This is a genomic window from Bradyrhizobium sp. SZCCHNS2022 (genome assembly GCF_032377575.1).
Classification (GTDB): Bacteria; Pseudomonadota; Alphaproteobacteria; order Rhizobiales; family Xanthobacteraceae; genus Bradyrhizobium; species Bradyrhizobium aeschynomenes.
Genome location: NZ_JAUHHZ010000001.1, coordinates 1,826,500 through 1,935,336 on the forward strand (window position 1 = coordinate 1,826,500; position 108,837 = coordinate 1,935,336).

Consider the following 108,837-nt stretch of genomic DNA (forward strand, 5'->3'; position numbering starts at 1 on the left):
GCCAGCAAGGCGCCGCGAGGCCGAGCCCCACAGGTCGAGATAGCCCTTCGCGATCTTGGTCTGGATGTCGCTGGCGCGATCCTTGTCCGACAGCCAGTAGTCGGCGACCGCCGTGAACGACTTCACCACCTCGGCAAGCTCGGTCGGCGGCCGGTCCTGAACCTCCCCCGTCTCTCGCGGCTTGAGATAGGCAGCGAGGGCCTTGCCGCTGGTCTCCATTGCTCTCGCGATGTTCGTCGCGAAGGCTTCGGCGTCGAATGTTTTTTGTGAATTGGTGTTGTTCGGAACGTCGGTCATGGCAATCTTACACTATCGCGTCGGAATCGTTTCGTCACCGCGCGAGATCAACAATCCGCGAGTTTGCGGCAAATTCGATTTCTACGTGTTGCGTTGCGAAAAAGTCTCTTGCTTCGGTCATACTGATCTCATAGGCGGTCGAAATTCCTGTTCAAGCCGCCAACCTTTCGAGTGACAATGGGTTGTGCTGCGGCAAAATGCACCGCATTGCGGCTGGCGGTTGTGGAGTCAGTGAGGACTTTGGCGTGACGTCGGCGGATCAGGGGCGGAGGAGGTGGGCGCGAGCCCTTGCAGCGAGCGTGGTGCTTTGCACCCCCTTGGCGCTGTCCGGCTGTTCCAGCCCGATTGCCGACATGCCGTCGCTGGAAGCTGACGCCATCGTGCGCCCAAAGGAGCCCGGGGGCTATCTCCCGGTCAACGACGTTCCGCGCGAGCGCGAGACGCGGATGATCTCCCCGGAGGAGCGAGCGCAGATCGAGCAGGAGCTCAAGGCTGCCCGCGACCGCCAGGCGTCGGCGGGACAGCCCGGTGCCAGGGACCGCTAAGCGGTCGGGACGGGCGACGTAATTGTCTGGCGTGGCGCGGTGTCCATGATAAAACACCGGAATCAACCGCACCTCAGCGTGTCGTCGCCAGCCAGGCCGCGTGGCCGTGCTAAGTTCATGTTCTAGCACGGATTTCAGGGCAGCGCCGCCACCGTGCCAGCGATGCTGGCTGATCCGCCCCCGGTTGCCGGAGCCGAGAGACCCATGGAAGATTTCTATCGCATCCGCCGTCTGCCGCCTTACGTGTTCGAGCAGGTCAACCGGGCCAAGGCGGCCGCGCGGAACGCCGGCGCCGACATCATCGATCTCGGCATGGGCAATCCGGATCTGCCGGCGCCGCCGCATGTGCTGGAGAAGCTCAAGGAGACCCTGGGCAAGCCGCGGACCGACCGCTACTCGGCCTCGCGCGGCATCGTCGGTTTGCGCCGGGCGCAGGCCGCCTATTACGACCGTCGTTTCGGGGTGAAGCTCAATCCCGACACCCAGATCGTCGCCACGCTCGGCTCCAAGGAAGGGTTTGCCAACGTGGCCCAGGCGATCACCGCGCCGGGCGACGTGATCCTTTGCCCGAATCCGAGCTATCCGATTCATGCCTTCGGCTTCCTGATGGCGGGCGGTGTGATCCGGTCGGTGCCGTCGGAACCGACACCGCAATTCTTCGAGGCGGCCGAGCGTGCGATCATTCATTCGATCCCGAAGCCGCTGGCGCTGATCGTCTGCTATCCGAGCAATCCGACGGCCTATGTCGCCAGCCTCGATTTCTATCGCGACCTCGTCGCATTCGCGAAGAAGCACGAGATCCTGATCCTGTCGGACCTCGCTTACGCCGAGGTCTATTTCGACGACAAGAACCCGCCGCCATCGGTGCTGCAGGTGCCGGGCGCCATGGACGTCGCCGTCGAGTTCACCTCGATGTCGAAGACCTACTCGATGGCCGGCTGGCGCATGGGCTTTGCCGTCGGCAACGAGCGCATCATCGCCGCCCTCGCGCGCGTGAAATCCTACCTCGATTACGGCGCTTTCACCCCAGTCCAGGTGGCGGCCACCGCCGCGCTCAACGGCCCCGACGACTGCATCCGCGAGATGCGTGATGTCTATCGCAAGCGCCGCGATACGCTGGTCGAGTCGTTCGGCCGGGCCGGCTGGGAGATTCCGTCCCCCGAGGCTTCGATGTTCGCCTGGGCGCCTTTGCCGGAGAAGTTCAAGACCCTCGGCAGCATGCAGTTCGCGACCCTCATGGTCGAGAAGTCCGGCGTCGCGGTGTCGCCGGGCGTCGGCTTCGGCGAGCATGGCGAAGGCTATGTCCGCATCGCGATGGTCGAGAACGAGCAGCGCATTCGGCAGGCCGCGCGCAACGTTCGCCGCTTCCTTGAAAGCGGCATCGAAACGTTGCACAACGTCGTTCCCATCGCCAACCGGCGCTGAACCCTCCCATACGTTCCTTTCGACAGGTTCTTTGATTCCATGGTCGCACCCCTGAGAGTGGGCATCGCGGGCCTCGGCACCGTGGGTGCCGAAGTCGTTCGTCTGATCGAGCAGCAGGGGCGCGTGCTCACCGAGCGGACAGGGCGGCCGGTGAAGGTCGTCGCCGTGACGGCGCGGTCGAAGAAGAAGCGCGCCGTCGATCTCTCGGGCATCAAGTGGGCTAGGGATCCGCTGGCGCTGGCCGCTGATCCGGAGGTCGACTGCTTCGTCGAGTTGATGGGCGGCGCCGGCGATCCGGCGCTGTCGGCGATCGATACCGCGCTCAAGGCCGGCAAGTCGGTGGTCACCGCCAACAAGGCGCTGATCGCCAAGCATGGCCTGAAGCTCGCCAAGGCCGCCGAGAAGCATGGCGGTGCGCTGAACTTCGAAGCGGCCGTGGGCGCCGCCATTCCGGTCGTCAAGACCCTGCGCGAGGGGCTCGCCGGCACCGGCATCAGCCGCGTCTATGGCATCCTCAACGGCACCTGCAACTACATCCTGACCCGGATGGAGCAGGAGGGCCTGTCGTTCGACGAGTGTCTCAAGGACGCCCAGCGCCTGGGCTACGCCGAGGCCGATCCGTCGTTCGACATTCATGGCCACGACACCGCGCAGAAGCTGGCGATCCTGGCGAGCCTCGCCTTCGGTACCCAGGTGGCCGAAAAATCCATCTACGTGGAAGGCATCTCCTCGATTGCGCCGGAGGATCTGAAGGCGGCCGCCGAGCTCGGCTACCGCGTCAAGCTGCTGGGCGTGGCCGTGCGCACCGCCAAGGGCATCGAGCAGCGCGTGCATCCGACGATGGTGCCGAAATCCTCTTCCATCGCCCAGGTCATGGGCGTGACCAATGCGGTCACGATCGACGGCGAGGGCATTCCGCCGATCACCTTGGTTGGTCCGGGAGCAGGGGGCGCGGCCACGGCGTCCGCCGTGGTGGCAGACATCGCCGATGTTGCGCGCGGCATCCGCGCGGCGCCGTTCGGCCGTCCGGTCGACAAGCTGCAGGCGACCGAGAAGGCGCCGATGGAGCGGCACGAGGGCGGCTACTACATCCGCCTGATGGCGCGCGACCATGCCGGCACCGCCGCGACGATCGCGACCCGTCTGGCCGAGCAGAAGATCTCGATCGAATCGATCGTGCAGCGCCACCCCAACGGCAGCGAGCCGCTGAAGGCCGGCGCCAAGGGCGGGCCCGTGCCGGTGATCCTGATCACCTATGCGACGCATGAGGACGCCGTGCACAAGGCGCTTCAGGCGGTGCAGCGCGACAAGGTCATCAGCGGCAAGCCGCAGGTGATCCGGATCGAGAAGAATTAATCTGGGATGCGCAGGGAACCGGTTGTCCCTGCTCAAACAAACGCGTGGCGTTTGGGTTAGGTTCATGCTCAAACCGGTGGAATCGAGCGGCTGGGAGCGGCCATCCGGGCCGGCCCGCCGAACCGTGAGTTGCCCCCGACGGCGGCATCCGGCTGGTAGAATTTGATGGCGGTGAGCCGCCTTGACGTCTTGAGGAGTTGACCGATGTCGACGCAGATTTCCGTCCCGCAGCAATTGTTGCTCGAGCGCATCCTGACGCTGGAGCTGGTGCGCGTGACCGAGCGCGCGGCGGTGTCGGCGGCGCGGCTGCGCGGCCATGGCCAGGAGAAGCCGGCGGACCAGGCGGCCGTGGACGCGATGCGCCGCGAGCTCAACAAGCTGCCGATTGAAGGCACGGTCGTGATCGGCGAGGGCGAGCGCGACGAGGCGCCGATGCTCTACATCGGCGAGAAGGTCGGCCTCAATGCCGGCCCGAAGGTCGACATCGCGGTCGACCCGCTCGAAGGCACCACGCTGTGCGCCAAGAACATGCCCGGCGCGATCGCGACCATGGCGATGGCCGATGGCGGCACCTTGCTGCACGCCCCCGACGTCTACATGCAGAAGATCGCGGTCGGTCCCGGCTACGCCAAGGGCGTGGTCGACATCGATGCCAGCCCGGCCGACAATGTCCGCCGGCTCGCCAAGGCCAAGGGCGTCGAGCCCGGCGCGATCACCGTGCTGGTGCTGGACCGTCCGCGCCACGCCGACATCATCCAGGGCGTGCGCTCGACCGGCGCCGCCGTGCGCCTGATCACCGACGGTGACGTCGCTGGCGTGATTCACTGCGCCGATCCCGACAACACCGGCGTCGACATGTATCTCGGCACCGGCGGCGCGCCCGAGGGCGTGCTGGCTGCGGTGGCGCTGCGCTGCATCGGCGGCCAGATGCAGTGCCGGCTGATCCTCGACACCGAGGAGAAGCGCGAGCGCGCCCACAAGATGGGTGTCGGCGACCCCAAGATGATCTACGGCATCGAGGACATGGCCCGCGGCGACTGCCTGTTTGCGGCCACCGGCGTGACCACCGGCTCGCTGCTCTCCGGCGTCAAGTTCCGCAAGGACGGCGTGATCGAGACCGAGACGGTCGTGATGCGCTCGGTCACCGGCACCGTGCGCTACATCCGCGCCGAGCACCGGCAGCTCGAGAAGTTCCACCTCGACTGACGGCGGAGCGCTGCCATGTCCGAGCTGCCCATGGTCAAGGCGCTGGTGTTCGACGTATTCGGCACCGTCGTCGACTGGCGGACCAGCCTGATCGACGACTTCACCGCGTGGTCGAAGACCCGCGGCATTCAGGGCGACTGGACCGCGCTGGTCGATGGCTGGCGCGGGCTCTATGTCGGCTCGATGGACGAGGTCCGCAGGCACCCCGAGCGCGGCTACGTCATCCTCGACGTGCTGCACCGGCGCTCGCTGGAGACGCTCGTCGCCCAGCTCGGCATCACCGGCCTGAACGAGGCCGATCTCGATCATCTCACCCGCGGCTGGCACCGGCTGCATCCGTGGGCGGACAGTGTCGCCGGGCTGACCCGGCTGAAGTCCAGATACATCATTGCGCCGCTCTCCAACGGCAACGTCGCGCTGCTTACCAACATGGCGAAGTTCGCAGGCCTGCCGTGGGACCTGATCCTCTCAGCCGAGCTGTTCGCGCACTACAAGCCCGACCCCGAGACCTATCTCGGCGCCGCGCGTCTGCTTGGTCTTGCGCCCGGCGAGGTGATGATGGTCGCCGCGCACAACAACGATCTCGAAGCTGCGCAACGCTACGGCTTGAAGACCGCCTTCGTCGCCCGCCCCACCGAATACGGCCCGCTGCAGACCCGCGACTTCGATGCCACCGGCGCCTGGGACATCGTCGCCGCTGACTTCAACGGCATCGCCGACCGGCTCGGCTGCTGATCCCTCCGCCTCACGCGCCCGACACGATCACGCCGTACCAGCCGAGCCCCTTGTAGGTCTCGTAGCCGGGCGTGGCGTGGAACGCGATCATGCGGCCGGACGCATCCTGGTAGAAGCCGCTGCGCTTGCCGTCGAGCTTCAGCGACACCCGCTCGCTGAGGATGCCCTGGCCATCCGACGATGCGATCACGCGGTGATTGGAGTCCACCAGCAGCGCGCGGGCCCTGTCGCTCTCGCTGACGCGCACCCCTTGCACGATCGCCCGCGCCTGGGCCTCCCAGTCGAAATGGATGGCGAGCACGCCGAGCGGCTTGCCGTGGGCCTTGCCGTCCTCTCGGACCGAGGCGCAATAGGTCGCGACCTGGGCGTTGCCGAGCAGCGGCTGGCACTCGACGTCGCCCGCGACGTAATCGTCGCCCGAGCGCAGGCCGCGCGCCTCGCGAAACCACTTGGTCTCGGCGACGCTCTGGCCGACGACGTTGTAGCGATCGGCGCGGCCGTTGGCGATCACCTTGCCACTGGGATCACACAGCCAGAGGTCCAGATAGACCGTGTAGGCCGACAGGATCACCGCGAGCCGTTCGGAGACATGGGCGACGCTGTCGGTATCGGGTGCGGCCGCGCAATCCACCACGGCGGAATCGGTCGCCCACCAGCGCACGTCGCAGGTGCGTTCATAAAGATTGCGGTCGATCAGCTCGATGGCATTGAGCGCCAGATCGACCATGCGCTCGCCGCGCGCCCGCTCGGTCATGCGCTCGATCGAGCTCTTGAGATTGCCGGTGCGCGTCGTGAGCTGGCCTTCCAGCTCGCGCGCGATGGTCTCGACCAGCTGGCCAACCGCCCGCACCTCCTGAGCCACCACGGCAAAGCCCGCGCCTTGCGCGCCCACTCGCGAGCTTTCGATCAGCGCGTTCAGCGCCAGCATCTTCATCTGGTTGGTGATCTGCTGGATCGACTTGGTCTTCTCGCAGGCGATCTGATTGACCTCGCCGGTAAGCCGCGCGATCAGCGCCGAGACGTCGGTCTCGTCCTGGGGGGGCGTGGGGGAGGGCGCAATCGAGGGGGAGGTCTTCAGCTCAGGCGCGGCTAGCATTGAACAACTCCATATCATCGCTGTCTCAGTCGAGATGCGGAGACTGCGAGCAATCACTCGGTATAATTTGATTGAAATGTCACGGAGTTCGCCTAACGGCTGTTTAATGCACGGTCCCGAACACAGCTGTAATTTTAGGCAGACCGCATTATATGTCATCAGCTGACCCCCTCTGGTCCTGATTTCCACGGATGATGCAGTGCGATTCCCGTGGGTTCCTTGGACCGGGCCTGTGGACGCCGCCGACTTGCTGTAGATTCGCGCCGTCGAATTCGAATCGCCAGACCGCACCCGAGGCCCTTCATCCGATGGCACCGTCCGCCCTTGCCTTGCCTCTGAGCGCCCCGCCGGCGTTCCTTGGCGTGCGGCTGTCGCTGACCAACAAACTGTGGCGCGATCGGCTGGATGCGCGCGGCGCCGCACGCGCGCTCGCCATCGTGCAGCGCTATCAGTTGCCGGAGATGCTGGCCCGGGTGCTCGCCGGGCGTGACGTCGAGCTCGACGCAGTCAAAGACTTCCTCGACCCGACCATCCGCAAGCTGATGCCGGATCCGTTCACGGTGACGCAGATGGAGACGGCGGCGCAGCGCATTGCCGATGCTGCGGTGAAAGGGGAAAAGGTTGCGATCTTCGGCGACTACGACGTCGACGGCGCGACCTCGGCGGCGCTGCTGGCGTGGCATCTGCGCCATTGCGGGCTCGATCCGCTGATCCACATTCCCGACCGCATCTTCGAGGGCTATGGGCCCAACGTTGAAGCCATCCGCGCGCTGGCCAGCAAAGGCGCGACGCTGCTCGTGACGGTCGATTGCGGCACGACCAGCCTGGAGCCGCTCGCGGAAGCGCGGCGGCTGGGCATGTCCGTCGTGGTGATCGATCACCATCAATGCGGCGAGGAGCTGCCGGAGGTCGAGGCGCTGGTGAATCCGAACCGGCCGGACGATCTCTCCGGCCTCGGGCATCTCGCCGCGGTCGGGCTTACTCTCGTGACGCTGGTTGCCGTCAATCGCGAGCTCCGCGGCCGCGGCTTCTGGAGTAGCACGCGGCCGGAGCCCGACCTGCTCGGCATGCTGCATCACGTTGCGCTCGGCACCGTGGCCGATGTGGCGCCGCTGATCGGGCTGAACCGCGCCTTCGTCGCCAAGGGCCTGATCGCGATGCGCCGGCGCGACCATGTCGGCCATACCGCGCTGATGGACGTCGCCCGGCTCAATGGCCCGCCGGAGGCCTGGCATCTCGGCTTCATGCTGGGCCCGCGCATCAATGCCGGCGGCCGCATCGGCCGCGCCGATCTCGGCGTGCGGCTGCTGCTGGAGAGCGACGTGTCGGAGGCCGCGCGCATCGCCGCCGAGCTCGACCGGCTCAACAGCGAGCGCCGGATCATCGAGCAGCACGCCGAGGCGCAGGCCGAGGCCGAGGCGCTGGCCTCGCTCGGCTTGGAGGACAAGGGCGCGGTGATCGTGACCGCGTCGGAGGGCTGGCATCCCGGCGTGGTCGGGCTGGTCGCGTCCAGGCTCAAGGAAAAGTTCGCGCGGCCGGCGTTTGCGATCGCGCTGGAGCCTGGCGGCATCGGCACCGGATCGGGCCGCTCGATTCCGGGCGTCGATCTCGGCAAGGCGGTTCGCCACGCGGTGGAGCAGGGCATCCTGATGAAGGGCGGCGGGCATGCGATGGCCGCCGGCGTCACCTTGCGCAAGGAGCGGCTGGCGGAGTTTCGCGCCTTTCTCGAAAGCGCGCTCGCGGCCGACGTCGCCGAGGCGCGTCACGTCAACGAAATCCTGATCGACGGGGCGATCAGCGCGCGCGCGGCGACGCCGGAGCTGGTGGCGACGCTCAATCGTGCGGGGCCGTTCGGCAGCGGCAATCCCGAGCCGATCGTGGCGCTGCCGTCGCATCAGCTGGTCTATGCCGACGAGGTCGGGCAGGCGCATCTCAAGCTGCGCTTCAAGTCCGGCGATGGGGCCACCGTGAATGCGATCGCATTCCGCAGCGTGGGCCAGAAGCTCGGCAACGCCCTGGTTCAGCATCGCGGCCAGGTCCTGCATGTCGCGGGCACGCTGACCGTCGACCGCTACCAGGGCGTCGAGCGCGTCCAGCTGCGCGTGCTGGATGTTGCCGTGCCGGATCATGGGCCGGCGATGATCAGGTAGAGCAACATCAACGGTGTCGTCCCGGACAAGCTTCGACGACGCGCGCGTCGGCGAAGCGCCGATCCGGGATCCACGCCGCGGCGGATGTTGTGAGGACGAGATGCCCATTGCGATCCTGCCTCACACCGCTCCCTGTGGGTATGGGTCCCGGCTCGGGGGCCGGGACGACAGCGGGGTGTGTGGCGCGCATCGTGCCTCGCATGATCGAATGCAGCACGACCATTCGATCTCGCCGCGCATTCGCGCCCGAGTGATGTATCGTCAATGACCCTCTTGATAAGAGAGGGCGCAGGGAATGCCGGGTGAAGGCCTCACCCATGGCCCGCCTGCAAACAAAAAGCAGGCGGCAGTCACCACAGGTAGGCCGGTCAACCGGCATTCCCTGCGCGGTGGTCTTCACGCTTATACGCGATCTCCCCGGTGTCCGGCTTGTTAGCCACCGTCGCCCGCGGGCTCATCATCCCCCGAAGGCTTGGCGCCAGCGTCGGGGCGCCAGGACCACGCGATTTCACGTCCGCAACCTGCCGTTCGTCCGCGCGCATCGAGCACGCTGCGACACGATCGCGGCCACCGCACCCCGCCCTCCACGTTCATGACGATCGCGAAGCGCCCCTCTCATGAGGACGGGACACTCATGTTATTTCCGATTTTCGGAATAAAAGCAAGCGAAATCTTCCGGCCGGTGCGGTGATGGCCGGCATCCGACTGATGCCGCAGACGAAATTGATCATCGCGCGCCGGTACGTGTTGCGCACCGGGCAAGGCGCAGGGCCGTGACCACTGTACCTTCCAACTGTCGTCCACTACGCTCCCTACGTTGAGTTGTGACGAGCCGGCTGAGGAGGGTCCATGCGACGTTTGCCTGCAGTTTTCGGAGCCGTCCTGCTGGGATCGTGTTGGGCGCACGCCGAACCGGGTCGGAATTGGCAGGCGGCAGGACCGGACGAAAAGCCGTGGTCTGCATCCGTCGCCCGCGAGGTGCAGGAGTTCGCGGTCGAACAGAAGCCGACGGCGATCATGGTGGTCAGGGACGACGACATTGTTGCCTCGTTCGGGGACCTTGGTGCGAAGGTCAATGTCCGGTCCGTCCGCAAGAGTCTGCTGAGCGCGTTGTATGGCATTGCCGTCGAAGACGGCCGGATCAACCTCGACAGCACACTTGCCGCGCTCGAGATCGACGACATTCCGCCGGCCCTTTCGCCGGTCGAGAAGACCGCGACGGTTCGTCAACTGCTCATGGCGCGCTCCGGGGTCTATCATCTCGCGGCCTATGAGACGCCCGAGATGAAACGGCTTCGGCCCGCGCGCGAGAGCCATCCGCCGGGCAGCTTCTGGTACTACAACAACTGGGACTTCAACGCGCTCGGCACGATCTATCAGCGTTCCGTCGACGATGTGTTTGCGAGCTTCGAGAAGCGGATTGCCCGGCCAATCGGCATGGAGGATTTCTCCGCTTACGATGGCCTGTATTTGGGGGAGTCTTCGTCGGTCCATCGGGCCTATCTGTTCCGGATGAGCGCCCGCGACCTGGCGCGGTTCGGCCTGCTGTTCCTGAACGGCGGACGCTGGAATGGGGCTCAACTGATCCCGTCGAAATGGGTGACGGACTCGACGAGCCGTCTCTCGGACACCGAGCAGCCCGGACGCGGCTACGGCTATCTCTGGTGGACCTTCAGCAGCGTAAGATCTGGTGTCAGCGGCTTTTATGCCGTGGGCTACGGCGGACAGCTGGTCGTGGTCGTTCCATCCAAACATCTGATATTGGTCGAGCTGGTCGATCTTGCCGTAAACAAGCAAGGTGTTCGCACACAACGCTTTCTCGATCTTGTCAGCAGGATCAGTGGATTGGTTCCTTGAGCGACACGGCGATGGTCGTGGCGATCGACCTTCTATCCGATCACGCCCCTCCGGGCGAGATCGAGCGGCTGTGGACCACGTCGGGGCTTTCGCAGGCTTACATATCGACGATCAAGCGGCGCAGCGATTCCTTTAGCATCAATCGCGCGAAGACTGAGGACTCGGGCGCGGGGGGACAGCCGCCACGATGACGATCGCGCGGGGCGACGTGAACATCAGCGCCAGGATGGCTTCGGCAGCTGATCGGGATTGAATTTCGGCGTGGGCCGAGGAACTGGCGGCGGCGCGGCGTCGTCGGAGGCCGAGAACAGCAGAAGCGCCTCGAACGGCACGTCGGGAGCTTCCGCGGCATAGCCGGAGCAGGTGACGGGCGTGCCCCGGCAGCATCCTTCGAGGCTGAGCGTCAGCTCGTCCGGGCCGAACAGCGACGGCTGTCCGGGGGCGTGCCGTTTGGTCTTGATGATGGCGGTAAACCGATCGCCATGGGCCTCGTAGCTTCCGGCGTAGCTCAGCACGGTATCGCCGCCGCAGACCTTGCCGCCAACGAGCTCAACGATGCCGGTTCCCTGGCCCTTGGGGGTCCTGAACCAGGCGGAATAGGTGCCTTCCTTCATCATCTGCCGCAGATCCCGTCGTTGGGTCGCGGCATCGTCGTGCGGTGCGAATTAAGGGAAGGTGAAAACGATCGCCGAATAGCGGCGGAAACCCTCAATTTGTTCGTGTACGAACGGTCATCGATGGATTCGGGGCCGCCAGAGAGAATACGCCAAGGACGCGGCCGCCTTGCTCGTCGGCGAATGAAGGTACTCTGCGGGAGACGCGTCTCCGCCGCAGCCGCAGAGAAAGTTTGCCTGACGCAAGCGGGCGAGCGTGATACGTACGACACCAGATGCCTTTGAGAGACCGATCCATGCCCTCCGAAGCCCGCTCGCCGCGTCTTGCCGTCCTCATCGATGCCGACAATGCCTCGGCCAAGATCGTGGACGGGCTGTTCGAGGAGATCGCCAAGATCGGCGAGGCCAGCGTGCGCCGGATCTATGGCGACTTCTCCAGCCCGCGCTCCAAGCCCTGGGCCGATACGCTGGCGCGACATGCGATTGTGCCGCAACAGCAGTTCGCCTACACGACCGGCAAGAACGCCTCCGACATCACGCTGGTGATCGACGCCATGGACCTGTTGCACAGCGGCCGCTTCGACGGCTTCTGCCTGGTGTCGTCGGACAGCGACTTCACGCGGCTCGCGGCGCGCATCCGCGAGCAGGGCATCGACGCGTTCGGCTTCGGTGAGCAGAAGACGCCGGAGAGCTTTCGGCAGGCCTGCCGCAGGTTCATCTACACCGAGAATCTGCGCAGCGATGCCGGCAGCAGCAAGGATGCCGACAGCGCCGCGGCGCCGAAGCCGCTGCTGCCGATCAGCGCGGCGTTGCCGATGATCAAGAAGGTCATCACGCAGATGGAGAGCGAGGACGGCTGGGTCGCGCTCGGCGAGGTCGGCAAGCAGCTCTCCAACCTGGTGTCCGACTTCGATCCGCGCACCTATGGCTGCCGCAAGCTCAGCGATCTCGTGCGCAAGACCGGCGGCTTCGAGATCGAGGAGCAGTCCAAGGGTGGCGGCTCGGTGCGCATCCGGGTGAAGGCGGCGACGGGCTCGCAGCCCAAGGCGCGGGCGCCCAAGGCCACGCAGCGGGAGGGATCGGCCAAGGGCTGAGTCGGCTATTGCGCCGGCTTCAGCTCCGGCAGCACGGCCTGGACGTCAGGCTGCCGTGCGAGGACGTCGCGCACCCTGACCATGCCATCCTCCGAAGGGTGGAAGGCATCGATGAAGTTGCGGGACGAGTCAGAAATCTCCGAGCGCGCGAGGTCGACGAAGGGGATGCCGAGACCGCGCAGCCAGTCTGCGGTCTGCCGGCTTTCGAACTCGCGCCAGACGCCTGAATAGGTCCAATAGGCCTCGTCATGGTCGAGATAGTCGACCGCGGCGCGCACGTAAGGCAGCTGGACGGCGATGAGCCGGACGTTGCGCTCGCGCGCGAGCGCCGCCAGTCGCGCGACCGGCTCCTTCTGCCGCTCCGACATCTGCGGTGCGCCGGGCGAGGATTCGATCAGTCGCGCCGCGGTCTGGAATTTCTCGCGTGCGGTGTCGATGAAGTCCTGCGGATAGAGATAAGAGCCGTCGGCGCGGAAGCCGTCGGGTCGTCGCTGCTCGCGGAAGGCCGACGGCGACGGCAGCGCGCGGATCAGGCGGGCGAGCTTGAACGACACGTAGCGCGACCAGCTGTAGACCATCGTGCGCTGCGCGCCGTAGGCATCCTCCCAGGCATCGGTGAACATGAAATAGTCGAGCACGACGATGACGGCGCGGGGCCGGACCTCGCGGGTCAGATGCTCGAACACGTCGACGAGCTGCCGCGTCGTCCAGGCGGTGAAGGCGGCGTTGTAGAAGCGATAGGGCTCGAACATCCAGTCGCGCAGGGTGCCGGCGCGAGAGCTGCTGATGACAATGATGTCGGGCGCCAGCTCGGCGATGCGCGCCCGCTTGAAGGCGGCGTTGTAGCGGAGATCGGCCGGGAGAATGATGTTGTCGCGTTCAGCCGATTGCTGGCCCGCGAGATGCGCCGGCGTGGTCAGCGCATCGAAGCGATACGCAAATCCGGCGATCGAGAGACTGAACAACGTCAGCACGGCAAGGACGACCGCGACGTAGCGGCGCTGTGCGGCCATCATCCGCCCTGTCGCAGCTTCGCCAGCACCTTCAGCCCGCCATAGCCGTCGGCAGGCGTGAGGCCGGCCTTGGCCTGGAAGTCGCGGATCGCCTTCATGGTGTCGTTGCCGACGCGGCCGTCGGTGCCGCCGGTGTCGAAGCCGGCGGCGGTGAGACGCTTCTGCATCTCCTGCACCTCGGCGAGCGTCAGCGCGCGCTCGGAGCCGGGGAAGGGCTGCAGGAACGGCGGTCCGCCCAGGATGCGATCGCCGAGATGGCAGATCGCGAGCGCGTAGCTCATCGCCGGATTGTAGGACTTCACCGAATAGAAGTTCGGACCGAGCAGGAAGGCGGGGCCGCCCGCGACGGGGATCCAGAGCTGCGCAGACGCATTCGGCTGCGGGAAGGGCTGACCGTCGGCGCGGGTGACGCCGGCCGCCTGCCAGGCCGCGTAGGTCCTGCTGCCCGACATGTTGCCGGGGGCGCGCACCTCATAGCCCCAATGCTCGCCGCGGTGATACTTGCCGCGGTTGACGAGATAGCGCGCGGTCGAGCCGAGCGCATCGTCGGGCCGTCCGAACGGGTTGATCTTGCCGTCGCCGTCATAGTCGAAGCCGACATTGAGCCAGACCTCGGGCATCCACTGCGTGTGGCCCATCGCGCCGGCCCAGGAGCCGCGCATCTCGTCCGGCGTGCTCCAGCCGCGATCGACGATTCTGAGCGCGTTGGTCAGCTCGGTCTCCCAATAGGCCTTGCGGCGCGGCTCGTTCCAGGCGAGCGCGGCGAGCGCCGGAAACACCGGGCGCATGTGGTTCTGCTGCACCAGGGGATCGCCGAACGCGGACTCGACGCCCCACAGCGCCAGCAGCGTGCCGCGCTCGACGCCGAAATCCTTCTCGATCCGGGCGAACAGCGCCTCGTTCTTCGCCAGCGCCGCCTTGCCATTGATGACGCGCCAGTCGGAGACGCGACGGTTGATGTACTGCCAGAGCTGCTCCTTGAACTCCGGCTGATTGCGCAGCTCCTTGAACACGGTCATGTCGGGCTCGAGCCGCGCCATGACCCGCGTCCAGGTCGCCTGTGAAATGCCCTTGGCGAGGGCGCGGCTGCGAAAGCCGTCGCGCCAGGCCTCGAATTCAGCGGGCGCGGCCGAGGCGGGCAAGGCCGGAACGAGCAGCGCCGCGGCGCCGAGGCCGCAGCCGAGCAGGGTGCGGCGGGTCATGGAATCGGGCTGTGTCATGGCGCCCATTCTACCCGCTGATGCGGGTCGGCGGCAAAGCCCTCAAGCGGGCCGGAACCTTTACGCCTCGTGGAGATCCACGGCGACGCGCGCCAGCCAGCGGCGGATGGTCGCGAGGTCCCGCTCGCCGAGACCGCCCGCGAGCCTGCGCTCCAGCGCCATGGCCTGCCGGCGCGCCCTGGTCAGCAGTGCGATACCTTGGCGGGTCAGGCTCCATTGCAGCACGCGGCCATGGATGGGGTGCGGCGTGCTCCGAATGGCGCCGCAGCGTTCGAGGTTGCCGATGATCACGTTCACGGTCTGCGGCGTCAGCAGCGCGACGCGGGCGCAGTCGGCGCCGGACAGACCGGGATAGGCCTTCAGCATCGTCAGCACCACGAATTGCGGATGGGTGAGGCCGGTCGCCGTGAGCGCGCGATCCAGCGAGAGCCGCGCCGCCGCCTGCGCCTGGCGCAGCAGATAAGCGAGGTGGCCGTCCTCGCCGCGCTTGCCCTCGCCAGGGAGAGGCGGGCGGACGGCTGCCTTCCGGCGCGCGGGGCGAGGCTTTCGAGGCGATCGCGAGGACGTCAACATCCGTGCCTTGCGCATATATTCAGAGCCCTGATAAGTTATCAGACCTCTGATAACATGAGAAACCGACCATGTCACATGCGCGCAGCGAGTACACCGATTTCAGGAGTCTGGCGCCCGAGCTCTACGACGCCATTCTCGCGGTCAGCCAGCAGGCGGCCAAGGCCGGGCTCGACAAGCAGTTGCTGGAGCTCGTCAAGATCCGGGCCTCGCAGATCAACGGCTGTGCGTTCTGCGTGCAGCACCACGTGCTGCTGGCCGAGAAGCTCGGCCTGTCCGTCGACAAGATCAATCTGGTCGTGGTCTGGCGCGAGGCGCCGCAGTTCACGGCGCGCGAGCGCGCGGCGCTGGCCTTCACCGAGGCGCTGACCCGGCTGGAGGGCGGCGTGAGCGACGAGGTCTATGCGCTGGCGCGCGCGGAATTCTCTGAAGCGGAGCTGGTGTTCCTGACCTCGGCGATCGGCGTCATCAACCTCTGGAACCGCTATGGCGTCGCGTTCCGCTGGACCCCGGCTGAGCGGCCGGCGCGCGTGGCCTCCTGAGTCGTCGGGAACCGCGACGAAGCGGTGCGAGTTGTGCCTTCAAACGACGAGGAGGCGCACATGACCGATGCGAACGAGCCGCTCAAGCCGGACGATTTCCCGCTCGAGGCCGACAAGGAGCGGGTGCGGTGTCAGAACGGCAAGCCGATCGCCACGACGAAGGACGAGGCGATGGCACATGAGATCGCCGAGCGCCTCAACGCCGAGGAGCACCGGCGTGAAGAGGACAAGTGGTCGGCTTGAGTCGTGACGATGGCTTCAGGTTGCGGGCTGCGAGACGGCTGACGGCGTCGCGTCCCCCCGGCGGCAGGGCTATCGTATATGGCGATCGATGTTTTGCGCCCATCTCCCTCTGCGTCGTCATGGCCGGGCTTGTCCCGGCCATCCACGTCGTCCAGCATGCTGAGAACGACGTGGATGCCCGGGACGGAGCCCGGGCATGACGATGTGGAGACGGTTTCGCGACACACTTAGATTGACCACGTGCGATTCCTCTGCCGCAGGCGGGGGACTCGTGCTCTCAGAACGGATTGGCCGGCTGCGCGCGTTTAGGACCTTCGGGCTTCGGCTCCACGGCGAGGCGTGGATCGGTCGGCATCACGCGGGCGCCGGCGGCGCGGGCGACTTCGCCGGTCATCGAGTGTCGGGCCGCCTCGGCGGACTTGATCTCCGGCGGATGCCAGCGGTCGCGCACCAGCATGGTGAGCGCCCCGACGCAGACCAGCGCGATGGCCGCCGATATCAGCGCCAATCCGGTCCGGCGATCAAGCGTGCGCGTGGTCATCCGTCATCCTCCATCTGGCTGCTAACCCGCAGCGGTGGAGGTCGGTTCCGGCAGGTCACGCGGTCGCGGTTGCGTTCAGTTCCGGTCGCGCCCGGCAGCGGCATCGGCGGCAGGGCCGAGCGGCGACGAGTCCTGTGCCGGCGCTCCGAGTGACCCGGTCGTCGCCGGGGGCGGCGTTGCCGCGATCTCCACCCCGACCTCGCGGCCGCGGCCGCCGATCAGACGCTCATAGGCCGCGATCAGCGTCATGTAGGGATTGACCCAGATCCAGCCGTCGCGCGTGAACAGCTGGACGTCGAAATGCAGATGCCGCGTGGTGCCGTTGGGATGGTCGAGATAGTTCGACACCACGCCGATCGGCTCGCCCTCGCGAAGGCTGCGGCCGTTGAGCAGGCCGTCTTTGTCCATCGCCGCCGGGTTCATGTGCATGTAGCGGAAGCGGACGTGCTCGGTGCCGCTGTTGACCTGGATGATGGCGCCCTGTTGCCTGGCGCTCCGGATCACCACGCCATCGCGCACCGCGAGCACGCGCTGCCGCCACGGATCGCAGCCGTCGGGACCGTCGCGGCGGACCGGACATGCGCCGGGCCGGAGATCCTGGCCCTGGTGGCCCAACCCGCTGGCGCACTGGCCGACGTTGAAGTCGCGGGCTTCGCAGAAATTGTCGCGCCAGGGATATTGGCTCCAGGGCTGGTCGAACTTGTCGCTGGTGCGGCGGCGGCCGAACGATTGCGAATGCACATAGGCCGGCGCGTCGAGCGGATAGCGGATCTGGGAATAGGCGGTCGGATCGGCGCGGCCGCCCTGGCCGCGCGCACCCGAGTTGACGACGATGTCGCCGACCGGACGATAGGTGAAGTCGGCATCGAACGCCGACGGCCGCTCGGCGGCGATCGGCGTGATCTCCGGTGCGTTGCGCGACGGTTGGCCGCCTGCGACGCGCAGCGCCCTCAGAAAGCGTTCGGCGATTGGATACGCCTCGCGGCACGCGAGGCGCTTCGGCCGCGGTGCGCTGTCGAGGCACTGGATCGAGACCACATAGGGCACGCCGAAGCGGGTGAAGGCGTAGCGGACATAGCCCTCGCGGATGAAGCGGCGCAGGTCGGGATATTGCGCCGACAGCGCCTTCACGCCCTCGCCCTTGCCGCCGGCGGGATCGGCGATGTCGTAGGTGATGAGCGAGCCGGTGATCTGGACCTCGACCGGCTTGGCGAAGATCCGCGACGGCAGGCCGGCGGTCACCTCCGGTGCAAGCGAGAACACGGCGTCGTAGCCGGAGGGGCCGGCATCGAACAGGTCGGCCTGGAAGTCGGCCTGGTAGCGCGGCAGGGTCTGCGGATCGACCGCGCCGCGCCGGCGCGCGCTCAGATAGGCTGACGTGTCGAGCGGCAGCAAAACGGGGACCGGACTGCGTCCGATCCCCGTGAAGACGGTCGAGGTCACGCCGTTGAGCTGGACCAAAGCGGGCCGTCGGCGCGGGTCATCGCTGCTGACGTCGCGCCGGCGCGCCGACAGCGCGACATCGGCTGCGACGTCAGGTGCCGTCGTGAGCTCGGAGCGAAGCTGGTCGAGCGCTGCGCGCCAGTCGGCGCGCTGAAGCGAGATGGCAGGCGTGGCGAAGGAGTCGGCCGCGCGTCCCGCGGAGGTCGCGGCCAGCGTGATCACCGCCGCCAGGGCTGCGGTGATAAAGGTGATCCTTGCCCCCAATCCCCACGCCCCCCGGCGTCAGATCATGCCATCGCTGCGCGCACCATCATGCGTCAATCCTTGGCGCGCTCGCAATAGGAGCCGTCCTCGGTCATCACCACGATGCGGGTGCCGACCGTGATGTGCGCCGGCACGCCGGTGCGGACGCCGTTCGACAGCACCGCCGGCTTGTAGGACGACGACGCCGTCTGGCCCTTGGTGACCGGCTCGGTCTCGACGACCTCGAGCGTGACGCGCTGGGGCAGGGCGATCGCCACCGGCACCACGTCGTGCATCGACAGCTTGACGGTCATGTTCTCCTGGAGATAGGCCGCCTGCGTGCCGACCACGTCCTTCGGCACCTGGACCTGGTCGTAAGTCTCCGGGTTCATGAAGTGGAAGCCGTCGGCATCTTCGTACAGGAAGGTGAAGTTGCGCTCCTCGATCGTTGCCTTCTCGACCTGGTCGGTGGTCTTGAAGCGCTCGGAGATCTTCACGCCGTCGCTGATTCGGCGCATTTCGATCTGGCTGACCGGGGTGCCCTTGCCGGGATGGATGTTCTCGGCGGTCACGACGACATAGAGCTTTCCATCTTGCTCAATGACGTTACCCTTGCGAATAGAGCTGGCGATGACTTTCAAAGCTGTTTTCCTGACACTGAAAAGAGGGCGCCGGGCAGGGCCGGGGCGCCACGTGACGCGGGATGCGGTTTCGGGCGGCAACATACTGATTTTGTCCGGGGTTGCCAGTCTTTTGCGCCCCCGGCGGGCGATCCCCTGATGGTCCGGGAGCCCGCGCCTTCGCCCTGGTGGTCGCTGCAGCGGCATGCCGACGTCAGGCCGTTTCTCCAGGCGCGGGCCGCCATCGTCCGTGCGCTGCGGGCCTGGTTCGACGAGCAGGGCTTCATGGAGGTCGAGACCGGCATCCTGCAGGTGTCGCCGGGCAACGAGACCCATCTGCACGCCCCCGCCACGGCACTGACGGCGGCTGATGGAACCCAGCGCCAGCGGTATCTCAGGACCTCGCCGGAGTTCGCCTGCAAGAAGCTGCTGGCGGCCGGGGAGCGCCGGATCTTCGAGTTTGCCCGCGTGTTCCGCGACCGTGAGCGCGGCGACCTGCACCTGCCGGAATTCACCATGCTGGAGTGGTATCGCGCCGAGGCGCCGTACGACGCCATCATGGCCGATACGGTCGTGGTGATCGCCCATGCCGCCCAGGCGACCGGTATCCGCCAGTTCGCTTTCCGCGGCCGGACCGCCGATCCGTTCGCCGAGCCCGAGCTGTTGACGGTGGCGGCAGCCTTCGCCCGCCATGCGGGCATCGACCTCTTGGCCACCATCCGTGACCGGACGGGAGACCGTGAGGCGCTCGCGGCGGCCGCTGCGGGCAAGGTCCGGATCAGCGCAGACGACACCTGGTCGGACCTGTTCAGCAAGCTGCTGGTCGAGCATGTCGAGCCGCATCTCGGGCAGGGGCGGTTGACGGTGCTGTATGAATACCCCTCGCCGGAGGCCGCGCTGGCGCGGGTGAAGGCCGGCGACCCCCGCGTCGCTGAGCGCTTCGAGGTCTATGCCTGCGGCGTCGAGCTGGCCAACGGCTTCGGCGAGCTGACGGACGCGGCCGAGCAGCGCCGCCGCTTCGAGGACGAGATGGCGGAGAAGCAGCGGCGTTATGGCGAGCGCTATCCGCTGGACGAGGATTTCCTCGCCGCCGTGGCCGCGATGCCGCAGGCGAGCGGCGTCGCGCTCGGCTTCGACCGGCTGGTGATGCTGGCGGCCGGCGCTGTCAGGATCGATCAGGTGGTATGGACGCCGCCGGCAGGTGAGCAGCGATGAACAGAATCGAGCGACCGACGACGTTGCGCAGCGCCGATGATCTTGTCGCGCAGGGCCTCGTCGCGCCCGCTGATCAGCCCGTGCTGGAGCGCGTCGCCGAACGCTATGCGGTGGCGGTGACGACGCATCTGGCCGACCTCATCGACGCCGACGATCCCGACGATCCGATCGCGCGCCAGTTCGTGCCGTCGGCCGACGAGCTGGTCGCGACACCCGGCGAGCGCGGCGATCCCATCGGCGACGACGCGCATGCGCCGGTGCCGGGCATCGTGCACCGTTATCCCGATCGCGTGCTGCTCAAGCTCGTGCATGTCTGCGCGGTGTATTGCCGCTTCTGCTTCCGCCGCGAGATGGTCGGGCCCGGCAAGGACAATGCGCTGTCGGAGGACGCCTATCGCGGCGCGCTGGACTATATTCGCGCGCACGGCGAAATCTGGGAGGTCATCCTCACCGGCGGCGATCCGCTGATGCTGTCGCCGCGGCGGCTGAAGGAGATCATGGCCGATCTCGCTGATATCGAGCACGTCCGGATCATCCGCATCCATACACGGCTGCCGGTCGCCGATCCCCGGCGCATCACGTCGGCGCTGGTCGATGCGCTGAAGGTGCAGAATGCGGCAACCTGGATCGCGCTGCATGCCAATCATCCGCGCGAGCTCGGCGCCGAGGTGCGCACCGCCTGCGCGCGGCTTGTCGACGCAGGGATTCCGTTGGTCAGCCAGTCGGTGCTGCTGCGCGGCGTCAATGACGATGCGGCGACCCTGGAGGCCCTGATGCGCGCCTTCGTCGAGACGCGGATCAAGCCGTATTATCTCCACCATGGTGATCTGGCACCCGGGACCGCGCATCTGCGCACGACGCTGGCGCAGGGACAGGCCCTGATCCGGACGCTGCGCGGCCGCGTCTCCGGCCTGTGCCAGCCCGATTATGTGCTCGACATTCCCGGCGGCCACGGCAAGGCGCCGGTGGGGCCGCAATACCTCACTGCCGAGGATTCTGTTGAGCAGGATCATGCCGCAGCTGCGCAAACGCGCTATCGTGTGATTGACTATTGCGGCGAGGCGCACCTCTATCCGCCCGCCGGGGAATGAAGTGTCCCGGCGATTCCGCTGAAGTCGATCCGCAGACACGGAGGAGCAACATGAAGAAACTTGCGCTCGCGATGGGGCTCCTGATCCTCGTGACCGATGGCGCCGTGCTGGCGCAGAGCAGCGGCGCGAGCGGCGATCCCTCGACGCAGATGCAGAAGAAGCGCCGCCAGCCGCGGCCGAGCGATCTGCCGAAGGCCGAGCAGGCCGAGGACAGTTCGATGAGCGGCATGAGCAAGGAAGACCGCGAGCTCGATCGCAAGATCAAGAGCATCTGCCGCGGCTGCTGAGAGCGGCCAGCGGCGCGCCGGAGGCGCACCGCTCATTCATGCCAATGGGCCTTAGGCCGAGCGCTCTCGCACGGCCTCGCGGCCCAGCGCCCGTCGCGCCGCAACCGCCTCGGCGAGCCGCTCCAGCACCTCGACCGTCGTGTCCCAGCCGATGCAGCCGTCGGTGATGCTCTGGCCGTAGGTCAGCGGCACGCCCGGCTTGACGTCCTGCCGGCCCGCCACGAGATGGCTTTCGATCATCACGCCCATGATGCGCTGCTCGCCATCGGTCAGCTGGCGCGCGATGTCGGCAGCCACCAGCGGCTGGTTCTCCGGCTTCTTGCTCGAATTGGCGTGGCTGGTGTCGATCATCAGCCGCGCCGGCAGGCCGGCCTTGATCAGCTCGGCCGAGGCCTGCTCGACATGACCGGCGTCGTAGTTCGGGCCGCTGCCGCCGCGTAGGATGATGTGGCAGTCCTCGTTCCCCGTCGTCGCCGCGATGCCGGAGCGGCCGCCCTTGGTCACCGCCATGAAATGATGCGGGTGCGCGGCCGACTTCACCGCATCCGTGGCGATGCGGATGTTGCCGTCGGTGCCGTTCTTGAAGCCGACCGGGCAGGACAGGCCGGAGGCCAGCTCGCGATGGATCTGGCTCTCGGTCGTGCGGGCGCCGATCGCGGCCCAGGCGACGAGATCGGCGATGTATTGCGGCGTCGTCATGTCGAGGAATTCGCATCCGGCTGGCAGGCCCAGATTGTTGACCGCCGAGAGCACGCTGCGCGCGAGGCGCAGGCCCTTGTTGATGTCGAACGAGTTGTCGAGATCGGGATCGTTGATCAGGCCCTTCCAGCCGACGGTGGTGCGTGGCTTCTCGAAATACACCCGCATCACGATCTCGAGCCGATCGCCCAGGCGCTCGCGCAGCGCCGCGAGCCGGCCGGCGTAGTCGATCGCGGCGTCGGGATCATGGATCGAGCAGGGGCCGACGATGACCAGCAGGCGGTCGTCGCTCCCGGTCAGGATGGCGTGGATGGCGTTGCGCGCGGCCATCACCACCCGGGTGGCGGTGAGGGTCCGCGGAATCTCGCCCATCACCTCCACGGGCAGGCTCAATTCCTTGATTTCCTTGATACGAAGATCGTCTGTGGTGCTCAGCACGGCGGGCTCCTGCGTGTCTTGGTGGGCACCTGCCGGCAATAAAAAAGCCGCCAGGTCTGGCGGCTCGTTCGGATATCTTGCTGCAATGTGTCAGATTGAGCGCGATCCTCCCGCCGCCAGCGAGCTGTCGTAGCTAAAGTACCAATAATAGCTGGTGGCGACGGTGATCATGACAGGCTCTATAGCGGCCGCGCGGCCGCTTGTCATCCGGAAAATCGAGACCTCTCGGCCTCAGGCGTTGCGCGCCGCGAGCGCCATGCCGATCATCGACAGCCCGCCGAACAGCAGGTTGATGCCGACCAGCAGGCCGATCGCCCACGTCGCCGTGCCCGGCAGGCCGGAGATGATGATGCCGGCGATCGCGATGTCGACGGCCCCCGAAATCGCCAGCCACGACCAGCGTCCTGATAGCTCGCGCCGGTGCTCCAGCGCATACATGATGGTGGCGACGCCCTCCGCGAGGAAATAGACGCCGACCACGACGGTCAGCGTGAGCGTGCCCTGGACCGGCTGTGCCACCAGGATGAATCCGGCAATGATGGCCAACACCGCAGATAGCAGCGACCACCAGAAGCCGGGCATGCCGCGCGCCCAGAAGGTGAGCGCCAGCCCGGCAATGCCCGAGATCAGGAACATCCAGCCGAGGAAGATCGTCACCGCGAGGCTCGCCAGCGGGGTGAGAACCATCGCGAGCAGGCCGAGCACCGCGAGCAGGATGCCTTCGATGAGAAAGGCCTTCCAATGCGCACGCACGGCCGCGCTCATCTGCGACTTGATGCGCTCGAGCTCGGGCGGAATCGTATCCTGGGGAAGGGTCATGCGTGAACTCCCGGCAAACCGACGCGCAGATAGCATGCGTCCGCATGCCCTACAGATGGTGAGGCAGGGCTGCCCGGACAAGCGCACGAGCCGTGTTTCGGCGCATTCGCGGCGGCCGCTTCTGCAACCCGGCCAACTCCGCCATGCGCTGCTTGCGTTCACTTCCTGCGCGGCATCTCGCCAATATCCGCGTTCGGCGCCCGTCCCCTGTCGGGATATCGGCCGGCCGTACGGCCCCGTTGCGAAATGGCGACCGTCGCAAGCGGCCGTCATAGGGACACGGTGATCGTCGGTCCCGGCGCACTGATGCTGGCGATGCTCAAGCCGGAAGCCGTCCCGTCCCACCAGTTGCTGTTCGGGGTGCTCGTCGACGAGAAGTTGCCGCCTTCGCCGTAGAGATCGTCCGCGTCGCCATCGTTGACACCCATTTCGAGGTCCGCGCGACCATCGGCCTGGATGAGCGCGCATTCGTAATGCGACGCAGGCGTCATCGCCTCACTGCTGTTGTTGCCCGCCTCGTCGACCTTCCAGATCGCCAGCCCCACGCTCGGCAGGCTCGTGTCGCGACCGGAGCGTTCGCGGTTCTCGACGATGAAGTACTCAGTCCTGTTGCGGCGGAACAGGCCGAATTCGTTCTTTCCGGCTGACAACCGGCAGGTGGCGCCAGCGGCGAGTGGCGTCACCTTGGACGCCCACCCTGCCGCATGCTTGAGATAGGCGCCGACTTCGGGCGGGTTCTTGGGATCGACGTTGGGTCCGGCGCACATGAGACAATAGGAGCCGACGCCGCGCGATTCATTGCCGTAGTCATACAGGTCGGGAAAATCGCAGATCATATGTCCGTTCTCATGGCAGAACGTGCCGAGCGTCAGCTCGGTCGACATGTCGGTGATCTGATAGTCGTTGGCGAACTTTCCGGGTGCGAGCTGGATCGGCGCCTGCAGGTGGAACGAGTGCGGCCAAAGTCCCTGCGACCAGTTGTTCACCCGCGTGCCAGCATAGAAGACGTTGACGGCATAGATGAACTTCTGATCGTCCGCGGAGAGCGTGCTGAAGTCGAAGCCGTTATTCATGTGATGCGCCAGCGCTTCGAGAATGAGCTCGCGTGCCCGCAGCGGATACTGCACGCTCTCATCCGTGTAATACGTTCGCGGCTTGCTGGCCTTGTACCAGGGCGCGACGATGTTTGTATAGGTCAGCTTGCCGTCCGAAACGTCGAAGAAGTAGTCTCGAACCGAGCCGTTGTTGCCGTAGCCGCGATAGCCCGGTTGATTGCAGAAATTGTCGACTCCGACCTGCGGGATGACGGCTGGCTCGTCGTCGAACTCCACGAGCAGGCAGAGGCCGATGAAGGTCCCGACCGTCTGCCGCTGCGGCGGCGCTGGTGTCGCGCCATTGACGGCATCCGCCAGCATGCGCAGGCGATGTTGGTCGCGGCGGACCTGCCAGCGTGACGGCGAGCGCGGCAGCCCAGGGGAGACGTAGGCGCTGATCCCGTGAGGAGCTGGCGGCTTGAGATCAGGACGTAGTCCGGCGCTGAGGGGATTGACCGCGTCGGCCACGATGCCGCTCGGCGCCGGGTGCTGGGTCACGTCCCTGCGCGCATATTCATAATAGCCGGAGGCCGGATTTCGAACGACCGTGAAGTTGTCGGCCGTCTTGAACGTCGCCTGGTGCTGATTTCCTGTGCCGAAAACCTTGAGCTTGGTGCCATCGGGCTGGGTGAAGACGAATTCGCGGTTGGCGAATGGCAGCGACATGGCCCTCCTCCCAGATGCATTGCGGCGCCCGGCAAATCCAGCACAGACTTTGGCCAAATACAACTGATAGTTGATTTCGTGCCGGGCGCGCTGCACTATCTCCGGCGCGTGAGAGCAGCCGCGCACCCGCTACAGGGAGGGGCCAGGATGAGCGCAGATCCGACTGCCGAACTGACACAGAAGACCTCCCAGGCGAAGGCCGAGGCCGAATTCGCGAAGGCCGAGCTCGAGCGCGTCAAGGCGGAGAAGGCCCTGGCCGATGCACGGAAGCCGGCCGATCCGGCGTTGGAAGCGAGCAAGGCCGAGAAGGAGCGACTCGACAATCAGAAGGCCGTGGCAGATGCGAGGAAGGCGCTCGCGGACAGCACCAAGAGCGCTGACCAGGCGTCGGCCCAGGCGCTGATCGGCGCCGTCCCCGCCAGCGGCATCGCTGGCGATCTGACCCTCAAGCCCGAGGCAGGCAAGGGCGAGGCGACCTTGCTGGCCGCGGGCGCCATGAGGCAGGTTGCGGCGACCATCGCCGAAGTGGTCACGGCCAAAGCGCCGCAACGGCGTATTCTCATTCGGCAAGGCACCGAGCATTTCGTCAACTATCGTCAGTTCGTCCTCCAACAGGCGTTGATCGAGCGGGTCTTCGCGGCGGCGCATGACGAGGCGGCTCGGCTGCGGGCCGATGCAGACCGGGCCGTCGGTCAGGCCGGGTCAAGCGACGTGGCAGCGGTGTCGGTGGCGCCTCCGATCCTGACGACGGCCGCAGTCGCGCTCGACGCCGTCGCCAAGCTCGGCAGCTACTTTCTGAGCAATGTCGAGGTCGGGCCGATCGCGCTGAGCCCGGACGCCGAACAGCTGATCGCGGCGGTTGCCAACGCGCTGCTGGCGAAGGACGTGGTGGTCGTGCTCCCCAGCCGCTGCATCCCGCCGACGCAGGGGCTGCAGTCGACGCTGAAGATCGTGGCGGATCTGGTTGCGAAGGCGGGCGCGGCCGCGGATCGACTTGCCGCGAGCGCCAGGACCACTGCGGAGGCCGGCGCAGGGCCCGACGAGGCCAGGAACGACATCCTGAAGGCTGCAGCCAAGACCTACGAGCAGGCTGCCGCCACCCTCCGAAAGGCAATCGCCAAGGCCGAGGAGTTCATCGCCTCGCTTGGCGCAGCCGATGCCAAGGGGATCGTGTTGTTGAGCAAGATCCTGCAGGAGAAAGCCCAGTACGACTTGCTTCTGGATCCTAAGACGTTGCTGTTGTCGGTCGATGTCCGCGCCGGCGTTGCGAGCTACTATACGCGAAAGAGCCTTTGGACCTTCCTGAGCTCGGCGATCCCGTTCTTCGTCATGGGCGGCACGGTGGTGACTTACGATCTGGCCGATACCACCGGCACGATCATCGCCGCGGGTCTCGTCCCGGCCCACAGCGGGTTCGTCTCCGTCGACAGGGTGGGCAGCTACGTTTGATCTGGCGCCATAGAGCGATTGAGGTTCGGCCTCGCTCCTGTCTATGCCGTCGTCCGCATCCGGTTGCGGCCGAAGACATAGATGGTGGTCGTGACAATCAGGAGGGCGACCCCGAGCAGGATCGCCGTCAGCCCCAGGGGAACCAGAACGCCGGCGACGTTGCGATCGGGGTTGAGCAGCCAGTGCCGGATCGAGGTCAGCACGAAGCCCAGACCAATGAAGCCGGCCGCGCCGCCGAGCAGCAGCAGCGCCCACATCCGGCGCAACTGGCTGAGCCGGGCCTTCGCCACCTCGGTGCGCGGTGTGTGGTGATGGGCGACCCGGCGCACCAGCCGCACGGCAAGCCCGATCGAGGAGAAGCCGATCAAGACGCTGACGCCGCCGAGCCAGAGCCGTGAGGTCGGATCGAGATTGGAGGCCCGCTGCAGCAGCAGCAACGGATAGTCGAAGGCCGCATGCAGCGCCACGGGGGCGGCCAGCACCAGCGCCCAGCTCGACATCCGCGCCCAGTCGCGGTTGTGCCGGTTGGCGCCGAGCGCCGTCGAGGTGCGGGCGATCGCCAGATAGGCGCCGGCGATGATGCCGAGCGCGCCATGGAACGGCACGGTGAGCACGCTGCGCAGGATCGCCAGCGAGCGCCACATCTCCGCGTGCTGGACGAGGTAGGCGAGGTTCTCATAGGCCGCGAAGCCGAGGCCGACCGCAGCGCCATAGAACACCGTATCCATGGCGTTGCCGACCTGGCGGCGCCGCGACCATAGCGCCGCGATTACGGCCACCTTGGCGATCTCCTCGGGGAGAGCGACGGTGAACAGGGCCCGGACGGCCTGTGCAATCCAGGGGTTCTCCAGCGACAATCCGACGTGCTGGAACGGGATCCTGACGATGCCGAGCAGCAACACGCTGGCTGCCCCGAGCAGGAATGCGGTCCATATCTTGAGCGGCGGACCGGAATTGTCCCCGGCGGCCACCACCAGCCACAGGATCAGCAGCGCAGGGGCGATGGCAGCGGTGCCGATCACGGTCGCAAGCGCTTCGAGCAGGGTCATTTGCGAGGGCAGGTAGGCCATGGTCTCCAATCATCCCGTGCCGCTGGCCGAACCAACTCGTCACCTGCCGCGCCCGGCATGGGGGCGACGTCGGTCCGTGGCTGCGAGCCACGACCTACATGTCGGCAAAAACGGCCGCACATCAAGGCATCGACGGAGCGGACCTCACGCGGCCGTCCCGCCAGCCGGAGGGAGTCCCAGGGCGCCCGCCTCAGCGCGTCCGCGAGCCTCGCGCAGTCGCGCCATCGACCTCGCGCGGGGTCTCCCGCCGCGGCTCGACCGGCGTCCAGGCGTCGGTGCGCGACGTCGTCGGCGCCTGCGCGGTGGTCGGTGTCTCCACGCAGCTCAGTCGCGGGGTCGGATCGGCGACACGCCGGCATTCCAGGCCCTCTGCCGAGGCAGCCTGGCTGATTGCACACGCAACAAGGATGATCGAAACAACTCTCATGGTGCCCCTCGGAGCGGGCTCGGTGCGCCCGCATGCATGGGTCGATCGCGGTCGCGCCGGGTCGACTGATGCCTGGCCATACTTCGTCGCGAAAGTGTGCATTTGTTTGACCATTGTCGCCGTCATTCAAAATTCCTGCCGAGGCGCGCGCGTGCGCCTGCCTCGCGCTGCGCGCCGGGCGGGAGCCCTGGAGGGGGGCGCGGCGGGGGCGGGGACTTGCGAATCGTTGGCGCCGAGCCATTTGCCCCCAGCTTGCTCCGCGTGATCGGACCGACGGGCTTGATGCCGGCAAGCGATCATGGTCGGTTGCCGCAATGAATTCGCCGCTTTGGTCACCTTCCAGCCCCTGTGGCCCGTGCTATCGCCGCGGCTGGGTCGACGACGCCGTGGCGGCCATCGAGGCCGACCAGTGCCGGACCGCCGACACCCATCTGATCCGCCTGATCGTGCCCGCGCTCGCCGGCATCGATGTCTACCTGAAGGACGAATCGACGCACCCGACCGGCAGCCTCAAGCATCGGTTGGCGCGCTCGCTGTTCCTGTACGCGCTGTGCAACGGCCATATCCGTGAGGGCACGCCGGTCGTCGAGGCTTCCTCGGGCTCGACCGCGGTGTCCGAGGCTTACTTCGCGCAGATGATCGGCGTGCCGTTCTATGCCGTCATGCCGCGCACGACCTCGGCGGAAAAGATCGCGGCGATCACGCATTATGGCGGCAATTGCCACCTGATCGACGACGGCCGCGCGCTCTATGCCGAGGCGGCAGCGCTCGCGAGCCGGCTCGGCGGACATTACATGGATCAGTTCACCTTCGCCGAGCGTGCCACTGACTGGCGCGGCAACAACAACATCGCCGAGTCGATCTTCACTCAATTGCAGGGCGAGCGTTGTCCGCTGCCCGAATGGATCGTGATGAGCGCGGGAACCGGCGGCACGTCGGCCACGATGGGGCGCTATCTGCGCTACCGCCGCCATCCGACGCGACTGTGCGTCGCCGATGTCGAGCACTCGGCGTTCTTCGATGCCTTCTGCTCGGGCGATTGCGCCAAGACCTGCGACCGGCCGTCGCTGATCGAGGGCGTCGGCCGTCCGCGCTGCGAGCCGTCCTTCGTGCCCGGCGTGGTCGACCGCATGATGAAGGTGCCGGACGCCGCCTCGATCGCGGCGATGAACGTGCTGACGCGGCGGTTGCGCCGTCCGGTCGGCGGCTCGACCGGGACCAACTTCCTGGCGCTGTGCCGGCTCGCTGCCGAGATGCGGCAGGAGGGGCGGACCGGCTCGCTGGTCACGCTGATCTGCGATTCCGGCGAGCGCTACCGCCAGACCTATTACGAGCCGCAATGGCTGGCCGGCCGCGGCCTCGATCCCGCGCCGTACGAGGCGGCTCTGTCCGCGTTTCTCGACACCGGCGCGTCGCTCCGACTCGACATCGCCGACGCAGCCAATCCCACCAGCCCTGAGCCGGTCCGGATGCCCGGCAACCTGCCCAATACCTGATCTGGATCAACGAAGGCCGCGCAGAACTGCGCTTTGGTCCACGCCCGAAACAAACCTCGAAAAGGGCTCGCGGAACCGGTGACGTCGGGCTGCGGGGCAGGGGAAGGACGGATCAGGTGAAGACCTACGACAGCTATTTCGACCGCGCCCTCGATCAATTGCACCAGGAGCGCCGCTATCGCGTGTTCGCCGATCTGGAGCGCCTCGCCGGCCGCTTTCCGCACGCGATCTGGCATTCCCCGGAGGGGCCGAAGGACGTCGTCATCTGGTGCTCCAATGACTATCTCGGCATGGGCCAGCATCCCAAAGTCATCGGGGCGATGGTCGATGTCGCCGCGCGCATGGGCACCGGCGCCGGCGGCACCCGCAACATCGCCGGCACCAACCATCCGTTGATCGAGCTCGAGCGCGAGCTCGCCGATCTCCACGGCAAGGAAGCCGCGCTGGTGTTCACGTCAGGCTACGTCTCCAACGAGACCGGCATTTCGACGATCGCAAAGCTGCTGCCGAACTGCCTGTTGCTGTCGGATGCGCTGAACCACAATTCGATGATCGAGGGCGTTCGCAAGGCCGGCACCGAGAAGCAGGTCTGGCGGCATAACGATCTCGCTCATCTCGAAGAGCTGCTGCGTCAGGCCGATCCGGACCGGCCCAAGCTGATCGTCTGCGAGAGCCTGTACTCGATGGACGGCGACGTCGCGCCGCTGCATCGCATCTGCGACCTGGCCGAGCGCTACAACGCGCTGACCTACGTGGACGAGGTCCATGCGGTCGGCATGTACGGTCCGCGCGGCGGCGGCATTGCCGAGCGCGACGGCGCGATGGCGCGCATCGACATCCTCGAGGGCACGCTGGCCAAGGCGTTCGGCTGCCTCGGCGGCTACATCGCCGCCAACGCCAATCTGATCGACGCCGTGCGCTCCTATGCGCCGGGCTTCATCTTCACCACCGCGCTGCCGCCGCCGGTCTGCGCCGCCGCGACCGCCGCGATCCGCCATTTGAAGACCTCACAATGGGAGCGCGACCGGCACCAGGACCGCGCCGCGCGGCTGAAGGCCGTGCTCAACGCCTCCGGGCTGCCGGTGATGCCCTCCGATACCCACATCGTGCCGGTGCATGTCGGCGATCCCGAGAAGTGCAAGACGGCGTCCGATCTGCTGTTGGCCGAGCACGGCATCTACATCCAGCCGATCAACTACCCGACCGTGCCGCGCGGCCTGGAGCGGCTGCGCATCACCCCGTCGCCCTACCATGATGACGGCCTGATCGACGCGCTTGCCGAAGCGCTGGTCGAGGTCTGGGACAGGCTCGGCCTGCCGCGTGCGCCGCAGGCCATGGCCGCGGAGTAAGGGCTGTCCCGCCGGCCTGTCATGTCGCCGTGTCAGTTTGATCTGCCGCAATGCCGCCCGCGCTCGCGCGGGCGTATTCTTTTGCGATCAGGGGAGCATGCCGGTTCGGCAGTCCCGGCCGGCTCAAAGGCGAGACCGCCATGGCAAAGATCATCGAAGCGCTGCTGCAGGAGCACGAGAATCTCGAGAAGCTTCTTTCGGTGCTCGAGCACGAGCTGGAGCTGTTCGATCACAACCGGAAGCCCGACTACGACATCCTGCAAAGCATCATCGCCTATTTCGAGGACTATCCGCAGCGCTGTCATCATCCCAAGGAGGAGATGATCTTCGCCAAGCTGCGCGCGCGCGATCCCGCGGCGGCGGCCACCTATGGCGACGTCGACGACGAGCACGACAGCGAGGCGCAGCGGCTGCGCGGCTTTGCCGAGGCGGTGAACGCGGTGCTGTCGGACCAGGAGATCCTGCGCGAGAGCTTCCACGCGGCCGTATTGCAGTTCATCGACAGCCAGCGCGAGCATCTGCGCAAGGAGGAGACGCTGCTGTTTCCTGCGGCCTTGCGCGCCCTGCATGCCGAGGACTGGGCCGACATCGACGCCCGCATGTCCGACCGCAAGGACCCGCTGTTCGACGGCGACGTCGCCGAGAAATTCCACAGTCTGGAGCGGTCGATCCTGCGCTGGGAGCAGGAGGCGGAGCAGGCCCGCGCCGGTCGCTGATGGCATTTTGTCCCAATTGCGCCGCGCCGGCAGAGGGCTATAGTTCCAGGCCGGGGGCAGGCACTCTTTCACGGAGTTGGCGATGACCGCTTTGAGGACAGGGATCGAACCGGTCCGTGGTTCACCGTCCCGGGATACGCTGACCGCCGACGCGGCCGGCCGGCCGGCGCAGGTTCCGATGGCGCAGCAAAATCTCTATGGCAGCCACGGCTACGACATGCACCCGCAGGAGCTGGTCCGGCTCTCCGGTTGTCAGGAGCTCAAGCTGCGGCGCGAGAAGAAGCGTGCATTGCTGCTGAGCTGACCGGAGTTCTCCGTACGCGCACGGCTGCCGCCGTTAGGAAATCGTTAACCAGGTCGCGCGACCCTGTCCGTGTACTCCCCCAGGAGTGCGACGGAACCGGCCAGCCGGAGCCGGCAGTCGCGACAAAAGGTCGGCGGCGTAATGCCCGCCGGCCTTTTTGCCGCCGTATGTCAAAAAGCGCGTGTCGCAAAGCCCACCATCGCAATTCGCCCGCTACACGACCGAGCTGACGGCGGGGTGTCCCGTCAGTTGCGCCGCGCCAGCGAGCGCAGAAATCCCTGATATTCCTCGTTCAGCTCCATGTCGACGGCGGGCGCCAGCCGCAGCAGGACGTTGGCGATGAACGCCTGGTCGTTGCGCTTCTCCTCGAGCACCTCGCGCAGCACCGGGACGTTGTCCTCGATGTGATGCAGGAAGGCGACGCCTTTCTCGGCGGTCTCGGTCCAGCGCGCCCGCGTCCATTTCGCCAGCGGATACATGATCTCGTGGACGAAGTTGGACTTGCGCGCCTTCTCGAAGAACCGAAGTCCGGCGCTCCAGGACTCCTTGGCGCGCAAGGGGGGCGGCGGCAGATCGCCCGCCAGCATCTTCTTGCCCGCCTGGCCGACGAAATCGTCGAGCGTGGTCGGCGCATCGATCGCAGCGCGGAAGTGCCACAGCGCGAACGACCCCGGAAAATCCTGACCCATGCTGTCGCGCAGGGCGGTCTCGACCTTGTCGACCGCGGGCTTGTCGCCCTTCAATGCCGCCGTCATCGCGAAGGCGAACAGCGCGTCGTTGCCGACCTCGTGGACGCCGCCATTCTTCAGCTGCGCAGCCGTCAAAGCCGGTGTCTTGCCGTCGGCGGGCACGACAGCCTCGCCGGCGCGTTGCGCCTTGATGAAGGCCGTAATCTCGAGCCAGCCCATCAGGTTGGCGATGAAGGCGTCGGGGTCGACATGCACGATCGCGAGGTTGAGCGGCTCCTTGCGTGTCCTCAGCTCGGTCATGTCGGTCATGTCGCACTCCGCTGCCGCCACTTGCCCTCGGCCGCACGCCCTGTCGCCTTTGCGACACGGTGCGACGGCCAACGCGATCCCGGCATCGGGTGTCGCAAGAAGGGTGCCAGCCCGGGCTGTTGCCGTGGGCACGAAGCGATCCGCGGAACGCGTCTTGCTTCGTTGGCCCATGGTGCAAACCACAACGAGGAGGCCCGCATGTTCACCCGCGTCTGCAAGGCCGACACGATCGACGAAGGCGGCATGCGCCTCGTCATCGCCGACGCCCAGCTGATCATCCTGGCCTGGCCCGACGAGGGTGAGCTCAAGGCGTTTCAGGGCGTGTGCCCGCATACCGCGGCGCCGATGGAGGAGGCGGGCTTCGACGGCCGCCTGCTGAGCTGTCCGGTGCACAACTGGACCTGGGATGCACTGACCGGCCAGCCCGTGCACCCGCCGGAGAGCGCGCTGGCCCAGTATCCGCTGAAGGTCGAGGACGGCATCGTCTATATCGACACGGACGGGATCTCTCCCTTGTTTGCGGCGCGTTGAGCATGGCACGAGGCGGCCGGTAAAGACGTGCAAGGGGCGGCTTGCCCGGGCGGACAAACGCCTCTATACGTTCGGCCGCGCGCGGCACGGAATCATCTTCGGTGGTTCGGCCGACCTCGCAGATCTCAGCCTCAACTCGCTGATTTGCTGAAGGTTTTGCCGAATGCGTGCAGGCGGCGGTGGTGTTGGGGGAGTTACCCCTGGCAGCATCGTACGTAGGCTCCCTTCGTCTATCGGTTAGGACGCCACCCTTTCACGGTGGAGAGAGCGGTTCGATTCCGCTAGGGAGCGCCACTTCGCACGGTCATCCCTCACCATTCGCAAATTGATCGACGGCCGGGCTTCCGGTCGGTCGGCGGCGGCCTGTTTGGTCCAGTCAACCGTCCATTAGGGTCCTTGCCGTACTGCAACGGGCGAGCAGGAGCAGGATGATGGCCGCGCCCAAGAAGCGGGAAGCCCGCAAATCGATGAAGCAACCGGCGTGGATCACGCTGGAGGGTGGATTCGCGGTGCGGCACTGTCTGGTCCAGGACATTTCGAGTGCCGGCGCCCGGCTGACCCTGGAGGATGCCGCGGCTCTGCCGGCGACCATCCGGCTCGCCTTCGCGCGCGACGCGCGCACCGGCCGGCTGTGCCAGGTGGTCTGGCGCCGCGGCGCCTCGGTCGGCGTCAAGTTCATCGGGAAGTAGCACATCGCGCCGTCGCGTTCTCCCGACCGACGCGCTATCAAGCTGATATGTGCAGGTCTTTCATCCTCGGCATCGTCACATGGTTGGCCGTCGCGCCGCTCCCCGCGTCTGCGGGCGCGCCGGGGTCATCGCTCCTGACACCCAAGGCCGCGGCAAGCAACAAGCCGGCATCCCGTCCCGCCGCGGTCGCTCGAAATCCCTGCGCATCCTACGGCGCCAATTTCGTCCGCGTCGAAGGCACCGACACCTGCATGAAAGTCGGCGGAGCCCTGCGCCTCGAGACGGGTACCGCGGTCGGGCGCTGACGCCCTCACGATAGCGGCGGCGCGATGTGGCGGATGAAGGCCGGGCGCTGCGCGATGACGTGGTACCAGCGCGCCAGGTTGATCAGCTCCGGCTTGGCGACGCCTTCGACGCCGAACCAGCGCCGCGCATAGGCGCCGAGCGCGATGTCGGCGAGCGTGAAGCTCTCGGCCTCGACATAGCTTCGCGTCGCCAGATGCGCGTCCAGGATGCGCCACATCGCCGCGGCCTCGTCGGCAGCCTTCTGCAGCCCAAGCATATCGCGCTCCGCGGGCGGAGTTCGCACCAGGCCCCAGAACAGCGGCCGCTCGATCGGCTGCACCGTCGACAAGGTCCAGTCCAGCCAGCGCTCGATGCCGGCGCGGTGGCGCGGCAGGGCCGGATAGAGCGGGGTGCCCTTGCCATGCGCCAGACAGAGATAACGCATGATCGCATTGCTCTCCCACAGCACGAAATCACCGTCGACCAGCGTCGGAATGCGGCCGTTCGGATTCATGGCGAGATAGTCGGCTTCGTTGTTGCGGCCGAACTGCATGCCGGCGTCGATCCGCTCATGCGCGAGGTCGAGCTCGGCGAGACACCACAGCACCTTCTGTACGTTCACCGAGTTGGGGCGGCCCCAGATCGTCAGTTTGTTGTCGGACACGTTCGGCTCCTGTCCCGGCGTTCGCATGGGCATCGACGTTAGCTCATGTTACGCAAAAAGCCCCGCTCGAAGCGGGGCTTTTCCGTCTAACGTATCGTTCGCGGCGATCAGCGGCCGAAGAACAGCCACAGCAGAATGATCACCGGGATCGGCACGCCCAACAACCACAACAGAATTCCACGACCCATCTCGGCCTCCTCATATGCTCTCCGTCAATCGGAGCGACAACGCGAGGGTGGGCTCGATGTTCCGGCCGGATGATGCTGGCGAGCGGCCTACCAATGTCCGGTGTTCGGCATCGACAGCCAGGGCTCGGCGGGCGCCTTCGGCTCGCCCTTCTGCAACAGCTCGATGGAGTGCAGGTCGGGCGAGCGGACGAAGGCCATGTTGCCGTCGCGCGGCGGCCGGTTGATGGTGATGCCGAGCTTCATCAGCCGATCGCAGGTGGCGTAGATGTCGTCGACCTCATAAGCGAGGTGGCCGAAGAACCGATCCTCGCCATAGCTTTCCTCATCCCAATTGTAGGTGAGCTCGACCAGTGGTGCGCCGCGCGTCGGCGGCAGGCTCTTCAGCAGATGTTCATCTTCGGGTGCGCAGAGAAACACCAGCGTGAAGCGTCCCTTGTCGTTGTCGATCCGGCGCACCTCCCTGAGGCCCAGCGCATCGGAATAGAATTTGAGCGCGGCGTCGAGATTGCGCACGCGCAGCATGGTGTGAAGATAACGCATCGTTTCTTCTCTCCCTGAACTTGCAGCGGATGATCGACCGCCGCCTGTGGACGTCGATCCATAGCAGCAATTGGTTCTTTCGCGCATCACGCCTGTGATCGAGGCATGTCGGCTCGCGCCGGATCGTGATCCGCTCGATGCGTAGCTTTACTGGGTTTGCGCGCCGAGCCAGCGGCGCGGAATGCTGGCGAATCGCTATTTTGGCAGTGATTCGCGACGACGAATGAACGGCGCGATGCCGCCGCATGCAGGCTTTTCAGCGCTTTTCGACGCTCGTGTGCGGCCAAAATCACGCAGGAGCGTCGAAAATGCCTGGAAATATAGGGGAAAATGAATCGCATGCTCCGTTCGATCGCCATCGCAGCTTGACTTCTTCGCGCTCCGTTGGAATTTTGGCGCCGCTGTGGGTGCTTCGGGGCCCCTTGAAATGCAGGACAATCCCGAAAATCGCGGGGTGATACGCCACCAGACGACTGAAGTCCCGGCTGTGCAATGCAGCCAGAAAGCCCCGACCAGTCTGCGCAGCAATGCGCTGATAGCCGCGCAGTCGTCACGTCATTCATCAGTACCAATCACCCGGTACCAATCACGAGGAGATACGATGGCTACCCAACTTTCCAAGTCGCAGTTGATCGAGAAGATTGCGACCTCCACCGAGCTGTCCAAGCGCGACGTCAAGAACGTCATGGAGACGCTCACCGACGTCGGCCACAAGGAGCTGAAGAAGAACGGCGTGTTCCTCGTGCCGGGCTTCGCCAAGTTCGTCGTCGTCAAGAAGCCGGCCGTCAAGGCGCGCAAGGGCACCAACCCCTTCACCGGCGAAGAGATGATGTTCAAGGCCAAGCCGGCCCGCAAGATCGTGCGCGCCCGCCCGGTCAAGGCCGCCAAGGACGCGGTCGCCTGATCCGACCTTCCACGGTTGCCGATCGCAATCAGAGGCTCCCTGAAGAGGGGGCCTCTTTTTTTGACGACATGGCCGGGTGGATCCTTGCGGGATCGGTCGATGGCATGGCGCAGCGGCCGAGCTGAAACGACAGCAGCGCCAGCGCGACGGAATATCTTCGTCGCGTGGCGCTACCCTCGAAGACTGGGCCCTGAAATCCCCAGTATTGATGTGTCTTGGGCAGGCACCAGAAGGTTCAAGGCATTTCGTGAAGCCGGATCCGACGCCGCAGCGCGGGCGCGAGCGGCAGCGGCAGGCATCCCGCGGGCGAAGGGCGGGCTCGCAAGTGCGCCCCGCAGGATGTGGACAATTCTGCAGATATTGCGCACCAAGCCGTTGATCGGGCGGCGCTAAAGCGGACCGTCCGGGGCTGTGTATATGCTGCGGATGACCTGTGGAGAAGCTTGGCTGGCTGCGTGCAATGTCAGAGGCCGTCGGCATCCACGCCGGGTGCATCTACGTGACGCTCCCGCACATCGATGGACGCCGGCGCATGGTGCCGCGAGGCGATCACGACGAAGCCGCCATAGCCGATGATGTTGAACAGAAGTTCCAGCCAAGACGCCATGTCCACTCCACCTCGACCCTCTCCAACATCCGGGGAGGGTGTTCGGTTCCCGCAGTCACGGTACCTCCAGCTGCAACCAATTCGCTGCCGACTGCGTTGTTTGGACGCATTCGAATTGGAGGTCATCATGCTGAGAAAGACATTGGCCGTTCTGGCGACAGCAGGTGCCGTCGCCGCCACCGCACTGGCCGCGCCCGCGCCTGCACAAGCGCGCGGCCTCGGGCCCGGGCTCGCATTCGGCCTGGCGGCGGGAGCGCTGACCGCGGGCGCGATCGCGGCCTCGCGTCCCTATGACTATGGCCCGGGCTACGGCTACTATGGGTATGGCCCGCGTTACGTCTATGGACCCGGCCCGTATGCCTATTACGGCGCACCCTACTATCATCGCCATCACTACTGGCGTCATCACTGGTAGGCGCGAGCGCCAGGGATGAGAAGAACAGCCCGGACGGCACTGCCTCCGGGCTTTTCTTTCATCCGTACGCAAGGCTCGCTATTCGGCAGCCTCGCCACGCTGGGCTTTGCGCCAGGCTTGCCGCGCATATTCCTCGCGCTCGCGCGCGAACCTCTCTTGTGTCGACTTGAATCGCGCAATCCTTGCCGTGATCTCGGCACGCTCCTGGGTGCGCCGATCGTCCTGCGTCTCTTTCTGGGCCACGGATCCTCTCTGCTCCGGTCGCTATCCGGCGAAACGAGCCATGAGACGCGTGACAAACTTCCTGGCGAATCGCTGGCGAGATGTGGATGCCTGATTGCGGCGTGATTGCGGAGAGTCCGCCTGGTCGCGCGACGTCCGACGGCTTAGCTGGGGAGAGCAGGGGCGGGATGCCGCCTCATAGGAGAATCCGAGGTTCGAGACTCGTTCCGCTTGCAGCGCGATGCGGAAGAGTTCCGCGTGCGCTCGGGTGGCTCAACGACGCAGGGGCGGCGCCGGCCCCGGCAGTCCCGAACGTGCTATGAAGGGGAGGAGAATGATGCCAACCGAGATGCATCGGAGCGGCCGCTGATGATTGCGTCCAATCTGCAGGACGGCGTGAACCGCCTGGGCGACATGATCGCGGGCGCGAAGGTCATCGTCCCGTTTACGGGTGCGGGCATCTCAACCGAGACCGGCATTCCCGACTTCCGCTCCCCGGGCGGGCTGTGGACGCGCAACCGCCCGATCCATTTCGACGAGTTCGTTGCCAGCCAGGACGCGCGGGACGAGGCGTGGCGGCGGCGCTTCGCGATGCAGGAGACATTTGCCGCGGCGCGGCCCGGCCGCGGCCACCGTGCTCTCGCCTCACTCTATCGGGCCGGCAAGATCCCGGCGGTCATCACCCAGAACATCGACAACCTGCATCAGGACTCCGGCTTCGCCGCCGATCATGTCATCGAGCTGCACGGCAACACCACCTATGCGCGCTGCATCGGATGCGGGCAGCGCTATGAGCTCGACTGGGTGCAGCGGCGCTTCGAGACCGGTGGCGCCGCGCCCGATTGTCCGGAATGCGCCGAACCGGTGAAGACGGCGACGGTCTCATTCGGTCAGGCGATGCCCGAGGCCGAGATGCAGCGCGCGACCGAGCTTGCGCAGCATTGCGATCTGTTTCTCGCCATCGGTTCATCGCTGGTGGTGTGGCCGGCGGCGGGCTTTCCATTGATGGCAAAGCAGGCGGGTGCGCAACTCGCGATCATCAATCGGGAACCGACCGATCAGGACGACGTTGCAGACCTCGTCATTCGCTTCGACATCGGTGAAGTGCTCGGACCATTCGTCCGTAATTGAACGGAAATTGATGCATTTTTGTCGGCAAGTCTGTTCATATGCCTCACTGAATCCGATTTTTGTCTATGCGCGGCACGAGGGAATGTTATCTTTGATTCGAGAGATTCGCGTGACTCGTCGAGGGTATAAGTGATGAGCACGCGCAGGGCGCCGTTGCAGGGGTGGCGGCTCACAATTCATCTGTGAGGTCCGGGGTTATGGGGTCGGACGGATTTGAGTCCAAGAAGCTTGGGGTACCGGTTGCTGGTGTTACTACACCAAGCCGGCTCGGGGCTGACTATCAGAGCGGTGTCGAGCGCGACTCGGCGATCGATGCGCTTGCTGGCCTAGGCGAGAACCTCGTCGAAATCAGCGGCGTCATCAAATGGTTCGATGCCTCGAAGGGATACGGCTTCATCGTTCCAGACAATGGCTGGCCGGACGTTCTGCTGCACGTCACGGTGCTCAGGCGCGACGGCTACCAGACCGCCTATGAGGGGGCCCGTCTGGTGGTTGAATGCGTCCAGCGCGCCAAGGGCTACCAGGCCTTCCGCATCGTCTCGATGGACGAGTCGACGGCGATCCATCCGGCGCAGATGCTGCCGCCGCGCACCCATGTCACGGTGACGCCGACCAGCGGGCTGGAGCGGGCCCAGGTCAAGTGGTTCAACCGCCTGCGCGGTTTCGGTTTCGTGACCTGCGGCGAGGGCAGCCCGGACATCTTCGTCCACATGGAGACCCTGCGCCGCTTCGGCATGACCGAGCTGCGCCCCGGCCAGTGGGTGCTGGTCCGCTATGGGCCGGGGTCGAAGGGCATGATGGCGGCGGAGATTCATCCGGAGACGGGGTCTCCGGCACTGTCCTCGCACTGAGCCAGGCGTATCTGGCCGAGTTTGCAAAGCCCCGGGTCCGGGGCTTTGCCATTCCTGGAGGTCGTCAGGCAGGCCCTTCTTGGACTTTACCGTTTCCCTGCCGGAGCGACTGGGCCCGGTCCTTCGATGGCGCTGTCCGCGGTCTTGCTGCCGGAGCCGCGACCGTGTAGTGACCTAGTCCTTCCGGGACGGTGGTCCCGAGGGCATCGGGGTATAGCGCAGCCTGGTAGCGCGGCAGTTTTGGGTACTGCAGGTCGTTGGTTCGAATCCAGCTGCCCCGACCAATTCCCCGTGCGGCTCGGTCTGCCCGTACGTAGCAGGCAGCGTGCGGCTTCCCGTGCTGAGACTCACGATATTGCGGATACCGGGTAGGGACATCGCGCGGGAGGCGTGCCGGCGTCGAGCTGCACATGCGATCGAAGCGCGGCTTTTGCAAAAAAAGTCCGGATGCTCCCGCAGCGGCAAGACCCGGGAGCATCCGAAGTGGTGCGGGTGAATCCGGGGAAGGAACATCCGCCAGCCCTCACATCATCTGAATCCGAAACATGCGTCTTTGCGCTAAATCAAATCAACGGCTTGCGGCGTGTCCGGCTCAACCTGCCGAATGTTGCGGCGGGATTGATGCACCGAGAGCTCAGCGCGTCAGCTCGTCCTGCGCCAGCCGACCATCGATGATGTGCACGCGCCGTTGCATCTGGGCGGCGAGGTTGAGGTCGTGAGTGACGGCCACCACGGTCTTGCCCCTGAGCAGGACCAGATCGCGCAGGATGCCGAACACCTGCGCGGTCGCGGCGGTGTCGAGACTGCCGGTCGGCTCGTCGGCGAGGATCACGGGTGGGTCGTTGGCGAGGGCGCGCGCGACCGCCACGCGTTGGCGCTGGCCGCCTGACAGCTTGTCCGGCGTCTTGCGCAGATGGTCGGCAAGACCGAGCGAGGTCAGCAGCTCCTCGGCGCGTTGGCTGATCGCGCGCGGCGTCAGCCGGCCGAGCGCGCGCATCGGCAGGGCGACGTTCTCCGCGATCGAGAATTCCGGCAGCAGGAAATGAAACTGGAAGACGAAGCCGAGTCGCGACAGCCGCACCTCGGCCCGGTCCTCCTCGCTCATGGCGGTCGTCGAACGCCCGTCGATCAGCACGTCGCCGCGGCTCGGTAAATCGAGCAGGCCGAGCAGATAGAGCAGGGACGACTTGCCCGATCCGGACGGGCCGGTGATGGCGATGAACTCGCGCGGCGCGATCGCCAGATCGATGTCGGCGACCAGCGTCACCGGCACTTCGCCCGGCAGCATCTTGGTCATCTTGCGCGCTTCGATCAGCGGCGGACTCACGTCGCGCCCCGAATGATGTCGACCGGATGCAGACGCGCCGCGGCGCGGGCCGGGAAGTAGCCGGCGACGAGGCTCGAGACCAGCGCGACGGCGCCGGCAAGCAGATAATGTTTCAGCGAATACAGCACCGGCAGGTGGTTGTAGTCGGAGAACGGCGTCTTGAACTCGAGCGAGGCAAGCCCGCGGGTCAGGAGATAGCCGAACACCCAGCCGAGGGCGGCGCCGGTCAGGCCGATGAGCAGCGCCTCGACGATGAAGATGGCGCGGATGGTCCGGTCGCGGAAGCCGAGCGATTTGAGGATCGCGATGTCGCGGGTCTTCTCGTGGGTGATGGTGGAGATGATGTTGTAGGTGCCGAAGCTTGCCACCAGCAGGATGGCGCCGACGATGGTGTACATCAGCACGTTGCGCAGCGTAATCGCCGACAGCAGGTCCTCCTGCGCCTCCTGCCAGGAAATCGCCTTGTAGCCGGTCTGCTCGCCGATGCGCTCGCTGATCAGCCGCGCCTGCATCGGATCGTTGGTGCGGATACGGATTTCGTTGATGATGCCGGTCTGGCGCTCCAGGATCTGCGCAGTGCGCAGCAGCACATAGCCGGTGGTCTCGTCGGTGGCGCGGAAGCCGGAATGGAAGGTGCCGGCCACGGTGGCGTTCATGCTCACGCCCTGGGCCGAGGCGAGGGTGAGGTTGGAGTTCACCCGCGCACCAATCTTGGCCGCAAGCCGGTCGCCGAGCAGGATCGCGTGCGAAGAGCGATACAGGGAATTGAGGTTGCCCTGGCGCATGTGGCTGGCCAGCGTCGACACCTCGCGCTCGGTATGCGGGTCGATGCCGATGATCGAGACGGTCAGATTGCGGCCGGCGTAGCGCAGCACGGCTTTGGATTGCACCGACGCCGTCAGCGCGCCGGGGACCCAGCTCTGCAACGAGGCGATGGTCGCCATCGGGTTCTTGATGCCGGGGCGGCGCACGTTCGGGATCAGGCCGTGGAATTCGGCTGCCGCAAAGACCTGATCCGCCGGCTGCCGGCTCGGCCGGCGCAGCTCGTCGGTGATCGAGATGTGCGGCAGGGCGTCGACCAGGGTGCGGATGAAGTCGTCCTGTGATCCCTCCATCATCGCGGCCATCATCACCGAGAACGCCACGCCGGTCATGACGCCGGCGATCGCGACCAGGGTCTGCCGGGCGCGATGGCGCACATGGGTCCAGGCGATGCTGAGGACGAGCTTCATGGCAGTGCGGTCTCGGCCTGCGGCCGGACGCGTTCACCGTCTCTGATGTCGGCGGTCGCCGGCGATGCCACCAGCTCGCCCTCCTGTGCGCCCTCGATGATCTCCACAGCCGCCGCGCCACGGATGCCGATCCGGACCTTGCGCCGGTGCACCCGGTCGCCGGCGATCACCAGCAGGCTGTTGCTCACCACCGCATTGGCGGGGGCGAGCAGCACGTCCGCCTCCTCGCGGCTGACGATGTTGGCCTCCACGCTCATGCCGACCCGCAGCGGCGTGTCGTCGGGCAGGCCGATCCGGACCCGGAACGTCTTGGCGACGGGATCCCCGGCGGGCGTGATCTGCTTCACCGTGCCGGCCAGAGCCTGATTGCCGAACGCATCCGTGCGCAGCAGCACCTTCTGGCCGACCTGGACGCGGGGGATGTCCTCCTCGTTGACGTCGGCCACGACCCAGAGCGGCTTCTCCAGGCCGACGCGGTAGAGGATGGTGCCGGGATCGACCACGTCGCCCACCTCGCCATCCTCCTTGAGGACGATGCCGTCCATCGGTGCGACCAGCTTGTAGTAGTCCAGGCGCTGGCTTTGCGCCGCGATCTGAGCGCGGATGCGGGCGAGGTCGCTCTCGGAGCGCTGATAGGATTGCGAGGTCGCGGCGCCCCGGGCCAGCAGCTGCGATTGCCGCTCGAATTCGTGGCGCTGGAAGTCCTCCTGTGCGCGCAGATCGTTCAAGGTGGCCTGCGCCTCCTTGTCATCGAGCCGCGCCAGGAGGTCGCCGGCCTTGACCTGCCGGCCTTCGCAGCGGCAGCGCTCGACAATGCGGCCGCGCACCAGGGGCGTGGTCCGCGACCACGTCTCCGGCTCGACCGCGCCGGTCGCATAAACGATCTCGGCCGCGGTGCCGCGGGTGATGCGTGTTGTGGTGATGACGGGTCCGCGCAGCCACCACGCAGCCAAACCGGCAAGGGCGGCCAGCATCAGGATGATCGAGATCAGCCCGGACCAGGGGACGCGACGCCGGCCGTGATGAACGTCCGGCGTGATGTTGATGGCGTTGGCATCGTCCGGCGTCAGCATGTCCATGATCGAGCGGACCCTGCGACGGGACGACGGCGCAATTTAGCCCGCAGTGCCGGTCGCCACGCGCGGCGGCGCCATCTTGAAGTGCTGCTTGGCATAGGCGACGATCTGGCGATCGGTCGGATGATCGGCTGCTTCGACGGCGACGATGCGCTTTCCAACCGCAGGATGCTTCTCGTGCAGGTACTTGGCAAGCTCGGTCTTGGCGCTGGCCGGACCGATGATCAGGATCTCCCCGGCGTCGTTGAGCGCGTGGGCGATCTCCTCGAGGAAATGCTTGTCGGGAGCGGCGTGGCCGCTGCCGATGGCGTTCGCCTTGTGATGCAGATGCTTGGTCTGCAGGTGCGGATGCAGCGTCAGCTCGTCGGAGCCGGTGAGGCCGATATGGAACAGCTTGGCCTCGCTGTGATCGAGCCACACGACGGCATGGAAATGGGTCGACATGATCTGGTCCTTGTCAGCAAACTCGTCAGCAAATCGCCGCGCTGCAATCGGCGCGCTCGCGGGAAGCGCGCGCTGCGGATGCGGCAGCTCTTGTGCTGCGGACCTTAGCGGGCCCGTCTCGAGCGCCCTTGATGCAGGTCAACCGACGGGCCGCTCACCGATACGCCCCTCGACGCCGGCTGAGGTCGGTGCGGCGGGCTTCGCGGCCGCCGGCTTCGGCAGCGGCTTGTCCTGCCGCTTCGACCACGAAATGTAATAGGCCACCGTCGTCATGATCGCGATTCCGGCCGCGCTGACCAGGATCTGTGCCAGCAGCGAGCCCGAGCTCAGCATGAGCGTGAAGTGTCCGATGAAGGACAGGAATACGCCGACGCAGAACACCGCGAGCGACTGCTGGCCACATACGACCAGCGGATCGAAGCCCTTCCATTCCAGCCCGGGCCATTCCTTGGGCACGAAGCGGATGACCAGGATCACGATCACCACGAAATGCAGGAAGCGGTACGGCGCGAGATTGGTCTTGTCGTTCGGGTTGAACGCCGAATACAGCCAGTGCGGCATCATCGTGCCGTAGTCCGGGAAGCGGCCCGCCATCGTCATGATCAGCGCGAGCAGCAGATAAGCGAGGCAGAAATAGAGTGTCGCGGGCGCCATGATGATGCCCATCGAACGGCGGGCGCCGCCGAGCGCGCACCAGGAGCCGAACACGAACAGCACCTGCCAGCAATACGGATTGAAGTACCAGGTGCCGGCCGGATAGGCGGCGAAATTCCAGCCCATCTGGCGCGCCACGAGCCACAGCACGATCGAGGCGATCATCGTCAGATCCGGCTGGCGCAGCATCATCCACAGCACCGGCGGGAAGAACCCCATCAGCACGATATAGAGCGGCAGCACGTCGAGATTGACCGGCTTGAACTTCAGGATCAGGCCTTGCGCAAGGGTATCGCTGGCATGGTCGACGAGGCCTGCGACGTTGAACTCGTCGATGATCTCGGACACGCCGAACCGCGTCGCCAGATAGCTGATGGCCACGATGTAGATGACGAACAGCACGATGTGGGCGACGTAGAGCTGCCACACCCGCTTGGTCAGGCGCGTTGCGCCGACGATGAAGCCGCGGTCGATCATCATCCGCGCATAGACGAACGAGGCGGTATAGCCGGAGATGAAGACGAACAGGTCGGCGGCGTCGCTGAAGCCGTAGTTCCGGGTCGTGATCCAGTTCACCACATTGTCGGGGATGTGGTCGAGATAGATCGCCCAGTTGGCGATTCCGCGAAACAGGTCCAGCCGAAGGTCGCGCCCCCTCTCGGGCAGCGTGGCATTGATTTTCATGGCCGCTTCAACGCGCTGTTTTGAATGAGGAACGTTTGGGAGCAGGAGGCGCCGTGGCAGTCGACCGAGATTGTCACGGGACGGCAGAATGACTATACGGGGCACGATAGACGGTCACGTCCAGGATGGGAATCACCGTTCCGTGCTGAAGGTTGCGTGTACCCCATCCCGGCCGTTTCCGCCAAACGCCTGACGACCGCAGCTTCCAGGGGCTCTTCCAGCCATGACCGCACGCATTTTCAAGCCGGCCAAGAACGCCATGCAATCCGGGAAGGCCAAGACCCGGGACTGGCAGCTGGATTACGAGCCGGAGCAGCCCCGCGCGGTCGAGCCGCTGATGGGCTGGACGTCCTCGTCGGACATGAAGCAGCAGCTGACCCTGCGTTTCGACAGCAAGGACGAAGCGATTGCCTATTGCGAGCGCAAGGGCATTCCCTACCAGGTGATCGAGCCGAAGGAGCCGGTGAAGCGGCAGATTGCCTACGCCGACAATTTCTCGTTCCGCCGCGGCGAGCCTTGGACGCACTGATTCTCACCCCCTGATTCCGGCCGACCGACCGGACGGCCTGCTGTGCCCTCGAGGCTCAGCCGGGCGGACCATCTCGGCCCGGGATCGGCAGGGGCTCGTCTTTGGACTGGCCGAGCGATGGAAAGCTTCGGATCGCGCGGACGCCGGGCAGGGCGGCAAACTGGCGCAGCTGCCGGCTCATTCCCTCGACCCCGGTCGAGACGCATTTCAGCAGGAAATCCGCGTCTCCCGAGATCCGCCAGCATTGCTGAACCAAGGGCAGCGGCATGATCGCGGCCTCGAATGCTCCCAGCGCCGTCTGGTGCTGGCTCTCCAGCTGAATCGTCACGAAAGACACGACCTCATAGCCCAGCCGCCGCTCGTCGATGGTGGCGCGGACCGCCTTGATCACGCCGCTGCTGCGCAGCGCGCGGACGCGGCGCAGACAATTCGGATGGGAGATGCCGACACGGTCGGCGAGCTCGTTGATGCGGATGCGGCCGTCGGCCTGCAGCTCCCGGAGGATCCTGCGGTCGATCTCGTCGAGGTCGGGGCGCTCCGTCATCGCCGCCTGTGCCTATTCCGTCTTGGTGCCGTCGCGGCCGCCGGGTGATGGCTTTGCGCTCCGTGGCATGACTCCGGACAACACGAGCTTTTCATGGGCGGCGATGATCGCATCCTTGGTCAACCGGCCTCCGGGACGATACCAGCTGCACAGGCCCGTGAGCAGGGCAATGATGGCAAAGGTTGCGACCTGGACGTCGTCGACGTCGAACACGCCTTCCGCGACGCCATCGGTGAGGATCCCGGCGAGCCGCTGCTCATACGCGCCGCGCAGCGCCACCACCGCCTCATAGTTGCGCGGGTCGAGGCTGCGTAGCTCCGAATTGGCGATGAAGACCTCGCGCTTCCTGGTCATGTGATAGCTGACGTGAAAGGCGACGAACGCCCTGAGACGTTCGACCGCACCCTCCTTGTCGTGCAGCGCCGTCTCGAGCTCGCGCAGAAGATCGTTGATGTGGTCCTGGATCAGGTCCGCCAGCAGCTCCTGCTTGGTGCTGATGTGGTTATAGAGAGAGCCGGGCTGGATGCCGACCTCGGCGGCGAGCTGGCGCAGGCTCATGGCCTCGTAGCCATGCTGGAAGATCAACCGCAGGCCGGCCTTGCGGATCGCCTCCATCGTGGTCGGACCATGGGACCCGATCGTGCGCGCCATCTCAGCCTCGCCCGGCCATCCTGCGGGCGTCGTTCCGGAGAGCCCGACGCGATCGGCCTTCGTCGCTGAAGTATGAAAACATTCGTTTTCTCAATAGGCTGCCATTCTGTTTGGATCATACAACAATCCGCTTGAGAATAGAATTTAAAAACGTATGATCGTTTAATTCGAGAACGATCGACGGCCCCCGATGGCCGCAGACGGGCAGGGAGGACAGGATGCCGGCAAAGATGGTACACCCGCGCTCGCGGCGTTCGCTCCGGCCGCGCGTGGTCTGACGCGTGCTCCTACGGCTTTCTATTCGGCCCCAGCAACGAAGACGCCGGTCATGACCCTTCATTCCACGATCGATCCCTCATCCTCCGATTTTGCACGTAACGCCGACGCCATGCGGGCCCTGGTCGCCGATCTGCGAACCAAGCTCGCGCAGGTGTCCGAAGGTGGCGGCGAAGCCTCGCGCAAGCGGCATCTGTCGCGCGGCAAGATGCTGGCACGCCAGCGCGTCGACCTGCTGCTCGATCCCGGCACCGCGTTCCTGGAGCTGTCGCCGCTCGCCGCGCACGGGCTCTATGGCGGCGACGTGCACTCGGCCAGCATCGTCACCGGCATCGGCCGCATCGCGGGGCGCGAATGCATGGTCGTCGCCAACGATGCCACCATCAAGGGCGGCACCTACTACCCGATGACGGTGAAGAAGCATCTGCGCGCCCAGGACATCGCGCGGCAGAACAATCTGCCCTGCGTCTACATGGTCGATTCCGGCGGCGCGTTTCTGCCGCTGCAGGACGAGATCTTTCCCGACGAGCGGCATTTCGGCCGCATCTTCTTCAACCAGGCGCAGATGTCGGCGGCGGGTATTCCGCAGATCGCGATCGTGATGGGCTCCTGCACGGCGGGCGGCGCCTACGTGCCGGCGATGTCCGACGAGAGCATCATCGTGCGCAATCAGGGCACGATCTTCCTCGGCGGCCCGCCGCTGGTGAAGGCCGCCACTGGCGAGGTCGTCAGCGCTGAGGAGCTCGGCGGCGCCGACGTGCATTCGCGCCAATCCGGCGTCACCGATCACTACGCGCAGAACGATGCGCATGCCATCGGCATCGCGCGCCGCATCGTCGGCACCTTGAAGCCGCCGGGGGCGCGCACTGCGCTCAACATGCGCGAGGTGCGCGAGCCGCGCTATCAGGCCGAGGAGATCTACGGGGTGGTGCCCGTCGACGGCCGCAAGCCGTTCGACGTCCGCGACATCATCGCCCGTGTGGTCGATGGCTCCGAATTCGACGAGTTCAAGAAGCTGTACGGCCAGACGCTGGTGTGCGGCTTCGCCCACATCTTCGGCTATCCCGTCGGCATCATCGCCAACAATGGCATCCTGTTCAGCGAGAGCTCGCTGAAGGGCGCGCACTTCATCGAGCTGTGCTGCCAGCGCAACATCCCGCTGGTGTTCCTGCAGAACATCACCGGCTTCATGGTCGGCAAGAAATACGAGGCGGGCGGGATTGCCCGTGACGGCGCCAAGCTGGTGACGGCGGTCGCGACTGCCTCGGTGCCGAAATTCACCGTCGTGATCGGCGGCTCCTACGGCGCCGGCAACTACGGCATGTGCGGCCGCGCCTATGCGCCGCGCTTCCTGTGGATGTGGCCGAACGCCCGCATCTCGGTGATGGGCGGCGAGCAGGCGGCGATGGTGCTGAGCCAGGTCCGCCGCGACGGCATCGAGGCCAAGGGCGAGAGCTGGCCCGCGGAAGAGGAAGAGAAATTCCGCGCGCCCATCCGCGCGCAATACGAGGCGCAGGGCAATCCGTATTACGCAACGGCGCGGCTGTGGGACGATGGCGTGATCGATCCCGCCGACACCCGCCTCGTGCTCGGTCTCGGATTGTCAGCCGCCGCCAATGCCCCGGTCGAGCCGACCAAGTTCGGCCTGTTCAGGATGTGATCATGGCTCGTCCCGGATTGTATCGTCGTTTCCGCAAGCTTCTGATCGCCAACCGCGGCGAGATCGCCGTGCGCGTCATCCGCACCGCGCGCGCGATGGGGTTGAAGACCGTCGCCGTCTATTCCGAGGCCGATCGCAACGCGCTGCACGTCGCACTCGCCGACGAAGCGGTGCTGCTTGGGCCGGCGCGCGCCCGCGACTCCTATCTCAACATCGAGCGACTGATCGAAGCGGCCCGGCAGACCGGCGCCGAGGCCGTCCATCCCGGTTACGGCTTCCTGTCCGAAAGCGCCGAGTTCGCGCAGGCCTGTCTCGACGCGGGGCTCGTCTTCGTCGGTCCGACCGCGGCGATGATCACCGCGATGGGCTCGAAATCCGGCTCCAAATTCCTGATGGAGCAGGCCGGCGTTCCGCTGGTGCCCGGCTATCACGGCGAGGCGCAGGACGAGGCGACGCTTGCCAATGAAGCAGCCCGGATCGGCTATCCCGTGCTGATCAAGGCGTCCGCCGGCGGCGGCGGCCGCGGCATGCGCGTGGTCCATGCGGCGGGCGATCTCGCCGACGCGGTCACCAGCGCGAAGCGCGAAGCCAAGGCGGCGTTCGGCGACGACCGTGTGCTGATCGAGAAGTTCGTCGAGAATCCTCGCCACATCGAGGTGCAGATCGTCGGCGACAGCCTTGGCAATCTGGTCTCGCTATTCGAGCGCGAATGCACGCTGCAGCGCCGCCATCAGAAGGTGATCGAGGAGGCGCCGTCGCCGACGCTGACGCCGGCGCAGCGCGAGGCGGTGTGCGCAGCCGCGCGCCGCGCGGCGGGGGCGGTCAGCTATGTCGGCGCCGGCACGATCGAGTTCGTCTCCGACGGCCGCGACGTGTTCTTCATCGAGATGAACACGCGTCTCCAGGTCGAGCATCCCGTGACCGAACTGATCACGGGGGTCGATCTCGTCGAATGGCAGCTGCGCGTCGCCTTTGGCGAGGCGCTGCCGCTGACGCAGGATCAGATCAAGCTCAACGGGCATGCGATCGAGGCCCGGGTCTACGCCGAGAACCCGGCCAAGAACTTCATGCCCTCGGTCGGCACCATCAAGACCTGGCGGACTCCGGCGGAGACCGGTGGCTTGCGCATCGACGCCGGCTATCGCGAGGGCGATGCCGTGTCGCCCTATTACGATGCCATGCTGGCCAAGATGATCGCCTGGGCGCCGACGCGGGACGTGGCAATCGAACGGCTCAATCGCGGCCTCGAGGACACCGACGTCCGGGGCATCGTCAGCAACATTCCGTTCCTCTCGGCGTTGCTGACGCATCCCGACGTCGCGGCCAATGCGATCGACACCGGCTTCATCGAGCGTCACCTGACGCGTTTGACGGAGGCCGGCGCCGCGGCCTGTGATCTCGAGCTCTGCGCTGCCGTTGCTGCCATTCTCATCGAGGAGCAGAAGATCGCCGCGGCGGAGCGGGGCTCGCCATGGCGCGCCTCCGGCTGGATGCCTGTCGGGCTGCGGCAGCGCGTGTTCTCGTTGCGGCAGGGCACAGGCAGCGAGCCGCGCACGGTCACGCTGGCCTATGGTCCGGGCGTGCAGACCTTGACGATCGATGACCGCGTGACCTCATTCTCGGCCATTCCGACCGGGGATGGCGGCTTCGACCTTGTGCGCGACGGCGTCAAATCCCATGTGGTGGCCGTCATCGAAGGGCACGAATTGTATCTCCGCACCCGCAATGGCCGCTTCGACTTGCATTGGGTCGACCCGTTCGGCGGCGATGACGAGGAGCAAAGCGGCGAGGACAAGATCGTTGCGCCGTTGCCGGGGACGGTGGTGGCCTTGCTGGCGCAGGAGGGGGCCGAGCTGGAAAAAGGCGCGGCAATCCTGACGCTGGAGGTGATGAAGATGGAGCAGACCTTGCGTGCGCCGTTCGCCGGTCGGCTCAAGGCGATCAAGTGCAAGGTCGGCGACATCGTGCAGGAAGGCGTCGAACTGGCGGAAGTCGAACCCTCCGCCTGATCCTCCAACAAAAGAGGGCAGCATGAGCGAGAGCGTGCGCATCATCGAAATGGGTCCGCGCGACGGCCTGCAGAACGAGAAGACGCAGGTCAGCGTTGCCGACCGCATCGCCTTCGTGCGCGCGCTGGCGGACGCCGGCCTGACCACCGTCGAGGTCGGCGCGTTCGTCTCGCCCAAGGCGATCCCGCAGATGGTGGGCTCGGACGAGGTCATGCGCAGCGTGGCGGGGCTGCCCGGCGAATTTCACGTGCTGGTGCCCAACGTGAAGGGCTACGAGGCCGCGCATGCCGCCGGCGCCAAGGTGATCTCGGTGTTCACGGCGGCCTCGGAGAGCTTCTCCCGCGCCAACATCAACTGCGGAATCGAGGAGTCGCTGGAGCGGTTCAAGCCGGTGGTGGCGCATGCCAAGACTGACGGCATCAAGGTGCGCGGCTACGTCTCCTGTGCGCTCGGCTGTCCCTATGAAGGCGAGATCAAGCCGCAGGCGGTGGCCGATGTCGCCAAGGCGCTGTGGGACCTCGGCTGCTACGAGGTCTCGCTCGGCGACACGATCGGCGTCGGCACGCCGCTCAAGGCCAAGCAGATGCTGCGTGCGGTCTGCGACGACGTCCCCGTGTCGCATCTGGCGATGCATTTCCACGACACATATGGGCAGGCGCTGGCCAACCTCTATGCCGGCCTGGAGGAGGGCGTTCGCGTGATCGACGCCGCCGGCGGCGGCCTCGGCGGCTGCCCGTTCGCACCGGGCGCGACGGGGAATGTCGCGACCGAAGACGTCGTCTACATGCTCGAAGGGATGGGCATCCGCACCGGCGTCGACATGACGAAGCTCTTGGCGGCTACCAATGAGATGAGCCGGCTGCTCGGCCGCCCGCCGGTCAGCCGTGTCGCTGCCGCGCTGAATGCAAAACAAAAGCGAGTAGCGAATGGCGAGTAGCGAATGGGCGAGGCCTACCGGATCGTCCCTATTCGCTACTCCCTAGTCGTCATTCGCCGCCGCGTCAGCGGCTGAGATCCGGCCCCATCACGAGGTCCGGCAGCGCGGTCGAGATCTGCGGCACGAAGCAGAGCAATATTACCGCGGCCATCATCAGCAGCACGAAGGGCAGCGTGCCCCAGATCACCTCGCGCAAGGGAATGTCGGGCGCGACGTTGCGGATGACGAAGATGTTCAGGCCCACCGGCGGGTGGATCAGGCCCATCTCCATCACGATCGTCATCACCACGCCGAACCAGATGATGTCGAAGTTCGCCGCCCGCAGCGGCGGCAGGATGATCGGCGCAGTCATCAGGATGATCGACACCGGCGGCAGGAAGAAGCCGAGCACGACCACCATCAACAGGATCGCGAACAAGAGCTCCCAGCGCGGCAGGTGCATCGCCACGATGTACTCGGCGACCGACTGCGAGATGTGCAGATAGCTCATCACGTATGAGTACAGCAGCGACATGCCGATGATCAGCATCAGCATGGTCGATTCCCGCAGTGTCGCCTTCATGATCGGCGCGAGATCGGCCGGGCTCCAGACCTGGTAGATGATCGCAATCAGCACTAGCGCGAGGATGCCGCCGAGGCCGGCCGTCTCCGACGGCGTGGCGAAGCCGCCGTAGAGTGCGACCATGACGCCGGTCAAAAGCAGCACGAACGGGATCACGCGGGGCAGCACCGAGAAGCGCTGTGCCATCGTGAAGTCGTCCTTGGTCAGGATGTCTGACCAGGCGCCGGATTTCTCATAGGCGACCTTGGCCCGGGCATATTCCTGGCGGAAGCGCACCACCGCGTAGACGCCGAACAGGGTGACCAGCAGCAATCCCGGGCCGATGCCGGCCAGGAAGAGACGGCCCAGCGACTTCTCGGCGGCGATCGCGAACAGGATCATCGTGATCGAGGGCGGCAGTAGAATGCCGAGCGTGCCGCCGGCGGCGATGATGCCGGCCGCGAAGCCGCCGGAATAGCCGCGCTTGCGCATCTCGGGGATGCCGGCCGAGCCGATCGCCGAGCAGGTGGCGGGCGAGGATCCCGCCATCGCGGCAAACAACGCGCAGGCGAACACATTGGCGACGCCGAGGCCGCCGGGAACGCGATGCAGCCAGGCATGCAGCGCCGAGTAGAGATCCTGGCCGGCGCGGGAGCGGCCGATCGCGGCGCCCTTGAGGATGAACAGCGGGATCGACAGCAGCGTGATCGAGGCCATTTCCTCGTAGACGTTCTGCGTGACCGTATCGAGCGATGCCGTCGGCATGTAGATCGCCATGAACACCACGGCGACGGCGCCGAGCGCGAACGCGATCGGCATGCCCGCGAACATCGCAAACAGGGTGGAAAGCCCGTAAGCGACTCCAATTCCGAATACGCTCATCGACGGGCTCCGGTCAGCGGCGACACGATCTGCAGCAGCATCTGAATGCACAGCAGGCTCATGCCGGCGGCCATCAGGCCGTACGGAATCGCGAGCGGCGGCGACCACATCGAGTTGGACACCTGGCCATCGACCCAGGCCTCGTGGGTCAGCGTCCAGGATTTCCAGGTGAAGAAGGCGCAAAACAAAAAGCTCGCGACATCGACCAGCCAGAGCCTGATCTTGTTGGCGAGCGGCGACATCAGGCCGACGAACGCCTCGATGCTGACGTGACCGCGATGCTCCTGCACATAGGCCGCGGTCATGAAGGTGGCGCCGACGAGCAGAAACACGGCGGCCTCGTCCTGCCAGTAGTTGGCGGCCTTGAACAGCGCACGGCCGGCCACGCTGTAGCTGAGGATGACGCAGGCCGCGACCAGTGCGATCGCGGCGAGAACGACGATGATGCTGTTGAGCAGCGAGATCACACGCTGAAGCGGCGCCAGCGGTCCGCTGGCGCTGGTGACCGGCGATGCCTCGCTATCGGAGACGGGCGCGTGCATCAATCAGGCCGCGACGTCGGAGGCGAGCTTGAGGAGCTTGGCGCAGTTCGCCGACTTGCCGCCATAGTCCTTCCAGGCGGTGTCGCGGGCGATGTCGCGCCATTTGTTGACGGTCTCGGCGTCCAGCTCGGCAACCTTGGCGCCAGCCTTCTCATAGACCTTGGCGACCTCGATATCGTCCTCCTGCGCGCCCTTGCGCCCGAAAGCTTCCATCTCCGCGCCGACGGCGAGCAGGATGTCCTGCTGGTTCTTCGGCAGCTTGTCGAACGAGGCCTTGGACATCATCAGCGGCTCGAGCATGAACCAGTACGATGCCTTGGCGCCGGAGGTCAGGGCCTTCGAGACCTCCTCCAGGCGGAACGAGATCAGGCTGGTCGACGACGTGATGCCGGCATCGCAGGCGCCGGTCTGCATCGCGGTGTAGATCTCGTTCGAGGGAACCGAAAGCACGGACGCGCCGGCGGTCTGCAGCACCATGTCCATCTCGCGCGAGCCGCCGCGCACCTTCATGCCCTTTGCATCGTCGGGCGTCACCAGCGGACGCGAGCGGCTGGCCACGCCGCCGGCCTGCCAGACCCAGCTCAGCAGAATGATGCCCTTGTCGGCGAGGAAGTCGCTCAGCATCTTGCCGACCGGCTCGTTCTTCCAGCGCATGCCCTGGTCGTAGGTGGTGACGAGGCCCGGCATCAACGCGATGTTGGTCTCGGGAACCTCGCCGCCTGCGTAGGGCATGGGGTAAAGGCTGATGTCGAGCGCACCCTTCCGCATCGCCGAAAACTGCGCCACCGTCTTGATCAGCGACGAGTTCGGATAGATCTCGGTGGCGATCTCGCCGCCGGAACGCTTGGCCACTTCCTCGGAGAACACGCGGCAGAGCCGGTCGCGGAAGTCGCCCTTGTCGATGGTTCCACCGGGGAACTGATGCGAGATTTTCAGCGTCGTCGCCGCCTGGGCCGTTCCCGTTCCAAAGCGCAGGATGGCCGGCGCAGCGAGCGCTGAGGCGATGATATGGCGTCGTGAGAGCATGAGACTTCCCCTGGACAACTTCTGATTGGGTTCCCGACCGGGTTCGCTGGCCTGCTGAATACTAGCCAAACCGCCGGAATTACCTCTAGCCGAACTATACTGTCGGTTCGAGTTCAAATGCAGGGGAAGCGACATATTGCTGCGGCGCAAATGTCAGCCTCTGAGTCCCGTGCAGCGGTTGTACTAACATCGACCTGCCGGGGCGAAATTGTGTCGACGTTCCAAACATCGCCAAACTCGAATCAAAATTGATCGATGGAAATAATTCCGAGCGCCCGTAACAACCGCTCTGTTTGCATCGTCGAGATGGGTGAGCGGCGCATTGATCGCCGTCCAACCCCGCACCTCGAAGGAGCGACCATCATGACCTCTCGCAACCGCCTCATCCTCGCTTTGTCTGCCGCTGCCGTCGCGTTCAGCGTCGCTGCGGCGCCGGCCGCTTTCGCGGACGACAAGATGGGCAAGGACGACGGGATGAAGAAAGGGGCGATGTCCCACGACGGCATGAAGAAGGACACGATGGCCAAGGACGGCATGAAGAAGGACGATGCCATGTCCAAGGACGGAATGAAGAAGGACGACGGGATGATGAAGAAGAACTGATTCGGCCCATCCCCGTCGGGCCCCGAGTCCCTGTCAGGCCCTAGCTCTGTCAGGCTCGAGGCTTGGTCTGGAAGCCAAGCCGGAGACATCGACGAAGGCGCCGTGGCGAGCTGCTCGCCATGGCGCCTCGCACGCTTACTTCTTCTTTCCGCGCGCCTTGCGCGCGGCGTAGCGCGCATCGCGCTTGGCCTTCTGCTCGGCTTCCATCTCGGCCAGGCGGGCGGCCTCTTCTTCGGCCTCGCGGGCAAGCCGCGCGGCCTCGGCCGCCTTCGCCTCCTCCTCGAGCCGCTTCTGCTCGGCCTTCGCGACCTCGCGCTCGAGCCGCTGCTGCTCGCGGCGGGCGGCGGCAGCTTCGCGCTCCTGCCGGCGCTTCACGACTTCGGGATCGTCCGGCCCGGGCTGCGCCTTGAACTTCTGCACGATGCTCTGGCGGGCCTGCTGTGCGGCCTTCTGCCGATCGGCAAATCCAGGTTCCTTGAATCCTCTCATGGAGACGTCGTCACTTCGCTATTTGGGTGTTCGGTCAGGGTGTGGTCGGTCAGGGGCTGTGTGCGCCACCCGGCAGGTCGTCCACGGTGGTGTGAACAGGAGCGAAGGCCAGCGCGAGGCAGTGTGTATAGGATCGCATGCGTCGATGACAAATGCTTTATCGCCGCTCCTCCACATCGGCCATGTCCAACGCTTGCATGCTGTGCGCCCAGCGCTATGTAAGCAGCCCCCGTCGCGCTGACGAAGGTCAGCCGGATGTGAATTGCCTCACACCCCACGGGCACTGGCGCACCGCCCGGGTGCGACATCCAACGGAGTTTACCGGCATGACCTCTGTATTTCGGGGGCGCGGGCGCATCGCGCTCGCCCTCGCGCTTGTGGGTCTCGTGATCAGCGCATGCGTCATGACCGCGGTCCTCGCCCGTCCAACCCCCGTGCCGCCCGGCGTGCTCGGCGCGGAATGGGAATGCGGGCAGATCTTCTGGGTGACGAGCTGCACCCGGATCGCGCCGGTCACGCCGGCTTCGCGTCACCACCAGGAGCCCCACGGCGCGGCGGCCGACCAGCGCTCGGCCTAGGCACGTCATCGCATGGGTGGACAGGACGAGGACAGCGGCCGTGGAGGCGCAATCGCAGCGCTGGTGTTCGCAGCAATCATGGTCGGTTTCGGCCTCTGGCTGGCGCACAGCCTTACGGCCGCGAGCAAGATGCAGGATTGCCTGATGTCGGGACGGAGCAATTGCAACGTCATCACGCCGGAGCGCTGAGGACGGTGGCCCCCGATTGCGCAGCACCGAATGCGGCATCGGCTGCAGCCCGATCATCGCCCGCTGCGCATCGGCTCGACCGGACGATCGCGGCGGCGAATCAGGGCGCTTTTCGCGTATCCTGATCGTGGCCGAGGGAACTCGCCGCAAAATTGTCGCGATTTGATCGGTTTGTCGCGCAGAATGTGGTGCGGCCGAGAGGTTCGGCGCAGCGTCCAGCCGAAGATCGGCAAGCCACCGCCCTGGCCACGACAGCAGAGTTGGCGGGCGAGCGAGGGGTAGGGAAGCATGACGTTGTTCGATCAAACCAGATTCTGGCTGCCGGCCTTGGCGATCCTCACGGCCGTCGCATGGCCTGCCGCCGGGAACGCCCAGGGTCCCGGCCCGGACCAGGCCGGCCCGGGCCATCCTCCGCAGGGCCGCCCGCCAGGCGTCATCCGCCAGGGGCAGGGTGGTCAGCCGGCCGGTCAGCCCCAGGCGCAGCAGGGGCCACGCCAGGGCGCTATGCAAGGGGCTGTCCAGGGGCACATCCCAACGCCGAGCCAAGGTCCGGTGGCAGGACAGCCGGGTGGACCGGCGCCGCGCGTCGCCATGCCGCCCCAGCCCCGTCCAGCGGCACCCGTCGCGCAGCAGCAGGGGCGCCCTCCGGGCGCCGGCTATGACCGTGGTCATGGCTACGCACCCGGGCCCGGCCCCGCGGCCGCGGGCCGGAGCCCCGACGCCCGATATGCGCGCGGCGGTATCGCCGTGCGGGACTATGGCGGGCAATCCTATCGGGGCCGGCTCGGCTGGGAAGGCGGCCGCTGGCGTCACGAGGTGCACAATGGGCGCCGCGGCTGGTGGTGGGACGTGGGCGGCGTCTGGTATTATTATGACGAGCCGATGGATGGACCGCCGACCTACGTGTCCGAGGACTACGCCGACGACGTCGTCTATGCGCCGGCCGCAGCCTATCGGGCGCCGCCGGCGGTCGAATACGAACCTGCGCCCCCGCCGGCCGATCCGGATCCTGCGGCCAGCGCGCTCGGCGGCGCCATCATCGGTGGCGTCCTCGGCGGCATCCTGACCGGCAAGGCCGGCGGCGCAGCCGCAGGCGCCGTGCTCGGTGGCGCCACCGGAGCGATCGCGGGCGCGACCGCCGCGTCCCGGCCGGGTTACTATCTGTCGCAGGGCAATTGCTACTATCGCTACCCGTCGGGGGAGTACGTCGCGGTCGATCCGCGCTCCTGCTACTAGACCGGTCCCGATCGCCGAGGCGTTGCAAGCCGGCGCTCTCGGCGATGCCGCCGGGCGTCGAAGCCTGACGACGTTGGACCGCAGCGAGGCTCCGCAAAGCTCCGGGGCGGGATTGGGAACGAATCCTGATACGCTCTGCTTCATTGCTCGGCCGAGGTGAGAGTTCCGGAGACATGACCAAGGCGTCCAAGCTGGTTGCCGCCAAGGGCGGAAAGGTTCTCCTGGTCCGGCGCCGTATCGATGGGCGCTGGATGTTTCCGGGCGGCCGCAAGCGGGCGCGCGAGACCGCGAAGGACTGCCTGAAGCGCGAGATCAAGGAGGAGCTGCCGAAGCTCAAGCTCGGCCGGCTGCGCCTGTGGAAGGAAGTCACTGCCAAGAACAAGCGGTCGGGTCGCAAGATGAGCGACGCGATCTTCATCGCCAAGCACGCCAAGGGCCGGCTCGAAATCGGCGACAAGAAGGAGATCGACCGCGCGGTCTGGCAGAAGCCCTATGGTCTCAGCCTGACGCCGACGTCCCGCTACATCCGCGACCGGCTGTTTCCGCGCAAAGTGGAGTGACTGGCCAGGCGGCCCGGAACCGCGCGTGGTTCCCGGCGTTATCTCGGCATGACTTACGAAAGCACAGCCAGACCGCCACGCGTCCTCACGCCTGAAGAGCGTCGGGCGCGCGATGCCATGCGCAGGGCCGATGCCGAGCAGGCCATGCGCGAACATGAGGAGGCCCAGCGGGCCTTCTACAAGAACCGCGAGCGTCTCCGCGCCGAGCGTCTGGCGCGCGAAGCCGCCGAGAAGCGGGGCTGAGCCCGAGGGGCTCAGCCGGCGGGGCGCGTTCGGAAGGCGTTGGCCATCCGCAGGAACGCCCGATCGAGCAGATCGTACATGTCGCCCGTGATGTCGCAATCGAACATCGCGCGGCGCATGCACGTCATCCACTCGTCGCGCTCGGCGTCGCCGATGGGATAGGGCCGGTGGGCCGACATGATGCAGCGATGCTCGGCGCGCTCGAAATACAACGCCGGCCCGCCCAGCCAGCCGCTCAGAAACTCGAACAGCAGCTGCTTGATCGGACCGAGGTCGGCATCGTGCATGGCGCGGATGCCGCTCGCGTCGGGCTCCTCGTCCATGATCGTGTAGAAGCGATCGGCCAGACGTCGCACGCCCGCTTCCCCGCCGATGAGCTCGTAGGGCGTGGCCTCGACCACCGCTGCTTCGCTGGCTGAATTCGCTGCCGTCATTGCATCTCGTTTCCGTTCGCCCCGGACCAGCCAACAGGCGGCCGGCGTACGGCGCCTTGATCTGCATCAAAGGCGACATGGCGATGGCCGCCGCGCGGCAATGCCGCGGGCGCCGGCAGGAAGAACATCGGTGAGACAGGCGTGTGCGCGCTAGCGCATGTTGGCTTTGACGAGCCGCTGGCGGTCGGTGTCGGCGGCGATCTGGCGCAAGGTCTGACGCAGCAGCGCGAGGTCGACCGGCTTGGAGAAGGGCGGGTAGACGTTGAGGCCGAGGATCTTGCCGGCACGGACGGTGACGTCGCGTGTCTGGTCGTCCGAGCCGCTGATGATCAGGACGGGGGTGCGGGATTTGATGTCGGCGAGGAGTTGCAGCACTTCGGTGCCGGAGCGCTCGCCGAGATTGAGGTCCAGCGTGATGCACTCGAAGTTGCGCCGGCGCAGCACGTTCATGGCGCCGTCCACCGAGTTCACGCCGGTCGTCGCAAAGCCCGCCTGCACAGCGATCTTGCGCAGGATCGACAGATGAACGTCGGCATCTTCGATCACGAGAAGTTCGTTCAGCATGGTCCCTGCGCGGCTGTGTGTCGGCTTCTGATGGACGTAGAGAGCTTAAGAGCAGGTTTCTGAGTTCCACGTAAATTTTCAGTCCCGTAGGATTACGGAAAATTCTGCATTCTGCCGTGCATTATCCAAAGGCTGCCAAGGGCAAAGCACGTCTCGACCTCGGCCTCGAGGTCCTTGCCGCTGATTGCCTCCGGGGGCGGTGACACGTGCCGGCTCCGGCATCATCATCCCCCTGCAGACGTCAGCGTTCGGCCTCGCGACGCGCATGGCGCCCGAGCTGTGCGGTCGGTTCGCCCTCGGAAAACAGAGGGCGCGGGGAATGCCGGGTGATGGCCTCACCCATGGCCCGCCTGCAGCAAGAAAGCAGGCGGCAGTCACCACAGGTGCAGCCGGATCAACCCGGCATTCCCCGCGCGATGGTCTTCACGCTTATACGCGATCTCCCCGGTGTCCGGCGTGTTAGCCACCGTCGCCTTCGGGATCATCATCACCCAAAGGCTTGGCATCAGCGTCGGGATGCCAGGACCACGCGATTTCACGTCCGCCAACTGCCTTTCGTCCGCGCAGTCACCTGCGCTGCGGCATGTCAGCGGCCACCGCATCCCGCGCTCAACGTCCGTAACGATCGCGAAGCGTCCCTCTCGAGGAGCACGGGATCACGCAGATAGAACATGAATTCCGAAAAATAGAAAGAGAAATATTTTCAAGGACAAGACTGGACAGCGGTGATGTCGTTGAGCGGACAAGCGAAACGAATTTCTGGGCGCATGACGCCGTTACGCGTTCGACCCGGTGTCGAGACGACGTAGCGCGGCTCCGGCATCTGATCGTAGATCTTGCGGAAGGCCGGCGCCATTTTGTGGGTGAGCGTGCCGGCGACGATGATCACGTCCGATTGCCGGGGCGAGGCGCGCGGCGCGAAGCCGAAGCGCTCGGCATCGTAGCGCGGCATCGACTTCTGCATCATCTCCACGGCGCAGCAGGAGAGCCCGAAGGTCATCCACATCCACGAGCCGCTGCGCGCTCAGGTGATCAGCGCCTCCGCATTTGCGGTGAAGAATCCCTTGTCGGCGAGATCGTCGCGGACCCCAATGAAATAGGGGGCGGTCGCGTTGTCCGGCTTGCCCTCGCCGGGCCGCAGCGCCAGCGCTCCCGGCGCACCGTCTTGAAACGGGCCACTCGCCATTCCTGCTCTCACCTCGCGCCATGGCGATTCGATGCGCGTGCGGAGCAATCCGCGGTCGCGCGATTCGGTCACCAAGATGCGTGCGATCCGCCGTTCCTAAGCGGCGAGGGGCGATGGTGCCGGTTCAGGGCCGTCCGGCTTGGCGATGGAGGCCACCGGCGTGTGACGCGGGCTGCCGGATCCGGTCAGAACGGGCGTCGGCTCGGAAGGACGTTTGAGGCCGGCGCGTCGGTCAACGACGACGGACCGGGCCGGCGCGAATGGCCGCCGGTCTGGCGCCAGTGCTGGACGTGCAGGAGGATGCCGGCCAACAGCAGCGGCGCAACGGCTGAAACCGCCAGGAAGGGTGAGAGCGGTTTCGGCGTGATCATCTCCAGCATCATCTCGCAGACCAACCAGACGGCCGCTGACACCAGCACGAAGTCGCGAGAGGGAATGCGGAGCCCATACAGGAAGCCGGTGATGAGCACCGCGGGCGCGATGATCGGGCCGATCATGTAGAAATTCAGCTCGGGCGGCGTCAGCGCGTCGAGAATCATGGATGCCAGCAGCCACAGGCTGAAGAACATCACAGCGCCGTCGACGTATCTCATGGGATCACCTCCGCCGCGACATTTTGGCGCAATCTTTGTCCGGTTTATGGCTGTTCCGTCAAGTGCAGTGACCTCGGACGACGGTTCGAAGCGGCATTTTCGGGCGATTTCGGCCGTCGTCAGGCTTTGGAAGGCCGCCGCACGACCTGGATACCGCTGATCGGCGGTTCCATCGCCATGGCCTGCTGCATGTCGAGGGAACCGGCACGCCAGCGCTGGGCGAGCGCCGTGGCGAAAGGTCGAACGACTTTTCAGGCCCGGCCTCCTCGGCGCCTGGACGGTAGCTCAACAGCTGGATCTCATCGGTTCCGGCGCGGCCTTGCAGCTGTCGCCGCAGCCGGCGGGCGTCGAGCGCGTGATGCGGCCGCTGGAACGTCTGATTGCCGAACATCAGATCGTTCTTGCGCTCCGCCGCCGCCTCGATGCCGTCGGGCACGTCGCGCCATGATAGGCGCCGAGTCCGAGCCCGCCCGCGGAGCACCAGGCATGTCTGCTTGCGATCGACGGTCATGCGCGTGAGACGAGACGTCCTGAGGGGAATGGTTTGCCGGACCCACTTACAACAGCCGGCCGCGATCGCTCCAACCCTTCGGCTCGGTGGAGCAAGACGCCGATGCACGTCGGTCAGCGTCGATCACTGGCGCCGCGGCGCCATGGAACGGTGTTCATGCGCCATGCGTTCGACGCTGAACACAGATGTTGCTCAGCGGTGAGACAGCCAAGGACTATCAAATGGAACGCACGATCATCGGTCATTTCGCAACGCGCCGTGACGCCGAGCTCGCCGTCGAGCATCTGGTGCAGGATCACGGCATCGCCCGCACCGACGTGTTCGTGCAGGCGCCGGGCACCGCCAACAGCGCCGGCTCGCAAGCCGCCGGCGCCGACGTCGAGAGTGGCCACCCCGGCGTCGACAAGACCGGCGCGCCCGAGCTGGGAGGCGAGATCGAGGTATCCGTCGATTGTCACGGACGGCAGTCGGGCGAGGTGGAGGGCATACTGAAGGAAGCGGGCGCGCGGCGGGTCAGCGCGAAGTAGCTTTGTGAGCGGCTGGTCCAGGCGATCGATGCAAGAACAGGTTGCGCCACGAACGTGCAGGCGGTGAGAAGAACGAGCCCGCTCTCTGCCATCCCAGCAACTGGACATCGCAGGAAAATCTGGCACATCTGACCGCGGCCATCAGGTGATGGCTGCGAAGGGCGCGCGATCCCTCCGCACGGCTTGGCCTCAATCTGCTCGGCTTTTCGCTGATGAAGGCCGCGCGATGCTTGATTGAGCGATGATGACGGAGGGCTCGTGGAACAGCACGGCAGGGCATCATGAGTGCGTTGGTGCAGCCGCGCCTGATCAACGATGTGTTCGGCGATCCCGGCGTCTATGTCGATTTCAGCTTCGGCCGCCGCGCGATGCTGTTCGACTGCGGCGACCTCGGATCCTTGTCCCATCGCGAGCTGCTGCGCGTCAGCGAGGTGTTCGTCAGCCACCGCCATCTCGATCATTTTTGCGGCTTCGACCGGCTGCTGCGCGTACATCTCGGGCGCATGGGCGCGCTGCGTGTGATCGGACCTTCCGGCCTGATCGAAGGTGTTGCTGCGAAGCTTGCCGCTTACGACTGGAATCTGCTCGGCGAGGGCTCGCCGGATCTCGTGATCGATGTCAGCGAGTTCGTGTCCAGCCGACTTGCCGGCCGCGCACTCTTCCGCGCGCAGCACGCATTCCGCGGCGAGGCGCTGCCGGAGGAGTCCTTCCCGGAGGGCATCGTGTTCGACGATGGCGAGCTCAGAATCGAGGCTTGCGCGCTGGAGCACAACATTCCCTCGCTCGGCTTCGCACTGCAGGAGGCCATGCGGATCAATGTCTGGACCGAGGGCCTCGCCACGCTCGGTCTCGACGTCGGTCCGTGGCTCAACATCGCCAAGAGCGCAGCACGACGCGGCGAGGGGGACGACACACCGATCGAGGCGGGCGGTCGCATCCTGCCGCTGGGCCTGCTACGCGAGCACGTGCTGCGCAGCGGCCGCGGCCAACGCATCGCCTATGTCACCGATGCCGCGTTCACCCCCGAGAACGCCGCTGGGATCGTCGCGCTCGCGCGCAACGCCGATCACCTGTTCATCGAGAGCGCCTTTGCCGACGAAGATGCGGATATTGCGCAGGAGCGGCGGCATCTCACCGCGGCCCAAGCGGGCCGTCTGGCGCGTGAGGCCGGCGCGCGACGCCTGACGACCTTCCATTACTCGCCGCGCTATGTCGACACGCCGGACCGGCTGCGTCGCGAGGCGGAGACGGCGTTCGCTGCGCGCGAATGAGATCGGCGCAAGGGTCATCAGTGCTCGTTTTCGACGTGAGACCCGGGCGCGCCTGTGACGCGTCCGGGTCATTTGTCGTCAGTGCAGGGTGGTGCCCCGCAGCGTCTCCTCCTGCGCCGCGATCCAGGCGATCACGGCTTCGGAGAAGCCGTCGACCCGCGTCCAGGGGCCGTAGCCGACCCCGTGCTGGTACGACGCCACGTTGACCATGGTCCCGCGCGCTTTCGGCGACGGTACCGGATCGTGGCTCTGCTCGTCGGTGAAGACGATCAGGCGGTCGCCCTTGCGGTCGACCTCCTTCACCGCGCGGCCGAGATAGGTCCCGGAATGCGGCTGCGAGTTGATGATCGCATCGCGCAGCGCGAAGCCCCGGCGCGGCGGCAGCTTCACGACCTCATCGCTGAACGTGAAGATCTCCACCTCGTCGCAGACCTCGCGGGCGAGGACCGCCAGCCCGCACGCCGCCTCCGCCCGCGTCATCTCCGACTTGGCGGACAGCGTCGCGAACATCGAACCGGACACGTCGATCAGGAGCCGCGTGCGGCCCGGAAGCCGCGCATGGCCCTTGACCGAGCGCAGCATTGCCTGCTCGAGTTCTGGCTCGAAGTTCGGCGCATGCCGGGCCGCCGTGATGAACCGATACGGCAGGACTCGGTCCGTCCGCATCGTCTCGATCGCGGCCGCGATCGTCGCGCGCGGCACCCCGGCCTGGCGCATCAGGCGCAGGTTGCGCAGCAGCGCCAGCGCTCCGAGCCGCTTCTCGGCCAGCAGCCGCTCGAAGCTCGCCCGCTTGTCCGCACCCGCCGACAGCGCGACCTCCCAGGTGTCGGGCGAGGGCAGCTCGCCATCGACGAGCTGCTTCCACACCGCCTCCTGGTCCGCGTCCTTGGGCCTGGCGTGCACCAGGAACAGGACGTCGCGCAGCCGCACCGGGCCGTCGCGGTCATACTTCGCAAGCTTATAGGCGTCGAACTTCGCAAACGCCTTCGCCAGCCCCTTCTTGACCTGCGCCGAGACCGGCTGCCGCTTGCGCTGCTGCTGCGGACCCAGAGAGTCCGCCCAGTAGATCGCGAGCAGCTCGGTCATCTCGTCCGGCCGCTGGATGATGCGGGCCAGCGTCTCGGCGACCAGCGCGCGGTGCGACGGCAGCCGTGCCATTTCTCGGGCGACGAGCAGCGGCGCGTGGCGCAGCTTCATCTCCTCGCGCGCGCGCACTGCGAGCTGAGCGACCTCGCGCGGTTCGACCTGTGCCACGAGAGCCTTGATCCGATCGGCGATCGCGACCCCGTCCTCGTAGAACTGGTCCTCCCACAACAGGCAGCTCATCAGCGTGCGCTGGAGCGCCTGCACCGGCGCGAGCTGTCGGGATGGCGCACCCTCGTGGGTGAAGGCGCGCAGGAACGTGTTGAGCCTGACCATGGTGGCCTCCTCTGGGTTGATGGATGTTGGATGGAATGGCCGGAGCACCGGCCGACACGCGCGATGCCGTGACATCACACGCGATGGCGACCACGCGCCGGGAAAGGGCGAATGCTGAGCTCCGCTCCACTCGCGTGGACCGGATAGTGCTCTGCCGCTGAGCTACCGGCGCATGGAACGCCGGATGGGAGTCGAACCCACGACCTCTCGATTAGCAATCGAAGTATCAGCACTCTTCACCACGGCGCGTGCCAGGGGGGCGGCGGGGAACGGTCGATGCTGTCGCTGCCCTTGTCGGGCGCTCGGTTTCAACGAAGTAACAGACATCTTCACCACCGCCGCGAAAGCGGGACCACGAGCCGGGAACAGGCGACGACTGAGACCCGGTCCCACTTTCGCGGACCGGACAGCGCTCTGACCTCTGAGCTACCGGCGTGCTGCCGGACGGGATTCGAACCCGCGACCTCTGGCGTGGCAAGCGAAGTAACAGTCGTCTTCACCACGGCTCGTGGATGTGTGGCCGTGCAACTCCGCTGTGTCGCCCCGCGTTCGCGCGGACGACGCCGATTGTTAGTTGCGACGGTGCGTTGCTCGGCTGCGAAATGCGGCCGGGCGGTTGTTGTGGCGTGCTGGGGAACGGGCGATCGCGGCAATACGACGATCGAAACGTAGGTTGGGCGTCAGCCTCACCGCAACCCGCGACTCACCCGTCTCGCTTGACGGATTCCACGGTACGATCGACCGAAGGCGGCTCATCGCCGCATTGGCGCGACGGATCCGCGATCTTCACCACCAGCAGCTCCCGGCCGCGAACGGCCGGGAAATCAAATAGCTTGTCTGCGGCGCTGATGGCGCCGCGTGTTGCGAGCTCCTAGGAAGCTCGCTCTGTCATCGGTGTCCGGCGCGAACGCCTCGTTCCCTCCGACAGGCCCCGCGCTCTTGGGCACGCGCATCACCTGCGCGAGCCCCGGGATCCGGGTCTCCCGTTCCGGCTGGTCGCCGGGACAATTGTGAGTTCGCCGTGCGAGCCGCTGACGTGAGGGCAACAAAAAACCCTCCGGAGCGGCTGGCTCGGGAGGGTCCGTGTGAACCGGACAATGGATCTTGCGTCAGGCAAGATCGCTCCCCCGAGCATGGCGTGCGCCATCCGACGGCCCGAAGCCGTTGGACGTGCAGATCATGTGTTCGTCACCGAAGGACATCGTTTCACTCATGTTCGTCGCGGGCGCAGTCATGCGCGAGGCCGGGGTAACTACGCTCGTTTGTTGTTGCTGTCAACGGCGCATTGCGAAGTATTTTGGTCGAACGTGACGTTGTTGATCTGAAACAACACTTTGGCGCGAGGCACGTTTATCCTCATGACCATTAGTCCGGCGAGCATGTGGTCATGAACCGACGGCAGATCCTGTTAGGAGCGAGTGGCGCGCTGACGGCGGCCGCGGTCGGCGCGGGTGCCTGGCGCTCCGCCACCGGCACGATGTCCGCATACGACGACTACAGCGCGCGGCTGCGCGCGCCGCTGTCGGCGGAGGTCGCCGACGTGATCCGCTACGCGACGCTGGCGGCCAACGGCCACAACACGCAGCCATGGCGCTTCGCCGTGGCGGCCGATGCGATCACGATCACGCCCGATCTGTCGCGACGCACGGCGGTGGTCGACCCCGACGATCATCATCTGTACGTCAGCCTCGGCTGTGCGGCGGCCAACCTCGCGATCGCGGCCGCTGCCAGCGGCCGTCCGGGCGAGGTGATCATCGATGGTCCGATGGTGCGCTACAGCTTCACCGGAGGGCGGCGTGACGACGTCGATCCGCTGCTGTCCGCCATCGTCCGCAGACAGTCGACGCGCGGTGACTATGACGGACGCGAGGTGCCGCCGCGCGATCTCTCGTCCCTGCAGGTCGCGTCAGCGGTGGCCGGTGTCGATCTCGCCATCATCACGGCGCCCGCCGCGATCGCTGCAATCCGCGATCTCGTCATTGCCGGCAACAGCGCACAGATGCGCGACGCCGCGTTCATGCGCGAGCTGAAGGACTGGATCCGCTTCAATCCGCGCAGTGCGATGGCGAGTGGCGACGGCTTGTTTGCTGGAGCCAGCGGCAATCCATCATTGCCGACGGCGCTGGGCGGCATCGCGTTCGACCGCCTGTTCGACGCATCTGCCGAGAACGACAAATATGCGAGCCGGATCGCGTCCTCGGCGGGGATCGCCGTGTTCGCGGCCGAGCAGGCCGATGCCGCGCACTGGATCAGGGTCGGGCAGGCCGCTCAGCGCTTCGCGCTCGAAGCAACGCGGCTCGGGCTCAAGCTTGCCTTCATCAACCAGCCGGTCGAAGTGGCTGCGTTGCGGCCCGAGCTGGCGCGTCTGATCGGGACGACGCGGCGGCCGGATCTCGTGCTGCGTTTCGGCTATGGGCCTGCGCTGCCGTTTTCGCCGCGGCGTCCGATCGGCAGTGTGCTGAGTTCCTGAGTCGTTCCTGTCAATCTTGACGGAATCCCGACTCGGTGCATTGCTTCGGGACATGTTCGAGAACACCCGATTGGCACGCATGAGCGACGGGCATTATTGCCTGGTGCGGGACCTTGGCCTGGTCAAGGGCGGCAAGGGCATGCGTCATCACGAGGTGGTCGTCGATTTCAGCGCACGTGGCCTGAAGGTGCTGGCAAAGCAGGGGGCCTCATCGCTGATGCGCCGCGTCGCGGCGAAGCTCGCCCAGCACGAGGCCACGGCCAAGCTGCCGGCGCTGCTGCGTGTGCGCCTGCGCGAGCCGCAATAGCTTCACCGCCTGCGAGGCGTCGCAATCGGTCGCGTCGGCTCGTAGGGACTGTCCGGATTCACATCGAGCTCGACTTCGGCGACGCAATGTTGCGGATGGCGATGGCTGCGCCCGGAATGCCAGCGCCCCTCGCGCAGCTCGACCTCGCTCATCTCGGCGATGTCGAAACACTTCCACTGTCCGCCTCGCGGCAGGCCGCGGCTCGCGCCGCCGGCGAACTGAAATGCGAGCACGCGCTCACGTCCCGCAGTATGACCGAGGATGATCGGGCACAGCGCACGGGCAAATCCACCATACATGCACAACACCTGTCGTCGTTCGTGCATCGCCTGCATGATCAACTGGTAGGTCTGACTGGGCATGCTGACCTTCTGCACGTTGCAGCCACCTAAGGCCCCGGACACGCGGCCGGTTCCTCACGGCATCTTGCAGCGGCTCGGGATGGACTTAGATTGAGGCCCAACCGCAACGCGCGAGCAAGCCCTGATGTCCGACCTCTCCAGCTTCCCGATCACCACGCGCTGGCCGGCGCGGCATCCCGACCGCATCCAGCTCTACTCGCTGCCGACGCCCAACGGCGTGAAGGTCTCGATCATGCTGGAGGAGACCGGGCTGGCTTACGAGCCGCACACGATCAATTTCGGCACGGACGACCAGAAGACGCCGGAGTTTCTGTCGCTCAATCCGAACGGCAAGATCCCGGCGATCGTCGATCCAGATGGGCCCGGCGGCAAGCCGCTCGGCCTGTTCGAGTCCGGCGCGATCCTGCAATATCTGGCCGAGAAGACCGGGAAATTCCTCCCCACGGATCCGGCGCGGCGCTGGCAGACCATCCAATGGCTGCACTTCCAGATGGGCGGCATCGGGCCGATGTTCGGCCAGCTCGGCTTCTTCCACAAATTCGCCGGCCGTGAGTACGAAGACAAGCGGCCGCTGCAGCGCTACGTCGCCGAGAGCAGGCGGCTGCTCTCGGTGCTCGAGGCGCGGCTCGACGGCCGGCAGTGGATCATGGAGGACGACTACACCATCGCCGACATCGCCACGCTCGGTTGGGTCCGCAATCTGATCGGCTTCTATGGCGCGCGCGAGCTGGTCGCCTTCGATGAACTGAAGCAGGTCCCGGCCTGGCTCGAACGTGGCCTGGCGCGGCCGGCGGTGCAGCGCGGGCTGGAGATCCCCAAACGGCCGTGATCGTCAGCGAGGCCGATTTCCAGCGCTGTCTCGACGAGGTGCTGTCGGCCCCCGCCGTGACAGGCGACGGCGTGCTCGGCCCGGACAGCGTGATGTGGCGCGTGCATCGCGAGGCGGCGTTGTTTCTCGGAGCGGGACGCGCGCTGCTGCTGCAGCTCGCCCATCCCTGGGTCGCGGCCGGCATTGCCGAGCAGTCGAAGGTGTTCGCCGATCCGCTCGGCCGTTTCCATCGCACCTTCGGCATCGTCTACACCATGGTGTTCGGCACGCGTGACCAGGCGATCGCGGTGGCGCGTCGGCTGTACCGGCGTCACGCCGCGGTCGACGGCGTGATGACGGAGACGGCCGGGCCGTTCGCGGCGGGCTCGCGCTATCGCGCCAACGATGTCGACGCGCTGCGCTGGGTGCACGCCACGCTGGTCGAGACGGCCATGATGTCCTACGGCCTGCTGTGTCCGCCGCTCAGCGCGGACGAGCGCGAGCAATATTGGCGCGACGCCATGCGCTTCGCCGGCCTGTTCGGCATTCCACGCGACGAGCTGCCGCCGGACTGGGCGTCCTTCAAGGCCTACACGGCCGCGATGATGGAATCGGAGACGTTAACGGTCAGCGCGGCCGCGCGCGACATCGCCCAGCGCATCTTCTCGGGCGAGGCGACCTCGATCGGGCCGCCGCGCTGGTTCACCGCACTGACCGCGGAGATGCTGCCGGAGCGGCTGCGGCTGGCATTCGCGCTGCCATATGATGAGCGCGACCGCCGCAGTGCCGCGCGTGCCCGGATCTGGCTGCCGCGCGTCTATGGATTGCTGCCGGTGCGATTGCGCACGGTCGGCCCCTATCAGGAGGCGATGGCGCGCATCAGCGGACAGGCCTGTCCGCCATTCACCCGGCTGCTCAACCGCGCCTGGATCGGCCAGCCGTTGATGCCGGCCGCGGAGGCTGGCGGCCGCCGGGCGCCGCGCCCCGCTCACTGAGGGCGTCGTCGCAGGTTGTGATCGGGTTCATACAGCGGACGTGTCGCGTGCGGTAATCTGCGCTGCCGACGGTCGCCTGTCGATGCTGGACGCGCTTCTCTTGACGGCCCGGCGGGCAGCACGCGGAGGAAGCCATGAACGCGCTCACGCTCCTGATCATTCGCCATGCCGAAAAGCCGGACGGTGACACCACGGGCCCTGGCCTGACCCACACAGGCAAGCCGGATTCGAAGTCGCTCGTGATTTTCGGCTGGGAACGGGCAGGGGCATGGACGGCGCTGTTCGGCAGCGGATTGGGCGGCACGACCTATCCGACGCCGCAGGCGATCTACGCCGCCGATCCCGATAGCACCAGGGATGGCTCCGATCCGAGCCGGCGACCCTATGAGACGGTGCTTGAACTGGCCGCCCGATTAGGGCTCGCCAAACCGGATATGTCGTTCACAAAGGGGCAGGAGGCGGCGCTGGTTGACGCCTTGCTGCCGCTGTCGGGCGTCTTCCTGGTCGCGTGGGAGCACAAGGCGATCATCTCCGACATCCTGCCGCGGCTGCCAGTCAGCAACGCCGACCAGTTGCCGACCCATTGGCCGGGCAAGCGCTTCGATGTGGTGCTAAAGTTCGATCGCGGCGCCGACGGAACCGAATTCGAGTTCACCGAACTCTATCCCTGCCTGATGCCGGGTGATTCCGATAAGCCACTGAAGAGCGATCCGAAGGACGAGTGAACTACTGACCGCGCGGCTCGCCTGGGAAATATCCCCAGGTCAGCAGGACGACGCGATATTACGGCCGAGGATCAGCCCGTCGAGGCGCAGGCGATCGACCGTGCTCACCGCATCGGTCAGGACAAGAAGGTCTTCGTCTATCGGCTGGTGACCGCCGGCACGATCGAGGAGAAGATCGGAGAGCTGAAGCTGCGCAAGCAGGCGATCGCCGACCGGTTGTTCGACAACCAAGGCAATATCGGCAAGGCGCTCACCGAGGACGATATTGCTGCGTTGCTATCTTGATCTCGCGTCCGTCGCTGCGGCGCGCGTGGCATGCGTTATTGCGGGTGCAATCACGCCACCGCAACGCGCTCGCGGTCGCGTGTCTCTTCGACCCAGGCGTGGGCGGCGAACCATTCATGGTAGGTGCGGCAGTGGGGGCAGTAGGCGCGGGAGAAGAACACGGGCATGCGCTGAAAGCGCTCGGCATCCATTTCCATCCCTGTCTCGATGCTGCGGCCGGTCTGCGGACAACGGACCATGATCTTGCCCATTCGCGGTCTCCTGTTCGTGGGCCAGATACGCCGGGGATGCGAAGAAAATGTAATGCTCAGCCGACACTTTCGTGGCAAAGCTCGGAGTGAATTCCGACTGCGGAACGGACCGCGGCTGCCGCATCAAAAGCGAGTGAATCGCACTGCAAAATGCGGGGCCGATTGTCGCAACATGAGACAAGCGCCGTGGTCGGACACGATTGGTTGAGGACGCGTGGCATGAGCATCACGATCTACGGAATCAAGAACTGCGACACGATGAAGAAGGCGCGTGCCTGGCTCGACGATCACGGCGTGGCCTACGACTTCCACGACTACAAGACCGCAGGCATCGACAAGGCCAGGCTCGAATCATGGAGCGAGGAGGTCGGCTGGGAGCTGCTGCTCAATCGCGCCGGCACCACGTTCAAGAAATTGCCGGAGGCCGACAAGGAAGGCCTGACCAGGAGCAAGGCGATCGCGCTGATGCTGGCGCAGCCGTCGATGATCAAGCGGCCGGTTCTGGACCTTGGCGGCAAGCGGGTGGTGGGCTTCAAGCCTGACCTCTACGCCAAGGAGGTGAGGACAGCGAAGTAGCAGCGCAGCAGCGGCGAGCAACTTTCGGCTGCGCCGACGAACGGCCGTCGGCGTGCCCGCAGGCTCCCGCCCGGTCCATTCGACGGCGCGATGCCCGGTTCTATGTACGCGGGAATTACAGATCCCGCGCAACGCAAGGTCAATCGGCCGGCTTGCGACGCCGTTGCCCAGCTTTCCGCCTTGCCTAACTCCCTCGGTTGACGGCATATTCCGGCGCGAAGCGGCCGCGGGTGGCGACGGGAATCGTCCAGCCATCCGGCAGAGCCGCCTTACAGGAAGAGAAGCGAGGGCCAGGCGCGCGACGCGCCGGCGCGGGGGGAATCTGTTTGGCTGACGAGTTCATTCTCGAGACCCACGGATTGACGAAGGAGTTCGCGGGGTTCTTTGCCGTTCGCGATGTTTCGCTCAAAATTCGCCGGGGCACCATTCACGCGCTGATCGGCCCGAACGGGGCCGGCAAGACGACGTGCTTCAACCTGCTGACCAAGTTCCTGCGGCCCTCCGCCGGCACGATTCTCTATAAGGGGCAGGACATTACAGCCGTGGCGCCGGCCGACGTGGCGCGCCTCGGCCTGGTTCGTTCGTTCCAGATCTCGGCGGTGTTTCCGCACATGACCGCGCTGGAGAACGTTCGCGTCGCCCTGCAGCGGCAGCATGGCTCGTCATTCGACTTCTGGCGCTCCAAGAGCGTGCTGAACCGATTCAACGGTCGGGCGCTGGAGCTGCTCAACGACGTCGGCCTCAGCGAGTTCGCCAATATTCCGGCAGTCGAAATGCCCTATGGGCGCAAGCGCGCGCTGGAGATTGCGACGACCTTGGCGCTCGATCCGGAGATGATGCTGCTGGACGAGCCGATGGCCGGCATGGGCCACGAGGACATCGACAAGATCGCGGCCCTGATCAAGCGGATCTCGGCCAAGTACACGATCCTGATGGTCGAACATAATCTCAGCGTCGTCGCCAACCTCTCCGACACCATTACCGTGCTGACGCGCGGGCAGGTGCTGACGGAAGGTCCATATTCGGAGCTCTCCAAGGACGAGCGCGTCAAGGAAGCCTATCTGGGAGCCGGACATGCCTGAGGTGATGACGGCCACGACCCCAGGACAGGCGGCTGCCACCAGCACCATTCTCGACGTCAAGAATCTCGAGAGCTGGTACGGCGAATCCCACATTCTCCACGGCATGAACTTCAACGTGAATGCCGGCGAGGTGGTCACCCTGCTCGGGCGCAACGGCGCCGGCAAGACCACGACCCTGAAGTCGATCATGGGGATCATCGGCAAACGCACCGGCTCGGTTCAGTTCAACGGCCAGCAGCTGATCCGCATGACCTCCGACCGGATCGCGCGGCTCGGCATCGCACTATGCCCGGAGGAGCGCGGCATCTTCGCAAGCCTCGACGTGCGCGAGAACCTGCTGCTGCCGCCGGTGGTGCGGCCGGGCGGGCTGACGCTCGACCAGATCTTCGAGCTGTTTCCGAACCTGAAGGAGCGCTTGAAGAGCCAGGGCACCAAGCTGTCCGGCGGTGAACAGCAGATGCTGGCGATCGCGCGCATCCTGCGCACCGGCGCCAGCTTCCTGATGCTGGACGAGCCGACCGAAGGCCTCGCGCCGGTCATCATCCAGCAGATCGGACACACCATCGCGCGGCTGAAGAAGGAGGGCTTCACGATCCTCCTGGTCGAGCAGAACTTCCGCTTCGCCTCGACGGTCGCGGACCGTTACTACGTCGTCGAGCACGGCAAGGTCATCGACGGATTCGCCAATGCCGATCTGTCCGCCAACATGGACAAGTTGCATACTTATCTCGGCGTTTGACAGGCGCCGCGACTGTTTCTTGGGAATTTTGGAAAGTTGGAAATGCAGAGCAGAATCATCGCGTCCTTGCTGCTGGGTACGGCGCTCACTCTCGCGGCCGGCGGCATCGCCTCGGCCGGAGACAAGACCGTCAAGATCGGCGCGCTGTCCGATCAGTCCGGTCTGTACTCGGACCTCGGCGGCCCCGGCTCGACCCTCGCGGCGCAGATGGCGATCGAGGATTCCGGCCTCACCGCCAAGGGCTGGAAGATCGATGTGATCTCCGGTGATCACCAGAACAAGCCCGACATCGGCACCTCGATCGCGCGGCAGTGGTTCGACGTGGAGAAGGTCGACGTCGTCGTCGACGTGCCCAACTCCGGCGTGGCGCTGGCGGTGAACAACGTCGTCAAGGAGAAGAACGGCGTCTATATCAATTCGGGCGCGGCCACGTCCGACCTCACCAATGCGCAATGCTCGCCGAACACGGTGCACTGGACCTACGATACCTACATGCTCGCGCACACCACCGGCCAGGCGCTGGTCAAGGCGGGCGGCACGAGCTGGTTCTTCCTGACGGCGGACTATGCCTTCGGCGCGGCGCTGGAGCGCGATACGACGGCGGTGGTGACTGCCAATGGCGGCAAGGTGATCGGCGGCGTCAAGCATCCGCTCAACACCTCCGACTTCTCGTCCTTCCTGCTGCAGGCGCAGTCGTCGAACGCCAAGGTCATCGGTCTTGCCAATGCCGGCGGCGACACCACCAATTCGATCAAGCAGGCGGCCGAGTTCGGCCTCACCAAGGGCGGCCAGAAGCTCGCGGCGCTGCTCTTGTTCCTCACCGACGTCAAGTCGATCGGGCTCGACATCGCGCAAGGCCTCAACTTCACCGAGACCTTCTACTGGGACATGAACGATCAGACCCGCGCGTTCTCCGATCGCTTCGCCAAGCGGATGAAGAACGGCGCGCCGCCGACGATGGTGCAGGCCGGCGTCTATGCAGGCCTGTCGCATTACTTCAAGGCGCTGGACGCGCTCGGCGAGAATCCGCATGACGGCATCAAGATCGTCGACAAGATGAAGTCGATGCCGACCGAGGATGCGCTGTTCGGCAAGGGCGAGATCCAGCCCAACGGCCGCACCATCCACACCGCCTATCTGTTCGAGGTGAAGAAGCCCTCGGAGTCCAAGGGCCCGTGGGATCTCTACAAGCTGGTCGGCTCGGTGCCGGGCGACCAGGCCTTCACGCCGCTCGACAAGAGCGCGTGCGCCTTGTTGAAGAAGTGAACCGCTGCGGTCTCGGCGGCTGACCCCGCCGGCACCGCTGTCTTTAGGAAACGCCGAGAGAAAATAGAACAAGACGATGCAGGCCCTCTACGCACAGCTTCTGGTTGGACTGATCAACGGCTCGTTCTACGCGCTGCTCAGTCTCGGGCTTGCCGTCATCTTCGGCATGCTCAACATCATCAACTTCGCCCATGGCGCGCTCTATATGATGGGCGCGTTCTGCGCCTATTTCCTGCTGAACCTCGGCGGCATCGGCTATTGGTGGGCGCTGCTGCTGGCGCCGATCATCGTCGGCATCTTCGGCATGGTCCTCGAGCGCACCATGCTGCAATGGCTGGCCGGGCTCGATCATCTCTACGGCCTGCTGCTGACCTTCGGTCTGGCGCTGATCATCCAGGGCGTGTTCCAGAACTTCTTCGGCTCGTCCGGCCTGCCTTATGCGATTCCCGAACAGCTCCGCGGCGGCATGAATCTCGGGTTCATGTATCTGCCGGTCTATCGCGGCTGGGTCGTCATCTTCTCCCTTGTCGTGTGTCTGGCGACCTGGTTCCTGATCGAGCGGACCCGGCTCGGGGCCTATCTGCGCGCCGCCACGGAGAACCCGACATTGGTGCGGGCGTTCGGCATCAACGTGCCGCGCATGATCACGCTCACCTACGGTCTCGGTGTCGGGCTTGCCGCACTCGCGGGCGTGCTGTCGGCGCCGATCAACCAGGTCCGTCCGCTGATGGGCGAGAACATGATCATCGTCGTGTTCGCGGTGGTGGTGATCGGCGGCATGGGCTCGATCATGGGCTCCATCATCACCGGCTTTGCTCTCGGCGTGATCGAGGGACTGACCAAATATTTCTATCCCGAGGCTTCCAACACCGTGGTCTTCGTTCTGATGGTCCTGGTGCTGCTGGTGAAGCCGACGGGTCTGACCGGACGGGCGGCCTGACATGACATCGATCACCGACGCGACCCTGCCGATCACCCCGCGCGCGATGCGCGACGAGATGATCGTGTTCGTCATCATGGCGGCGCTGCTTGCCATCGTGCCCTGGACGGGGCTCTACCCGTTCTTCGTCATGCAGGCGCTGTGCTTCGCACTGCTCGCCTGCGCCTTCAACCTGCTGATCGGCTATGGCGGCCTGCTGTCGTTCGGTCACGCGATGTTCCTCGGCACCGCCGGCTATTGCAGCGCGCACGCACTCAAGGTCTGGGGCCTGCCGCCGGAGCTCGGCATCCTGGTCGGCGTGGCCGGATCATTCGTCCTCTCGGTCGTCGCGGGATACATCTCGATCCGCCGCCAGGGCATCTATTTCGCGATGATCACTTTGGCGCTGTCGCAGCTGCTGTACTTCATCTATCTGCAGGTGCCTTTCACCCATGGTGAGGACGGCATCCAGGGCATTCCTCAGGGCCGGATGTTCGGCATCCTGGATCTGTCCAAGCCGACGGTGCTCTATTACGTCGTGCTGGTGGGTTTCCTGGGCGGCTTCCTGCTGATCTTTCGCACCATCAACTCGCCGTTCGGCGAGGTGCTGAAGTCGATCCGTGAGAACGAGCAGCGTGCGATCTCGCTTGGCTACAAGACCGACCAGTACAAGTTGCTCGCCTTCATCCTGTCGGGGACGCTGGCCGGGCTGGCCGGCGCGTTGAAGGTGTTCGTTGCACAGAACGCCTCGCTGACCGACGTCGAAGTGGCGATGTCGGGTCAGATCGTGCTTATGACCCTGGTCGGCGGCCTCGGAACCGTGTTCGGCCCCGTCGTCGGCGCGTTCGTGATCGTGGGTATGGAGCAATATCTGGCCGGCTTCGGTCAGTGGGTGAAGGTCATCCAGGGCGGCATCTTCGTCGCCTGTGTGCTGACCTTCCGCCGCGGCGTGATCGGGGAACTCGCCCATCTGTTCAAGCGTTCCCTCTAAGTCATTGATTTGCTGGAAATTCCTGCGAGATGGCAGAAAGCGGTGGATGATCCGGCCGCCGCTTCTGCTGCGGCGAGATCCGGGATATGACAGTTCTGTGACGGGCCGGCCCTGGCCCGTTCCAGAATCGATGGACCTCGTCCCATGTTGCACTGGTTTCGCGCCGTCCTCCCGCGGGAGGAGCGGTTTTTCGATTTGTTCACCCGCCACAACAAGGTGGTGATCCAGGGCGCGCATGCGCTGCAGGACATGCTGCAGGGCGGCGACGACATTCTCGTTCATTGCCAGCGCGTCAGCCAATTCGAGAACGAGGCCGACAACATCACCCGCGAGGTGCTGACCGCCGTCCGCCGCACCTTCATCACCCCGTTCGACCGCGGCGACATCAAGAACCTGATCACCTCGATGGACGACGCCATCGACCAGATGCAGCAGACGGCCAAGGCCGTGGTGCTGTTCGAGGTGAAGGAGTTCGAGCCGACCATGCGCGAGATGGGCACTTTGCTGGTCGAATGCGCCAATCTGATCGGCAAGGCGCTGCCGCTGCTGCAGGCGATCGGCCAGAACGTGCCGATGATCACCGCGATCACCGAGGAGATGACCAAGCTCGAGGGGCGCGTCGACGATCTCCACGACATCGGCCTGAAGGAGCTGTTCCTCAAGCACCGCAACGCCAACACCATGGACTTCATCGTCGGCGCCGAAATCTACGACCATCTGGAGAAGGTCGCGGACCGCTTCGACGACGTCGCCAACGAGATCAATTCGATCATGATCGAACAGGTCTAGGGGCGCGCGCCGTGGATGCTCATCTCGGCCTTCCGATCCTGGTCGGCCTCATCGGCGTCGCACTCGCCTTCGATTTTCTGAACGGCCTGCACGACGCCGCCAACTCGATCGCGACCATCGTCTCGACCCGGGTGCTCAGGCCGCAATATGCGGTGTTCTGGGCCGCATTCTTCAACTTCGTTGCCTTCACGGTGTTCGGCCTGCACGTTGCGCAGACCATCGGCACCGGCATCATCGATCCCGCGATCGTCGACGCACAGGTGATCTTTGCCGCGCTGGTCGGCGCCATCGTCTGGAACCTCGTCACCTGGGCCGCCGGCATTCCCTCGTCGAGCTCGCACGCGCTGATCGGCGGGCTGGTCGGGGCAGGGATCGCCAAGGCCGGCATCTCGGCCGCCGTCTGGAGCGGATTGTCGAAGACGATCCTCGCCATCGTGCTGTCGCCCCTCGTCGGACTGCTGCTGGCGATGATCCTGGTGGCGATCGTGTCCTGGGCCTCGGTGCGATCGACGCCGTTCGCCGTCGACCGCGCCTTCCGCATCCTGCAATTCGCCTCCGCCTCGCTGTACTCGCTCGGCCATGGCGGCAATGACGCGCAGAAGACCATGGGCATCATCGCGGTGCTGCTGTACTCGCAGGGCCATCTCGGCGAGCAGTTCACGGTGCCGTTCTGGGTGGTGTTGTCGTGCCAGGCGGCGATGGCGTTGGGCACCCTGATGGGCGGCTGGCGGATCGTCCGCACCATGGGCCTGCGCATCACCAAGCTGAACCCGATGCAGGGCTTCTGCGCCGAGACCGGCGGTGCGATCACCTTGTTCCTGGCCACTTTCCTCGGCGTGCCCGTCTCGACCACCCACACCATCACCGGCGCCATCGTCGGCGTGGGCGCCGCCCGCCGCGCCTCGGCGGTGCGCTGGAACGTCGCCGGATCGATCGTCTACGCCTGGATCTTCACGATCCCGGCCTCCGCGATCGTCTCGGCGCTGACCTTCTGGCTGGTGTCGGTGCTCCGGCACTGATCCGGGGCGGGCAGGGGATGAACTCCCCGGTTGGAGTTGCGGTGCAAAACGCCTATATGGAGGGCGCGCGGCGGCCGTGAGCCCGCGCGTCTCCCGACACATCGCCCGTTCTCTGGCCCGAAACGACGCCTGCCGCCTCATGTCCGACACCACCGTCACGACCGAACAGCCCGCCCGCACCGCCTTGTCCGACGAGGTCGCGCGCCGGCGCACCTTTGCCATCATCTCGCATCCGGACGCCGGCAAGACCACGCTGACGGAGAAACTGCTGCTGTTCGGCGGCGCCATCAACCTCGCCGGCCAGGTCAAGGCCAAGGGCGAGCGCCGCAACACCCGTTCGGACTGGATGAAGATCGAGCGCGAGCGCGGCATCTCGGTCGTGACCTCGGTGATGACCTTCGAGTTCGAAGGCCTCGTCTTCAACCTGCTGGACACGCCGGGCCACGAGGACTTCAGCGAGGACACCTACCGTACGCTGACCGCGGTCGACTCCGCCGTCATGGTGATCGACGCCGCCAAGGGCATCGAGGCGCGGACGCGAAAGCTGTTCGAGGTCTGCCGCCTGCGCGACATCCCGATCATCACCTTCATCAACAAGATGGACCGCGAGAGCCGCGACACGTTCGATCTCTTGGACGAGATCGAGAAGACACTGGCGCTCGACACCACGCCGATGACCTGGCCGGTCGGCCGCGGCCGCGACTTCATCGGCACCTATGATGTTCGCGACGGCGGCGTGCGCCTGCTCGAAGGCGGCGGCGCCAAGACCGGCGCGGCGCAGCAGATCGCAATTTCCGAACTCGGCAAGCTCAACGCCAATCTCGACATCGGCCAGATCACCGACGAGCTGGAGCTGGTCAAGGAAGCCTGCAAGCCGTTCGACCTCGACGCCTTCCGCGAGGGCCATCTCACCCCCGTCTATTTCGGCAGCGCGCTGCGCAATTTCGGCGTCGGCGATCTGCTCGAAGGCCTCGGCCGCTATGCGCCGTCGCCGCGCGCGCAGGAGTCGAACCTGCGCAAGGTCGACGCCGCCGAGCCGCGCATGAGCGCCTTCGTGTTCAAGATCCAGGCGAACATGGACCCGAACCATCGCGACCGCATCGCCTTCGCGCGTCTGTGCTCGGGCAAGCTCAACCGCGGCATGAAGGCGAAGCTGGTGCGCACCGGCAAGACCATGCCGCTGTCGAGCCCGCAATTCTTCTTCGCCCAGGACCGCTCGGTCGCGGACGAAGCCTTTGCCGGCGACGTCGTCGGCATTCCCAATCACGGCTCGCTTCGCATCGGCGACACGCTGACCGAGGGCGAGGATCTCACCTTCGTCGGCGTGCCGAGCTTCGCCCCGGAAATCGTCCGCCGCGTCCGGCTCACGGACGCGATGAAGGCGAAGAAGCTGAAGGAAGCCTTGCAGCAGATGTCGGAGGAGGGCGTCGTGCAGGTGTTCCGCCCGCGCGACGGCGCGCCGGCGCTGGTCGGCGTCGTCGGTCCGCTGCAGCTTGACGTGCTCAAGGCGCGGCTCGATGCGGAATACTCGCTCCCCGTCGAGTTCGAGATTTCCGAGTTCTCGCTGGCGCGCTGGATCTCCTGCGACGACAAGAAGAAGCTGGAAGCGTTCATCGCCTCCAACAATTCCGGCGTCGCCGACGACGTCGATGGCGATCCGGTGTTCCTGGCCAAGAACGAGTTCTATCTCGGCTACACCAAGGAGCGCGCCGAGGGCATCGTGTTCTCCAACGTCAAGGACGTGAAGAAGAAGGCGTAGCCGCCCGACACTCCGTCGTCATTCCGGGGCATCGCGCAGCGATGAACCCGGAATCCATTCACCCTCTCGCCCTGTCGCCCGATGGATTCCGGGTTCGCCCTGCGGGCGCCCCGGAATGACGGTGCGGAGAGATCATCCTAAAGCTCGATGATCCCGCGCCGTGCCGCATGCGCCACCGCATCGGTCCGGCCCGTGGCATCGAGCTTGTCGAGCAGCGAGCCGACGTGGAATTTTGCGGTGTGCACGGAGATGCCGAGGCTGCGCGCGATCTCCTTGTTCGAGCAGCCCTCGGCCATCAGCGCCAGCACGTCGCGCTCGCGCGCGGTGAGCTGAAACGCGTCGCTTGCGGCACCGTCAGGCGCCGGGCGGTCGCCTGCGTCCCCGCTGTTGCGCGTGACCTCCACCTCGGCGTTTTCGCCCGATGCGACCAGCCGCAGTCCGGCGACGCCGCCGAGCAGCGCCGCCAGCCGGTCGGCCAGCTCGGCATCGTCGACCCTGATGGCGATCGTGATCGGCGCGGGTTCGTCCGCGCTCACGCGGGTCGCTCGCCGATGGTCAGCGCCACCTGCAACGGCTCGCCACTGCGCAGCGCCGCCACCTCGACCACGGCGCCGACGCTATCCGGGCCGAGTTCGCGCATCAGCGCGCGCATGCCTCTGAATGGCTGGTTGTTGAGTGCGGTGATGATATCGCCCTGGCGCAGTCCGGCGACGGCGGCCGGACCCGTCTTGTCGACGCTCATCACCATTGCGCCCAAGCCGTCATCGAGCCTGACCGGCTGCAGCCCGGCGCCGAGATAGCCGCGCGCGATACGGCCGTGGGTCTCGAGCTTGCCGGCCACCCGGGCGATGGTCGCGGCGGGAATGACGAGCGTGCGGCGCGGCCCGCGTACGGCCATCCCGATCGCGCGTCCCTGCGCGTCGAGCACGAGCCCGCCTTCGGAGCTGTGGCGCAAGCGGGTGTCGAGTTCGACCCTCGCCTCGATGTCGCCGCCGCGCAGGCTGCGCCAGGGGCCGGCGGATTTCGACACGAGCGCGAGTGCCGCGACCGGCGTGCCCTGGTCGGCGGCCGTGATGACGGCGAGCGACCCGAGCGGCGGGACGTCGTTTGTGAGCAGCGCAGCCGACGCGTCCTGACCGTCGAAGCGAAGCAGGGCGATGTCGGTGGTGTGATCGCGCCCGGCGATGGTTGCAGCGCGCGTCGTACCGTCAGCGAATGCGAGTGACACCTCGCCTTCGTCGGCCAGCGCCTCGTCGGCCGTGATCACGAGGCCGGGCTTCCAGATGAAGCCGGAGGCTCGCGAGCGGTGCGAATGGACCGAGACGAGCGACGGCGCAGCAGCGGCGGCCGCTGTGGAGAGCGCTGACGACAGCGCGGACAGGGCAGAGAGATCGGACATCGATGGCTCCATTGGTTGAAGCCAATGTGGAGCCTCGGACGGCGTTTCGGAACTCCCCGGATGGGCAGGCCATCGCGAGCCCGGCTACGACACCTCAAATCGTCGTTCGCGCCTTTGGCAGCGGAAATGCGAGATCGCCATGCTTCGATGTCTTCAAGCCCAATCCGACCAGCGCCTCGGCGAAGCGCACCGCGGCGGCGACGCCGTCAATGACGGGAATGCCGAGCTCGGTCGACAGATCGTGCGCGAGATCGGCCATTCCGGCGCAGCCGAGCACGATGGCGCCGATGCCATCCTCGCGCAGCGCTGCCCGGCACTCGCCGAGCAGCGTGCCGCGCACATTCGCTTCCGGCTTGTCGAGATCGAGCACGGCGACGTCGACCGCGCGCACCTTGCGGCAGTGATGCTCCATGCCGTAATTGCGCACGAGATGCTCGGCGATCACCTTGGTGCGCGACAACGTCGTGACGATGCTGAAATGGGTGGCGACGAAGCTCGCTGCGTGCATCGCCGCTTCCGCGATGCCGAGCACCGGCACCGCCGACAATTCGCGTGCGGCGAGCAGGCCGGGATCGCCGAAGCAGGCGATCACATGGGCGTGGCAACCTTCTGCGTCGCCGGCCTCGACCTCCTTGAGCATGCCGACGGCCGCGATGGCCTCGTCATAGTGGCCCTCGATCGAGGCGGCGCCGAACCGCGCGGTGCGGCCGACGATCCGCGTGGACGGGCTGGCGCTGGCCTGCGCCGCCTGCGCGATCAGATCGGTCATCGTCGCGGTCATGTTCGGGTTGATGACGTTGATCACGGTCTCGCCGGGGCGGCTCATCGTTGCGTCCGTTGTTGTTGTCGTGTCCTGCCGTGTTCTAGCCGAGTTCCGCGGGCATGGTCGAGGGCCGTTCGCGACGCGGAACGCGCAGACGTGAACGGGATTGAGCTTGCGGATGTCGTGGTCGCGCCCAGCTTTGCGTTCGTCCCTTTCTCGAGAGACTCCATGCTGCGTATCGTCATGCTCGTCCTGCTGATGGTGGCCGCTCCGGTCACCGCCGACGCGCGCCGCCGCCAGATCAACCCCGTGCCGTTCGCGCACACGCCGTGCAGCGTGCTCGACGAGCGGCCGTGCACGCCGTCGTTCTGCAGCGTCTACGGGCCCTGGCCGTGCATCCCCGAGATGAACTATCCCTATGGCCAGAACCTGCAGCTGACCATCGAGACCCGGCCCGCCACGGACCAACTGGCCAAGTATCAGAAGCCGGACCACGATCTCGACACGATCGCTGATCTGTTCGGCGCACTTCGCTCCTGCTGGACGCCGCCGGCAGAGGACGACGCCCGCGCAGGGATGCAGATGACGGTGCGCTTCAGCTTCAAACGGACCGGCGACATGGTCGCCCCGCCGCGCGTGACCTTCGCGAGCCCGAGCGCCCCGGCCGACACCCGGGCGATCTACCTGAAGGCGATCAATGCCTCGCTGGAGGCCTGCCTGCCGCTGAAGTTCACGTCGGGCCTCGGCGGCGCCCTGGCCGGCCGGCCAATCGCGATCCGCTATGTCGACAATCGCGATCTGAACAAGACGTCCGAGCAGCGATAGCCGTCGGTCGGCGGCAGGTTGGCACAAGGCCACGTTGCGACGCTGCCCCCGAAAATGATACCCAGTTCCCACAGGTTGCGTGCACAGGAGAGGGACGCCGTGGGACTTCTGGTGATGGTGGTGGGGCTGGTGCTGTTTCTCGGCGCCCACGTGTTCACGACCCGGCGCGAGGCGCGGGCGCAGGTCATCGCGAAGCTGGGCGAGGCGCCCTACAAGCTCGCCTACACGGTCGTTGCGCTCGCCGGTCTCGTGCTGATCGTCTGGGGCTTCGCGCAGTACCGCAACAACGGCGGCTGGATCCAAGTGTGGACGCCGCCGAAGGCGCTCAAGCACATCAATCTCGCCTTGATGCTGCCGGCGGTCATCATGATCGTCGCCGCCTACATCCGCGGCCGCATCTACACGACGCTGAAACATCCGATGCTGGCCGGCGTGAAGCTGTGGGCGTTCGGCCATCTGCTCAGCAATGGCGACCTCGGCGGCATGATCCTGTTCGGCTCGATTTTGGCATGGGCGGTGTTCGATCGCATCTCGCTGAAGCGCCGCGCCGATGCTGGTGGGCCGCCGATCCCCGTCGGCGGCGTCGGCAACGACGTCATCGCGGTGGTGGTCGGCATCATCGTCTATGCTGCGCTGGCCTTCGCGTTCCATCCGGTCGTGCTCGGCATTCCCGTCATCGGCAATTAGCGGTTCTCGGCGGACGCTTTCTGCCGCACAATTCAGCGTCGCTCGAACATCGAGCGGCGCACATGACCGGAACAATTCGGCAACCGACAAGAATAATTCAGGGGAGGCGATCCGATGGAGTGGTCGCAACATGCCGCCATCAGACCGATGCGCTGGGAGCAGCGTTTCGGCGACCGCGTGGTGCCGCTGTTCGCGGAGCGTCCGGCGAGCATCTGGGCGATGGTCAGGGAGGCGGCGGCGCGCAATGGCGACGGCGAGGCGCTGGTTTGCGGCGACTGGCGCTTGAAGTGGCGAGACGTGGTGCCCCAATCGGGCCGGATCGCCGCGCTGTTGCGCGACAAGGGACTGCGACGCGGCGACCGGATCGCTCTCCTGCTCGGCAACCGCATCGAATTCGTGCTGTCGCTGTTCGCAGCGGCCCAACTCGGTCTCATCACCGTCCTGCTCTCGACCCGCCAGCAGAAGCCGGAAATCGCCTATGTGCTGAAGGATTGCGGCGCCAAGCTTCTGCTGCACGAGGCCTCGCTCGCCGAGCGGCTGCCGGACGCTGCCGACGTTCCTGATCTGCTGCATCGGATTGCCGTCGATGACGACATCGGCCGATCCGAGCTTGCACGGCTTGCTGACCGCGCGCCGCTCGCGGCGGAGGAGGACGTCGCCGAAGAGGACACCGCGATGATCCTCTACACCTCCGGTACCACCGGTCGGCCCAAAGGGGCGATGCTCGCGCATTGCAACATCGTCCACTCCTCGATGGTCTACGAAGACTGCCTCGGGTTGACGCCGGCCGACCGCTCGATCGCCGCGGTGCCGCTCGGTCACGTCACCGGCGTCGTCGCCAACGTCACCAGCATGGCGCGCTGCGCCGGCACCCTGATCATCATGCCGGAGTTCAAGGCCGGCGAGTATCTCAAGCTCGCCGCGCGCGAGCGCGTGACCTACACGGTCATGGTTCCCGCGATGTACAATCTCTGCCTGATGCAGTCCGATTTCGACAGCCATGATCTGTCGTCCTGGCGCATCGGCGGCTTCGGCGGCGCGCCGATGCCGGTTGCGACCATCGAGAAGCTGGCGGCGAAGATCCCCGGTCTGCGGCTGGTCAATGCCTATGGATCGACCGAGACCACCTCGCCCTCGACCCTGATGCCGCCGGCTCTGACCGCACGTCACATCGACAGCGTCGGCCTGCCGTGCCCGGGCGCCAGCATCCTTGTGATGGATGCGCAGGGGCGGGAGCTGCCGCGCGGCGAGATCGGGGAGATCTGGATCGGCGGCGGGCAGGTCATCAAGGGCTATTGGAACCGGCCCGAGGCCACCGCCGAGAGCTTCACCGCCGGCTACTGGCACTCCGGCGACCTCGGCTCGATCGATGCCGACGATTTCGTCCGGGTGTTCGACCGCCAGAAGGACATGATCAATCGCGGCGGGCTGAAGATCTACTCGGCCGAGGTCGAGTCGGTGCTCGCCGCCCATCCGGCCGTGGTCGAGAGCGCGATAGTTGCCCGGCCGTGCCCGGTGCTGGGCGAGCGGGTCCACGCCGTGGTCGTGACGCGCTCGCCGGTGAGCGCCGAGGCCCTGCGCAGCTGGTGTCGCGAGCGGCTGTCCGACTATAAGGTCCCGGAGACCCTGACCGTGACGGCGGACCCGTTGCCCCGCAACGCCAACGGCAAGGTGATGAAACGGCAGTTGCGCGAGTCGTTGACGGCGTGATAGCCGCGTCCGGTCGTTGTGGCGGAAGCCGGGAGTAACGCCTTGATTCGGCTGGACTCGCCTTGCCACCGCCATACCGATACGGTATCGGCGCCGGCGTGCGGGCAAAGGGCGGCTCGCGCGGCACTTCAACATTCGTTCGCGCGATCTGGCAGCGAACCTGACGGGATGTCACTAAGTGTCTGAATTCATTGATGAGGTAGACGAGGAGGTCCGTCGGGAACAGCTCAAGAAGCTGTGGGACCGCTACTCGATCTTGATCATCGCGATCGCGGTGCTGATCATTGCGGGCGTCGGTGGCTGGCGCGCTTACCAATATATGGAGGCCCAGAAGGCCGCCGAGGCCGGCGTGGGCTTCAACAAGGCCATCGAGCTCTCCGAGCAGAACAAGCACGCCGAGGCCGAAAAGGCCTTCGCCGATGTCGCTGCCGCGGCCCCATCGGGATACCGCATGCTGGCGCGCTTCCATCAGGCGGCCGAGGCCGCGGTGCGCGACAAGGCCGCTGCGGTGAAGCTCTATGATGAGCTCGCCGCCGACCGCAGCATCGGCGCCGAGCAGCAATCGATGGCGCGCCTGCGCGCCGCCGGCCTCCTGGTCGACACCGCCCCCTATGCGGACATCAAGCAGCGGCTCGAGAGCGAGGCTGCGGCCGGCGCGCCGTTCCGTCACGCCTCCCGCGAGCTCCTGGCCCTGTCGGCGTGGAAGGCCAACGATGCCGCCGCGGCCCGTCAATGGCTCGACATGATTGCGCTGGATGGTGAGACCCCGCCGGGCCTGCGCTCGCGCGCCGAAGCGCTGCAAGCTCTGCTGCCTGCCGTCGCCAAGAGCTGACTCAGGAGCTGAGCCGATCGCGGGTGACGCGGCGGCGAAACTGAATTTGATCGGAAAATGACGACCATGCGCCGCCCACAACGCCTCATCGCTCTGACCGTCCTCGCCGCGCTCACGGGCGTTCTCGGCGGCTGCGCCAGCGGCGGCAGCTTCGATCCCTCGGACATGCTCGATTTCCTCGACACGAAGAAGAAGCTGCCGGGCGACCGCAAGCCGGTCTTCCCGGAAGGCGTGCCCGGCCTCGAGCAGGGTGTCCCGAAGGAACTCTACAAGGGCGCCCAGCAGCAGCAGATGACCGATCCCGGCGCGCCGCAGGCGGCTGTGCCGCCACCCGCGCCCGAGGAGCCCAAGGGCAAGAAGGGCGCCAAGGGCCGGCAGGCCGCCGTCAACAATCCGTCCCCCGCCGATCCGCAGGACGGCGAGGCGGCTGCGGTCGAGGAGGGGGCGGCGGCCGTTCCGCCGGCCCCGAAGCCGCAGAAGATCGTCCGCCGCCGCACCACCGCGCCGCCGCCGGATGAGGCCGCGCCCGCGCAGCAGCCCGTCCGCCAGTCCGGCGGCCAATTCCCGGCGCCGGTGCCGAGCGGCTCGTTCAGCCGCTAAACCGTTAAGCCCGTCCGCCGATCGCGTGATCAGCGGTTTCGGTTTTACGCCCGGATGCGCTAAAGCTGCGCGCTCACGCGCACGGATCATCATGTCCTTCACCATCGCCATCATCGGCCGGCCCAATGTCGGCAAGTCGACCCTGTTCAATCGCCTGGTCGGGCAGAAGCTGGCGCTCGTCGACGACATGCCCGGCGTTACCCGCGACCGCCGCGAGGGCGAGGCGAAGCTGCACGATCTCAGCTTCACGATCATCGACACCGCCGGGCTCGACGAGGGCCCGAAGGGCTCGCTGACCGCGCGGATGCAGGAGCAGACGGAGACCGCGATCGCGCTTGCGGATGCGCTGTTCTTCGTCATCGACGCCCGCATCGGCCTGACGCCGGCCGATCGCGCCTTCGCCGATTTCGCCCGCCGCGCCGGCAAGCCGGTGCTGCTGCTCGCCAACAAGAGCGAGGGCAAGCATGGCGAGCTCGGCGCCATGGAATCCTATGCGCTCGGCCTCGGCGATCCGATTCAGATCTCGGCCGAGCATGGCGAGGGCATGGGTGAGCTCTACGACGCCGTCAGCAAGCTCGTGCCGCCCACCGAGGACGAGGACGAGGAGCATGAGGAAACCGACGAGGAGCGCGCGGCACGCCCGATCCGCGTTGCCATCGTCGGGCGCCCCAATGCCGGCAAGTCGACCCTGATCAACCATCTGCTCGGCGAGGAGCGGCTGCTGACCAGCCCCGAGGCCGGGACGACACGCGATTCGATCGCGGTCGAGATCGAATACAAGGGCCGCGGCTTCCGCATCTTCGACACCGCCGGCCTGCGGCGGCGCTCGCGCATCGAGGAGAAGCTGGAAAAGCTCTCGGTGGCGGATGCGCTGCGTGCGGTGCGGTTTGCCGAGGTCGTCGTGCTGATGATGGATGCGCAGAACCGCTTCGAGGAGCAGGATCTGCGCATCGCCGACCTGATCGAGCGCGAGGGGCGGGCGCTGGTCATCGCCGTCAACAAATGGGACCTGATGGAGGCTCAGCCGGGCCAGATCGCAGCCCTGCGCAGGGACGCCGACCATTGGCTGCCGCAGGTCGCGGGCGCGCCGATCGTGGCGGTGTCCGGCCTGATGGGCGAGGGCATCGACCGGCTGATGCAGGCCATCGTCCAGTCCTACGCGGTCTGGAACCGGCGCGTGCCGACGGCCGCGCTGAATCGCTGGTTCGAGGGCGCGATCGCCAACAATCCGCCGCCGGCGGTGTCGGGCCGCCGCCTCAAGCTCAACTACATCACCCAGACCAAGGCGCGGCCGCCGAGCTTCGTGCTGTTCTGCTCGCGCGCCGACGCCATCCCGCAATCCTACCTCCGCTACCTCGTCAACTCGATGCGCGAGACCTTCGAGCTGCCGGGCACGCCGGTGCGCATCACCCTGCGCGAGAAGGCGAACCCGTTCGCCCACAAGCGCAAGCGGCCGAACTGATCGGCGAGCCGGGTCCCTCGCGACAGCCGCAGCGGCTTGTCGACGACATGATAAGCGAGCATCGCGGCGGCCAGTGAAATGGCGACCTGGCTGATGCCCCAGTTCAGGTTCGGATAGATCCTGAACAGCGAGCCCGTGACCGCGAACAGCACCGGATAATGCAGGATATAGAGCGGGAAGCTGAGCTCGCCGAGATAGTCGAGCACGGCGGCGGTGCGGCCGCCGAGATCGCCGACGCGATGGAACACCACGACCAGCGTGCCGATCCAGGCGACGCAGTTCACGGCCGCGGAGCCGAAATTGTGGACGTCGAAGAACCTCGCCTGGGTGGCGACCGAGGCCACCCCCGCGAGGCCGAGCCACACCAGATAGCGCCGGTCGCGTGGCTGCCGGTAGGCCACCCAGCCGGCCAGCCAGGCCCACAGCATCACGATGCCGGTCAGCCAATAGGAGTTGCGGCCGGCGACGTATTCGTTGCGGAACAGGGGCCAGGCAACGAAGAACAGCCCGGAGGCGATCATCAGCGCGGGAATGTGCGGCCGGCCCTCGAGCTTTCTGAACAGCGGCGCCAGCAGATAGTACACCGCCTCGATCGACAGCGACCAGGCCGGGTACAGGAAGGAGATCATGATCGGCAGGAAGGCTTCGAGCAGCAGCATGCAGCCGATGAACTGCAGCGCGGTCGGCGGCTTGGCAGGCGCGAGGTAGCCGCCGGCGGCGCCGAACATCGACCAGGCGAGCCAGCCGATCAGAACCGCGAGCACATTGAGCGGCAGGATCCGCAGGACACGGCGGCGCAGATAGCCCTCGGGCCGCGTCGCGATCGAGTGGTGAATGCTGAAGCCGGAGATGACGAAGAAGCACATCACCGCCATCAGGCCGCTCTTGGTCAGCACCGGAATGGCGCGCTCCGCCGGCCCGAAATTGTAGGTGTGGTCAAACAGCACCCACATCGCCAACAGAAACCTGAGGCCGCCGAGCACCGGCCAAAATCCACGCTGCGGCTCGTTCATGACGCTGCCTTCGCCGACGGCCGGGCGCACCGTGCGCCGGATAAAGACCGTCAGTCCCAGCAATGAACAGTAATGATCGGACACAGTTCACAGCGGTATAATGATACTCATCGACAGCTGGCGACGTCCGGTGTGCTCCTTTCGACTGCTTGTGTGCCATACCGGTCACAGACGCTCTTTCAATCCGACGAAAAGCCGAACGGCACCGACGACGTCCTGAAATCGTCGGGCAGGATCTCGCGGCCGATCGGCGGCGCCGAGCGGGCGGCGCATTTCGGCCTATGGCAGACGCGGCAGGCGGTGCCGATCGGCGTCGGCGCGCTGGCGTCGGGGCCATGGCCGTCGCGGGTGTAGATCAGGTGCCCGGCATGCTCGGCGGCGCAGCCGACCGCAATCGCGCGCTCGACGCGCACCGCGCCATAGGAGCCGCCGCCGGCGGTCACGGTGCGCGCGATCGAGAAGAAGCGGCGGCCGTCCGGCAGCTCCAGCCATTGCGTCACGATCTGGCGCGGCGTCTTGAAGATGCCGTGCACCGACCACAGCGGGCAGGCGCCGCCGTGCCGCGCGAACGGAAAGCCGGCGCCGTCGAGCAGTTTTGAGACGTTGCCGGCGGGATCGACGCGGATCAGGAAGAACGGAATCTTCTCGGCGCCCGGCTTCTGCAAGGTCGTGACGCGATGCGCCGTTTGTTCGAAGCTGGTGCCGAACTGCCGCGCCAGCGCTTCGAGGTCGTAGGCCCTGGCATCGACCGCTCTGGCGAAGATCGAGTAGGGCATGATGATCGCTGCCGCCGCGTAGGCCGCGAGCGCCCGGCGCGCCAGCAGTTCGGCGGTCTTGCTGGCGAACTTGCCGTCCTCCAGTGCTGCACCGATCTCGTTGTCCAGCTCGAGATACGCGAGCTGCCGCGCCAGTTCGAACTTCAGGCTCGCGCTGTCGAGCGAATCCTCGATCAGCAATTGCCGCCGGTGCAGATCGAGCCGCCTGAGCGAGCCGAGCATCACGTTCGGCGGCATGTAGCGGACCTGGAGCTTGTGCTTCTCCCGAAAGCGCTCGATGAAGCCTGCGGGGCTCGCGGTGACCTGGGGCGAGCCGGTCGCCGAGCCCTGGAACACCGCCTGCGCCAGCCGCTCGGCGGCCTCGTCGAGCTGGGCGAAGTTGTTGCGGCGGGCGGCGAGGAAGCGGCGGACGTCGGCCACGGGATCGTTGGCGTCGAAGCCTTCGGGCAGCGGCGCGCCGCCGGAGATGGAAGGCGCACGCTCGGCCAGCGCCAGCTGCTCCTCGCGATAGGCGGTGTAGAGCCGCAGGAAGGCCTCGGCCATGCCGGGATAGCTGACGGCGAGGTCGGAGATCTCCAGCGCCGGGATGTCGATGTCCGAGAACATCGGATCCTTCAGGACGGACTGCATCCGCGCGGTGTGGTCGGCGCCGCCGTCGCCGGCGAGATCGGCGAGGTCGATCTTGTAGGTCCGGGCCAGCCGCAGCAGCATGTCGGCCGTGACAGGCCTCTGGTTCCGCTCCAAAAGCGCGACGTAAGGTGCTGATATTTCGAGGTCTGCGGCCATGTCGGCCTGGGTCAGGCCGAGCTCGCGGCGGAGCCGGCGCAGGCGCGGGCCCATGAAGATCGAGCGTGCCGTGGCGGTACTCATGGCCGGTCATCTCCCGTCTGTAATCTCCTTACAGCTATACACGAGAGATTTGTAAAGTGTGACAAGTTTTCCGCGCAATGTCTGGTCCGCCAGCCGCGCGTGCTTACAACAGGTCCCAGGTTGTCCTTAACCAAGGGATCACGGACATGAACTTCCAACCGCGTGGACTGAACGACCAGGCTCTCCAAGGCTCCGCGTCCTACCAGGCCGAGGTCGAGGCGGCGCGTGCGCTGCTCGAGGCCAACCCGACCTGGAACGGCGTCACCGCCGAGGCCGTGGCGCGCATGCGCCTGCAGAACCGCTTCAGGACCGGTCTCGACGTCGCCCGCTACACCGCCGCGGTGATGCGCGCCGACATGGCCGCCTATGATGAGGACAGCACGAAGTACACCCAGTCGCTCGGCTGCTGGCACGGCTTCATCGCGCAGCAGAAGCTGATCTCGATCAAGAAGCATTTCGGCAAGACCGACCGCCGCTACCTCTATCTGTCCGGCTGGATGATCGCGGCGCTGCGCTCCGAGTTCGGCCCGCTGCCGGACCAGTCGATGCACGAGAAGACCTCGGTGCCCGCGCTGATCGAGGAGCTCTACACCTTCCTGCGCCAGGCCGACTCGCGCGAGCTGAACGATCTCTTCCGCACGCTCGACGCCGCCCGCAAGGCCGGCGACAAGGCGAAGGAGACCGAGATCATCGCCAAGATCGATGGCTTCCAGACCCACGTCGTCCCCGTCATCGCCGACATCGACGCCGGCTTCGGCAATGCGGAGGCGACCTATCTGCTCGCCAAGAAGATGATCGAGGCGGGCGCCTGCGCGCTGCAGATCGAGAACCAGGTCTCCGACGAGAAGCAGTGCGGCCACCAGGATGGCAAGGTCACCGTGCCGCATGACGTCTTCCTGGCCAAGATCCGCGCCTGCCGCCACGCCTTCCTGGAGCTCGGCGTCGAGGACGGCATCGTCGTCACCCGCACCGACTCGCTCGGCGCCGGCCTGACGCAGCAGATCGCCTTCTCCAGCCAGCCGGGCGACCTCGGCGACCAGTACAACAGCTTCCTCGATTGCGAGGAAGTGACGCCGGAGACGGCGCGCAGCGGCGACGTCATCATCAACCAGAACGGCAAGATGATGCGTCCGAAGCGGCTGCCCTCGAACCTCTATCAGTTCCGTCCCGGCACCGGCGAGGACCGTTGCGTGCTCGACTGCATCACCTCGCTGCAGAACGGCGCCGACCTGTTGTGGATCGAGACCGAGAAGCCGCATATCGAGCAGATCGCCAAGATGGTCGACCGCATCCGCAAGGTGATCCCGAACGCCAAGCTCGCCTACAACAACTCGCCGTCGTTCAACTGGACCCTCAACTTCCGTTGGCAGGTCTATGACGCGATGAAGGAGGCGGGCCAGGACGTCAGCAAGTACAACCGTGCCGAACTGATGAAGGCGGAGTACGACGACACCCCGCTGGCGAAGGAAGCCGACGAGCGCATCCGCACCTTCCAGGCGGACTCGGCCAAGCGCGCCGGCATCTTCCACCACCTCATCACCTTGCCGACCTACCACACGGCCGCGCTGTCGACCGACAACCTCGCGAAGGAGTACTTCGGCGAGCAGGGCATGCTGGGCTACGTCAAGAACGTCCAGCGCGCCGAGATCCGCCAGGGCATCGCCTGCGTCAAGCACCAGAACATGGCCGGCTCGGACATCGGCGACGACCACAAGGAGTATTTTGCGGGCGAGAAGGCCCTGAAGGCCGGCGGCGCGCACAATACGATGAACCAGTTCGGCTGATTTCCGCCGGGTGACCAGCTGAACTGATGAGACCCGTCTGAGGCCAATGGCTTCAGGCGGGTTTCGCTTTTTGATGGTACGCCTATCGGCGGAGTGCGGTCGCGTACGCGGCTTCAGGTTTGTGGCGCACTCCCACCACACCGTCATGGCCGGGCTTGTCCCGGCCATCCACGTCGATCGGCGTCCTTGGAACGACGTGGATGCCCGGGCCTTCGCCGCGCCGAAGCGGCTTCGGCCGCGCAGGCGGGACAAGCCCGGGCATGACGAGTAACAAATTGACCGACTTCGTGTGGCTGAGGGGTGTCTCATCATTTGCGACCGCTCCGCCCCAGCGCGACCACCTCACCTCTCACTCAGCGCCAGCCTTGCGCCGAGCAATGCAAATCCACCCGCAAACGCCCGGCGCAGCCAGGCCATCACGCGGGGCCGGCTGACGACGCGATCGCGCACCGCGGCCGCGAACAGCCCGTAGACCACGAACACGGCGAACGTCATCGCCATGAACGTCGCCGACAGCTCCAGCATGGCGGCGAGCGGATGCGCCTCGTCGGCGGCGATGAACTGCGGCAGGAAGGCGAGGAAGAAGATCGACAGTTTTGGATTGAGGATGTTGATCAGGAAGCCAGTCAGCACCACGCGTCCGGCCGAGCGTGCCCCGTCTTTCGCGTCGGTAGCCTCCACCGCCAGCGCACCGCGCTCGCCGAGCGTCTGCCAAGCCATGTACAGGAGATACGCGACGCCACACCATTTCAGCGCGGCGAAGGCCAGCGCGCTGGTGTGCAGGACGGCGGCGAGGCCGACGATCGCCGCCAGCATCGCCGGGATGATGCCGAGCGTGCAGCCGAACGCCGCCGCGATGCTCATCCGCGATCCCCGCGTCAGCGCCACCGCGAGCGTGTAGAGCACGCCGGTGCCGGGCGAGGCGACCACGATCAGCGAGGTCAGCAGGAAGGCTGTGGACATCGGCGGTCTCCCAGGTTCGCGGCCGCGAGGCGGCCGGCGTCTCTCAAATCGACCCCCAACATTCCACGCCATACCGTCGGGCGATAGCCGGCGACGCTTCACGGGACGGCGAGCCGCCGAGGCGTGACGCGGGCGCCGCAGCGCGTGAGGGACATTAGGGCAGGGGACGCGTTCGACCGTCATCGCGGCGCGTTCGCGCCCGAATTTGTCCGGTCGTCTCGCCCCCGAAAATACAGAGGGCGCGGGGAATGCCGGGCTGCTGGCCGCAACCCATGGCCCGCCTGCAGAAGAAAAAGCAGGCGGCAGACACCACAGGTTCAGCCGGATCAACCCGGCATTCCCCGCGCGATGGTCTTCACGCTTATACGCGATCTCCCCGGTGTCCGGCTTGTTAGCCACCGTCGCCCGCAGGGGTCATCATCCCCCAGGACTTGGCGCCAGCTTCGGGGCGCCAGGACCACGCGATTTCACGTCCGCGACCGGCTGTTCGTCCGCACGCCTCAAGCGCGCTGCAGCCAGCCGCGGCCACCGCTCCCCGCACCCAACGTCCGTGACGATCGCGATCCGCCCCTCTCGAGGAGCACGGGATGGCGACAATCAATCATGAAATTCGGAAAAAGGGAAGTAGAATGTTTTCGGCGAAGGGACTGGACAGGGGTGATCGTCTTGACCGGCCTGACGAAATCAGTTTGTCCGCATCCTCCCAGCGATCCTCCGGCAAGGCGCAGCGTCTCGCGCCAGGATCCGGTGTCCGTGCCGAGAAGCTGCCCCATGAAGGCCCGCCGACCACTGCAACTCATGCGAGCATTGCGTGCCGGGACGGCAGCGAATGTGTCCGGCCCGCAACGAAGTCGGCTTTTTGTTAGTTGTTTCCATTCCCTCCGAGGTTGCGGCTATTGTTCCCTAGACCGGCCCCTGCTACCCCTGAAGTCATCGACAGTAGGGGTGCTGTGGGGGCTCAAATGAACGGTTTGCGTTGGATGGCCAGCTGGCTGGCCATCATTGGAGGGGCGTGTCTTGGCGGCTGTGCTGCGCCGCTTGCGGTCAACAATGTGACCGACATCCGGTCGACGACGGGCAGCCGGGGGATCGACGTCTACGAGCCGAAGCGCCGAACCGACGCCAGCGTGCCCGAGTTTGCGGGTGACCAGCTCGTGGAAGTGCGGACCTTTCACAATCCCGGCGGGGGAGGCGAGGTCGAGATGGCCGGAGCCTCCTGCTCGCTGGAAGCCTCCGGCTTCACCGCAACCATGACCAGCCCCGCAAAGGTGCGCGTGCCGCTCTATCGCGGACAGTCCAGCACGCTCGCCGTGACCTGCCAGAAGCCCGGCTATCAAAAGCGGATGATCACCGTCGCGCCGATCGATGCGACGCGCCAGGCGCGTCTGGCCAGCGGCATGAACGGCGGGATCCTTGGTGCGGTGATCGTGGCCGGCATCGACGCCGCCGCCGACAACTCGAAGAACGACTGGCGCTATCCGGTGGCGAAGGTGGTGTTGGAGGCCGATGCCCCGCGGTAGGGAAGGGACAGAGCTTTGGTCATCGGCGGTTAGGGCAGTTGCGGTGACGGTGCGTGAATCTGGCTGCGCGGGAATCCTGCGCGACGCTGTGTGTGTGTCTCCCGCGACGATGGATGGATCAGGCTTCCGTGCAGATCTTCTCGGACGCATTCGGCTTTGATGTAGGAGAAGCCAGGGAGCTTATTTGGCAAGGTGAAGAGGAAAGAGCTGTTGCTTATTTGGAGCAGTTCATAGCAAAGGGCTCTATCTTGGCCATGATCGAGATGGCGGAGTATTTGCTAGACAAGGGAGACAGCTCCTCGAGTTTGAGCTGGATGGAAAAGGCCGAACGGGCAATCGGACCCGAGGACTTCGATTCGCTTCTGTATCTTGCGGGAGCTCTTCGGCGCGGACTTGGAGCCGGGACTGCCAAGGAGCGCTATTTTCGAGCCTTCGATTTGAAGGAGCGAGTGGCGGAAGCGGGCGATCTGGGGGCCATTCGGGAGATGATAGTCAACTACGCTCATGGCCTGAATGGTGCTGCAAGGGATCCAGACCGGGCTATCTACTGGGTGAAGAAAGCTGCTGCGCTCAATGATGAAGAAGCGAAGCAAATTCTTCGAGACGAAGGTCCGCAGGGCGGATCGTGATCCGCTGTCTCGTGGCTCCATTGGCGCTGCTCCTGAATAACGCATGGACATTAGGAGTTACGGTGACAGTGCACGAAACTTGTTCGACCGCGGCGTTATGCAGCGACTTGCCGCGGCTGGCCGTGCGTTCCCAGTACGCTCAGGCCCCCGCCGGTGCCTGCGACACCTCGACCACATGCCGTTCTGTCCCGACCGTGATCACGATCGTATACGTCTTCGCCGCACCGGCCTGATCCGTCGGTGGGGCCAGATGCAGTTGTCCACCATACCACTCGCTCGGCATCAGGGTGTTGTCCTTGATCACCGCCTGCTCCAGCATCGCCATGTTGCGCTGGCCGGTCTCGATGGTTGCGGAGATCATGGCGTCGTTCTGGACCGCTGCGTTGTTCTGGGCGATCGCGGCAGCGGTCGGGCTGTAGAAGGTGCCTGTGCGGCCGCCGGGGGTCGTGTAAGTGCCGTGCCCAGCCTGTGACGCGCTCACCGCGTTGGCGCCGGCGGCAAGGCCGGTCAGCACAGCGGCGGCGACCTGCCGGTTGCGCTCCTCCTGGACCAGCATCTCGTAGGTCACGACCTTCATCTCGAAGTCGGAGCCTGCGGCATGCTGCACGGCCTCGACCTGGGCGACGCGAAAATCGACCGGCTGGCGGCTGAGATTGTTGATGGCGACGACGAATACGGGGCGACCATTGCGCTGGAGCTGGCGTGAGGCCGGCCGTACGAGCACCAGCGAGGTCTTCTGGCGCGACACGAGCGCAGGCTGGCCGTCGCGCATCAGCGACTGCTGCTGTGGGTTCGAGGCCCGAAACGAGATCGTCTCGCCAGATGTGACACATCCCGCGAGCAGGCTGCACAGCATCAGCAGAGATCCCCAATGTCGCATTTTGGTCCCCAAATCAAAACATGCAATCGCAACCGATGCGGGAACTCAAGAGGCGCCTTTCTATTTTGGTGGCATATCCAACGGTTGTGCACAATGAGGGGTTCGAATCTGCTCGGGAGAGAGGTGCAGCTGATTACCTCTGGTCGTTGGCGAGTTGCCGGTTCAGAATTAGTTCGTGGCGCGTGATTCAGTTCCTTCGCTTGGGACGTGAATGGCTACGTACTCTGAGCTCGACTTGCGACCTATACTAATCAGATCATCATCGGGGGACGGAAATGGCGATCTATGAGCGTCCGACAAAAACGCTTATGGCCGAATGGGCGAGCCAGCATCTTAAGCCGGGTCAGGAGTTCTCCAAATCCAACGTGCTGCCGTGGTTCGCGCAGCACTATCCCAAGATAAAGCGCAACACGGTTGTGATGCACATCGATGGCATGTCCATCAACAATCCCAATCGTAAGCACCATCAGAACATCAAGCCGGGGAGCGGGCATGATCTGTTCTATAAGCTCGGGCCTGATCGATATCGACTCTGGAATGTCGAGACAGATGGGCGACCCACATATCTGAGCGACCCGAAACCTGACGCTCTTTCGACGCTCACGGAAGACGTCGTCGAAGAGCGGGACGAGGCCGGTGGATCAGAGTTCGCCTACGAGCGCGACCTGCAGAATTATCTCGCCAAGAACCTTCAGCGAATTGAGCCGGGGCTACGTCTCTACGAAGAGGAAGAGATAAACGGCTTGGAATTTCAGGCGGGAGGCCGGTACATCGATATACTCGCCGTCGACGCAGAAGGCGGCTATGTGGTCATCGAACTCAAGGTGTCTCGTGGCTATGACCGTGTGATCGGTCAGCTTCTTCGCTATATCGCCTGGGTGGAGAAGAACATGGAGACGTCCCGCCCTGTGCGCGGGATCATCGTGGCGAAGGAGATAACCGAGGATCTAAAGCTCGCTGCGTCTCGAATCGAGGGAGTCCGGCTCATCGAATACGAAATCGAGTTCAGATTGAGGCCGATCTAACCGCGCCAGGGTGGATGGCCGCGAGGCAGCCACGGCAAGGCCTGAAGCCGTGGCTGCCTCTCTTGCGGTAGCTCCGCTGCCGGCTCTGAACCTGGCGAGCCGCTAATGTCCGACCAAGGACGCTGAGTTGTTCATCGCCGCCGGGCTGCGAGGATCAACTCCGACGGTTTGCCCCGGTTTGACCAGAGCGAACTGCGCGGCGAGGGCGAGGCCGTAGGCGATGCCGAAGGTGGTGCCGGTCGCCAGGAAGCGGAGCTTGTTGGTGTCCCATACGGCGCCCTCCGGGGCGACGAGGGTGAAGAGCGAGGGCAGCAGCAGGAACACCACTCCGAGCGAAAAGGCGAGGCAATTGAGATTGCGCCAGAAGATCCTGGACGGGGACATGTCGATGTCGGGCAGCGCCGAGCAGCTCTGCCGGTCGAGGTAGTAGGAGATGTACACGGACACCAGGGCCGGGCCGAGACCCCACCGGAGCATCCGGAAGTAGAGGTCGGAGAAGGGAAGCGCGCGCGATGCGTCCTCGCCGAAGACGTGCACCGCCAGAGCCAGGCCGAAGGGCCCGGCGGCAAATGCGACCAGGAAGGTCCAGCAATACGTGACCATCGGCGACTGGTCGAAGGCCGACCCGAGCGAATGCGCGGCCAGTCGAAGCACCAGAACCAGGCCGATGGCGAAGCCGAAGTTCGACATCGAATACAGGACCCAGGCGAGCATGCGACCTGAATCCTGCCCCATGACGAGCCCCTGGCCCTGGAGCGCATCGAAGGTGACCGCCGACAGATAGACGCCGAGATGCGCAGCGGCGATCAGGACGACGGCATAGATGATCCAATATTGCAGCGGATTCTGGATGACCGGCGCGTCGACGTCGACGCCGAATTCGCGGGCTTCTGCGCAGAGAGCGCGTCGCGAGCCATTCCGGTAGATCAGGTAGCAGGCGATGAGCCGAGCAAACCGGCTGTGCAGACGCTTGATGCCCTGATCGACGTCGACGATCGCGAACTTTGCGACGGAGCCCGACTTCCGCTGCTTCATCGTCCACGAGGTCTGCTCGAATTCGGCGATCAGCTTGTCGTAGCCGAAGCTCGCTTCGGTGAAGAAGGTGGCATCGTTGCCCGCCTCATGACCCTTTTGCAGCCACCAGTTCATGTAGCAGATCTCGGCCCACAGGCGGTCCGGCGTCTGGCGGTCCTTCTGGAAGTCGCGCTCGGTCAGCGCGCGCGAGTTCGCGATGACCAGCGGAATGACTTTCTCCGACACGCGCAACGCATACCGTATCTGGGCAATGATCTCCTTCGCGAGCTGGGGAACGCTGATCCACAGGTGGATCACGTCGCGCATCCCCAGCAGCAGATTCCAGTCAGCCTCCTTGGTGAGAAGGTAGAGATAGACGGCACCGATCGCGGCGACGACGGCGATATAGGGGGCCGAGTTCTCCGCGATCGCCTTCAGAATGGGCTCCGGAATGATGCCGGGCGGCGCCATCGCGAGGATCGGCTGATGCTCCCGGACCAGGATCAGGAAGACGCCGCAGGCGAACAACGTGTACGCAATGCTGCCGAGAAGGTATTGCGATCGGTTGGTCATGTAGCGCGGAATGGTCGGGAATTCGTCGACGGCAACGTCCCGGCCGAAGGCGCTCCAGGCCAGCCGGGCCGCGGTGGCCAGTCCCAGCAGCGTAATGGCCCATTGCATCGCCACCGACGAGTCGATCTCGAGCGCGCCCGTCGGCGTGGGCTGCGCAAGCGCAGGGCAGGCCGCAAGCGGCGGGATGAGGTTGAAGAGGAGGATGCGACGTAGGCGAACCATGACCGAAACTCCTACATGTTGTGTGGAAGTCGCGATCGGATCGTAAGTCCCAACTGGCGGGAACCCGTGTGAGAAATGTGTGAATTGTCCAGCGCGCGCGCCGCTTCCGCCGCCGGGCGGTTCACGTGGTCCACGATCTCGCAGCTGACAAGATCGACGATTTCGCCGGCATGGGCCGGCAGCCGATCGCTATGGAGCGCCGTTCCGATGTGCGGCCTCTGCCGCCGATGGCGGCTTGATCATCAGGCCTTGCCCTGTGGGAAGCGCGAGAATGTTCACGCCATGCTGAGAGGCCCAAGTGTCGAATGCATGCTTCTGGGCCTCGTATCGAACGAAACCATAATCGTCGAGCAGAACCGGGGCACCCGGCTGGAGCTTGCTCCAGAAATGGTCGATGGCTGCGATCTCGGGCGTGACGTTGTTCATGTCGATCGAAAGATATGCGACCGCATCGATGTCGACGGTCGACAAGCTTGATGGGACACTGCCACGAATGATTTCGACGTTCTTGTACTCGGCGAAATTGCGAACAACATCCTCATAGATGTCGGTCTTGTACATCTCCCGGAAGTAGCCGAGATTGCCGCTTGCGACCTCCTCGTCGGTGACGAGTCGCTCGTCGACACCGGCAAACGTATCAAACAGAAAAAATCGACGGTGGATGTTGTTCCAGTCGAGATAGTGCATGATTGAAGAGCTGAGCATGCCGCGACATACGCCACATTCGACAAAATCGCCGCCAAGGTTGACGGCGATGCTGGCGCACCAGAGCGCAACGTGCGTCCGCCAGAAATATCGAGGCTCATAGCCCTCGGCGACGACGCCCCGTTCGTAGGCGGCGACGAAGCGCGGATCCCGCATGAAGTCATGGTTGTGCACGATCGCAGGATCGGTTCGCAGTCCCCAGTAATCGTATACGGGTGTGTAGAGCCGGTGACCCGCAACGTCCGGAGTTGAAGGCTCGCTCGTTGCGCCGCCGCTCGCTCCGGCCAGTTGCAGCTTGAGTTTGATCAGCTCGGCCGACATCTCACGAAGCGCCAAGCTCTCGCGCTCCAGGTTCTGGAGGTAGATGGCCGGTACCGTCTCCGTCGAATCGCCGGCTTGCGAAACCGGACGGAAGTGATGCGAACCTTCGTTGCACAATGGCGCGTGATCGACTTCGGCGGCGTCGTCGTTCGGTCCGGCCTCGTCCTCCTGCTTGCTCGCATGTCCATTGTGAGCCGTCGAGATCAGCCGATCGAGCGTTGATTGGCGAACGAGATGGAAGCCTACACCGTTGAGCATCCGGTTGATCACGGCGCCATAGCTTGCAGACATGCTGGCTCCCCCGGCGCGCGAGCGCCTTGCCAAAAAGGCCTTACCTGAAATCGATAGAGACGAATGACGATACTTATGGTTGTCGACCTTAGCCGCTGACCGCGCAGACTGCAATTCCCAAGGAGGTCGAGGTGCCGACAAAATCCAGCTCACGCGAGAGCGCGGCGCTTCCGTGCCCCTCGGGGGGGGTGATCGAGGTCTGCGTGCCGGTTCGATGAAGGTTCTGCGTGGGATCGTTCCGCGGATCGCGCTCGTATCACGTCCATAGGTGGGCCGGCCGTCGGATCATCCGACATGGCCAAGGCAGGCGCTTGCCAAAGCTGAGTATCGAAAGTTCGGGATTCTTGGTGAGCGCGCCGGGACTCGAACCCGGGACCCCATGATTAAAAGTCACGTGCTCTACCGGCTGAGCTACGCGCTCGCTCCCAAGGAAGCGGTGTGACGGCTTAGACCGTCACTGTCCGGATCGTCGGCAGGTGACCATCAGAACGCTTGAGGCGGGGCTGTGGTTCACTGCGGGCCATGGACACGGGGCGGTGAAGGCCCCGGCCTTGGGCCGCATGCTGTCGTGGCCGCTGTGTAGGGGGTGGGTGCGGTCCGGTCAATAGGGGGCGGGGTGAAACCACAGGGGGTGGGTGGAGGTGGTGGTCGGCGGGAGTATGCCGCACCAGCGGGCCTCGTGGTTCGAGACGCACCGCCTTTGGACGGCGCTCCTCACCACGAGGGGTGGGAGATTCGGTGTGTCGAGCTGAGGGCAGGTCGGCTGCGCCATGCCCGGTGTCATTCCGGGGCAGCCCGTCAGGGCTGAACCCGGAATCTCGAGATTCCGGGTTCGATGCTGCGCATCGCCCCGGAATGACGGGGAGATGGAGAGGACGCGTCGCGCGGCGCAGATCGGCAGGGAGGGCGGCCGGGCGCTGCGTTCTCCCGCCTACACCTTCTCCGGCACCTTCGTCGCCGCCGCGCTCAGCGGGGCCGGCTGCATCGGCTGCAGCATTCCTGGGCCGGCCAGCTCGGGCACCCAGACCGGGCGCAGGCCGATCAGCTCGGCGGTGCGGACCCGGGCGTAGCGCCAGAACTCGAAGGAGTTGATGCGCGACATCTCCAAGAGCGCGATCGCGACCGCGGACAGGAACGGCAGGCTCTCCAGGATCAGGACGGCGGCGAAGATGTAGAGCTCGGTGATCTGCAGCGTATTGGTGGTGATCAGGATGGCGGCGCCGATCAGGAGCAGGGCGCCGATCACGGCCTCCCAGAACGCCTGGAACTCGATCGACATCCTGGAGAGGCCGCCCTTGGACGTGCGGGCAAACGCCAGATGCTCGGTGATCAGACCCTGCGCCACGGCGCGGCTGACGGTCCATTGCACGCTCATTGCGGCGATCATCGCGCCCAGCATCTGCCAGGGCCGGACCGCGACGCGCAGCCGGTAGAGGATCAGGAAGTGCGCGAGCGAGACCACGAAGGCGGCGATGATCGGGATGGTCAGGATCTTGTCGGGAATGGCGATGCCGGCGAAGGCCACGATCGGCACCCAGATCAGGTTCAGAATCGCAACGACGACGCCGAGGCTCTCGGCGCCGAGCCAGTTGAGCCAGCCGAGCGAGAACTCGCGCTTCTGGTCCGCCGTCAGCCGGCTGCGGCCGGGCAGGAAGCGCTGCCAGTGCTTCTTGACGATCTGGAAGCCGCCATAGGCCCAGCGGTGGCGCTGCTTCTTGAACGCCTCGTAGGTGTCGGGCAGCAGGCCCGAGCCGTAGCGGGTGGCGGTGTAGTGGGTCTGCCAACCCAGCTCCTGGATGGCGAGGCCGAGATCGGTGTCCTCGCAGATCGTGTCGCTCGACCAGCCGCCGGCCATGTCCATCGCCGCGCGGCGGATCAGACACATCGTGCCGTGCACGATGATCGCGTTCTCCTCGTTGCGCTGGACCATGCCGATGTCGAAGAAGCCGGCATATTCGCCGTTCATGATGTAGTGCATCAGCGACAGATCCTCGTCGCGATGCTCCTGCGGCGCCTGCACCAGGCCCACGGCGGGATCGGCGAAGGCCGGCACGAGGTCGGACAGCCAGTCCGGCGTCACGACATAGTCGGCGTCGATGATGCCGATGATCTCGGCATCGGCCGCGGTGCGCTCCATCGCGATGCGCAGCGCGCCGGCCTTGAAGCCCTTGACCTTCTCGGCGTTGATGAACTTGAAGCGCTCGCCGAGCATGCGGCAGTGATCCTGGATCGGCTGCCAGAACGCCGGATCGGGCGTGTTGTTGATGATGCAGACGACCTCGTAGTTCGGGTAGTCGAGCCGCGCCAGCGCATCCAGCGTCTGCTTCATCATCTCGACCGGCTCGAAATAGGCCGGCACGTGGATCGAGACCTTCGGGCAATAGCCCTGCGGCATCGCGGCGCGGTCGCGCGCGACCTTGTCGCGGGTGAGCAGGCGGCGCGGCGCGCGGCCGAAGGCGATCGCGGCGATCTCCTCGATGCGGGCCATCGCGATCAGGATCAGGGGAACCAGGAGGATCAGGCCGAGGGTCAGCGCGAAGGTCGAGCCCCAGACGAAATAATGCACGTTCCAATAGGCGAAGACGTTGGAGACCCAGGCGCCGACGCCATGGGCGGTGATCGCGAGCACCATCGCCTGCAGCACGGTCGGCTGGCGCAGCCGCGCGATCGGGAGCGACAGCAGCACGCCGACGAGCAGCGCGATGGCCGCGAGCTTCCAATAGTCCGGGTTCACGATCGGGCCGGTCCAGGCGAATTTCGCCTCACGCGAGGCGTTCAGCACGCCCCAATACGGGCCGACGCCGCCCTCGAAATATTTCCAGGGCTGATCGATCGCCTCGACGATGTTGTACTCCATGCCGATCGAGGCAGCCTGGGCGAGAAAGTTGCGCAACACCTGCGCCTGCCGGAGCGGGCCCGGCACGGCGGGGCCGCGATTGCCGTCGCTGCGGCTGTAGCCCTGGCTCGGCCAGCCGAACTCGGCGATCATGATGCGCTTGCCGGTGAACTGCTTCTTCAGGAGCTGATAGCGATCCACCGCCTGATCGACGGCCTGGTCGTCGGTGAAGAATTCCCAATAGGGCAGGACGTGCGCGGCGATGAAGTCGACATTGGCCGCGAGCTCGGGGTTGTCGCGCCAGGTGTTCCAGACGTCGCCGGTGGTGACGGGCACGCTGACCGATTTTTTGACGCGCTTGATCTTCTCGATCAGTTCGCCGACCTTCTGCGTGTCGGTGAGGATGGTCTCGTTGCCGACGACGATGCCGATGACGTTGCTGTTGCGGCGGGCGAGGGTGATGGCCGATTGGATTTCGCGCTCGTTGCGGTCCGGATCCTTGTCGATCCAGGCGCCGAGCATCACTTTCAGGCCGGCCTCCGCGGCCAGCGGCGGCACGATCTCGAGGCCGCCGGTCGACGAGTAGAGCCGGATGGCCCGCGTCATCGTGGCCAGCTTCTTCATGTCGGCGCGGATACGGTCCGGCGACGCCACGGTGCTGGGACCGGGGGCTCCGGTTCCTTCATGTGGATCGTAGGAGACGCTCTGCAGCAGGCCGGTGAAATTGGGGGCCTCCTGCTGCTCCTGCAGCAGACCCCAGAGGGCGGCGTGCACGGCAGTGACGAGGAGCAGGACGGCGACGACGGCGCGCATGGGAGGGGCAACCATTCCTAGGATCAAGGCGGCGGTGAAGCGGAGCGGTCGAGCGCCGTTCCATCTCGGATATGCGATGCGACTGGGATCATGCTCACGCGTGACGTTCGACGATGAACGGCGAAGGCGATCACTCTCACGCCGTCACGGCCGAAGGCCGCGACAAATGCATTCCAACAGAGCCCACTCATGCTGAACGGTGCCTGAACCAGGGCGCGGCCAAGTGCGTCAACGACGTCGATCGCATCCTGCCATGTCATCGGAGCGCTGTCATGCGCGCGCCACGCATGGAGTCCGGTCGTCGCGATCTTGCGTCCAGCCTGCCTCGCGGCGCGGTTCACTTCGCCGGAGGCTGCGGGGGCGAGGCCTGGGGGGCAGGCTGCTGCGCCGGCGCTGGCGAAGCCTGCGCGGCTGGTGTCGGGGCCGGGCCGGGCGCCGGCGCCGCAGCCACCTGCGGCTTGGCGTCGGGATTGATCCAGCAGCCGTGGACGTGGTTGTTCAGCGAGTTCGGCACCTTCGGATCGATCTGCGGAAAAAAGCGCGTCAGACAGCGGAAGGCCGCCTGGACATGGCCGCCCGGGCAGCCGAAACGGTCATAGAGGTCGAGGTGGCGGAAGGCGGTATCGAGGTCGTCATTGTACATCAGTTGGACGACGCGGCGGCCGAGCCAGACGCATTCGGGGTTGCCGGCCGGGCCGCCAGAGAGCGCCTGTGACGCCTCGGTAAACTCGTCGGCCTTGCGCTGGTTCTCCTTCGACTGGTCGGCCGGGTTGGCCGCCTGCGGCTTTTGGTCCTGGGGATGGTCGCTGCCGCTCTGGGCGAAGGCGCCGGGGGCGCCGACGAGGACCATGAGGGCCAGCGACGCGAACAGGCGCGAAACCGAAAACTTGGACTGGAGCACGCGTCGACCCATAAATTCCCCGATGGTTGCCTTCATGTCGTCCCCTGGGGGACGCAGTGTTGATGCCGATCAATTCGGCCCCGATTGCGGCGGGAGGTTGATTCCGACCTTCGCATGCCGTTCCTAAAATGGCGTTCCTAACGGGCGCATGAACGGCCCCGAGACCTCGGGCGCAACGGTCGGGTCAACCGGAGATTCCCAATGACCGGAATCTCGGATTTTGTCCAGCAACGGCCCAACTTTCTCGCGTCATCGTAAAAGCGGGATTGGGAACAGGCGTACGCCGTGCCAGAAGCTCCGGAGATCGCCTACTTGGCAGATCGCCCCCGACCGGGTAATCGACACCACCCTGCCTGGAGACACGGAACTGAAATCCCTTCCTACGCCGCTGGCGCTTCTGCTCGTATCCTTGGGTGTCATCGCCGCCGCTTGGTGGTGGCTGGCCAGGCCGATCACGCTCGCGCGCGCGCCGATCGACCCCGGTTCGAAGCTGCAGTGCGTGTCCTACGCGCCGTTCCGGGGACAGCAGAGCCCGCTCGATCCGACCACGCATATCGACGCCGGGCAGATCGAGCAGGACCTGGTGCAGCTCGCCAAGATCTCCGAATGCGTGCGCACCTATTCGATCGAGAACGGCCTCGATCAGGTGCCGGAAATCGCGTCCCGGGTCGGCATCAAGGTGATCCAGGGCATCTGGCTTGGCTCGAACAGGCTGAAGAACCAGCAGCAGATCGGCATCGCTGTCGACCTGATCAAGCGCTATCCGAAGGTGATCACGGCCGTCGTGGTCGGCAACGAGGTGCTGCTCCGCGGTGAGATGACCACCGCCGACCTCGCCGCCACCATCCGCAGCGTCAAGGCGCAGGTCCAGGTTCCCGTGACCTATGCCGACGTCTGGGAGTTCTGGCTGCGCAACCGCGAACTCTACGACATCGTCGATTTCGTCACCGTGCACATCCTGCCCTATTGGGAGGACATGCCGGTGCGCGCCAAGTTCGCCGCCTCGCATGTCGACACCATCCGCCAGCAGGTCGGCGTGGCGTTTCCCGGTAAGGAGATCCTGATCGGCGAGACCGGCTGGCCGAGCGAGGGCCGCATGCGCGAGGGCGCGCTGCCGTCGCGCGCCAACCAGGCCCGCGTGGTCTCGGAGATCCTCACGCTCGCCAAGCGCGAGAATTTTCGCGTCAATTTGATCGAGGCCTATGACCAGCCCTGGAAGCGCAAGCTCGAGGGCACCGTCGGCGGTTATTGGGGCCTGATCAGCGACGACACGCGCGCACTGAAGTACCCGCCGGGCGAGCCCGTCAGCAATTACCCGCAGTGGAAGCTGCAGATGGCGGCCGGCATGGTGCTGTCGTTCACGGTGTTCCTGGCGGGCTGGCTGACGGTGCGCCGCCGGCCCTGGCCGCCGCACATTTCGGCCTGGATCGGGGTCGGCATCTCCGCGACCACGGCGGGCGTGCTGTTCGGCATGGCCGCGGACAAGATGTTCTATGAGAGCCTGGGCGTGGGCGGCTGGCTGCAATGGGGCGCGCTGCTCGCCGCCGGCGTGCTGGCGCCGATCCTGGCCGCCAATGCCGCCATGGCCGGCCGCCCCTTGCCGACCTTCCTCGACCTGCTCGGACCGGATGATGGCCGCAAGCAGCTCAAGGTCACCTATGCGCTGGGCCTGACGCTGGTCGTCGCCGTGCTGATCGCGGCCGAGACGGCGCTCGGCTTCGTGTTCGATCCGCGCTACCGTGATTTCCCGTTCGCCAGCCTGACCATGGCGGTGGTGCCGTTCGCGATGCTGCTCGGCAATCGTCCGGCGCAGGGCGCCCGGCCGATCGCCGAGGCCAGCTTCGCCGGGCTGCTCGCGATCTCTTCAGTCTACGTGATCTACAACGAGGGCCGCGACAATTGGCAGGCGATGTGGACCTGCGCGATGTATCTGCTGCTGGCGTTCACGCTGTGGCGGGCGCGGGCCGGGCAAAGCCGAGGATGAGCAGGCCGATCGCCAGCCCCGACAGCACGATGTTGTAGAGCACGATGCCGAGGCCGGCGGCGATCAGTCCGCCGGTCAGCAGCACGATCGACGGCCGCATCACGTGCAGCACCGCGATGACGAGCGCGGTGGCGCCGAACACCGAATTCTTGAACAGCGTGGTCGCGACCGCACGGCTCTTGCAGGCCAGCGTCTGCAAACCCGCGTCGCAGGCCAGCGCGACGCTCGACAGCTCGATTGCGAGATAGCGCAGATACAGGGCGTAGCCGACGGTGACGAAGCCGACGATCAGGAGCCATTGCACCTGATAGGGCGAGAGGCGGAACGGGGTCTTTTTCATGCGCGGGACTATGCTGCGGAACGGATCGGCGGACAAGCCGCAAAGGCGCTTCACGGACCGCTTTCACAGTCCGCCGCAACCGCCTTGCCGGATGGGATGATTCGAGCTCAGGAGCGGCGGAAGAACGACGACAGCGTCGACGGCTGCTCGGGCTTGGGCGCCTCCTGCGGCGGCGCCGGGGGCGGCGCTGCTGCGGCCGGCGGCTCCTCGCGGCGGCCATGGCGCTGCTGTTGCTGGGCCTGCGGCTGCAGCACGCGCCGGCGCTGTGCCGGGACCGGCTTCGCTGCCGCCGCCGGCGCGGCGGGTTTGGCCTCGCCGCCCTCGGGCTCTTCGCCGACGGCCAGACGTTGGCCGTCATACACCGTGGTTTCGCAAGGGCGCTGG

General features: G+C 65.8%; 113 protein-coding genes, 4 tRNA genes and 2 pseudogenes (2 of these 119 cut by a window edge). 66 read left to right on the plus strand and 53 right to left on the minus strand.

From position 1 onward, the window contains the following. Positions 1-297: the 5' end (the start) of a class I poly(R)-hydroxyalkanoic acid synthase gene (locus QXZ94_RS08010; protein ID WP_315719967.1), read on the minus strand. Its footprint begins 1,509 nt before the window's first position; only the first 297 of its 1,806 coding nucleotides appear in the window; it begins with the start codon at positions 295-297; its stop codon lies beyond the left edge, outside the window. Between the two features lie 299 nt (positions 298-596). Between QXZ94_RS08010 and QXZ94_RS08015 the strand changes: the two genes are divergently transcribed. From QXZ94_RS08015 to QXZ94_RS08035, 5 genes are all read left to right on the plus strand, one after another. Beyond that, positions 597-842, plus strand: coding sequence for a hypothetical protein (locus QXZ94_RS08015; RefSeq protein WP_315719968.1), 246 nt, complete (start codon positions 597-599; stop codon positions 840-842). 204 nt (positions 843-1,046) lie between these two features. Then, positions 1,047-2,267 (plus strand): LL-diaminopimelate aminotransferase, encoded by a 1,221-nt coding sequence (locus QXZ94_RS08020; protein WP_015666831.1) that lies wholly within the window; start codon positions 1,047-1,049, stop codon positions 2,265-2,267. A gap of 39 nt (positions 2,268-2,306) precedes the next feature. Continuing rightward, positions 2,307-3,623, plus strand: a complete 1,317-nt coding sequence (locus QXZ94_RS08025) for a homoserine dehydrogenase (protein WP_315719969.1) — start codon at positions 2,307-2,309, stop codon at positions 3,621-3,623. Positions 3,624-3,827: 204 nt separating this feature from the next. Beyond that, positions 3,828-4,829: a class II fructose-bisphosphatase gene (glpX, locus tag QXZ94_RS08030; RefSeq protein WP_172109193.1), complete on the plus strand. Its 1,002-nt coding sequence runs from the start codon at positions 3,828-3,830 to the stop codon at positions 4,827-4,829. 15 nt (positions 4,830-4,844) lie between these two features. Then, positions 4,845-5,564, plus strand: coding sequence for a haloacid dehalogenase type II (locus QXZ94_RS08035; protein WP_315719970.1), 720 nt, complete (start codon positions 4,845-4,847; stop codon positions 5,562-5,564). A 10-nt stretch (positions 5,565-5,574) separates the two neighbouring features. Here QXZ94_RS08035 and QXZ94_RS08040 read toward each other — a convergent pair whose 3' ends face one another. Beyond that, positions 5,575-6,660, minus strand: a complete 1,086-nt coding sequence (locus QXZ94_RS08040; protein ID WP_315719971.1) for a methyl-accepting chemotaxis protein — start codon at positions 6,658-6,660, stop codon at positions 5,575-5,577. Between the two features lie 308 nt (positions 6,661-6,968). Here QXZ94_RS08040 and recJ point away from each other — a divergent pair, with 308 nt between their 5' ends. The 3 genes from recJ (at position 6,969) to QXZ94_RS08055 (ending at position 10,858) form a co-directional block, all read left to right on the plus strand. Next, positions 6,969-8,810, plus strand: a complete 1,842-nt coding sequence (recJ, locus tag QXZ94_RS08045; RefSeq protein WP_315719972.1) for a single-stranded-DNA-specific exonuclease RecJ — start codon at positions 6,969-6,971, stop codon at positions 8,808-8,810. An 849-nt stretch (positions 8,811-9,659) separates the two neighbouring features. After that, entirely contained in the window at positions 9,660-10,667 is a 1,008-nt protein-coding gene (locus QXZ94_RS08050; protein WP_315719973.1) for a serine hydrolase, read from the plus strand. Then, positions 10,664-10,858: a hypothetical protein gene (locus QXZ94_RS08055; RefSeq protein ID WP_315719974.1), complete on the plus strand. Its 195-nt coding sequence runs from the start codon at positions 10,664-10,666 to the stop codon at positions 10,856-10,858. Before QXZ94_RS08050 ends, QXZ94_RS08055 begins: the two co-directional genes overlap by 4 nt. 24 nt (positions 10,859-10,882) lie before the next feature. Here QXZ94_RS08055 and QXZ94_RS08060 read toward each other — a convergent pair whose 3' ends face one another. Continuing rightward, entirely contained in the window at positions 10,883-11,284 is a 402-nt protein-coding gene (locus QXZ94_RS08060) for a hypothetical protein (RefSeq protein ID WP_172131909.1), read from the minus strand. A 293-nt stretch (positions 11,285-11,577) separates the two neighbouring features. On the opposite strand from QXZ94_RS08060, the gene QXZ94_RS08065 reads away from it, so the two are divergent. Beyond that, positions 11,578-12,375: an NYN domain-containing protein gene (locus QXZ94_RS08065; RefSeq protein ID WP_315719975.1), complete on the plus strand. Its 798-nt coding sequence runs from the start codon at positions 11,578-11,580 to the stop codon at positions 12,373-12,375. Positions 12,376-12,380: 5 nt separating this feature from the next. Here QXZ94_RS08065 and QXZ94_RS08070 read toward each other — a convergent pair whose 3' ends face one another. Genes QXZ94_RS08070 through QXZ94_RS08080 form a run of 3 tightly spaced genes read right to left on the minus strand, consistent with a single transcriptional unit; the run spans position 12,381 to position 15,196 of the window. Further along, positions 12,381-13,391 carry a hydrolase gene (locus QXZ94_RS08070; protein ID WP_315719976.1) on the minus strand — a complete coding sequence of 337 codons (1,011 nt, stop codon included), beginning with the start codon at positions 13,389-13,391 and terminating at the stop codon, positions 12,381-12,383. After that, complete coding sequence (locus QXZ94_RS08075) at positions 13,388-14,608, minus strand: lytic murein transglycosylase (RefSeq protein WP_315719977.1); 1,221 nt, start codon at positions 14,606-14,608, stop codon at positions 13,388-13,390. Before QXZ94_RS08075 ends, QXZ94_RS08070 begins: the two co-directional genes overlap by 4 nt. 60 nt (positions 14,609-14,668) lie before the next feature. Next, positions 14,669-15,196: a MarR family winged helix-turn-helix transcriptional regulator gene (locus QXZ94_RS08080; protein WP_409998738.1), complete on the minus strand. Its 528-nt coding sequence runs from the start codon at positions 15,194-15,196 to the stop codon at positions 14,669-14,671. 53 nt (positions 15,197-15,249) lie between these two features. Here QXZ94_RS08080 and QXZ94_RS08085 point away from each other — a divergent pair, with 53 nt between their 5' ends. Together QXZ94_RS08085 and QXZ94_RS08090 are read left to right on the plus strand one after the other, a co-directional pair. Next, positions 15,250-15,720, plus strand: coding sequence for a carboxymuconolactone decarboxylase family protein (locus tag QXZ94_RS08085; protein WP_172109173.1), 471 nt, complete (start codon positions 15,250-15,252; stop codon positions 15,718-15,720). A gap of 60 nt (positions 15,721-15,780) precedes the next feature. Next, positions 15,781-15,963, plus strand: coding sequence for a hypothetical protein (locus tag QXZ94_RS08090; protein ID WP_315719979.1), 183 nt, complete (start codon positions 15,781-15,783; stop codon positions 15,961-15,963). Between the two features lie 277 nt (positions 15,964-16,240). On the opposite strand, the gene QXZ94_RS08095 is transcribed toward QXZ94_RS08090, so the two are convergent. The 3 genes from QXZ94_RS08095 to efp all read right to left on the minus strand — a co-directional run bounded on the left by QXZ94_RS08095 (position 16,241) and on the right by efp (position 18,831). Continuing rightward, positions 16,241-16,504, minus strand: a complete 264-nt coding sequence (locus tag QXZ94_RS08095; RefSeq protein WP_315719980.1) for a hypothetical protein — start codon at positions 16,502-16,504, stop codon at positions 16,241-16,243. 75 nt (positions 16,505-16,579) lie between these two features. Beyond that, positions 16,580-18,211 (minus strand): M23 family metallopeptidase, encoded by a 1,632-nt coding sequence (locus QXZ94_RS08100; protein WP_315719981.1) that lies wholly within the window; start codon positions 18,209-18,211, stop codon positions 16,580-16,582. Positions 18,212-18,264: 53 nt separating this feature from the next. Further along, positions 18,265-18,831 carry an elongation factor P gene (gene efp / locus QXZ94_RS08105; RefSeq protein WP_172109165.1) on the minus strand — a complete coding sequence of 189 codons (567 nt, stop codon included), beginning with the start codon at positions 18,829-18,831 and terminating at the stop codon, positions 18,265-18,267. 138 nt (positions 18,832-18,969) lie between these two features. Here efp and epmA point away from each other — a divergent pair, with 138 nt between their 5' ends. From epmA to QXZ94_RS08120, 3 genes are read left to right on the plus strand one after another with little or no spacing between them, the layout of a single operon-like run. Further along, positions 18,970-20,025, plus strand: coding sequence for an EF-P lysine aminoacylase EpmA (gene epmA / locus QXZ94_RS08110; RefSeq protein ID WP_315719982.1), 1,056 nt, complete (start codon positions 18,970-18,972; stop codon positions 20,023-20,025). Continuing rightward, on the plus strand, positions 20,022-21,116 hold the full coding sequence (locus QXZ94_RS08115; RefSeq protein ID WP_315719983.1) for a lysine-2,3-aminomutase-like protein: 1,095 nt from the start codon (positions 20,022-20,024) through the stop codon (positions 21,114-21,116). The genes epmA and QXZ94_RS08115 overlap by 4 nt, the downstream gene beginning before the upstream one ends. A 50-nt stretch (positions 21,117-21,166) precedes the next feature. Continuing rightward, entirely contained in the window at positions 21,167-21,403 is a 237-nt protein-coding gene (locus tag QXZ94_RS08120; protein ID WP_315719984.1) for a hypothetical protein, read from the plus strand. A 51-nt stretch (positions 21,404-21,454) separates the two neighbouring features. Here QXZ94_RS08120 and QXZ94_RS08125 read toward each other — a convergent pair whose 3' ends face one another. The 3 genes from QXZ94_RS08125 to QXZ94_RS08135 all read right to left on the minus strand — a co-directional run bounded on the left by QXZ94_RS08125 (position 21,455) and on the right by QXZ94_RS08135 (position 25,119). Further along, positions 21,455-22,540, minus strand: a complete 1,086-nt coding sequence (locus QXZ94_RS08125; protein ID WP_315719985.1) for a 3-deoxy-7-phosphoheptulonate synthase — start codon at positions 22,538-22,540, stop codon at positions 21,455-21,457. Positions 22,541-22,771: 231 nt separating this feature from the next. Next, the gene (locus QXZ94_RS08130; RefSeq protein ID WP_315719986.1) at positions 22,772-23,359 is read right to left on the minus strand and encodes an HdeD family acid-resistance protein; all 588 of its coding nucleotides are present in this window, start codon (positions 23,357-23,359) and stop codon (positions 22,772-22,774) included. A 269-nt stretch (positions 23,360-23,628) separates the two neighbouring features. Continuing rightward, positions 23,629-25,119 (minus strand): M6 family metalloprotease domain-containing protein, encoded by a 1,491-nt coding sequence (locus tag QXZ94_RS08135; protein WP_315719987.1) that lies wholly within the window; start codon positions 25,117-25,119, stop codon positions 23,629-23,631. Between QXZ94_RS08135 and QXZ94_RS08140 the strand changes: the two genes are divergently transcribed. Next, the gene (locus QXZ94_RS08140; protein ID WP_315719988.1) at positions 25,033-26,568 is read left to right on the plus strand and encodes a hypothetical protein; all 1,536 of its coding nucleotides are present in this window, start codon (positions 25,033-25,035) and stop codon (positions 26,566-26,568) included. The two genes, QXZ94_RS08135 and QXZ94_RS08140, sit on opposite strands and share 87 nt — an antisense overlap. 41 nt (positions 26,569-26,609) lie before the next feature. On the opposite strand, the gene QXZ94_RS08145 is transcribed toward QXZ94_RS08140, so the two are convergent. Together QXZ94_RS08145 and QXZ94_RS08150 are read right to left on the minus strand one after the other, a co-directional pair. Continuing rightward, positions 26,610-27,638 (minus strand): PrsW family intramembrane metalloprotease, encoded by a 1,029-nt coding sequence (locus QXZ94_RS08145; protein WP_172131898.1) that lies wholly within the window; start codon positions 27,636-27,638, stop codon positions 26,610-26,612. Positions 27,639-27,828: 190 nt separating this feature from the next. Further along, positions 27,829-28,065 carry a hypothetical protein gene (locus QXZ94_RS08150; protein WP_315719989.1) on the minus strand — a complete coding sequence of 79 codons (237 nt, stop codon included), beginning with the start codon at positions 28,063-28,065 and terminating at the stop codon, positions 27,829-27,831. A 314-nt stretch (positions 28,066-28,379) separates the two neighbouring features. Here QXZ94_RS08150 and QXZ94_RS08155 point away from each other — a divergent pair, with 314 nt between their 5' ends. The 4 genes from QXZ94_RS08155 to QXZ94_RS08170 all read left to right on the plus strand — a co-directional run bounded on the left by QXZ94_RS08155 (position 28,380) and on the right by QXZ94_RS08170 (position 31,930). Beyond that, complete coding sequence (locus QXZ94_RS08155; protein ID WP_315719990.1) at positions 28,380-29,561, plus strand: PLP-dependent cysteine synthase family protein; 1,182 nt, start codon at positions 28,380-28,382, stop codon at positions 29,559-29,561. 116 nt (positions 29,562-29,677) lie between these two features. Beyond that, positions 29,678-30,910 (plus strand): 5-aminolevulinate synthase, encoded by a 1,233-nt coding sequence (gene hemA / locus QXZ94_RS08160; RefSeq protein ID WP_315719991.1) that lies wholly within the window; start codon positions 29,678-29,680, stop codon positions 30,908-30,910. A 140-nt stretch (positions 30,911-31,050) separates the two neighbouring features. Then, positions 31,051-31,626, plus strand: coding sequence for a hemerythrin domain-containing protein (locus QXZ94_RS08165; protein WP_315719992.1), 576 nt, complete (start codon positions 31,051-31,053; stop codon positions 31,624-31,626). Positions 31,627-31,708: 82 nt separating this feature from the next. Then, on the plus strand, positions 31,709-31,930 hold the full coding sequence (locus tag QXZ94_RS08170) for a hypothetical protein (RefSeq protein ID WP_315719993.1): 222 nt from the start codon (positions 31,709-31,711) through the stop codon (positions 31,928-31,930). A gap of 245 nt (positions 31,931-32,175) precedes the next feature. Here the strand turns inward: QXZ94_RS08170 and QXZ94_RS08175 are convergent, their stop codons facing one another. Continuing rightward, on the minus strand, positions 32,176-32,928 hold the full coding sequence (locus tag QXZ94_RS08175; RefSeq protein WP_315719994.1) for a hypothetical protein: 753 nt from the start codon (positions 32,926-32,928) through the stop codon (positions 32,176-32,178). Between the two features lie 198 nt (positions 32,929-33,126). On the opposite strand from QXZ94_RS08175, the gene QXZ94_RS08180 reads away from it, so the two are divergent. From QXZ94_RS08180 to QXZ94_RS08190, 3 genes are all read left to right on the plus strand, one after another. Beyond that, positions 33,127-33,459, plus strand: a complete 333-nt coding sequence (locus QXZ94_RS08180; protein WP_315719995.1) for a Rieske 2Fe-2S domain-containing protein — start codon at positions 33,127-33,129, stop codon at positions 33,457-33,459. 219 nt (positions 33,460-33,678) lie between these two features. Continuing rightward, positions 33,679-33,753: transfer RNA gene (locus QXZ94_RS08185), tRNA-Glu, on the plus strand. Between the two features lie 137 nt (positions 33,754-33,890). Beyond that, positions 33,891-34,148, plus strand: coding sequence for a PilZ domain-containing protein (locus tag QXZ94_RS08190; RefSeq protein ID WP_172109129.1), 258 nt, complete (start codon positions 33,891-33,893; stop codon positions 34,146-34,148). A 310-nt stretch (positions 34,149-34,458) separates the two neighbouring features. Here QXZ94_RS08190 and QXZ94_RS08200 read toward each other — a convergent pair whose 3' ends face one another. Further along, a complete protein-coding gene (locus QXZ94_RS08200; RefSeq protein WP_315719997.1) occupies positions 34,459-35,097 on the minus strand; it encodes a glutathione S-transferase family protein in 639 nt (212 codons plus the stop codon). Between the two features lie 275 nt (positions 35,098-35,372). Beyond that, positions 35,373-35,825: a VOC family protein gene (locus tag QXZ94_RS08205; RefSeq protein ID WP_315719998.1), complete on the minus strand. Its 453-nt coding sequence runs from the start codon at positions 35,823-35,825 to the stop codon at positions 35,373-35,375. A 601-nt stretch (positions 35,826-36,426) separates the two neighbouring features. Here QXZ94_RS08205 and QXZ94_RS08210 point away from each other — a divergent pair. Then, positions 36,427-36,729 carry an HU family DNA-binding protein gene (locus tag QXZ94_RS08210; protein WP_172109121.1) on the plus strand — a complete coding sequence of 101 codons (303 nt, stop codon included), beginning with the start codon at positions 36,427-36,429 and terminating at the stop codon, positions 36,727-36,729. Positions 36,730-37,192: 463 nt separating this feature from the next. On the opposite strand, the gene QXZ94_RS08215 is transcribed toward QXZ94_RS08210, so the two are convergent. Beyond that, the gene (locus tag QXZ94_RS08215) at positions 37,193-37,336 is read right to left on the minus strand and encodes a hypothetical protein (RefSeq protein ID WP_315719999.1); all 144 of its coding nucleotides are present in this window, start codon (positions 37,334-37,336) and stop codon (positions 37,193-37,195) included. Positions 37,337-37,466: 130 nt separating this feature from the next. Between QXZ94_RS08215 and QXZ94_RS08220 the strand changes: the two genes are divergently transcribed. After that, the gene (locus QXZ94_RS08220; protein ID WP_315726143.1) at positions 37,467-37,751 is read left to right on the plus strand and encodes a hypothetical protein; all 285 of its coding nucleotides are present in this window, start codon (positions 37,467-37,469) and stop codon (positions 37,749-37,751) included. A 78-nt stretch (positions 37,752-37,829) separates the two neighbouring features. Here QXZ94_RS08220 and QXZ94_RS08225 read toward each other — a convergent pair whose 3' ends face one another. Next, on the minus strand, positions 37,830-37,994 hold the full coding sequence (locus QXZ94_RS08225) for a hypothetical protein (RefSeq protein ID WP_172109117.1): 165 nt from the start codon (positions 37,992-37,994) through the stop codon (positions 37,830-37,832). Positions 37,995-38,342: 348 nt separating this feature from the next. On the opposite strand from QXZ94_RS08225, the gene QXZ94_RS08230 reads away from it, so the two are divergent. From QXZ94_RS08230 to QXZ94_RS08240, 3 genes are all read left to right on the plus strand, one after another. Beyond that, positions 38,343-39,104 carry an SIR2 family NAD-dependent protein deacylase gene (locus tag QXZ94_RS08230; protein ID WP_315726145.1) on the plus strand — a complete coding sequence of 254 codons (762 nt, stop codon included), beginning with the start codon at positions 38,343-38,345 and terminating at the stop codon, positions 39,102-39,104. A gap of 197 nt (positions 39,105-39,301) precedes the next feature. Continuing rightward, positions 39,302-39,955, plus strand: a complete 654-nt coding sequence (locus QXZ94_RS08235) for a cold-shock protein (RefSeq protein ID WP_172109115.1) — start codon at positions 39,302-39,304, stop codon at positions 39,953-39,955. A 207-nt stretch (positions 39,956-40,162) separates the two neighbouring features. Beyond that, a tRNA-Pro gene (locus QXZ94_RS08240) sits at positions 40,163-40,239 on the plus strand. Between the two features lie 350 nt (positions 40,240-40,589). Here QXZ94_RS08240 and QXZ94_RS08245 read toward each other — a convergent pair. The 5 genes from QXZ94_RS08245 to QXZ94_RS08265 all read right to left on the minus strand — a co-directional run bounded on the left by QXZ94_RS08245 (position 40,590) and on the right by QXZ94_RS08265 (position 45,372). Then, positions 40,590-41,252 (minus strand): ABC transporter ATP-binding protein, encoded by a 663-nt coding sequence (locus QXZ94_RS08245; protein WP_315726147.1) that lies wholly within the window; start codon positions 41,250-41,252, stop codon positions 40,590-40,592. A gap of 26 nt (positions 41,253-41,278) precedes the next feature. Beyond that, positions 41,279-42,514 carry an ABC transporter permease gene (locus tag QXZ94_RS08250; protein ID WP_315720000.1) on the minus strand — a complete coding sequence of 412 codons (1,236 nt, stop codon included), beginning with the start codon at positions 42,512-42,514 and terminating at the stop codon, positions 41,279-41,281. After that, positions 42,511-43,593: an efflux RND transporter periplasmic adaptor subunit gene (locus QXZ94_RS08255; protein WP_315720001.1), complete on the minus strand. Its 1,083-nt coding sequence runs from the start codon at positions 43,591-43,593 to the stop codon at positions 42,511-42,513. Before QXZ94_RS08255 ends, QXZ94_RS08250 begins: the two co-directional genes overlap by 4 nt. 36 nt (positions 43,594-43,629) lie before the next feature. Continuing rightward, positions 43,630-44,034: a translational machinery protein gene (locus tag QXZ94_RS08260; protein ID WP_172109110.1), complete on the minus strand. Its 405-nt coding sequence runs from the start codon at positions 44,032-44,034 to the stop codon at positions 43,630-43,632. 138 nt (positions 44,035-44,172) lie between these two features. Continuing rightward, complete coding sequence (locus QXZ94_RS08265; RefSeq protein WP_315720002.1) at positions 44,173-45,372, minus strand: OpgC domain-containing protein; 1,200 nt, start codon at positions 45,370-45,372, stop codon at positions 44,173-44,175. A 223-nt stretch (positions 45,373-45,595) separates the two neighbouring features. Between QXZ94_RS08265 and QXZ94_RS08270 the strand changes: the two genes are divergently transcribed. Next, the gene (locus QXZ94_RS08270; protein WP_172109106.1) at positions 45,596-45,901 is read left to right on the plus strand and encodes an ETC complex I subunit; all 306 of its coding nucleotides are present in this window, start codon (positions 45,596-45,598) and stop codon (positions 45,899-45,901) included. Between the two features lie 55 nt (positions 45,902-45,956). Here the strand turns inward: QXZ94_RS08270 and QXZ94_RS08275 are convergent, their stop codons facing one another. Together QXZ94_RS08275 and QXZ94_RS08280 are read right to left on the minus strand one after the other, a co-directional pair. Beyond that, positions 45,957-46,445 carry an Lrp/AsnC family transcriptional regulator gene (locus QXZ94_RS08275; RefSeq protein WP_315720003.1) on the minus strand — a complete coding sequence of 163 codons (489 nt, stop codon included), beginning with the start codon at positions 46,443-46,445 and terminating at the stop codon, positions 45,957-45,959. A 12-nt stretch (positions 46,446-46,457) separates the two neighbouring features. After that, positions 46,458-47,096, minus strand: coding sequence for a TetR/AcrR family transcriptional regulator (locus tag QXZ94_RS08280; protein ID WP_315720004.1), 639 nt, complete (start codon positions 47,094-47,096; stop codon positions 46,458-46,460). Positions 47,097-47,424: 328 nt separating this feature from the next. On the opposite strand from QXZ94_RS08280, the gene QXZ94_RS08285 reads away from it, so the two are divergent. From QXZ94_RS08285 to QXZ94_RS08295, 3 genes are read left to right on the plus strand one after another with little or no spacing between them, the layout of a single operon-like run. Beyond that, positions 47,425-49,032: a carboxyl transferase domain-containing protein gene (locus tag QXZ94_RS08285; protein WP_315720005.1), complete on the plus strand. Its 1,608-nt coding sequence runs from the start codon at positions 47,425-47,427 to the stop codon at positions 49,030-49,032. A 2-nt stretch (positions 49,033-49,034) separates the two neighbouring features. Next, positions 49,035-51,041 carry an acetyl-CoA carboxylase biotin carboxylase subunit gene (locus tag QXZ94_RS08290; RefSeq protein ID WP_315720006.1) on the plus strand — a complete coding sequence of 669 codons (2,007 nt, stop codon included), beginning with the start codon at positions 49,035-49,037 and terminating at the stop codon, positions 51,039-51,041. Between the two features lie 22 nt (positions 51,042-51,063). After that, the gene (locus tag QXZ94_RS08295; RefSeq protein WP_315720007.1) at positions 51,064-51,978 is read left to right on the plus strand and encodes a hydroxymethylglutaryl-CoA lyase; all 915 of its coding nucleotides are present in this window, start codon (positions 51,064-51,066) and stop codon (positions 51,976-51,978) included. Between the two features lie 64 nt (positions 51,979-52,042). Here the strand turns inward: QXZ94_RS08295 and QXZ94_RS08300 are convergent, their stop codons facing one another. Genes QXZ94_RS08300 through dctP form a run of 3 tightly spaced genes read right to left on the minus strand, consistent with a single transcriptional unit; the run spans position 52,043 to position 54,969 of the window. Further along, a complete protein-coding gene (locus QXZ94_RS08300; RefSeq protein WP_315720008.1) occupies positions 52,043-53,401 on the minus strand; it encodes a TRAP transporter large permease in 1,359 nt (452 codons plus the stop codon). Beyond that, positions 53,398-53,943, minus strand: coding sequence for a TRAP transporter small permease (locus QXZ94_RS08305; protein ID WP_315720009.1), 546 nt, complete (start codon positions 53,941-53,943; stop codon positions 53,398-53,400). The genes QXZ94_RS08300 and QXZ94_RS08305 overlap by 4 nt, the downstream gene beginning before the upstream one ends. Positions 53,944-53,946: 3 nt before the next feature. Then, positions 53,947-54,969 (minus strand): TRAP transporter substrate-binding protein DctP, encoded by a 1,023-nt coding sequence (gene dctP / locus QXZ94_RS08310; RefSeq protein WP_172109090.1) that lies wholly within the window; start codon positions 54,967-54,969, stop codon positions 53,947-53,949. Between the two features lie 363 nt (positions 54,970-55,332). Here dctP and QXZ94_RS08315 point away from each other — a divergent pair, with 363 nt between their 5' ends. Next, entirely contained in the window at positions 55,333-55,572 is a 240-nt protein-coding gene (locus QXZ94_RS08315; protein WP_172109806.1) for a pentapeptide MXKDX repeat protein, read from the plus strand. Positions 55,573-55,707: 135 nt separating this feature from the next. On the opposite strand, the gene QXZ94_RS08320 is transcribed toward QXZ94_RS08315, so the two are convergent. Next, on the minus strand, positions 55,708-56,061 hold the full coding sequence (locus QXZ94_RS08320) for a DUF6481 family protein (RefSeq protein ID WP_172109088.1): 354 nt from the start codon (positions 56,059-56,061) through the stop codon (positions 55,708-55,710). 326 nt (positions 56,062-56,387) lie between these two features. Here QXZ94_RS08320 and QXZ94_RS08325 point away from each other — a divergent pair, with 326 nt between their 5' ends. The 5 genes from QXZ94_RS08325 (at position 56,388) to QXZ94_RS08345 (ending at position 58,867) form a co-directional block, all read left to right on the plus strand. Further along, on the plus strand, positions 56,388-56,639 hold the full coding sequence (locus QXZ94_RS08325; RefSeq protein ID WP_315720010.1) for a hypothetical protein: 252 nt from the start codon (positions 56,388-56,390) through the stop codon (positions 56,637-56,639). A 12-nt stretch (positions 56,640-56,651) separates the two neighbouring features. Next, complete coding sequence (locus QXZ94_RS08330; protein WP_315720011.1) at positions 56,652-56,828, plus strand: hypothetical protein; 177 nt, start codon at positions 56,652-56,654, stop codon at positions 56,826-56,828. A 591-nt stretch (positions 56,829-57,419) separates the two neighbouring features. Next, positions 57,420-58,064 (plus strand): hypothetical protein, encoded by a 645-nt coding sequence (locus QXZ94_RS08335; protein WP_210262309.1) that lies wholly within the window; start codon positions 57,420-57,422, stop codon positions 58,062-58,064. Between the two features lie 173 nt (positions 58,065-58,237). After that, on the plus strand, positions 58,238-58,624 hold the full coding sequence (locus QXZ94_RS08340; RefSeq protein WP_315720012.1) for an NUDIX hydrolase: 387 nt from the start codon (positions 58,238-58,240) through the stop codon (positions 58,622-58,624). Positions 58,625-58,672: 48 nt separating this feature from the next. Then, a complete protein-coding gene (locus QXZ94_RS08345; protein ID WP_172109804.1) occupies positions 58,673-58,867 on the plus strand; it encodes a hypothetical protein in 195 nt (64 codons plus the stop codon). Positions 58,868-58,878: 11 nt separating this feature from the next. Here the strand turns inward: QXZ94_RS08345 and QXZ94_RS08350 are convergent, their stop codons facing one another. The 5 genes and pseudogenes from QXZ94_RS08350 to QXZ94_RS08370 all read right to left on the minus strand — a co-directional run bounded on the left by QXZ94_RS08350 (position 58,879) and on the right by QXZ94_RS08370 (position 61,644). Further along, on the minus strand, positions 58,879-59,301 hold the full coding sequence (locus QXZ94_RS08350) for a group II truncated hemoglobin (RefSeq protein WP_315720013.1): 423 nt from the start codon (positions 59,299-59,301) through the stop codon (positions 58,879-58,881). 150 nt (positions 59,302-59,451) lie between these two features. Then, the gene (locus tag QXZ94_RS08355) at positions 59,452-59,865 is read right to left on the minus strand and encodes a response regulator (RefSeq protein WP_315720014.1); all 414 of its coding nucleotides are present in this window, start codon (positions 59,863-59,865) and stop codon (positions 59,452-59,454) included. 374 nt (positions 59,866-60,239) lie between these two features. Next, complete coding sequence (locus QXZ94_RS08360; RefSeq protein ID WP_172109076.1) at positions 60,240-60,413, minus strand: hypothetical protein; 174 nt, start codon at positions 60,411-60,413, stop codon at positions 60,240-60,242. A 224-nt stretch (positions 60,414-60,637) separates the two neighbouring features. Continuing rightward, positions 60,638-61,051: pseudogene (nuoB, locus tag QXZ94_RS08365) on the minus strand (NADH-quinone oxidoreductase subunit NuoB); the annotation flags it as partial. A 185-nt stretch (positions 61,052-61,236) separates the two neighbouring features. Next, entirely contained in the window at positions 61,237-61,644 is a 408-nt protein-coding gene (locus QXZ94_RS08370) for a hypothetical protein (RefSeq protein ID WP_409998478.1), read from the minus strand. A gap of 319 nt (positions 61,645-61,963) precedes the next feature. Here QXZ94_RS08370 and QXZ94_RS08375 point away from each other — a divergent pair, with 319 nt between their 5' ends. The 3 genes from QXZ94_RS08375 (at position 61,964) to QXZ94_RS08385 (ending at position 63,953) form a co-directional block, all read left to right on the plus strand. Then, positions 61,964-62,092, plus strand: a complete 129-nt coding sequence (locus QXZ94_RS08375) for a hypothetical protein (protein WP_315720015.1) — start codon at positions 61,964-61,966, stop codon at positions 62,090-62,092. A 284-nt stretch (positions 62,093-62,376) separates the two neighbouring features. After that, on the plus strand, positions 62,377-62,682 hold the full coding sequence (locus QXZ94_RS08380; protein WP_315720016.1) for a hypothetical protein: 306 nt from the start codon (positions 62,377-62,379) through the stop codon (positions 62,680-62,682). A gap of 281 nt (positions 62,683-62,963) precedes the next feature. Next, positions 62,964-63,953 (plus strand): ribonuclease Z, encoded by a 990-nt coding sequence (locus QXZ94_RS08385; protein WP_315720017.1) that lies wholly within the window; start codon positions 62,964-62,966, stop codon positions 63,951-63,953. 78 nt (positions 63,954-64,031) lie between these two features. Here QXZ94_RS08385 and QXZ94_RS08390 read toward each other — a convergent pair whose 3' ends face one another. Together QXZ94_RS08390 and QXZ94_RS08395 are read right to left on the minus strand one after the other, a co-directional pair. Further along, positions 64,032-65,372, minus strand: coding sequence for a vWA domain-containing protein (locus QXZ94_RS08390; protein ID WP_315720018.1), 1,341 nt, complete (start codon positions 65,370-65,372; stop codon positions 64,032-64,034). A gap of 173 nt (positions 65,373-65,545) precedes the next feature. Continuing rightward, positions 65,546-65,620 (minus strand) — tRNA-OTHER (locus QXZ94_RS08395). Between the two features lie 1,139 nt (positions 65,621-66,759). Between QXZ94_RS08395 and QXZ94_RS08400 the strand changes: the two genes are divergently transcribed. Beyond that, a complete protein-coding gene (locus tag QXZ94_RS08400) occupies positions 66,760-67,842 on the plus strand; it encodes an Acg family FMN-binding oxidoreductase (RefSeq protein WP_315720019.1) in 1,083 nt (360 codons plus the stop codon). Between the two features lie 79 nt (positions 67,843-67,921). Then, positions 67,922-68,149 (plus strand): hypothetical protein, encoded by a 228-nt coding sequence (locus tag QXZ94_RS08405; RefSeq protein ID WP_172109065.1) that lies wholly within the window; start codon positions 67,922-67,924, stop codon positions 68,147-68,149. A 2-nt stretch (positions 68,150-68,151) separates the two neighbouring features. On the opposite strand, the gene QXZ94_RS08410 is transcribed toward QXZ94_RS08405, so the two are convergent. Beyond that, positions 68,152-68,511: a hypothetical protein gene (locus QXZ94_RS08410; RefSeq protein WP_315720020.1), complete on the minus strand. Its 360-nt coding sequence runs from the start codon at positions 68,509-68,511 to the stop codon at positions 68,152-68,154. A 124-nt stretch (positions 68,512-68,635) separates the two neighbouring features. Between QXZ94_RS08410 and QXZ94_RS08415 the strand changes: the two genes are divergently transcribed. The 4 genes and pseudogenes from QXZ94_RS08415 to QXZ94_RS08430 all read left to right on the plus strand — a co-directional run. Continuing rightward, on the plus strand, positions 68,636-69,340 hold the full coding sequence (locus tag QXZ94_RS08415; protein WP_315720021.1) for a glutathione S-transferase N-terminal domain-containing protein: 705 nt from the start codon (positions 68,636-68,638) through the stop codon (positions 69,338-69,340). Continuing rightward, entirely contained in the window at positions 69,337-70,314 is a 978-nt protein-coding gene (locus tag QXZ94_RS08420; protein ID WP_315720022.1) for an oxygenase MpaB family protein, read from the plus strand. The genes QXZ94_RS08415 and QXZ94_RS08420 overlap by 4 nt, the downstream gene beginning before the upstream one ends. A gap of 134 nt (positions 70,315-70,448) precedes the next feature. Further along, positions 70,449-71,039: a histidine phosphatase family protein gene (locus QXZ94_RS08425; protein WP_315720023.1), complete on the plus strand. Its 591-nt coding sequence runs from the start codon at positions 70,449-70,451 to the stop codon at positions 71,037-71,039. Positions 71,040-71,117: 78 nt separating this feature from the next. Further along, positions 71,118-71,324: pseudogene (locus QXZ94_RS08430) on the plus strand (hypothetical protein); the annotation flags it as partial. Positions 71,325-71,374: 50 nt separating this feature from the next. On the opposite strand, the gene QXZ94_RS08435 reads toward QXZ94_RS08430, so the two are convergent. Further along, positions 71,375-71,575 carry a hypothetical protein gene (locus QXZ94_RS08435; protein ID WP_172185135.1) on the minus strand — a complete coding sequence of 67 codons (201 nt, stop codon included), beginning with the start codon at positions 71,573-71,575 and terminating at the stop codon, positions 71,375-71,377. Between the two features lie 219 nt (positions 71,576-71,794). Between QXZ94_RS08435 and QXZ94_RS08440 the strand changes: the two genes are divergently transcribed. The 9 genes from QXZ94_RS08440 (at position 71,795) to QXZ94_RS08480 (ending at position 80,715) form a co-directional block, all read left to right on the plus strand. Continuing rightward, positions 71,795-72,151 (plus strand): ArsC family reductase, encoded by a 357-nt coding sequence (locus tag QXZ94_RS08440; protein WP_315720024.1) that lies wholly within the window; start codon positions 71,795-71,797, stop codon positions 72,149-72,151. Positions 72,152-72,477: 326 nt separating this feature from the next. Further along, positions 72,478-73,233: an ABC transporter ATP-binding protein gene (locus QXZ94_RS08445; RefSeq protein WP_315720025.1), complete on the plus strand. Its 756-nt coding sequence runs from the start codon at positions 72,478-72,480 to the stop codon at positions 73,231-73,233. Next, positions 73,226-73,972 carry an ABC transporter ATP-binding protein gene (locus tag QXZ94_RS08450; protein ID WP_315720026.1) on the plus strand — a complete coding sequence of 249 codons (747 nt, stop codon included), beginning with the start codon at positions 73,226-73,228 and terminating at the stop codon, positions 73,970-73,972. Before QXZ94_RS08445 ends, QXZ94_RS08450 begins: the two co-directional genes overlap by 8 nt. Before the next feature lie 42 nt (positions 73,973-74,014). Then, a complete protein-coding gene (locus QXZ94_RS08455) occupies positions 74,015-75,238 on the plus strand; it encodes an ABC transporter substrate-binding protein (protein ID WP_315720027.1) in 1,224 nt (407 codons plus the stop codon). A 76-nt stretch (positions 75,239-75,314) separates the two neighbouring features. Beyond that, positions 75,315-76,178 (plus strand): branched-chain amino acid ABC transporter permease, encoded by an 864-nt coding sequence (locus tag QXZ94_RS08460; RefSeq protein ID WP_315720028.1) that lies wholly within the window; start codon positions 75,315-75,317, stop codon positions 76,176-76,178. A 1-nt stretch (position 76,179) separates the two neighbouring features. Then, entirely contained in the window at positions 76,180-77,148 is a 969-nt protein-coding gene (locus QXZ94_RS08465; RefSeq protein ID WP_172109044.1) for a branched-chain amino acid ABC transporter permease, read from the plus strand. Positions 77,149-77,292: 144 nt separating this feature from the next. Then, positions 77,293-77,937, plus strand: coding sequence for a DUF47 domain-containing protein (locus QXZ94_RS08470; protein WP_172109042.1), 645 nt, complete (start codon positions 77,293-77,295; stop codon positions 77,935-77,937). Positions 77,938-77,948: 11 nt separating this feature from the next. Continuing rightward, positions 77,949-78,956, plus strand: a complete 1,008-nt coding sequence (locus tag QXZ94_RS08475; protein WP_315720029.1) for an inorganic phosphate transporter — start codon at positions 77,949-77,951, stop codon at positions 78,954-78,956. A gap of 139 nt (positions 78,957-79,095) precedes the next feature. Next, positions 79,096-80,715, plus strand: a complete 1,620-nt coding sequence (locus QXZ94_RS08480; protein ID WP_315720030.1) for a peptide chain release factor 3 — start codon at positions 79,096-79,098, stop codon at positions 80,713-80,715. A gap of 137 nt (positions 80,716-80,852) precedes the next feature. On the opposite strand, the gene QXZ94_RS08485 is transcribed toward QXZ94_RS08480, so the two are convergent. The 3 genes from QXZ94_RS08485 to QXZ94_RS08495 all read right to left on the minus strand — a co-directional run bounded on the left by QXZ94_RS08485 (position 80,853) and on the right by QXZ94_RS08495 (position 82,940). After that, positions 80,853-81,251, minus strand: a complete 399-nt coding sequence (locus QXZ94_RS08485) for a response regulator transcription factor (RefSeq protein ID WP_315720031.1) — start codon at positions 81,249-81,251, stop codon at positions 80,853-80,855. Then, positions 81,248-82,114, minus strand: coding sequence for a S1C family serine protease (locus QXZ94_RS08490; RefSeq protein ID WP_315720032.1), 867 nt, complete (start codon positions 82,112-82,114; stop codon positions 81,248-81,250). Before QXZ94_RS08490 ends, QXZ94_RS08485 begins: the two co-directional genes overlap by 4 nt. Before the next feature lie 94 nt (positions 82,115-82,208). Continuing rightward, the gene (locus tag QXZ94_RS08495) at positions 82,209-82,940 is read right to left on the minus strand and encodes an aspartate/glutamate racemase family protein (protein WP_172185721.1); all 732 of its coding nucleotides are present in this window, start codon (positions 82,938-82,940) and stop codon (positions 82,209-82,211) included. Between the two features lie 165 nt (positions 82,941-83,105). Here QXZ94_RS08495 and QXZ94_RS08500 point away from each other — a divergent pair, with 165 nt between their 5' ends. From QXZ94_RS08500 to der, 6 genes are all read left to right on the plus strand, one after another. Next, entirely contained in the window at positions 83,106-83,702 is a 597-nt protein-coding gene (locus tag QXZ94_RS08500; RefSeq protein WP_315720033.1) for a hypothetical protein, read from the plus strand. A gap of 99 nt (positions 83,703-83,801) precedes the next feature. Further along, positions 83,802-84,389 carry an NnrU family protein gene (locus QXZ94_RS08505; RefSeq protein WP_315720034.1) on the plus strand — a complete coding sequence of 196 codons (588 nt, stop codon included), beginning with the start codon at positions 83,802-83,804 and terminating at the stop codon, positions 84,387-84,389. A 114-nt stretch (positions 84,390-84,503) separates the two neighbouring features. After that, positions 84,504-86,099 carry a class I adenylate-forming enzyme family protein gene (locus tag QXZ94_RS08510; protein ID WP_315720035.1) on the plus strand — a complete coding sequence of 532 codons (1,596 nt, stop codon included), beginning with the start codon at positions 84,504-84,506 and terminating at the stop codon, positions 86,097-86,099. Between the two features lie 178 nt (positions 86,100-86,277). Continuing rightward, positions 86,278-86,931, plus strand: coding sequence for a tetratricopeptide repeat protein (locus QXZ94_RS08515; protein ID WP_315720036.1), 654 nt, complete (start codon positions 86,278-86,280; stop codon positions 86,929-86,931). A gap of 66 nt (positions 86,932-86,997) precedes the next feature. Next, a complete protein-coding gene (locus tag QXZ94_RS08520; protein WP_315720037.1) occupies positions 86,998-87,531 on the plus strand; it encodes a hypothetical protein in 534 nt (177 codons plus the stop codon). Positions 87,532-87,622: 91 nt separating this feature from the next. Continuing rightward, the gene (gene der / locus QXZ94_RS08525; protein ID WP_315720038.1) at positions 87,623-88,993 is read left to right on the plus strand and encodes a ribosome biogenesis GTPase Der; all 1,371 of its coding nucleotides are present in this window, start codon (positions 87,623-87,625) and stop codon (positions 88,991-88,993) included. Here der and QXZ94_RS08530 read toward each other — a convergent pair. Next, entirely contained in the window at positions 88,882-90,006 is a 1,125-nt protein-coding gene (locus QXZ94_RS08530; protein ID WP_315720039.1) for an acyltransferase, read from the minus strand. The two genes, der and QXZ94_RS08530, sit on opposite strands and share 112 nt — an antisense overlap. Positions 90,007-90,185: 179 nt before the next feature. Then, positions 90,186-91,652 carry a short-chain fatty acyl-CoA regulator family protein gene (locus QXZ94_RS08535; RefSeq protein WP_315720040.1) on the minus strand — a complete coding sequence of 489 codons (1,467 nt, stop codon included), beginning with the start codon at positions 91,650-91,652 and terminating at the stop codon, positions 90,186-90,188. A 146-nt stretch (positions 91,653-91,798) separates the two neighbouring features. Between QXZ94_RS08535 and QXZ94_RS08540 the strand changes: the two genes are divergently transcribed. Further along, a complete protein-coding gene (locus QXZ94_RS08540) occupies positions 91,799-93,436 on the plus strand; it encodes an isocitrate lyase (protein WP_315720041.1) in 1,638 nt (545 codons plus the stop codon). A gap of 342 nt (positions 93,437-93,778) precedes the next feature. On the opposite strand, the gene QXZ94_RS08545 is transcribed toward QXZ94_RS08540, so the two are convergent. After that, complete coding sequence (locus tag QXZ94_RS08545; protein WP_315720042.1) at positions 93,779-94,399, minus strand: LysE family translocator; 621 nt, start codon at positions 94,397-94,399, stop codon at positions 93,779-93,781. Between the two features lie 980 nt (positions 94,400-95,379). On the opposite strand from QXZ94_RS08545, the gene QXZ94_RS08550 reads away from it, so the two are divergent. Further along, the gene (locus tag QXZ94_RS08550) at positions 95,380-95,919 is read left to right on the plus strand and encodes a hypothetical protein (RefSeq protein WP_315720043.1); all 540 of its coding nucleotides are present in this window, start codon (positions 95,380-95,382) and stop codon (positions 95,917-95,919) included. A 128-nt stretch (positions 95,920-96,047) separates the two neighbouring features. Next, the gene (locus QXZ94_RS08555) at positions 96,048-96,548 is read left to right on the plus strand and encodes a hypothetical protein (RefSeq protein ID WP_315720044.1); all 501 of its coding nucleotides are present in this window, start codon (positions 96,048-96,050) and stop codon (positions 96,546-96,548) included. 139 nt (positions 96,549-96,687) lie between these two features. Here QXZ94_RS08555 and QXZ94_RS08560 read toward each other — a convergent pair whose 3' ends face one another. Continuing rightward, a complete protein-coding gene (locus QXZ94_RS08560; protein WP_315720045.1) occupies positions 96,688-97,428 on the minus strand; it encodes a hypothetical protein in 741 nt (246 codons plus the stop codon). 275 nt (positions 97,429-97,703) lie between these two features. Between QXZ94_RS08560 and QXZ94_RS08565 the strand changes: the two genes are divergently transcribed. Beyond that, entirely contained in the window at positions 97,704-98,453 is a 750-nt protein-coding gene (locus tag QXZ94_RS08565) for an endonuclease NucS domain-containing protein (RefSeq protein ID WP_315720046.1), read from the plus strand. Positions 98,454-98,555: 102 nt separating this feature from the next. On the opposite strand, the gene QXZ94_RS08570 is transcribed toward QXZ94_RS08565, so the two are convergent. The 5 genes from QXZ94_RS08570 to QXZ94_RS08590 all read right to left on the minus strand — a co-directional run bounded on the left by QXZ94_RS08570 (position 98,556) and on the right by QXZ94_RS08590 (position 106,141). Next, a complete protein-coding gene (locus tag QXZ94_RS08570; RefSeq protein ID WP_315720047.1) occupies positions 98,556-100,262 on the minus strand; it encodes a hypothetical protein in 1,707 nt (568 codons plus the stop codon). A gap of 189 nt (positions 100,263-100,451) precedes the next feature. Beyond that, entirely contained in the window at positions 100,452-101,579 is a 1,128-nt protein-coding gene (locus QXZ94_RS08575; RefSeq protein ID WP_315720048.1) for a TylF/MycF/NovP-related O-methyltransferase, read from the minus strand. Positions 101,580-101,924: 345 nt separating this feature from the next. Next, positions 101,925-102,000 (minus strand) — tRNA-Lys (locus QXZ94_RS08580). 510 nt (positions 102,001-102,510) lie between these two features. Continuing rightward, positions 102,511-105,228 carry a glycosyltransferase gene (locus tag QXZ94_RS08585; RefSeq protein WP_315726151.1) on the minus strand — a complete coding sequence of 906 codons (2,718 nt, stop codon included), beginning with the start codon at positions 105,226-105,228 and terminating at the stop codon, positions 102,511-102,513. 337 nt (positions 105,229-105,565) lie between these two features. Continuing rightward, positions 105,566-106,141 (minus strand): beta-1-3, beta-1-6-glucan biosynthesis protein, encoded by a 576-nt coding sequence (locus QXZ94_RS08590; RefSeq protein ID WP_315726153.1) that lies wholly within the window; start codon positions 106,139-106,141, stop codon positions 105,566-105,568. 397 nt (positions 106,142-106,538) lie between these two features. Here QXZ94_RS08590 and QXZ94_RS08595 point away from each other — a divergent pair, with 397 nt between their 5' ends. Further along, positions 106,539-108,113, plus strand: a complete 1,575-nt coding sequence (locus QXZ94_RS08595) for a beta-(1-6) glucans synthase (RefSeq protein ID WP_315720049.1) — start codon at positions 106,539-106,541, stop codon at positions 108,111-108,113. Here the strand turns inward: QXZ94_RS08595 and QXZ94_RS08600 are convergent. Continuing rightward, positions 108,073-108,453, minus strand: a complete 381-nt coding sequence (locus QXZ94_RS08600; protein ID WP_008963041.1) for a hypothetical protein — start codon at positions 108,451-108,453, stop codon at positions 108,073-108,075. The genes QXZ94_RS08595 and QXZ94_RS08600 overlap by 41 nt on opposite strands. Before the next feature lie 107 nt (positions 108,454-108,560). Continuing rightward, positions 108,561-108,837, minus strand: the 3' portion of a protein-coding gene (locus QXZ94_RS08605) for a hypothetical protein (RefSeq protein WP_315720050.1). 995 nt of this gene lie beyond the right edge of the window; 277 of the gene's 1,272 nt are visible here — the last part of the coding sequence; the start codon falls outside the window, past its right edge; the stop codon is at positions 108,561-108,563.

Excerpts from the sequence above, each read along its gene's own strand:
- QXZ94_RS08020 (WP_015666831.1), top strand. The coding sequence starts at position 1,047 with ATGGAAGATTTCTATCGCATCCGCCGTCTGCCGCCTTACGTGTTCGAG.
- QXZ94_RS08025 (WP_315719969.1), top strand. The coding sequence starts at position 2,307 with ATGGTCGCACCCCTGAGAGTGGGCATCGCGGGCCTCGGCACCGTGGGT.
- glpX (WP_172109193.1), top strand. The coding sequence starts at position 3,828 with ATGTCGACGCAGATTTCCGTCCCGCAGCAATTGTTGCTCGAGCGCATC.
- QXZ94_RS08035 (WP_315719970.1), top strand. The coding sequence starts at position 4,845 with ATGTCCGAGCTGCCCATGGTCAAGGCGCTGGTGTTCGACGTATTCGGC.
- QXZ94_RS08040 (WP_315719971.1), bottom strand. The coding sequence starts at position 6,660 with ATGCTAGCCGCGCCTGAGCTGAAGACCTCCCCCTCGATTGCGCCCTCC.
- recJ (WP_315719972.1), top strand. The coding sequence starts at position 6,969 with ATGGCACCGTCCGCCCTTGCCTTGCCTCTGAGCGCCCCGCCGGCGTTC.
- QXZ94_RS08050 (WP_315719973.1), top strand. The coding sequence starts at position 9,660 with ATGCGACGTTTGCCTGCAGTTTTCGGAGCCGTCCTGCTGGGATCGTGT.
- QXZ94_RS08060 (WP_172131909.1), bottom strand. The coding sequence starts at position 11,284 with ATGATGAAGGAAGGCACCTATTCCGCCTGGTTCAGGACCCCCAAGGGC.
- QXZ94_RS08065 (WP_315719975.1), top strand. The coding sequence starts at position 11,578 with ATGCCCTCCGAAGCCCGCTCGCCGCGTCTTGCCGTCCTCATCGATGCC.
- QXZ94_RS08070 (WP_315719976.1), bottom strand. The coding sequence starts at position 13,391 with ATGATGGCCGCACAGCGCCGCTACGTCGCGGTCGTCCTTGCCGTGCTG.
- QXZ94_RS08075 (WP_315719977.1), bottom strand. The coding sequence starts at position 14,608 with ATGACACAGCCCGATTCCATGACCCGCCGCACCCTGCTCGGCTGCGGC.
- QXZ94_RS08080 (WP_409998738.1), bottom strand. The coding sequence starts at position 15,196 with ATGCGCAAGGCACGGATGTTGACGTCCTCGCGATCGCCTCGAAAGCCT.
- QXZ94_RS08085 (WP_172109173.1), top strand. The coding sequence starts at position 15,250 with ATGTCACATGCGCGCAGCGAGTACACCGATTTCAGGAGTCTGGCGCCC.
- QXZ94_RS08090 (WP_315719979.1), top strand. The coding sequence starts at position 15,781 with ATGACCGATGCGAACGAGCCGCTCAAGCCGGACGATTTCCCGCTCGAG.
- QXZ94_RS08095 (WP_315719980.1), bottom strand. The coding sequence starts at position 16,504 with ATGACCACGCGCACGCTTGATCGCCGGACCGGATTGGCGCTGATATCG.
- epmA (WP_315719982.1), top strand. The coding sequence starts at position 18,970 with ATGGTCCGGGAGCCCGCGCCTTCGCCCTGGTGGTCGCTGCAGCGGCAT.
- QXZ94_RS08115 (WP_315719983.1), top strand. The coding sequence starts at position 20,022 with ATGAACAGAATCGAGCGACCGACGACGTTGCGCAGCGCCGATGATCTT.
- QXZ94_RS08120 (WP_315719984.1), top strand. The coding sequence starts at position 21,167 with ATGAAGAAACTTGCGCTCGCGATGGGGCTCCTGATCCTCGTGACCGAT.
- QXZ94_RS08130 (WP_315719986.1), bottom strand. The coding sequence starts at position 23,359 with ATGACCCTTCCCCAGGATACGATTCCGCCCGAGCTCGAGCGCATCAAG.
- QXZ94_RS08135 (WP_315719987.1), bottom strand. The coding sequence starts at position 25,119 with ATGTCGCTGCCATTCGCCAACCGCGAATTCGTCTTCACCCAGCCCGAT.
- QXZ94_RS08145 (WP_172131898.1), bottom strand. The coding sequence starts at position 27,638 with ATGGCCTACCTGCCCTCGCAAATGACCCTGCTCGAAGCGCTTGCGACC.
- QXZ94_RS08150 (WP_315719989.1), bottom strand. The coding sequence starts at position 28,065 with ATGAGAGTTGTTTCGATCATCCTTGTTGCGTGTGCAATCAGCCAGGCT.
- QXZ94_RS08155 (WP_315719990.1), top strand. The coding sequence starts at position 28,380 with ATGAATTCGCCGCTTTGGTCACCTTCCAGCCCCTGTGGCCCGTGCTAT.
- QXZ94_RS08165 (WP_315719992.1), top strand. The coding sequence starts at position 31,051 with ATGGCAAAGATCATCGAAGCGCTGCTGCAGGAGCACGAGAATCTCGAG.
- QXZ94_RS08170 (WP_315719993.1), top strand. The coding sequence starts at position 31,709 with ATGACCGCTTTGAGGACAGGGATCGAACCGGTCCGTGGTTCACCGTCC.
- QXZ94_RS08175 (WP_315719994.1), bottom strand. The coding sequence starts at position 32,928 with ATGACCGACATGACCGAGCTGAGGACACGCAAGGAGCCGCTCAACCTC.
- QXZ94_RS08180 (WP_315719995.1), top strand. The coding sequence starts at position 33,127 with ATGTTCACCCGCGTCTGCAAGGCCGACACGATCGACGAAGGCGGCATG.
- QXZ94_RS08190 (WP_172109129.1), top strand. The coding sequence starts at position 33,891 with ATGGCCGCGCCCAAGAAGCGGGAAGCCCGCAAATCGATGAAGCAACCG.
- QXZ94_RS08205 (WP_315719998.1), bottom strand. The coding sequence starts at position 35,825 with ATGCGTTATCTTCACACCATGCTGCGCGTGCGCAATCTCGACGCCGCG.
- QXZ94_RS08210 (WP_172109121.1), top strand. The coding sequence starts at position 36,427 with ATGGCTACCCAACTTTCCAAGTCGCAGTTGATCGAGAAGATTGCGACC.
- QXZ94_RS08215 (WP_315719999.1), bottom strand. The coding sequence starts at position 37,336 with ATGGCGTCTTGGCTGGAACTTCTGTTCAACATCATCGGCTATGGCGGC.
- QXZ94_RS08230 (WP_315726145.1), top strand. The coding sequence starts at position 38,343 with ATGATTGCGTCCAATCTGCAGGACGGCGTGAACCGCCTGGGCGACATG.
- QXZ94_RS08235 (WP_172109115.1), top strand. The coding sequence starts at position 39,302 with ATGGGGTCGGACGGATTTGAGTCCAAGAAGCTTGGGGTACCGGTTGCT.
- QXZ94_RS08245 (WP_315726147.1), bottom strand. The coding sequence starts at position 41,252 with ATGACCAAGATGCTGCCGGGCGAAGTGCCGGTGACGCTGGTCGCCGAC.
- QXZ94_RS08250 (WP_315720000.1), bottom strand. The coding sequence starts at position 42,514 with ATGAAGCTCGTCCTCAGCATCGCCTGGACCCATGTGCGCCATCGCGCC.
- QXZ94_RS08255 (WP_315720001.1), bottom strand. The coding sequence starts at position 43,593 with ATGGACATGCTGACGCCGGACGATGCCAACGCCATCAACATCACGCCG.
- QXZ94_RS08260 (WP_172109110.1), bottom strand. The coding sequence starts at position 44,034 with ATGTCGACCCATTTCCATGCCGTCGTGTGGCTCGATCACAGCGAGGCC.
- QXZ94_RS08265 (WP_315720002.1), bottom strand. The coding sequence starts at position 45,372 with ATGAAAATCAATGCCACGCTGCCCGAGAGGGGGCGCGACCTTCGGCTG.
- QXZ94_RS08270 (WP_172109106.1), top strand. The coding sequence starts at position 45,596 with ATGACCGCACGCATTTTCAAGCCGGCCAAGAACGCCATGCAATCCGGG.
- QXZ94_RS08275 (WP_315720003.1), bottom strand. The coding sequence starts at position 46,445 with ATGACGGAGCGCCCCGACCTCGACGAGATCGACCGCAGGATCCTCCGG.
- QXZ94_RS08280 (WP_315720004.1), bottom strand. The coding sequence starts at position 47,096 with ATGGCGCGCACGATCGGGTCCCATGGTCCGACCACGATGGAGGCGATC.
- QXZ94_RS08285 (WP_315720005.1), top strand. The coding sequence starts at position 47,425 with ATGACCCTTCATTCCACGATCGATCCCTCATCCTCCGATTTTGCACGT.
- QXZ94_RS08290 (WP_315720006.1), top strand. The coding sequence starts at position 49,035 with ATGGCTCGTCCCGGATTGTATCGTCGTTTCCGCAAGCTTCTGATCGCC.
- QXZ94_RS08295 (WP_315720007.1), top strand. The coding sequence starts at position 51,064 with ATGAGCGAGAGCGTGCGCATCATCGAAATGGGTCCGCGCGACGGCCTG.
- QXZ94_RS08300 (WP_315720008.1), bottom strand. The coding sequence starts at position 53,401 with ATGAGCGTATTCGGAATTGGAGTCGCTTACGGGCTTTCCACCCTGTTT.
- QXZ94_RS08305 (WP_315720009.1), bottom strand. The coding sequence starts at position 53,943 with ATGCACGCGCCCGTCTCCGATAGCGAGGCATCGCCGGTCACCAGCGCC.
- dctP (WP_172109090.1), bottom strand. The coding sequence starts at position 54,969 with ATGCTCTCACGACGCCATATCATCGCCTCAGCGCTCGCTGCGCCGGCC.
- QXZ94_RS08315 (WP_172109806.1), top strand. The coding sequence starts at position 55,333 with ATGACCTCTCGCAACCGCCTCATCCTCGCTTTGTCTGCCGCTGCCGTC.
- QXZ94_RS08320 (WP_172109088.1), bottom strand. The coding sequence starts at position 56,061 with ATGAGAGGATTCAAGGAACCTGGATTTGCCGATCGGCAGAAGGCCGCA.
- QXZ94_RS08325 (WP_315720010.1), top strand. The coding sequence starts at position 56,388 with ATGACCTCTGTATTTCGGGGGCGCGGGCGCATCGCGCTCGCCCTCGCG.
- QXZ94_RS08330 (WP_315720011.1), top strand. The coding sequence starts at position 56,652 with ATGGGTGGACAGGACGAGGACAGCGGCCGTGGAGGCGCAATCGCAGCG.
- QXZ94_RS08335 (WP_210262309.1), top strand. The coding sequence starts at position 57,420 with ATGCCGCCCCAGCCCCGTCCAGCGGCACCCGTCGCGCAGCAGCAGGGG.
- QXZ94_RS08340 (WP_315720012.1), top strand. The coding sequence starts at position 58,238 with ATGACCAAGGCGTCCAAGCTGGTTGCCGCCAAGGGCGGAAAGGTTCTC.
- QXZ94_RS08345 (WP_172109804.1), top strand. The coding sequence starts at position 58,673 with ATGACTTACGAAAGCACAGCCAGACCGCCACGCGTCCTCACGCCTGAA.
- QXZ94_RS08350 (WP_315720013.1), bottom strand. The coding sequence starts at position 59,301 with ATGACGGCAGCGAATTCAGCCAGCGAAGCAGCGGTGGTCGAGGCCACG.
- QXZ94_RS08355 (WP_315720014.1), bottom strand. The coding sequence starts at position 59,865 with ATGCTGAACGAACTTCTCGTGATCGAAGATGCCGACGTTCATCTGTCG.
- QXZ94_RS08370 (WP_409998478.1), bottom strand. The coding sequence starts at position 61,644 with ATGAGATACGTCGACGGCGCTGTGATGTTCTTCAGCCTGTGGCTGCTG.
- QXZ94_RS08380 (WP_315720016.1), top strand. The coding sequence starts at position 62,377 with ATGGAACGCACGATCATCGGTCATTTCGCAACGCGCCGTGACGCCGAG.
- QXZ94_RS08385 (WP_315720017.1), top strand. The coding sequence starts at position 62,964 with ATGAGTGCGTTGGTGCAGCCGCGCCTGATCAACGATGTGTTCGGCGAT.
- QXZ94_RS08390 (WP_315720018.1), bottom strand. The coding sequence starts at position 65,372 with ATGGTCAGGCTCAACACGTTCCTGCGCGCCTTCACCCACGAGGGTGCG.
- QXZ94_RS08400 (WP_315720019.1), top strand. The coding sequence starts at position 66,760 with ATGAACCGACGGCAGATCCTGTTAGGAGCGAGTGGCGCGCTGACGGCG.
- QXZ94_RS08405 (WP_172109065.1), top strand. The coding sequence starts at position 67,922 with ATGAGCGACGGGCATTATTGCCTGGTGCGGGACCTTGGCCTGGTCAAG.
- QXZ94_RS08410 (WP_315720020.1), bottom strand. The coding sequence starts at position 68,511 with ATGCCCAGTCAGACCTACCAGTTGATCATGCAGGCGATGCACGAACGA.
- QXZ94_RS08415 (WP_315720021.1), top strand. The coding sequence starts at position 68,636 with ATGTCCGACCTCTCCAGCTTCCCGATCACCACGCGCTGGCCGGCGCGG.
- QXZ94_RS08425 (WP_315720023.1), top strand. The coding sequence starts at position 70,449 with ATGAACGCGCTCACGCTCCTGATCATTCGCCATGCCGAAAAGCCGGAC.
- QXZ94_RS08435 (WP_172185135.1), bottom strand. The coding sequence starts at position 71,575 with ATGGGCAAGATCATGGTCCGTTGTCCGCAGACCGGCCGCAGCATCGAG.
- QXZ94_RS08440 (WP_315720024.1), top strand. The coding sequence starts at position 71,795 with ATGAGCATCACGATCTACGGAATCAAGAACTGCGACACGATGAAGAAG.
- QXZ94_RS08450 (WP_315720026.1), top strand. The coding sequence starts at position 73,226 with ATGCCTGAGGTGATGACGGCCACGACCCCAGGACAGGCGGCTGCCACC.
- QXZ94_RS08455 (WP_315720027.1), top strand. The coding sequence starts at position 74,015 with ATGCAGAGCAGAATCATCGCGTCCTTGCTGCTGGGTACGGCGCTCACT.
- QXZ94_RS08460 (WP_315720028.1), top strand. The coding sequence starts at position 75,315 with ATGCAGGCCCTCTACGCACAGCTTCTGGTTGGACTGATCAACGGCTCG.
- QXZ94_RS08465 (WP_172109044.1), top strand. The coding sequence starts at position 76,180 with ATGACATCGATCACCGACGCGACCCTGCCGATCACCCCGCGCGCGATG.
- QXZ94_RS08470 (WP_172109042.1), top strand. The coding sequence starts at position 77,293 with ATGTTGCACTGGTTTCGCGCCGTCCTCCCGCGGGAGGAGCGGTTTTTC.
- QXZ94_RS08480 (WP_315720030.1), top strand. The coding sequence starts at position 79,096 with ATGTCCGACACCACCGTCACGACCGAACAGCCCGCCCGCACCGCCTTG.
- QXZ94_RS08490 (WP_315720032.1), bottom strand. The coding sequence starts at position 82,114 with ATGTCCGATCTCTCTGCCCTGTCCGCGCTGTCGTCAGCGCTCTCCACA.
- QXZ94_RS08495 (WP_172185721.1), bottom strand. The coding sequence starts at position 82,940 with ATGAGCCGCCCCGGCGAGACCGTGATCAACGTCATCAACCCGAACATG.
- QXZ94_RS08500 (WP_315720033.1), top strand. The coding sequence starts at position 83,106 with ATGCTGCGTATCGTCATGCTCGTCCTGCTGATGGTGGCCGCTCCGGTC.
- QXZ94_RS08510 (WP_315720035.1), top strand. The coding sequence starts at position 84,504 with ATGGAGTGGTCGCAACATGCCGCCATCAGACCGATGCGCTGGGAGCAG.
- QXZ94_RS08520 (WP_315720037.1), top strand. The coding sequence starts at position 86,998 with ATGCGCCGCCCACAACGCCTCATCGCTCTGACCGTCCTCGCCGCGCTC.
- der (WP_315720038.1), top strand. The coding sequence starts at position 87,623 with ATGTCCTTCACCATCGCCATCATCGGCCGGCCCAATGTCGGCAAGTCG.
- QXZ94_RS08530 (WP_315720039.1), bottom strand. The coding sequence starts at position 90,006 with ATGAACGAGCCGCAGCGTGGATTTTGGCCGGTGCTCGGCGGCCTCAGG.
- QXZ94_RS08535 (WP_315720040.1), bottom strand. The coding sequence starts at position 91,652 with ATGAGTACCGCCACGGCACGCTCGATCTTCATGGGCCCGCGCCTGCGC.
- QXZ94_RS08540 (WP_315720041.1), top strand. The coding sequence starts at position 91,799 with ATGAACTTCCAACCGCGTGGACTGAACGACCAGGCTCTCCAAGGCTCC.
- QXZ94_RS08545 (WP_315720042.1), bottom strand. The coding sequence starts at position 94,399 with ATGTCCACAGCCTTCCTGCTGACCTCGCTGATCGTGGTCGCCTCGCCC.
- QXZ94_RS08550 (WP_315720043.1), top strand. The coding sequence starts at position 95,380 with ATGGCCAGCTGGCTGGCCATCATTGGAGGGGCGTGTCTTGGCGGCTGT.
- QXZ94_RS08560 (WP_315720045.1), bottom strand. The coding sequence starts at position 97,428 with ATGCGACATTGGGGATCTCTGCTGATGCTGTGCAGCCTGCTCGCGGGA.
- QXZ94_RS08565 (WP_315720046.1), top strand. The coding sequence starts at position 97,704 with ATGGCGATCTATGAGCGTCCGACAAAAACGCTTATGGCCGAATGGGCG.
- QXZ94_RS08570 (WP_315720047.1), bottom strand. The coding sequence starts at position 100,262 with ATGGTTCGCCTACGTCGCATCCTCCTCTTCAACCTCATCCCGCCGCTT.
- QXZ94_RS08575 (WP_315720048.1), bottom strand. The coding sequence starts at position 101,579 with ATGTCTGCAAGCTATGGCGCCGTGATCAACCGGATGCTCAACGGTGTA.
- QXZ94_RS08585 (WP_315726151.1), bottom strand. The coding sequence starts at position 105,228 with ATGCGCGCCGTCGTCGCCGTCCTGCTCCTCGTCACTGCCGTGCACGCC.
- QXZ94_RS08590 (WP_315726153.1), bottom strand. The coding sequence starts at position 106,141 with ATGGGTCGACGCGTGCTCCAGTCCAAGTTTTCGGTTTCGCGCCTGTTC.
- QXZ94_RS08600 (WP_008963041.1), bottom strand. The coding sequence starts at position 108,453 with ATGAAAAAGACCCCGTTCCGCCTCTCGCCCTATCAGGTGCAATGGCTC.